This is a genomic window from Roseateles sp. P2_H4, assembly GCF_056403315.1.
In genome coordinates this window covers 1-111,270 of the sequence record NZ_JBFUFR010000025.1, presented here as the reverse complement: position 1 = coordinate 111,270, position 111,270 = coordinate 1, and the positions used below count along the sequence as shown (strand labels likewise).

At 68.4% G+C, this 111,270-nt stretch carries 97 protein-coding genes and 1 pseudogene; 62 read left to right on the top strand and 36 right to left on the bottom strand.

The features are described 5' to 3' along the window. Positions 1-29 precede the first annotated feature (29 nt). Positions 30-2,231, bottom strand: coding sequence for a GNAT family N-acetyltransferase (locus AC1DW3_RS19265; protein WP_477933862.1), 2,202 nt, complete (start codon positions 2,229-2,231; stop codon positions 30-32). A gap of 307 nt (positions 2,232-2,538) precedes the next feature. Here AC1DW3_RS19265 and AC1DW3_RS19260 point away from each other — a divergent pair, with 307 nt between their 5' ends. Genes AC1DW3_RS19260 through AC1DW3_RS19250 form a run of 3 tightly spaced genes read left to right on the top strand, consistent with a single transcriptional unit; the run spans position 2,539 to position 6,165 of the window. Further along, positions 2,539-3,627: an NAD-dependent epimerase/dehydratase family protein gene (locus AC1DW3_RS19260; protein ID WP_477933860.1), complete on the top strand. Its 1,089-nt coding sequence runs from the start codon at positions 2,539-2,541 to the stop codon at positions 3,625-3,627. Then, the gene (locus tag AC1DW3_RS19255; RefSeq protein ID WP_477933858.1) at positions 3,624-5,045 is read left to right on the top strand and encodes a GMC oxidoreductase; all 1,422 of its coding nucleotides are present in this window, start codon (positions 3,624-3,626) and stop codon (positions 5,043-5,045) included. Before AC1DW3_RS19260 ends, AC1DW3_RS19255 begins: the two co-directional genes overlap by 4 nt. Positions 5,046-5,055: 10 nt before the next feature. After that, positions 5,056-6,165: a glycosyltransferase family 4 protein gene (locus AC1DW3_RS19250; protein WP_477933856.1), complete on the top strand. Its 1,110-nt coding sequence runs from the start codon at positions 5,056-5,058 to the stop codon at positions 6,163-6,165. A 140-nt stretch (positions 6,166-6,305) separates the two neighbouring features. Here AC1DW3_RS19250 and AC1DW3_RS19245 read toward each other — a convergent pair whose 3' ends face one another. The 5 genes from AC1DW3_RS19245 to AC1DW3_RS19225 are packed head-to-tail and all read right to left on the bottom strand — an operon-like array spanning position 6,306 to position 9,936. Then, a complete protein-coding gene (locus AC1DW3_RS19245; protein WP_477933854.1) occupies positions 6,306-7,220 on the bottom strand; it encodes a glycosyltransferase family 2 protein in 915 nt (304 codons plus the stop codon). 10 nt (positions 7,221-7,230) lie between these two features. After that, a complete protein-coding gene (locus AC1DW3_RS19240; protein ID WP_477933852.1) occupies positions 7,231-7,899 on the bottom strand; it encodes a tetratricopeptide repeat protein in 669 nt (222 codons plus the stop codon). Positions 7,900-7,934: 35 nt separating this feature from the next. After that, complete coding sequence (locus AC1DW3_RS19235) at positions 7,935-8,882, bottom strand: hydrolase 1, exosortase A system-associated (RefSeq protein ID WP_477933850.1); 948 nt, start codon at positions 8,880-8,882, stop codon at positions 7,935-7,937. Continuing rightward, positions 8,879-9,682, bottom strand: a complete 804-nt coding sequence (locus AC1DW3_RS19230; RefSeq protein WP_477933848.1) for a hydrolase 2, exosortase A system-associated — start codon at positions 9,680-9,682, stop codon at positions 8,879-8,881. Before AC1DW3_RS19230 ends, AC1DW3_RS19235 begins: the two co-directional genes overlap by 4 nt. Continuing rightward, entirely contained in the window at positions 9,679-9,936 is a 258-nt protein-coding gene (locus tag AC1DW3_RS19225; RefSeq protein ID WP_477933846.1) for an acyl carrier protein, read from the bottom strand. The genes AC1DW3_RS19230 and AC1DW3_RS19225 overlap by 4 nt, the downstream gene beginning before the upstream one ends. Before the next feature lie 124 nt (positions 9,937-10,060). Here AC1DW3_RS19225 and AC1DW3_RS19220 point away from each other — a divergent pair, with 124 nt between their 5' ends. From AC1DW3_RS19220 to AC1DW3_RS19210, 3 genes are all read left to right on the top strand, one after another. Next, positions 10,061-11,650, top strand: coding sequence for an acyl-CoA ligase (AMP-forming), exosortase A system-associated (locus AC1DW3_RS19220; protein WP_477933844.1), 1,590 nt, complete (start codon positions 10,061-10,063; stop codon positions 11,648-11,650). Then, positions 11,647-12,909 carry a pyridoxal-dependent decarboxylase, exosortase A system-associated gene (locus AC1DW3_RS19215; RefSeq protein WP_477933842.1) on the top strand — a complete coding sequence of 421 codons (1,263 nt, stop codon included), beginning with the start codon at positions 11,647-11,649 and terminating at the stop codon, positions 12,907-12,909. Before AC1DW3_RS19220 ends, AC1DW3_RS19215 begins: the two co-directional genes overlap by 4 nt. 74 nt (positions 12,910-12,983) lie before the next feature. After that, the gene (locus AC1DW3_RS19210; protein ID WP_477933840.1) at positions 12,984-13,910 is read left to right on the top strand and encodes a hypothetical protein; all 927 of its coding nucleotides are present in this window, start codon (positions 12,984-12,986) and stop codon (positions 13,908-13,910) included. A 1-nt stretch (position 13,911) separates the two neighbouring features. On the opposite strand, the gene AC1DW3_RS19205 is transcribed toward AC1DW3_RS19210, so the two are convergent. Together AC1DW3_RS19205 and AC1DW3_RS19200 are read right to left on the bottom strand one after the other, a co-directional pair. Then, positions 13,912-14,646, bottom strand: a complete 735-nt coding sequence (locus tag AC1DW3_RS19205) for an arginyltransferase (RefSeq protein WP_477933838.1) — start codon at positions 14,644-14,646, stop codon at positions 13,912-13,914. Further along, on the bottom strand, positions 14,643-15,374 hold the full coding sequence (locus AC1DW3_RS19200; RefSeq protein WP_477933836.1) for a leucyl/phenylalanyl-tRNA--protein transferase: 732 nt from the start codon (positions 15,372-15,374) through the stop codon (positions 14,643-14,645). Before AC1DW3_RS19200 ends, AC1DW3_RS19205 begins: the two co-directional genes overlap by 4 nt. 23 nt (positions 15,375-15,397) lie before the next feature. On the opposite strand from AC1DW3_RS19200, the gene AC1DW3_RS19195 reads away from it, so the two are divergent. The 3 genes from AC1DW3_RS19195 (at position 15,398) to AC1DW3_RS19185 (ending at position 17,855) form a co-directional block, all read left to right on the top strand. Next, entirely contained in the window at positions 15,398-15,766 is a 369-nt protein-coding gene (locus tag AC1DW3_RS19195; protein ID WP_477933834.1) for an ArsC family reductase, read from the top strand. Between the two features lie 131 nt (positions 15,767-15,897). Then, positions 15,898-17,106 (top strand): ammonium transporter, encoded by a 1,209-nt coding sequence (locus tag AC1DW3_RS19190; RefSeq protein ID WP_477933832.1) that lies wholly within the window; start codon positions 15,898-15,900, stop codon positions 17,104-17,106. Positions 17,107-17,153: 47 nt separating this feature from the next. Then, the gene (locus tag AC1DW3_RS19185) at positions 17,154-17,855 is read left to right on the top strand and encodes a riboflavin synthase subunit alpha (RefSeq protein ID WP_477933830.1); all 702 of its coding nucleotides are present in this window, start codon (positions 17,154-17,156) and stop codon (positions 17,853-17,855) included. On the opposite strand, the gene AC1DW3_RS19180 is transcribed toward AC1DW3_RS19185, so the two are convergent. Next, entirely contained in the window at positions 17,839-18,573 is a 735-nt protein-coding gene (locus tag AC1DW3_RS19180) for a substrate-binding periplasmic protein (RefSeq protein ID WP_477933828.1), read from the bottom strand. The two genes, AC1DW3_RS19185 and AC1DW3_RS19180, sit on opposite strands and share 17 nt — an antisense overlap. 176 nt (positions 18,574-18,749) lie before the next feature. Between AC1DW3_RS19180 and corA the strand changes: the two genes are divergently transcribed. The 9 genes from corA to AC1DW3_RS19135 all read left to right on the top strand — a co-directional run bounded on the left by corA (position 18,750) and on the right by AC1DW3_RS19135 (position 27,895). Beyond that, the gene (gene corA, locus AC1DW3_RS19175) at positions 18,750-19,718 is read left to right on the top strand and encodes a magnesium/cobalt transporter CorA (RefSeq protein ID WP_477933826.1); all 969 of its coding nucleotides are present in this window, start codon (positions 18,750-18,752) and stop codon (positions 19,716-19,718) included. After that, complete coding sequence (locus tag AC1DW3_RS19170; RefSeq protein WP_477933824.1) at positions 19,709-22,399, top strand: DUF4118 domain-containing protein; 2,691 nt, start codon at positions 19,709-19,711, stop codon at positions 22,397-22,399. Before corA ends, AC1DW3_RS19170 begins: the two co-directional genes overlap by 10 nt. A 17-nt stretch (positions 22,400-22,416) precedes the next feature. After that, on the top strand, positions 22,417-23,082 hold the full coding sequence (locus AC1DW3_RS19165) for a response regulator (RefSeq protein ID WP_477933866.1): 666 nt from the start codon (positions 22,417-22,419) through the stop codon (positions 23,080-23,082). Beyond that, the gene (locus AC1DW3_RS19160; protein WP_477933822.1) at positions 23,079-23,285 is read left to right on the top strand and encodes a DUF3820 family protein; all 207 of its coding nucleotides are present in this window, start codon (positions 23,079-23,081) and stop codon (positions 23,283-23,285) included. The genes AC1DW3_RS19165 and AC1DW3_RS19160 overlap by 4 nt, the downstream gene beginning before the upstream one ends. Next, complete coding sequence (locus AC1DW3_RS19155; RefSeq protein WP_477933820.1) at positions 23,282-23,977, top strand: phosphodiester glycosidase family protein; 696 nt, start codon at positions 23,282-23,284, stop codon at positions 23,975-23,977. The genes AC1DW3_RS19160 and AC1DW3_RS19155 overlap by 4 nt, the downstream gene beginning before the upstream one ends. A gap of 121 nt (positions 23,978-24,098) precedes the next feature. Beyond that, entirely contained in the window at positions 24,099-24,965 is an 867-nt protein-coding gene (locus tag AC1DW3_RS19150; RefSeq protein WP_477933818.1) for an ABC transporter ATP-binding protein, read from the top strand. Next, positions 24,962-26,542 carry a hypothetical protein gene (locus AC1DW3_RS19145; protein WP_477933816.1) on the top strand — a complete coding sequence of 527 codons (1,581 nt, stop codon included), beginning with the start codon at positions 24,962-24,964 and terminating at the stop codon, positions 26,540-26,542. Before AC1DW3_RS19150 ends, AC1DW3_RS19145 begins: the two co-directional genes overlap by 4 nt. 56 nt (positions 26,543-26,598) lie before the next feature. After that, positions 26,599-27,123 carry a hypothetical protein gene (locus tag AC1DW3_RS19140; RefSeq protein ID WP_477933814.1) on the top strand — a complete coding sequence of 175 codons (525 nt, stop codon included), beginning with the start codon at positions 26,599-26,601 and terminating at the stop codon, positions 27,121-27,123. A 28-nt stretch (positions 27,124-27,151) separates the two neighbouring features. Next, positions 27,152-27,895, top strand: coding sequence for an ankyrin repeat domain-containing protein (locus AC1DW3_RS19135; RefSeq protein ID WP_477933812.1), 744 nt, complete (start codon positions 27,152-27,154; stop codon positions 27,893-27,895). 1 nt (position 27,896) lies between these two features. Here the strand turns inward: AC1DW3_RS19135 and AC1DW3_RS19130 are convergent, their stop codons facing one another. The 5 genes from AC1DW3_RS19130 to AC1DW3_RS19110 all read right to left on the bottom strand — a co-directional run bounded on the left by AC1DW3_RS19130 (position 27,897) and on the right by AC1DW3_RS19110 (position 34,527). After that, entirely contained in the window at positions 27,897-28,271 is a 375-nt protein-coding gene (locus tag AC1DW3_RS19130) for a hypothetical protein (protein WP_477933810.1), read from the bottom strand. A 52-nt stretch (positions 28,272-28,323) separates the two neighbouring features. Beyond that, a complete protein-coding gene (locus AC1DW3_RS19125; protein ID WP_477933808.1) occupies positions 28,324-30,960 on the bottom strand; it encodes a TonB-dependent receptor in 2,637 nt (878 codons plus the stop codon). Between the two features lie 76 nt (positions 30,961-31,036). Beyond that, positions 31,037-32,269, bottom strand: coding sequence for an MFS transporter (locus AC1DW3_RS19120; RefSeq protein ID WP_477933806.1), 1,233 nt, complete (start codon positions 32,267-32,269; stop codon positions 31,037-31,039). Further along, positions 32,266-33,213 carry a carbohydrate kinase family protein gene (locus AC1DW3_RS19115; RefSeq protein ID WP_477933804.1) on the bottom strand — a complete coding sequence of 316 codons (948 nt, stop codon included), beginning with the start codon at positions 33,211-33,213 and terminating at the stop codon, positions 32,266-32,268. The genes AC1DW3_RS19120 and AC1DW3_RS19115 overlap by 4 nt, the downstream gene beginning before the upstream one ends. 63 nt (positions 33,214-33,276) lie before the next feature. Further along, positions 33,277-34,527, bottom strand: a complete 1,251-nt coding sequence (locus AC1DW3_RS19110) for an ROK family transcriptional regulator (RefSeq protein WP_477933802.1) — start codon at positions 34,525-34,527, stop codon at positions 33,277-33,279. A 261-nt stretch (positions 34,528-34,788) separates the two neighbouring features. Between AC1DW3_RS19110 and AC1DW3_RS19105 the strand changes: the two genes are divergently transcribed. The 11 genes from AC1DW3_RS19105 to AC1DW3_RS19055 all read left to right on the top strand — a co-directional run bounded on the left by AC1DW3_RS19105 (position 34,789) and on the right by AC1DW3_RS19055 (position 50,595). Then, positions 34,789-35,916 (top strand): hypothetical protein, encoded by a 1,128-nt coding sequence (locus AC1DW3_RS19105; RefSeq protein WP_477933800.1) that lies wholly within the window; start codon positions 34,789-34,791, stop codon positions 35,914-35,916. After that, positions 35,913-37,718, top strand: coding sequence for a glycoside hydrolase family 9 protein (locus AC1DW3_RS19100; RefSeq protein WP_477933798.1), 1,806 nt, complete (start codon positions 35,913-35,915; stop codon positions 37,716-37,718). The genes AC1DW3_RS19105 and AC1DW3_RS19100 overlap by 4 nt, the downstream gene beginning before the upstream one ends. Before the next feature lie 57 nt (positions 37,719-37,775). After that, on the top strand, positions 37,776-38,726 hold the full coding sequence (gene sigJ, locus AC1DW3_RS19095) for an RNA polymerase sigma factor SigJ (protein WP_477933796.1): 951 nt from the start codon (positions 37,776-37,778) through the stop codon (positions 38,724-38,726). A gap of 49 nt (positions 38,727-38,775) precedes the next feature. Then, positions 38,776-39,255, top strand: coding sequence for a carboxymuconolactone decarboxylase family protein (locus tag AC1DW3_RS19090; RefSeq protein WP_477933795.1), 480 nt, complete (start codon positions 38,776-38,778; stop codon positions 39,253-39,255). A 139-nt stretch (positions 39,256-39,394) separates the two neighbouring features. Then, positions 39,395-40,468 carry an NAD(P)-dependent alcohol dehydrogenase gene (locus AC1DW3_RS19085; RefSeq protein ID WP_477933793.1) on the top strand — a complete coding sequence of 358 codons (1,074 nt, stop codon included), beginning with the start codon at positions 39,395-39,397 and terminating at the stop codon, positions 40,466-40,468. Positions 40,469-40,471: 3 nt separating this feature from the next. Continuing rightward, positions 40,472-43,177 carry a bifunctional acetate--CoA ligase family protein/GNAT family N-acetyltransferase gene (locus AC1DW3_RS19080; protein ID WP_477933791.1) on the top strand — a complete coding sequence of 902 codons (2,706 nt, stop codon included), beginning with the start codon at positions 40,472-40,474 and terminating at the stop codon, positions 43,175-43,177. A 1,443-nt stretch (positions 43,178-44,620) separates the two neighbouring features. Next, a complete protein-coding gene (locus AC1DW3_RS19075; RefSeq protein ID WP_477933789.1) occupies positions 44,621-45,529 on the top strand; it encodes a DUF6929 family protein in 909 nt (302 codons plus the stop codon). 31 nt (positions 45,530-45,560) lie between these two features. Further along, entirely contained in the window at positions 45,561-46,811 is a 1,251-nt protein-coding gene (locus AC1DW3_RS19070) for a M20/M25/M40 family metallo-hydrolase (RefSeq protein WP_477933787.1), read from the top strand. 313 nt (positions 46,812-47,124) lie between these two features. Next, entirely contained in the window at positions 47,125-48,957 is a 1,833-nt protein-coding gene (locus tag AC1DW3_RS19065; RefSeq protein ID WP_477933785.1) for a thiamine pyrophosphate-binding protein, read from the top strand. Between the two features lie 73 nt (positions 48,958-49,030). Further along, a complete protein-coding gene (locus AC1DW3_RS19060) occupies positions 49,031-49,822 on the top strand; it encodes a citrate synthase family protein (RefSeq protein ID WP_477933783.1) in 792 nt (263 codons plus the stop codon). Further along, positions 49,819-50,595: a citrate/2-methylcitrate synthase gene (locus tag AC1DW3_RS19055; protein WP_477933781.1), complete on the top strand. Its 777-nt coding sequence runs from the start codon at positions 49,819-49,821 to the stop codon at positions 50,593-50,595. The genes AC1DW3_RS19060 and AC1DW3_RS19055 overlap by 4 nt, the downstream gene beginning before the upstream one ends. Here AC1DW3_RS19055 and AC1DW3_RS19050 read toward each other — a convergent pair. Further along, on the bottom strand, positions 50,583-52,694 hold the full coding sequence (locus AC1DW3_RS19050; protein WP_477933779.1) for a TonB-dependent receptor plug domain-containing protein: 2,112 nt from the start codon (positions 52,692-52,694) through the stop codon (positions 50,583-50,585). The two genes, AC1DW3_RS19055 and AC1DW3_RS19050, sit on opposite strands and share 13 nt — an antisense overlap. Positions 52,695-53,223: 529 nt before the next feature. Here AC1DW3_RS19050 and AC1DW3_RS19045 point away from each other — a divergent pair. Next, positions 53,224-54,201, top strand: coding sequence for an ABC transporter substrate binding protein (locus tag AC1DW3_RS19045; protein ID WP_477933777.1), 978 nt, complete (start codon positions 53,224-53,226; stop codon positions 54,199-54,201). A gap of 8 nt (positions 54,202-54,209) precedes the next feature. Then, the gene (locus AC1DW3_RS19040; protein ID WP_477933775.1) at positions 54,210-55,877 is read left to right on the top strand and encodes an ATP-binding protein; all 1,668 of its coding nucleotides are present in this window, start codon (positions 54,210-54,212) and stop codon (positions 55,875-55,877) included. On the opposite strand, the gene AC1DW3_RS19035 is transcribed toward AC1DW3_RS19040, so the two are convergent. From AC1DW3_RS19035 to acnA, 7 genes are all read right to left on the bottom strand, one after another. Further along, entirely contained in the window at positions 55,855-58,224 is a 2,370-nt protein-coding gene (locus AC1DW3_RS19035) for an ATP-binding cassette domain-containing protein (RefSeq protein WP_477933774.1), read from the bottom strand. The two genes, AC1DW3_RS19040 and AC1DW3_RS19035, sit on opposite strands and share 23 nt — an antisense overlap. Positions 58,225-58,226: 2 nt before the next feature. Continuing rightward, positions 58,227-58,637 carry a VOC family protein gene (locus tag AC1DW3_RS19030; RefSeq protein WP_477933772.1) on the bottom strand — a complete coding sequence of 137 codons (411 nt, stop codon included), beginning with the start codon at positions 58,635-58,637 and terminating at the stop codon, positions 58,227-58,229. Between the two features lie 41 nt (positions 58,638-58,678). Next, complete coding sequence (locus AC1DW3_RS19025) at positions 58,679-59,122, bottom strand: helix-turn-helix transcriptional regulator (RefSeq protein WP_477933770.1); 444 nt, start codon at positions 59,120-59,122, stop codon at positions 58,679-58,681. Further along, the gene (locus AC1DW3_RS19020; RefSeq protein WP_477933768.1) at positions 59,119-60,234 is read right to left on the bottom strand and encodes an acyltransferase family protein; all 1,116 of its coding nucleotides are present in this window, start codon (positions 60,232-60,234) and stop codon (positions 59,119-59,121) included. The genes AC1DW3_RS19025 and AC1DW3_RS19020 overlap by 4 nt, the downstream gene beginning before the upstream one ends. Positions 60,235-60,303: 69 nt before the next feature. Then, entirely contained in the window at positions 60,304-60,807 is a 504-nt protein-coding gene (locus AC1DW3_RS19015) for a hypothetical protein (RefSeq protein WP_477933766.1), read from the bottom strand. Between the two features lie 128 nt (positions 60,808-60,935). Continuing rightward, on the bottom strand, positions 60,936-62,012 hold the full coding sequence (locus AC1DW3_RS19010) for a M35 family metalloendopeptidase (protein WP_477933764.1): 1,077 nt from the start codon (positions 62,010-62,012) through the stop codon (positions 60,936-60,938). Between the two features lie 278 nt (positions 62,013-62,290). Beyond that, positions 62,291-65,002: an aconitate hydratase AcnA gene (acnA, locus tag AC1DW3_RS19005; protein WP_477933762.1), complete on the bottom strand. Its 2,712-nt coding sequence runs from the start codon at positions 65,000-65,002 to the stop codon at positions 62,291-62,293. A 345-nt stretch (positions 65,003-65,347) separates the two neighbouring features. On the opposite strand from acnA, the gene AC1DW3_RS19000 reads away from it, so the two are divergent. The 12 genes from AC1DW3_RS19000 to dut all read left to right on the top strand — a co-directional run bounded on the left by AC1DW3_RS19000 (position 65,348) and on the right by dut (position 77,217). Beyond that, complete coding sequence (locus tag AC1DW3_RS19000) at positions 65,348-66,697, top strand: MATE family efflux transporter (protein ID WP_477933760.1); 1,350 nt, start codon at positions 65,348-65,350, stop codon at positions 66,695-66,697. A gap of 78 nt (positions 66,698-66,775) precedes the next feature. Further along, the gene (locus tag AC1DW3_RS18995; protein WP_477933758.1) at positions 66,776-67,759 is read left to right on the top strand and encodes a BMP family lipoprotein; all 984 of its coding nucleotides are present in this window, start codon (positions 66,776-66,778) and stop codon (positions 67,757-67,759) included. 76 nt (positions 67,760-67,835) lie between these two features. Next, the gene (locus AC1DW3_RS18990; protein WP_477933756.1) at positions 67,836-69,371 is read left to right on the top strand and encodes an ABC transporter ATP-binding protein; all 1,536 of its coding nucleotides are present in this window, start codon (positions 67,836-67,838) and stop codon (positions 69,369-69,371) included. After that, on the top strand, positions 69,368-70,471 hold the full coding sequence (locus AC1DW3_RS18985; RefSeq protein ID WP_477933754.1) for an ABC transporter permease: 1,104 nt from the start codon (positions 69,368-69,370) through the stop codon (positions 70,469-70,471). The genes AC1DW3_RS18990 and AC1DW3_RS18985 overlap by 4 nt, the downstream gene beginning before the upstream one ends. Further along, positions 70,471-71,445, top strand: a complete 975-nt coding sequence (locus AC1DW3_RS18980) for an ABC transporter permease (RefSeq protein WP_477933752.1) — start codon at positions 70,471-70,473, stop codon at positions 71,443-71,445. The genes AC1DW3_RS18985 and AC1DW3_RS18980 overlap by 1 nt, the downstream gene beginning before the upstream one ends. Before the next feature lies 1 nt (position 71,446). Next, entirely contained in the window at positions 71,447-71,863 is a 417-nt protein-coding gene (cdd, locus tag AC1DW3_RS18975; protein WP_477933750.1) for a cytidine deaminase, read from the top strand. Between the two features lie 8 nt (positions 71,864-71,871). Then, positions 71,872-72,708, top strand: a complete 837-nt coding sequence (locus AC1DW3_RS18970; protein WP_477933748.1) for a purine-nucleoside phosphorylase — start codon at positions 71,872-71,874, stop codon at positions 72,706-72,708. Next, positions 72,705-73,469, top strand: a complete 765-nt coding sequence (gene deoC / locus AC1DW3_RS18965; protein ID WP_477933746.1) for a deoxyribose-phosphate aldolase — start codon at positions 72,705-72,707, stop codon at positions 73,467-73,469. The genes AC1DW3_RS18970 and deoC overlap by 4 nt, the downstream gene beginning before the upstream one ends. Further along, positions 73,470-74,783: a thymidine phosphorylase gene (deoA, locus tag AC1DW3_RS18960; protein WP_477933864.1), complete on the top strand. Its 1,314-nt coding sequence runs from the start codon at positions 73,470-73,472 to the stop codon at positions 74,781-74,783. Next, a complete protein-coding gene (gene trmB, locus AC1DW3_RS18955) occupies positions 74,783-75,526 on the top strand; it encodes a tRNA (guanosine(46)-N7)-methyltransferase TrmB (protein ID WP_477933744.1) in 744 nt (247 codons plus the stop codon). The genes deoA and trmB overlap by 1 nt, the downstream gene beginning before the upstream one ends. A 36-nt stretch (positions 75,527-75,562) precedes the next feature. After that, entirely contained in the window at positions 75,563-76,768 is a 1,206-nt protein-coding gene (coaBC, locus tag AC1DW3_RS18950) for a bifunctional phosphopantothenoylcysteine decarboxylase/phosphopantothenate--cysteine ligase CoaBC (RefSeq protein WP_477933742.1), read from the top strand. Continuing rightward, complete coding sequence (gene dut, locus AC1DW3_RS18945) at positions 76,768-77,217, top strand: dUTP diphosphatase (RefSeq protein WP_477933740.1); 450 nt, start codon at positions 76,768-76,770, stop codon at positions 77,215-77,217. The genes coaBC and dut overlap by 1 nt, the downstream gene beginning before the upstream one ends. A gap of 26 nt (positions 77,218-77,243) precedes the next feature. Here the strand turns inward: dut and AC1DW3_RS18940 are convergent, their stop codons facing one another. Then, entirely contained in the window at positions 77,244-77,765 is a 522-nt protein-coding gene (locus AC1DW3_RS18940) for an FKBP-type peptidyl-prolyl cis-trans isomerase (protein WP_477933738.1), read from the bottom strand. Positions 77,766-77,805: 40 nt separating this feature from the next. On the opposite strand from AC1DW3_RS18940, the gene AC1DW3_RS18935 reads away from it, so the two are divergent. From AC1DW3_RS18935 to AC1DW3_RS18925, 3 genes are all read left to right on the top strand, one after another. Next, a complete protein-coding gene (locus AC1DW3_RS18935) occupies positions 77,806-78,921 on the top strand; it encodes a JmjC domain-containing protein (RefSeq protein WP_477933736.1) in 1,116 nt (371 codons plus the stop codon). Beyond that, positions 78,918-79,412 (top strand): hypothetical protein, encoded by a 495-nt coding sequence (locus AC1DW3_RS18930; protein ID WP_477933734.1) that lies wholly within the window; start codon positions 78,918-78,920, stop codon positions 79,410-79,412. The genes AC1DW3_RS18935 and AC1DW3_RS18930 overlap by 4 nt, the downstream gene beginning before the upstream one ends. A gap of 164 nt (positions 79,413-79,576) precedes the next feature. After that, positions 79,577-79,780, top strand: a complete 204-nt coding sequence (locus AC1DW3_RS18925; RefSeq protein ID WP_477933732.1) for a hypothetical protein — start codon at positions 79,577-79,579, stop codon at positions 79,778-79,780. Between the two features lie 118 nt (positions 79,781-79,898). On the opposite strand, the gene AC1DW3_RS18920 is transcribed toward AC1DW3_RS18925, so the two are convergent. From AC1DW3_RS18920 to AC1DW3_RS18890, 7 genes are all read right to left on the bottom strand, one after another. Further along, on the bottom strand, positions 79,899-80,681 hold the full coding sequence (locus tag AC1DW3_RS18920) for an MBL fold metallo-hydrolase (RefSeq protein WP_477933730.1): 783 nt from the start codon (positions 80,679-80,681) through the stop codon (positions 79,899-79,901). 28 nt (positions 80,682-80,709) lie between these two features. Then, the gene (gene bamC, locus AC1DW3_RS18915; protein WP_477933728.1) at positions 80,710-81,885 is read right to left on the bottom strand and encodes an outer membrane protein assembly factor BamC; all 1,176 of its coding nucleotides are present in this window, start codon (positions 81,883-81,885) and stop codon (positions 80,710-80,712) included. 70 nt (positions 81,886-81,955) lie between these two features. Beyond that, the gene (gene dapA, locus AC1DW3_RS18910; RefSeq protein ID WP_477933726.1) at positions 81,956-82,837 is read right to left on the bottom strand and encodes a 4-hydroxy-tetrahydrodipicolinate synthase; all 882 of its coding nucleotides are present in this window, start codon (positions 82,835-82,837) and stop codon (positions 81,956-81,958) included. Between the two features lie 44 nt (positions 82,838-82,881). Continuing rightward, positions 82,882-83,385 (bottom strand): class I SAM-dependent methyltransferase, encoded by a 504-nt coding sequence (locus tag AC1DW3_RS18905; RefSeq protein ID WP_477933724.1) that lies wholly within the window; start codon positions 83,383-83,385, stop codon positions 82,882-82,884. Further along, positions 83,382-83,507 carry a hypothetical protein gene (locus AC1DW3_RS18900; RefSeq protein WP_477933722.1) on the bottom strand — a complete coding sequence of 42 codons (126 nt, stop codon included), beginning with the start codon at positions 83,505-83,507 and terminating at the stop codon, positions 83,382-83,384. Before AC1DW3_RS18900 ends, AC1DW3_RS18905 begins: the two co-directional genes overlap by 4 nt. Next, positions 83,504-84,727 (bottom strand): MFS transporter, encoded by a 1,224-nt coding sequence (locus AC1DW3_RS18895; RefSeq protein ID WP_477933720.1) that lies wholly within the window; start codon positions 84,725-84,727, stop codon positions 83,504-83,506. Before AC1DW3_RS18895 ends, AC1DW3_RS18900 begins: the two co-directional genes overlap by 4 nt. A 15-nt stretch (positions 84,728-84,742) precedes the next feature. Continuing rightward, positions 84,743-86,122, bottom strand: coding sequence for an amidohydrolase family protein (locus AC1DW3_RS18890; protein ID WP_477933718.1), 1,380 nt, complete (start codon positions 86,120-86,122; stop codon positions 84,743-84,745). 55 nt (positions 86,123-86,177) lie between these two features. Here AC1DW3_RS18890 and AC1DW3_RS18885 point away from each other — a divergent pair, with 55 nt between their 5' ends. From AC1DW3_RS18885 to AC1DW3_RS18860, 6 genes are all read left to right on the top strand, one after another. After that, a complete protein-coding gene (locus AC1DW3_RS18885) occupies positions 86,178-88,172 on the top strand; it encodes a DNA topoisomerase IV subunit B (RefSeq protein ID WP_477933716.1) in 1,995 nt (664 codons plus the stop codon). Beyond that, positions 88,172-89,203 (top strand): histone deacetylase family protein, encoded by a 1,032-nt coding sequence (locus AC1DW3_RS18880; RefSeq protein ID WP_477933714.1) that lies wholly within the window; start codon positions 88,172-88,174, stop codon positions 89,201-89,203. Before AC1DW3_RS18885 ends, AC1DW3_RS18880 begins: the two co-directional genes overlap by 1 nt. Then, positions 89,200-89,724 carry a GNAT family N-acetyltransferase gene (locus tag AC1DW3_RS18875; protein WP_477933712.1) on the top strand — a complete coding sequence of 175 codons (525 nt, stop codon included), beginning with the start codon at positions 89,200-89,202 and terminating at the stop codon, positions 89,722-89,724. Before AC1DW3_RS18880 ends, AC1DW3_RS18875 begins: the two co-directional genes overlap by 4 nt. Beyond that, the gene (locus AC1DW3_RS18870) at positions 89,721-90,386 is read left to right on the top strand and encodes a lytic transglycosylase domain-containing protein (RefSeq protein ID WP_477933710.1); all 666 of its coding nucleotides are present in this window, start codon (positions 89,721-89,723) and stop codon (positions 90,384-90,386) included. The genes AC1DW3_RS18875 and AC1DW3_RS18870 overlap by 4 nt, the downstream gene beginning before the upstream one ends. Then, positions 90,383-92,710, top strand: coding sequence for a DNA topoisomerase IV subunit A (parC, locus tag AC1DW3_RS18865; protein ID WP_477933708.1), 2,328 nt, complete (start codon positions 90,383-90,385; stop codon positions 92,708-92,710). The genes AC1DW3_RS18870 and parC overlap by 4 nt, the downstream gene beginning before the upstream one ends. A 201-nt stretch (positions 92,711-92,911) precedes the next feature. Continuing rightward, positions 92,912-93,406: an FxDxF family PEP-CTERM protein gene (locus AC1DW3_RS18860; protein WP_477933707.1), complete on the top strand. Its 495-nt coding sequence runs from the start codon at positions 92,912-92,914 to the stop codon at positions 93,404-93,406. A 97-nt stretch (positions 93,407-93,503) separates the two neighbouring features. Here AC1DW3_RS18860 and AC1DW3_RS18855 read toward each other — a convergent pair whose 3' ends face one another. Together AC1DW3_RS18855 and AC1DW3_RS18850 are read right to left on the bottom strand one after the other, a co-directional pair. Next, a complete protein-coding gene (locus AC1DW3_RS18855; RefSeq protein ID WP_477933705.1) occupies positions 93,504-94,001 on the bottom strand; it encodes an outer membrane protein assembly factor BamE in 498 nt (165 codons plus the stop codon). A 10-nt stretch (positions 94,002-94,011) separates the two neighbouring features. Continuing rightward, entirely contained in the window at positions 94,012-95,052 is a 1,041-nt protein-coding gene (locus AC1DW3_RS18850; protein ID WP_477933703.1) for a quinone-dependent dihydroorotate dehydrogenase, read from the bottom strand. A 124-nt stretch (positions 95,053-95,176) separates the two neighbouring features. Here AC1DW3_RS18850 and AC1DW3_RS18845 point away from each other — a divergent pair, with 124 nt between their 5' ends. Continuing rightward, complete coding sequence (locus tag AC1DW3_RS18845) at positions 95,177-96,919, top strand: zinc ribbon domain-containing protein (protein WP_477933701.1); 1,743 nt, start codon at positions 95,177-95,179, stop codon at positions 96,917-96,919. Here AC1DW3_RS18845 and AC1DW3_RS18840 read toward each other — a convergent pair. Next, on the bottom strand, positions 96,916-97,860 hold the full coding sequence (locus AC1DW3_RS18840; protein WP_477933699.1) for a LysR family transcriptional regulator: 945 nt from the start codon (positions 97,858-97,860) through the stop codon (positions 96,916-96,918). The genes AC1DW3_RS18845 and AC1DW3_RS18840 overlap by 4 nt on opposite strands. A gap of 105 nt (positions 97,861-97,965) precedes the next feature. Here AC1DW3_RS18840 and AC1DW3_RS18835 point away from each other — a divergent pair, with 105 nt between their 5' ends. From AC1DW3_RS18835 to AC1DW3_RS18795, 9 genes are all read left to right on the top strand, one after another. Then, positions 97,966-98,892, top strand: coding sequence for a DMT family transporter (locus AC1DW3_RS18835; RefSeq protein ID WP_477933697.1), 927 nt, complete (start codon positions 97,966-97,968; stop codon positions 98,890-98,892). Between the two features lie 28 nt (positions 98,893-98,920). After that, positions 98,921-100,042 (top strand): 3-deoxy-7-phosphoheptulonate synthase, encoded by a 1,122-nt coding sequence (locus AC1DW3_RS18830; protein ID WP_477933695.1) that lies wholly within the window; start codon positions 98,921-98,923, stop codon positions 100,040-100,042. A gap of 104 nt (positions 100,043-100,146) precedes the next feature. Further along, positions 100,147-100,575, top strand: a complete 429-nt coding sequence (locus AC1DW3_RS18825; RefSeq protein ID WP_477933693.1) for a DUF2141 domain-containing protein — start codon at positions 100,147-100,149, stop codon at positions 100,573-100,575. 12 nt (positions 100,576-100,587) lie between these two features. Further along, on the top strand, positions 100,588-102,069 hold the full coding sequence (locus tag AC1DW3_RS18820) for a carotenoid oxygenase family protein (protein WP_477933691.1): 1,482 nt from the start codon (positions 100,588-100,590) through the stop codon (positions 102,067-102,069). A gap of 452 nt (positions 102,070-102,521) precedes the next feature. Beyond that, positions 102,522-103,193: a PEP-CTERM sorting domain-containing protein gene (locus AC1DW3_RS18815; protein WP_477933689.1), complete on the top strand. Its 672-nt coding sequence runs from the start codon at positions 102,522-102,524 to the stop codon at positions 103,191-103,193. 17 nt (positions 103,194-103,210) lie between these two features. Further along, the gene (locus AC1DW3_RS18810; protein WP_477933688.1) at positions 103,211-103,828 is read left to right on the top strand and encodes a PEP-CTERM sorting domain-containing protein; all 618 of its coding nucleotides are present in this window, start codon (positions 103,211-103,213) and stop codon (positions 103,826-103,828) included. Between the two features lie 5 nt (positions 103,829-103,833). Beyond that, a complete protein-coding gene (locus tag AC1DW3_RS18805; RefSeq protein WP_477933686.1) occupies positions 103,834-105,594 on the top strand; it encodes a glycoside hydrolase family 16 protein in 1,761 nt (586 codons plus the stop codon). Positions 105,595-105,647: 53 nt separating this feature from the next. Next, positions 105,648-106,307, top strand: a complete 660-nt coding sequence (gene rpiA, locus AC1DW3_RS18800) for a ribose-5-phosphate isomerase RpiA (protein ID WP_477933684.1) — start codon at positions 105,648-105,650, stop codon at positions 106,305-106,307. A 2-nt stretch (positions 106,308-106,309) separates the two neighbouring features. After that, positions 106,310-106,903 (top strand): hypothetical protein, encoded by a 594-nt coding sequence (locus AC1DW3_RS18795; RefSeq protein ID WP_477933682.1) that lies wholly within the window; start codon positions 106,310-106,312, stop codon positions 106,901-106,903. On the opposite strand, the gene AC1DW3_RS18790 is transcribed toward AC1DW3_RS18795, so the two are convergent. From AC1DW3_RS18790 to mnmC1, 3 genes and pseudogenes are all read right to left on the bottom strand, one after another. Next, positions 106,900-108,453, bottom strand: a complete 1,554-nt coding sequence (locus AC1DW3_RS18790; protein ID WP_477933680.1) for a M4 family metallopeptidase — start codon at positions 108,451-108,453, stop codon at positions 106,900-106,902. The genes AC1DW3_RS18795 and AC1DW3_RS18790 overlap by 4 nt on opposite strands. Before the next feature lie 283 nt (positions 108,454-108,736). Continuing rightward, positions 108,737-109,840, bottom strand: a pseudogene (locus tag AC1DW3_RS18785) (methyl-accepting chemotaxis protein); the annotation flags it as partial. A gap of 323 nt (positions 109,841-110,163) precedes the next feature. Further along, positions 110,164-111,270: FAD-dependent 5-carboxymethylaminomethyl-2-thiouridine(34) oxidoreductase MnmC1 (mnmC1, locus tag AC1DW3_RS18780; RefSeq protein ID WP_477933678.1), on the bottom strand; the 1,107-nt coding region annotated here is incomplete at its 5' end.

Genomic DNA, 111,270 nt, shown 5'->3' with positions numbered 1-111,270 from the left:
GGCGTGCATCTCTTGCTGTCGTGTTGAATTCAGGCGGCCGAATTGTCGTGGGGTGGCGTCGTTTTGGGGCGCAGCCGGCGCCAGGTTTCGCCAACGGCCTGGCGCGCCAGGCCGATGAGGCCGCGCAGCGTCAGCGGGTCGTAGGCGACGAGGCCGAAACGTTCCCGGCGGTGGCTCATCCAGGTCTTCTTGTAGGCGTCGTCGCCGATCAGATAGTCCACCACGGAGACTTTGTCGCGCTCGATGGCCTCTTCGAGCAACAGGGCCGTGACCAGGGTGCCCGGTGCGATGGCCTTGAAGGCCTCGTCGTAGGCGACCTTGTAGATGTGGGCGCGGCCGGCGTTGACGATCCAGAGCTGGGCCGCGATGGGCTTGTCGCCGATCCAGGCCAGGCCCAGGCGCAACCAGCCGCGGCGGGCGCACAGGCGGATCAGGCCGGGAATGAATTCGACAAAAGGCTCAGGCACCTTCCAGCTGGCGCCGTAGACCGCCTCGTAGGCGGCGATGCCGCGCTCGGCGTCGGCCTCGTCCCGGATGATCTCCAGGCGGCCGTTTTCCTCGCTCGCCAGGCGTTTGCTCATGCGCTTGATGGTGCTGCGCAGTTGGCCGGTGCGATTCTTCAGATAGGTTTGCCAGTCACCGTCGACCTGCAGATACCAGTTGCCGAACGCGAAATACTCGCGGGGCCTCAGCCCGACCAGGCGCAGCGCGTCCCGCAGCAACCGGAACTCGCGCGTCTGCGGGTCCATCGGCCAGAAGCGATAGGCCGGCGTGCCGCGGTGATCACGCCGCATGGCCAGCATCAACGGCAGCAGGTCCTCGGCTGCGAGGTCGTCCTCCAGGGCCGGCGAATACAGCGTGGTGTAGAAATTTGCCAGCGCGCCGACCTCCGGGCCGGCCTCGCCTTGCTGGGTGCCGATGGGCAGCACTGCCAGCGTGCGGCCGTGGCGCTTCAGCACATAGAAGGCCGCTTGCGGCGTTTCGCGGAAGACGGTGTCGCGCAACAGGCCGAACCAGTCAGCGCCGAATTCGACGTAGTCCTGCTCGCGCCGCAGCAGCAGAGCGATGGCGTCCTCGGGCAGTTCTCGCGGGTGATTGAAACGCTCGACCGCGGCGCCGCTGCGCTCCACCATGGCGTTGGCGTTGACGTCACGAAGCTGCTTGCGCCGGCCCCAGCCGCGGCTGCCGCGCCTGAGCAGGCTGTACAGGGCCGGCAGGCCGGCGTGGCGGTAGACGCTGACGTGGTTGATCCAGCGCTGCGATGTCGACCAGGCGAGCAGATCGGCCTCGGCATTCGTGTAGAACTCGACGACACCACCCGGCGCACGCGCGAACAGGTCTTCCAGCGTGCGCAGCAACAGAATGCGGCCCGGCGCAAAGCGCTCGAACTGCTCATGGAAGGCCGTCTTCAGCATGACGGCCATGCCGTCGCGCAGCAGCAGCATGCGCGAGGCGAGCAGGTCATCGCCCAACCAGAGTTCGTAGACCAGGGCCTCGCCACGCGCCGCGAACTCGCGCATCACGTCGGCGTAGAAGCGGCCCTGCGGGCTGTCGCTGCTGATGGCGGTGCCTTCGCGGCCCTTCCAGCCGCTGGTCTCCAGCACGGCATAGCGCTCCACGGCCGCCGCCATGGCCTCGGGCTCACCGACGACCACCAGCCGCTCCCCGCCGGGTTCGGACTGCAGCCGGCGCATGTAGCGGCGCATGTTCTGGATCAGCTTGCGCGGTCGCTGAGCCCAGTAGTCGTCGAAGCTGCCCTTCAGGCCCACGCTCATCGTCAGCGCGTGCGGCTGGCTCTGCACGGGCAGCCGGGGCAACTCGCGCAAGTCGCCGAAGCGGGGGTCGTTGCACAGCAGGTCGAGCTCGCTCGCATAGCCAGGCAGCAGCGGGAACAGGCCGCGAAGATCCAACCCGGGCGGGACGAGGCTGGGACCGATCTGGGTCTGCGACGGCATGAAGCTGCACCACACGCCCAGGCCACGCGCCTGCGCGCTCAGCAGCAGCATCGCCACCGGCGCGCCACCGACCTCGGCGCGGGCCAGCAGCACGCCGTTCTCGCCGAACTGGCGGATCAGGCCGTCAACGAAGACGCTGTCGAGCATGCCGTGTCCAGCCATCAGGCGCTGGTTGAGGGCATCCCAGGCTGCGCGATAGGCACCCAGGCCCGTCGCGGCATCGAGCGGCTCGCAGCGCCAGGTCGGCGTGTCCGTCACTGGCTGATCGGTTGACATGGACGGGCTTGCGATCACTTCAGGCACGGCCGGGCCCCAAGCGTCCAGGCGAGAACGGCAGCGCGGCTTCGGATCCAGATGATGACGGCGATGGTTCGAACATTCGAGCGGATTCACCGGAAGGCTGCCGGGTGCAGGCGTGGTATCCGGCCGTGCTCTGCGGTCGAGCGGGCAGCCAAGGGGCGCGGAAGTGTAGTCCGCGAAGGCGCGGGATAGCCCCGCCAGCCTCCCCGCAGTTGGGCGAAGCGCCGGCGCCGGCAGCTGCCTCGGTCCCCTATGATCGCCGACCGCCGGGGGTGGGGGCATCGTGCCGCCTGAACCCACCTCCCTCTTCTTCCTGATTGCCGGTCTGCAACGAATGAGCCATGCCAACTCGCGCGCGACGCGCTGCCTGATCACGGGCGCTTCGGGCTTCATCGGCAATCGTCTGTGCGAGCGCTTGGACGCCCAGGGCGGGCAGCCCTATGTCGCCATGGCCCGCAGCGCGGCCGGGGCGGCCGCGTTGCAGGCGCAAGGGCGAGCTTCGGTGGCCGCCGATCTGGCCACGCCGGGAGCCGCCGCGCAGGCGCTGGCGGGCTGCGATGCCGTCATCCATCTTGCGCACGGCAATCGCGGCCCGGAAGTGACGCGGCGCCTCGTCGAGGCGGCCGTGGCGCAGAAGGTGGGTCGTTTCGTGCACATCAGCACGATGTCGGTCCATGGCCCGCGGCCCGGCGTCGAAGCGGCGCATGAGGACACCGCGCGCATCGGCCGCTACGACGAGGGCTATTCCGATTCCAAGGCCGAGCAGGAAGAGATCGTCCAGGCTGCCATCGACCGCGGCGACCTCGCGGCCGTCATCTTGCGGCCCACGGTGGTCTATGGCCTGGGCGGTCATTTCGAAGGCCAGGTGCTCGAACAGGCGCGCGCCGGGGAAGTGACGCTGTTCGATGACGGCCGCGGCGTCTGCAATGCGGTGTTTGTCGACGACGTCTGCGATGCGATCACGTCGGCGCTGGTGAGCCCGGCGGCGCTCGGTCAAGCCATGTTCATCAATGCGGACCGCTCCATCACCTGGGGCGAGTTCATCCGTGGTTTCGCCGCCATGGTGGAGCCGTCCCCGCGTTTCGTCAGCCGCTCCGCTGCCGACGCCGAGGCCTGGTGGGCGGCGCACCCGCCGGAACCGGTGGGCGGCTTGCCGACCCGTGTGCTGCGCAAGCTCAAGCGCCTGGCCGGCTGGCGGCCCCCGGTAGCGCCGTGGCCACCGTTGGGCCGAGTGAGGCGTGAAACCTTCCCCATCACCTTTGCCAACGACAAGGCCAAGCGGCTGTTGGACTGGTCGCCGCGTGTCGACTTCGAACAGGGATTGGTGCTGTCCCGCGAATGGCTGCTCGCCAAGGGCCAGCTGCCGCGATGAAACCCCGCGCCGTCATCGTCGGCGCCGGGCTGGGGGGATGCGTGCTCGCGCATGCCCTGCTGGATTCCCACGAGGTGGTGCTCGTCGAGCGGGGTGCCACGGCTGATGACCGGCGCTATCCGGTCGTGGATACCGGCGTTCCCGCCGTCACGGAACCGCATGTCGGCGCGGGCCTCGGCGGCACGACGCAGCTGTGGCACAACGGGCTGATCGAAATCGACGAAGAGATCTTCGCCACCCATTGGCCGTTCCCGAAATCGACGCTTGACGCCTGGTATGAGCAGGCCTTTGCGCTGCTGGCCGGGGTTGGCCTCACACCGGTTCGGGCGGCCATCGCCGAGCTGCGCCGCAAATACCTGGGCCTGGGTCTGCCCGAGGGCTTGCTTCAGGGTTTGTACTATCCACGCTGGCCGCGCAATGTCTGGGACAGCCTGGGCCTGCAAGGCCGGGTCGAGTTGGTGCGCGCCGATGCGGTGGATTTCGAACTGGACGAGACCGGATCGCGCATTGCCCGTCTCAGCGTGATGGAGGGCGGGCAACAACGCCAATTGGCCGCAGACGTGTTCGTGCTGTGTGCCGGTGGGCTCGGGTCACCGGTGTTGCTGCAGAAGCTGGCGGCGYGGACTGCGCTTCCAGCCTTGCGTCATGCTGGGGCGTTTTACGAAGACCATCCCATGGGCTTCGTCGGCGAGGTCGAAGTCACGGTGCCGCTGTACAAGCTCTGGAACTATCGCGTGCCGGGCACGGACGGCAATCTGCGCCTGCCGATGGTGGTCAAGCGCGCCGGACTGCATATCTCCTTCCAGCTGCGCCCCGCGGCCAACTACCACCGCAACAGCCGTCGCGAGCGCGTGGGCACGGTGCTGAACGATCTGCGCCGCAGCCCGTGGAACCCCTTGCACTACGCCAGGCTGTTCGGTCACTGGGACGACATCCTGGACATCCTGTCCTTCAAGTTCGGCATCCATCTGCCCACGCGGCACTACACGCTGCTGCTGTGCGCCCAGATGCCGACGACGGCCGATCTGTCGATCTGGAGCGAACGCGACCCGTCCGGTGGCGGCGAAGTCCGGGTCCGCCGTTGGCAACTGCCCGAGGAGTTCCTGGGTCAGCTCGAGGCCTCGGTCCAGGATGTGCTGGCCTGGCTGGCGCCGGTGACGCGGCGCTCCCGCGTGTTCAGCGGCTGGCAGCGTGAGCTGCGCTCAGCAGCCCATCATTCAGGCACGGCCCGCCTGTCCACCGATGCCGAAGGCGGCGTCTGCGATGCCGACGCCCGCGTCCATGGCCTGAGCAATCTGCATGTCTGCGATGGCTCGCTGATTCCGGCCAGCGGCATCGCCAATACCGGCCTGACGATCGCCGCCCTGGCCCTGCGCCTGGCAGCCCATCTGCGCCGACCCCTCACCTCAGCTCCCTGAAGACGCCCCCATGAATCTGCATGTGGCGATGTGCGCCCGCACCCTGAACGTCAAGCATCTGCGCGGCACGGGCCGCTATGTGCAGGAGCTGCTGCGCAACTCCCGCCCTACGGACGGGCTGCGCTGGACCGCCTATGGACACGACCCGGCGCTGCCGTTCCGCGTCCCCGAAGGGCTGCTGGGCCGCGCCGAAGTGTTCGAGTTCCGCGGCGACCGCTTTCACCTTTGGGAGCAATTGGGGCTGCCGATGAAGCTCAGGCAGGGTGGCATTCAACTGCTGCACTGCGCCGAGAACACCGCGCCCATCTGGCAGCCCGTCCCCACCATCGTGACCATCCACGACACGGTGCCATGGGCGGAAGACACGTCCGGCTTGAACCGCTTCTATCTGCACGACGTGCAGGGCGTGGCGCTGCGGCGCTGTGCGCACCTCATCACCATCAGCGAGTCGTCGCGGCGCGACATCGTCGCGCGCTGGCCCTTCCTGGCGGACCGCCTGACGGTCATCCCGCACGGCATCGCCGACGAGTTCTTCAGCGACGCGCACGCGCCGCTGCCGGCCGCTCTGCAACAATCGCTGGGTGATGCGCCCTATCTGCTTTACCTCGGTGGCGCGCAGGCACGCAAGCGCTTCGACTGGGCGCTGGAGTTGCTGGCCCGCAGCGGCCGCGACGACCTGCACCTCGTCGGTTGCGGCTTTGGCGCGGGCACGGCGCCGCTGGAGCGCGTGCCGGAGGCCTTGCGCGGGCGTGTGCATTTCGCCCCCTTCCTGGAGGACAGCGAGCTCGTCTCGCTCTACCGCGGCGCGCAGGCGGCCATCTATCCCACGCTCTACGAAGGCTTCGGCTTTCCCGCTGTCGAGGCCCAGGCGGCCGGCACGCCGGTGCTGTTCAGCCCCGTCAGCAGCCTGGTGGATCTCGTCGGCCCGCTCTCCTGGACCAACGAGGCGCAGGACTTCGACGCCTGGCTGGCCTCCCTGCGCGAAGTGCTGGCGCTGCCGGCTGCGGCGCGAGCCGAGCGGGCCGCTGCAGCGGCGACCTGGGTACGGGGTTTCTCATGGCGCCGCAGCGTCGAGCGGCATTTCGAGGTCTACCGCGAAGTGGTCGAACGCAACCGCTAGGGCCTGTTAACGCTACGGCAGTAGGCCGCGAAGGCCTTCCGCCAGAGGGCAATCAAGGCGCACTGCCCCAGCTTCGTTTCGCGCCTTGCTCACGGGCTTTCTGGCCACAACGCGACCTGCTGCCGTAGTGTTGACAGGCCCTAGTCTTTCGGAATCCAGCGGCGCACCAGCGACTTGCACGCCTTGGACAAGGTGCTTGCCCGGGAGGGGCCGCTGGCGAGCAATTTGCCAAAGGTCTTGAGGCCCAGTCCGAGGTCACCCTTGACGCAGTGGGCGTCGGCGAAATTGGCCCAGCCGCGGTGCTGGAAGGCCTGCAGCGCCTTGTTGTCGATGGGGTTGCCGGCCGGTGCGCTCATGCCGAAGCGCCGGATCAGGTCGGCGCGCATCAGCTCGGTGATGTTGGTCGCTGGCACGCGCTTGGACAGCGACGCCGGGTGCTGCCTATACAGCACGAAGGGCTCGGCGAGGCGCACGAAGCGGTGCTGGGTGCTGGCTCGCACCAGGTATTCCCAATCGTCCGTCTGCTGGTGATCCGTCAGGAAGCCGCCCATGCGGTCCCAGGCGCTGCGCCGCCACAGCACGGAGGAGGGCAGGGCATGGTTGTCGAGAATGAGGCGAGGGTAGATCCAGCCGGACAGCGTCTCGTCGATGCGGCCACTGCGAGGTTCCTGGAAGAAGCCGGGGCGCGGCTCACCATGCCAGACCTCGAAGGCCGTGTAGCAGAAGTCGTGGTCGGGGCGGTCTTGCAGGGCCTGCAGTTGCAGGCGCAGCTTCTCCGGGTGCCACAGGTCGTCGGCATCGAGCAGTGCGACGAATTCCGAATCCGCTTCGGCCATGCCGCGATTGCGAGAGCGCGACATGCCGCGGTTCTCCTGCGAGATGACACGCACGCGCGCGTCGTCCAGGGCGGCGTGTGAGGCGGTAGCGTCCTTGGAGCCGTCGTCGATGACCGTGACCTGGAGGTCGGTGAAGGTCTGCTGCAATGCCGAACGGACAGTGTCGGCGATGAAGGCTTCAGCGTTGTAGGCGGGAACGACGATGTTGACGCGAGGCATGGGGCGGAAGTCAGGGAGAGGTCTGCGAGGCGGCCGATGCGGCTGCTTCGGCGGCAGGCGCCGGATCCGGCTCCTTCCAGCGCCCGACCGAGGTCAGCCGGTCGCGCAGTTCCGTGCGCGTCATGCCCATGGTCATGACGAGATGGGCCTGAGCCAGGGCCTTGTCATAGTCCTTGATGTCGAAATACAGCATGCCCGCATTGAAGTGGGTCAGTGCGCTGTCTCCCGCCTGTGTCACGACGTAGTCGAGGAAACGGCGGGCGTCCTCGATCTTGTTGCGTCGAGTCAGGTAGCTCACGTAGAGCATACGGAACACCAGGTCGTCCGGCACGAAGTTCATGCCGCGCACGAAATAGCACTCGACCGTCATGTCGGCACCCGGCGGTGGGTCCGCCTTCTGCCTTTCGACGAGGCGCTCGATTGAATAGATCGCGCGTGGATGGTTGGGGAAGACGGCCAGCGTGTAGCCGATGTCGCCGCCGAAGGCGCCGGTCGCGCCTTTGGTCAGGGTTTCGACGCCCCTCGTGAAGTGGGCATTCTCGACAAGGAAGCGCTGGGAGGGGTGCGCCGTGCGGTAGTCGAAGGGGCCGTAGAGGTTGTGCGTTTCTCCGCAGCCTTCGGGCGATGGCGCGGGCTTGGCCGCGACGGCCAACGGCAATGTGCAGAGAAGCAGGGCCAACGCAACGCCGAATGCTTTGGCAGGCGAGTGGGGGGTCATCGGGTGGGGTCCGCTAGGCATCGTGTCCTCAACCAATCCAGGCAGATATTGCTTTGGGCATCCTGATCCGCGATCGTCGAGAAGGTGTGATCGGCGGTGGGCATCTCATGCAGTTCGAGCCTCGGGCTGGCAAGCAGCCCGTCCCATGCCGCAGCGGACTGGGCATGGCCCGTGAACTCCCGGGCAGTGTAGTCATCGCCGCTGAGCACCAGCAGGGCCGGGCCGTCGAAGCCGCGCAGGCCGGCAGCCATGCGGTCCTGGAAGCTGCGCGAGTCCGAGGCTTTGCCGGCCTCGCGAGCCAGGCGCAGATTGCTGCCCAGGGCGCCCAGCGCTTTGGCGCCCACGCCACCCTTGAGCAGCTTGAGCCAGAACTCCTTCTGACGCAGGCGGCGCCAGTAGTAGTGCTTCACATGCGTCTGGGCCAGGGAAGCGGCCGAGCGGACCCAGGGGTTGAGCAGGGCGACACCGGCGACGCGGGCGTCGCGGGTCGACTCCAGGTAGAGCAGAGCGGCCGAGGCCGCATCGCACAGGCCCCAGAGGGCCACGCGCTTCAGCGTCGGGCGGGCGGTCAACAGGGCGTCAATGGCAGCCTGGATGTCGGCGTCGACAGCAAGGAAGTCGCGCGCCTCGCCGGGGCTGTCGCCCATGCTGCGGTAGTCGAAGCGCAGTACCGCGAAGCCGTTGGCCGCCAGATGACGGGCCAGCAGCGTGAACTGGCGGTGGCTGCCGGCGCGGTATTGCGGGCCGCCGACGATGATGATGACGCCGACTTCGGCCGGCGTGCCTCCTTGTTGGGTTTCAGGCTCGGCCAGGATGCCGACCAGGGGCTGGCCCTCGCAGGTGAAATCGAGCACCGACTCCTTGCCTGCGGCGCGCGGCCGCCCGAAGCCGCTGGCAGCCCCCTCGGGGGGCAGCTCGCTGGGCGAGCGTGGGGGCAGCGTCATGCCAGAGCCTCCACCGTCGCAGCAATCAGGGCCGGCGCGAGTTCGATCTCGGCCGTGGCCCAGAAGCCGGGGCCTTGAACGATGCGCGGGCGCACGGCCCAGCCGGCGTCGCCCCAGGCCTTGATGGCCTGCTCGCTGACCGGCGTCAGTACGGCGTCCTCGCGGGTGCTGAGCTCCAGCCATTCGACGCGACCCGGTGTGCCGGCGGGGGCCAGCTTGGCGCCCTCCAGTCCGGCGGCCAGCGCAGCACCGAGGCGATAGCCGGCGATGTCCACCGGTCGGCCGGCGGCCAGCTCGGTCTTCATCGCCTCCATCAGCCCCTTGCTCGCGCCGCTGGCCATCTCAGCCGCCAACTTGAGGCGCAGGAACTGCTGCAGCGCCAGCTTGCCGCTGGTCATCGGCTGCCAGAAAAGGTAGTTGACCGGCCGTGCCCAATCGGAGGCGGTCAGCAGGCAGCCGGCGCGCAGGCCCCAGAGCCACAAGGGCGCATCGGGCGCATGCTTGTCCAGGCATTCCAGCCCCAGGCGCACGTCGGCCTGCCAGTCGGCCCAACCGGCGTCGCCGAAATCAGCGGAAGAGTCGCCGCAGCCGCGCAGGTCGATCTGCAGCACCGCGTGACCCGCTTCGGCCAGCGCGCGGCAGGCCAGCGCCGCCATGCGGCGCGACTTGTTCATCTCTTCTGCAAACGGGTGCAGGTAGAGGATCTTGCTGCGCGGAGCGCCGGCCGGCGCATGGAAGAGGCAAAGCCGCTGCTCGCCGCCGGCGGCGGGCAGGAAGAAGACTTGCGGGTGAGGGATCAACCCAGGCGGGCGGCGACAAAGTCCGCCAGCGAACCCACGGTGGCGAAGGTGTCGCCGTCGATGTCGTCGTCGTCGACCACCAGGCCGAGCTGTTCTTCCAGCCCGGTGATGAGGCTGACGACGGCCATGGAATCCAGCTCGGGCAGGGCGCCGAGCAGGGCGGTGTCACGGGTGAAGGTCTGGGCGCGGCCGTTCAGGCTCAGCACATCGTCGAGAAGCCTCAGCACGTGGCCGAGTACCTGATCCTTGTCCATTGGGGCGTCCAACCTAAAAAGCAGCCGCGCAGTTTAGCCGGCTGCCCCCTCGGCTCCGGGGAGGCCACCCCTCGGCCTCGGGGGCGCGTGAGATACTTTTTTCACCCTGATTCGCCCCCTGTCCATGCCCGAATCCACGTTGTTGAACGAGCTGGTGGCCGTTGCCGCCGAGCGTGCGCCCGACGCGCCGGCCCTGACCTATGGCACGGCAACGCTGAGCTATGGGCAGCTGGACGCAGCCGTGCGGGGCTTCGCCAGCGGCCTGATGGAGCTCGGCCTGGCACGTGGCGAGCGGGTGGCCATCTACCTGGAAAAGCGCTTCGAGACCGTTGTCGCCAGCTTTGGCGCACCGGCGGCAGGCGGCGTCTTCGTGCCGCTGAACCCCTTGCTCAAGCCCGACCAGGTCGGCTTCATCCTGCAGGACTGCGATGTGCGCGTGCTGGTCACGTCGCCCGAGCGCCTGGCCCAACTGGGTGAGGTGCTGACGCAGTGCCCGTCGTTGCGCCATGTGGTGCTGACCAGCGGCACAGGCTCGGCGCCGGTGCCCGTGCACGACTGGGCCGCGCTGTTGGCGTCGCCCGCCCGTGCCGGCCACCGCGTCATCGACACCGACATGACGGCCATCCTCTACACCTCGGGATCGACCGGCCGGCCCAAGGGCGTCGTGCTGTCCCACCGCAACATGGTGGCGGGCGGCAAGAGCGTGGCCAGCTATCTGGAAAACCGCGCCAGCGACACCCTGCTGGCCGCGCTGCCGCTGTCCTTCGACGCCGGCTTCAGCCAGCTCACCACCGGCTTTCACAGCGGCGCGCGCGTCGCGCTGTTGAACTATCTGCTGCCCAAGGACGTGCTCAAGGCCATGGAGCGCGAGAAGGTCACGGGCCTGACCGCCGTGCCGCCGCTCTACATCCAGCTGACCCAGCTCGAATGGCCGGCCGCCATCGATGCCAATCTGCGCTATTTCGCCAACACCGGCGGCCGCATGCCGCGCGCGACGCTGGACCTGCTGCGCGCCAAGGCGCCTTCCGCCCAGCCCTTCCTGATGTATGGCCTGACCGAGGCCTTCCGCTCGACCTATCTGCCACCTGCCGAGGTGGACCGCCGGCCCGACTCCATCGGCAAGGCCATCCCCAACGCCGAGATCCTGGTGCTGCGCGAGGACGGCAGCGAATGCGCAGCCGACGAGCCGGGCGAGCTGGTGCATCGTGGCGCCCTGGTGGGCCTGGGCTACTGGAACGATGCCGAGAAGACGGCTGAGCGCTACAAGCCATTGCCCGTCGGCGTCGGTGGGCGCGAGGGCGGCCTGCAGCTGCCCGAGTTCGCCGTGTTCTCCGGTGACACGGTCAAGCGCGATGCCGAAGGCTTCCTGTACTTCGTCGGCCGCCGCGACGAGATGATGAAGACCTCGGGCTACCGGGTCAGCCCCACCGAGGTCGAAGAGGTCCTGTACGCCACCGGCCTGGTCGGTGAATGCGTGGCCTTTGGCGTCTATCACGACACCCTGGGCCAGGCCATCCAGGTCATTGCGACGCCGCCGGAAGGCGCCGCCGAGCTGGACCTGGCCGCGCTGACCGCCGCCTGCAAGGCGCGCATGCCTGCTTACATGGTGCCCCATGGTGTCGACGCTCGCAGCGGACCGCTGCCGCGCAACCCCAACGGCAAGATCGACCGTAAAACCCTTTCGACCGATTGGCTTGAGCGCCACGCTGCATGACCGATTCCATTCCCCCCAAGCGTGTCCTCGAACACGCGCCCCTGCTCTTTCCCCGCAACGCCGATGGCGAATTGCTCGTCGGCGGCCAGCGCCTGTCGGTGCTGGCGGAGCGTGTCGGGCAGACGCCTTTCTATGCCTATGACCGTGGCCTGCTGAAGACCCGCGTCGCCGAGTTGCGCGCGGCCCTGCCCAAGGGTGTCGAGTTGCACTATGCGATGAAGGCCAACCCGATGCCGGCCCTGGTCCAGTTGATGGCGGGCCTGGTGGATGGCATCGACGTGGCGTCGGCGGGCGAGCTGCAGGTGGCGCTGAACGCCGGTGCCGACCCGCACGAGATCAGCTTCGCCGGCCCCGGCAAGCGCGACATCGAACTGGGCCAGGCGGTCGCCGCCGGCGTGCTGGTCAATGTCGAATCGGCGCGTGAGCTGCTGCCGCTGGCCCGCGCCTCCCAGCGCCTGGGCCTGTCGGCGCGCGTGGCCCTGCGCGTGAACCCCGACTTCGAGCTCAAGGGCTCGGGCATGCGCATGAGCGGCGGCCCCAAGCAGTTCGGCATCGACGCCGAGGCCCTGCCCGAGGTGCTGGCCGAGGTGGGCCGGTTGAGTGGCGATGGCCTGGCCTTCGAAGGCTTCCACCTGTTCGCCGGCTCCCAGAACCTGAAGGCCGAGGCCATCTGCGAAGCCCAGCTCAAGAGCTATGAGCTGGCCCTGCGACTGGCCGAGGCCGCGCCGTCGCCCGTCAAGTTCCTGAACCTGGGAGGCGGCTTCGGCATCCCCTATTTCCCCGGTGAGTCGCGGCTGGATCTGGCGCCCATTGCCGACAACCTGGCCGCACTGCAGGCCCGCGCCAAGGCCGATCTGCCGGCCGCCAAGCTTGTCGTCGAACTGGGCCGCTACCTCGTCGGCGAGGCCGGCGTCTACGTCAGCCGCATCGTCGACCGCAAGGTCTCGCGCGGCCAGGTCTTCCTGGTGGCTGACGGCGGCCTGCACCACCACCTGTCGGCCTCGGGCAACTTCGGCCAGGTGCTGCGCAAGAACTACCCGGCTTCAATCGAGCCGCAAGGCCGCAGCGAATCAGCCACCGAGCCGGCCAGCGTCGTCGGCCCGCTGTGCACGCCGCTGGACCTGCTGGCCGACCGCATGGACATGGCCAAGGGCGAGATCGGTGATCTGGCTGTCGTCTACCAGAGCGGCGCCTATGGCCGCAGCGCCAGCCCCGAGGGCTTTCTGGGGCATCCGGCCTGCGTCGAGGTGCTGGTCTGAGCGACGGCGTCTCGGCTGCGGTCGAAACACGGATTCCGGCCAGCGGCGTTCGCTCGCTCGTCTGGGATGGTGATGTGCTCGTCGATTGGGTTGATGGCGGCCGGCGATTCCAGCTCGATGGGCAGATCTCTGACAGTCGCGTTCGCTATGCGTTCCCATTCGATGCGGCCATTGCGCTCCCTGGAAGTGAGTTCGCGGTGCTGTATGCCAGGGCGGGCACCAAGGGCTTGATCCTTCGCGACGGTGCGGTCGTCCGGGAGATCAACCGGAGCTTCTACTGCGCGAATGCCTATGAATACCCGGTCGCCGTATCGCGCCTGAAGTCGGGCCGTGCCGTGCTGATGCATTGCCCTGACGAATACTGCCGCCTGGAGATCGAAGACTTGGCGTCGGGCGAGCGTCTCACGGCGTCGAACGCACGTCAGCCAGCAGATTTCTTCCACTCTCGGTTGGCAACGTCACCCGACGGGCGATACCTGATCAGCGCGGGTTGGGTGTGGCATCCCTTTGACAGCGTCAAAGTGTTCGATGTAGAGGCCGCCATCGCCATGCCGTCCCATCTGGATGGAGAGGGTCTGGCTGGCGGTCACCTGTGGGCAGATGAGAGCAGCGCCGCCTTTCTTTCAAGACATCGGATGGGCGTTGCCCTGCGTGGTTGGGAGGAGGAGGAGGACGGTCCTCAGGAGGCCACCCGGCTTCATGTGATTGACCTGCACCAGCCGGATCAGTCAGCCCTCGTCGAGACGTCCAGCCGCCTGGGTGCCTTGATGCCCGTGGGTAGCCGGCATGTTCTGGCCTTGTACGGTCATCCTCGGCTGATCGACATCGAGTCGGGCAAGGAGTTGCAGAGTTGGCCGCACCTGAAGACCGGCAGCCGCACCAGCAGCATCCTGGCAGGCGGCGTCGACGAGCCGCCGATGGCTCTGGATGCCAAAGGCGGCCGCATTGCGATCGCGGATGCCGAAGGCGTCAGCGTCCTGCAGTTCCGGCTTCGAGGCTGATCTAAGCCGCGTCTTCCCAGACCCCGTTCTGCAGGATCTGGTGCGGCCTGAAGCCCGCCTTGTAGGCCATCTTCGGGCTCTCCGCTATCCAATAGCCCAGGTAGAGGTGGCTGAGCTTGAGCTCCTTGGCCTGCTGGATCTGCCACAGCACGCCGTAGGTGCCGAAGCTGCCCTCGACGTCCGGGTCGTAGAAGGTGTAGACCGCCGACAGGCCGTCGTTGAGGATGTCCAGGATGGACACCATGCGCAGCGGCGTGCTGCCGTCGGGCATGGTTTCGCGGAACTCGACGAGGCGCGAGTTGATGCGCGACTGCAGCAGGAACTGGGTGTACTGGTCGACGCTGTCGTGGTCCATGCCGCCACCGGAGTGCCGGCCGGCCTGGTAGCGCAGGTAGAGGGCGTAGTGCTCGGGTGAATAGCCCAGGCGCATGACCTTGGCCTGCAGGTGGCGGTGGGCCTTCCAGGCGCGGCGCTGGGAGCGGGTGGCCTCGAAGCGCTCGACCGGCACGCGCAGCGCGATGCAGGCGCGGCACTGGTCGCAATAGGGCCGGTAGGTGAACAGGCCGCTGCGGCGGAAACCCGCGGCCACCAGGTTGGAATAGGCGTCGGCGTGGATCAGATGGCTGGGCGTGGCGACCTGGGAGCGCGCCTGACGGCCCGACACATAGCTGCAGGGATAGGCAGCCGTGGCGTAGAACTGGATCTGCGCGAGGGGCAGTTCTTTGGGATGAGTCACGTCGAATTCAGCAACCGGTGCCAGTAGTCCGGATGATAGGTCCAGGGCCCGGGGCTGGATTCACCCACATGCGTGGCCAGATGGTCCTCGAAAGCCGCCCGCGGGACTTCTGCCGCACCCAGCGAGGCCAGATGGGGCGTGTTCTGCTGGCAGTCGATCCAGGGGATGCCGAATTCCCGGCACAGGCAGACCAGTGCGCACAGGGCGATCTTGGAGGCGTCGGTGCGGCGCATGAACATGGATTCGCCATAGAACATCCGCCCCAGGTTGACACCGTAGAGGCCGCCCGCCAGCTCACCATCCACCCAGGTCTCGATGCTGTGCATGGCCGGCCAGGCCAGGTAGGCGGCCTGCAGTTCCGGCACGATCCAGGTGCCCGACTGGCCCTCGCGTGGCACGCTGGCGCAGGCCTTGAGCACGGCGGCGCGGTCATGGTCGATGCGGATCTCGCAGCCGGGCGTGGTGGCAAAGCGCTGCACCGTCTTGCGCAGCGAGCGCGACAGCTTGAAGTCGGCCGTCTTCAGCACCATCCGCGGGTCGGGGGCCCACCAAAGCGGCGGCTGGCCGGGGCCGTACCAGGGGAAGATGCCGCGGCGGTAGGCGGCTTGCAGGCGCTCCGGGGTCAGCGTGCCGCCGGCGGCGAGCAGCCCCGGTGCATCCGTCTCAGGGCCCAGAGCGCGGTGGCTGGGCGGGAAGTCAAGGGTCGCTTCATCGAGCCAGTCGATCATGGCTGCATGGTACGGTGGCGCCCATGATCACCGTCTATGGCATCCCCAACTGCGACACCGTCAAGAAGGCCCGCACCTGGCTGGCCGACCAGGGCCTGGAAGTCGCCTTCCACGACTTCAAGAAGCAGGGTGTTCCCGCGGAACTGCTGCCCACCTGGATCCAGGCCTTTGGCCGCGACAGGATCGTCAACCGCGCCGGCAACACCTGGCGCAAGCTGGACGACGCGGCCAAGGCGGCCGTGGTGGATGACGCCGCAGCGGTGGCCCTGATGCTGGCCGAGCCCAGCGTCATCAAGCGCCCGGTTGTCCGCTGGCCGGATGGCCACTGGACGCTCGGATTCAGTGCGGAAGCGTTCGAGAAGAGTGCATTGAACGCACCAAAGAAGAGCTGATCGCTCGTTTGTGGTGCTTTCCGGGTGCGAAATCGTGCCTTGAAAGCGGGCATCGAATTTGCAATTTCGGTGCGGTTTGGTTCGGCTTGGTGCATGTCGCCCAAGTCTGGAGCCGCCGGCCGGAGACAGCGTTGGAGACGACATCGATCAAGCAGGGCGCGGATGCGCTCTTCATCCTCCTGGGCGCCATCATGGTGCTCGCCATGCATGCGGGCTTTGCCTTCCTCGAACTGGGCACGGTGCGCAAGAAGAACCAGGTCAATGCGCTGGTCAAGATCCTGGTGGACTTCGCGGTGTCCACGCTGGCCTATTTCCTGGTCGGCTATCTGGTTGCCTACGGCACGCATTTCTTTGTCGGCGCCGAGCAACTGGCGCAGAAGAACGGCTATGAACTCGTCAAGTTCTTCTTCCTGCTGACCTTCGCGGCGGCCATCCCCGCCATCGTGTCGGGCGGCATCGCCGAGCGGGCGCGTTTTGGCCCGCAACTGGCGGCCACCTGCGTCATCGTCGGCTTCATCTATCCGGTCTTCGAGGGCATCGCCTGGAACCAGGCTTTCGGCATCCAGGCCTGGCTGAAGGTGGCCACCGGCGCCGAGTTCCACGACTTCGCCGGCAGCGTCGTCGTGCATGCCGTGGGCGGCTGGATCGGCCTGGCCGCCGTGCTGCTGCTCGGGCCGCGCCTGAACCGCTACCGCAAGGACGGCGCCATGAGCGCGCACCCGCCGTCCAGCATCCCCTTCCTGGCCCTGGGCGCCTGGGTGCTGACGGTGGGCTGGTTCGGCTTCAATGTGATGAGCGCGCAGACGCTGGACAAGATGTCGGGCCTGGTCGCCGTCAACTCGCTGATGGCCATGGCCGGCGGCACGCTGATGGCCGTGCTGCTGGGCCGCAACGACCCCGGCTTCGCCTACAACGGCCCGCTGGCGGGCCTGGTGGCCGTCTGCGCCGGCTCGGACGTCATGCACCCGCTGGGCGCCCTCGTCACCGGCGGCATCGCCGGCTGGGTGTTCGTGCAGTTCTTTACCCTGACGCAGAACCGCTGGAAGATCGACGACGTGCTCGGCGTGTGGCCGCTGCACGGCCTGTGCGGTGCCTGGGGCGGCATCGCCTGTGGCGTCTTCGGCCAGAAGGCGCTGGGCGGCCTCGGCGGCGTGTCTTTCAGCGCACAGCTGATTGGCACGCTGGGTGGCGTGGCCTGGGCGCTGGCGGGCGGCTTTGTCGTCTACGGCGTCATCAAGCGCCTCACCGGCCTGCGGCTGGACGCCGAGCAGGAGTTCGAGGGCGCCGACCTGTCCATCCACAAGATCGGCTCGACGCCTGACCGGGAAGTGAGCTGGTAAGCTGACCCGAATGCTGTTCAAAGGGCCTCCCTGGAGGCCTGTTTTCCATGTTCACAGGCATTGTCCAGGGCGTCGCCCGCGTCGAATCCATCGAGGCCCGTGAGGGCCTGCACACCCTGCACCTGAAGTTCCCCCAAGGCTTCGACGCGGATCTGGCCATCGGCGCCAGCGTGTCCTGCGACGGCGTCTGCCTGACCGTCACGGAGCGCCCGGCGCCCGATGTGGCCAGCTTCGACGTGATGGCGCAGACCCTCAGCCTCACCACGCTGGGCGGCCTGATGGCGGGTTCCGGGCTCAACGTCGAGCGAGCCGCTCGCGAGGGCGTCGAGATCGGCGGCCATCCGCTGTCCGGCCACGTCGACGTCTCCGCCCGCATCGCCCAGATCCGCAAGCCCGACAACAACCATGTCATCCGCTTCGCGCTGCCCGCGCCGTGGATGCGTTATGTGTTTGCCAAGGGCTATATCGGCGTCAACGGCTGCAGCCTGACGGTGGCCGAGGCCCAGCGCGAGCGCGACGGCTCGGGCTGGTTCGAGGTCTGGCTCATCCCCGAGACGCTGCGCATGACGACCTTTGGCGACAAGGGCGTGGGCGACGCGGTGCACATCGAGATCGAGCGCAGCACCCAGGTCGTCGTCGACACCGTGCGCGATGCGCTGGACGAGAAGCTGGGCCCGCTGCTGCCGGTGCTGGAGGCCATCGCACGGGAGCGTGGCATCGAACTGACCCAGCTCACTCTGCCGCGCTGAGCCGCAGCCGATCCAGCTCGGCTCGCGAACGCGAAACGACGCGGTTGATCCTCTCGATCACCCAGGCCCAGCGGCTGTTGTGGCCGGTTGCGAAATGCAGTGAGGTCGTCGTGAGGGGCAGGGGCACCAGGGCGAGGCCCCGTTCGTGCATGCGGGCCAGCGCCGGGTGCCCGGCGGCCTGTGCAGCGTCGCCCGTTTCCAGCGTGATCAGCGCCGCGCGGCAGCGTCCGGCCGCCGCCATGCGCAGCGCCGTGTCGTCGTCGTTGGCTTCCAGGGCCTGCATGCGGCCCAGGCCTGCCTGGCTGAAGAGCTCGCCATAGCTGGAGCCGCGTGCCCAGCAGACGGCCTGGCCGTCCAGGTCGCCGTAACGCTTGATCGCAGCCTCGTCGCCCCGACGGGCGACAGCCCAGGTTTGGTTGGTCCATATCGGCAGACTGAACAGCAGTTCCTTCTCGCGCTTCGGCGTGCGGCTGAGGCCGTACATGACGCCTTCGCCGGCCGCAGTGAGCTTTTGCGCGCGCAGCCACGGGGTGGGTCGGTAGTCCCAACCCAGTCCAGCCTGCGCGCCCAGCCAGGCCAGCATCTGCGGCGTCTGGTCCGACGGCGGGCCGGTGCCGACAAACAAGGGCACCAAGGGTGCGGCCCGGGCCGGCAGCACCAAGGTTCCAAGCGCCAGAGCCAGGGCCAGACGGCGGCCGGGCTCGTGCTTTGAGGTCATGGGCCGATTCTAGGAAGCAGGCCCCAGCGTCTTGATGCTTTCTTGATGCCGCCCGCCGCCTTCTTGTCGGCGGTTTGACGGCGCGATTTCCAGGATGACGTTCCAAAACGTGCTGGCCCTGAATCTCGCGCTGGAGCATGCGACGATGACCGCAAGATGACTCCAGGCAGACCGCCATGCTGATCAACAGCGTCGTGTACGAGGATGGCCGCGTCGTGGCCGAACCGAGCCTGGAAGGCGTTTCCGAAGCCTTGGAGAGCACGGCCGGTTTCGTCTGGATCGCGCTGCGCGACCCGAGCGATGCCGAACTCGACCTGCTGCAACGCGAGCTGGACCTGCCGCCTCTGGCCGTCGAGGATGCCCGCAAGGGCCATCAGCGTCCCAAGCTCGAGGAATACGGCGACATGCTGTTCGCCGCCATGCACCTGCTGGAAGACGGCCCCGAGGGCCTGGAAGTCGGTGAGGTGCATGTCTTCGTGGGCGCGCGTTTCATCGTGTCGGTGCGCCACCGCAGCGCCCAGGGCTTCCTCGGCGTGCGCGGGCGTGCCGAGCGCGAGCCCGATCTGCTGCGCCAGGGACCGGGCTTCGTCTTCTATGCGCTGATGGACGCGGTCGTGGACCGCTATTTCCCTCATATGGACGCCATCGAGGCCGAGCTTGAGCAACTGGAGGCGACCATGTTCCAGCCCCGCCAGAACCGCCAGGACGTTGTGGAGCGCCTGTTCGGCCTGAAGCAGCGCCTGGCCACGCTGCGCCATGCGGTCACGCCGCTGCTGGAGGTGACGGCCAAGCTGCATGGTGGCCGCGTGCCCGTCGTCTGCAAGGCCCTGCAGGACTATTTCCGCGACGTCTACGACCACCTGCTGCGCATCCAGGCCAGCATCGACGCCGCGCGCGAAACCATCATCGCGGCGACCCAGGTCAACCTCACCCTCGTCACGCTGGACGAGTCCCTCGTCACCAAGCGCCTGGCCGCCTGGGCCGCCATCTTTGCGGCCTCCACCGCGCTGGCGGGCATCTGGGGCATGAACTTCGAGCACATGCCCGAGCTGAAATGGGCCTTCGGCTACCCGATGGCGCTGACCGTGATCGTCCTCGTCAGCGGCGCGCTGTACTGGCGCTTCAAGCGCCTCGGATGGTTGTGACCGACACCCGCCCCGACCCCGATGCGCTGCTGGCCCAGTTGCAGCGCGACGAAGCTGCCGCCCAGCGCGGCCGGCTGAAGATCTTCTTCGGCGCCAATGCCGGCGTCGGCAAGACCTTCGCGATGCTGGCCGCCGCGCACGCGGCCCAGCGCCAGGGCAGGGCGGTGCGCGTCGGCGTCGTCGAGACGCATGGGCGGGCGGACACCGAGGCCATCGCGCGCGACCTGCAGCGCTTGCCGCTGAAGGACATCGCCCACCGCGGCCAGACGCTGCGCGAGTTCGACCTCGATGCGGCGCTGGCCTGGAGCGCGGCAGAGCCCGGCGGCGTGCTGCTGCTGGACGAGTTGGCCCACAGCAATGCGCCCGGCTCGCGCCACACCAAGCGCTGGCAGGACGCGCAGGAGCTGCGCGAGGCCGGCGTGGAGGTCTGGACGACGCTGAACGTGCAGCACCTCGAGAGCCTGAACGACGTTGTTGGCGGCATCACCGGCATCCGCGTCTGGGAGACCCTGCCCGACAAGGTCTTCGATGCAGCCGACGAAGTGGTCGTCGTGGACCTGCCGCCCGACGAGCTGCTGCAGCGGCTCAGAGAAGGCAAGGTCTATCTCCCGCAGCAGGCCGAGCGCGCAGCCAAGAACTTCTTCCGCAAGGGCAATCTGCTGGCCCTGCGCGAGCTGGCCCTGCGCCGCACGGCCGACCGCGTGGACGACCAGATGCAGGCCTACCGCCGCGAGCACAGCGCGGGCACGGTGTGGCCCAACCGCGAATCGCTGCTCGCCTGCGTCGGCCCCGGTGCGGCCAGCGACAAGGTGGTGCGCAGCGCCGCGCGGCTGGCGCAGCAGCTGGGCCTGGACTGGCATGCCGTGCACGTGCAGACAGCGCGAACCTTGAGCGACGCCGCCCGCCAGCGTGTGCAGCGCACGCTGGAGCTGGCGCAGTCACTCGGCGCACGCACGGCCGAGCTGTCGGCGCCCGAGGTCGCCGCGGCCCTGGTCGGCTACGCGCGTGAGCACAACCTGGCTCGCCTGGTGGTCGGCCGGCGCGAGCAGGCCTGGCGCTGGCCCGGGCGGCCTTCCTTGGCCGAGGCACTGAACCGCCTGGCCGACGAGATGGACGTGTTGCAGGTCGCACTGCCGACCGCTGCGCGCGAGCGTGAGCCGCAGGCGCGCATGCCACGCGGCCTGCTGGCGCCACAGGCGCTGCGCGGCTATGCGGCAGCCCTGGCCGGCGTCGTGCTGACGACGGCCATCGCCCATGCCCTGCTGGACTTCATGGCGCCGACCAATATCGCCATGCTGTATCTGCTCAACGTCGTCGGTGTGGCGCTGCGCTTTGGCCGCGTGCCGGCGGCGCTGACGGCACTGCTGGGCGTCGCGGCCTTCGACTTCGCCTTCGTCGAGCCCAGGGGCTCCTTTGCCGTCGGCGATGCGCAATACCTGGTCACCTTCGCCGTGCTGCTGCTGGTTGGCCTCGTCATCGGCCAGCTGGCGGCGGGCCTGCAGGCCCAGGCGCGAGCGGCGCAGGAGCGCGAGCGGCGCGTGCGGGGGCTCTATGCGATGTCGCGCGACCTCGGCGCCGCCCTGGTGTCCGAACAGGTGGCCGAGATCGCGACGCGCTTCCTGCGTGCCGAGTTCGGCGCCGCGTCGGCCGTGCTGGCGCCACCGCTTGGCGCGACGCCGGGCCGCGAGGTGCTGGCCGTGCTGCCTGTATCCGGTTCAGCCAGCGCCCAGCCCGACCTCGGCGTCGCCCAATGGGCCTTCGACCATGGCCAGGCGGCGGGGCAGGGCACCGACACCCTGCCGGCCAGCCCCTGCCTGATGCTGCCGCTGACCGCGCCCATGCGGCTGCGTGGTGTGCTGGCGGTGGAGGGCCAGGGCCGGCGCTGGTCGCCCGAGGAGCGCGAGCTGCTCGACACCTGCGCGGCGCTGCTGGCGATCTCGCTGGAGCGCATTCACTACATCGAGGTGGCCCAGCACAGCACGCTGCAGATCGAGAGCGAGCGCCTGCGCAACTCGCTGCTGACGGCCATCTCCCACGACCTGCGCACGCCACTGGCGGCTCTCGTCGGCTTGGCGGATGCGCTCAAGCTGACGCCACTGCAGGCCCAGCAGGCCGAGGTGGCCGACGCAATGCGCCGCTCGGCCCTGCGCATGAGCGCGCTGGTCAGCAATCTGCTTGACATGGCGCGGCTGCAGTCCGGCGCCGTTCAGCTCAACCGCCACTGGCTGCCGCTGCAGGAGGTGGTTGGCAGTGCGCTGGCCAGCCTGGACGAAATGCTGGCGGGCCGCGACGTGATCGTGGAGCTGCCGGCCGAACTGCCGCTTGTCGAACTGGATGCCGTGCTGATCGAACGCGTTCTCGTCAACCTGCTGGAGAACGCGGCCAAGTACTCGGACGGCGGACTGCGCATCAGCGCGCGCACGGCCGGCCGTCATGTGGAGATCGACGTGGCCGACAGCGGCCCCGGTTTCCCGGCCGGCCGCGAGGCCCAGCTCTTCGACAAGTTCGAGCGTGGCGACCGCGAGAGCGCGACGCCCGGCGTCGGTCTGGGACTGGCCATCTGCAAGGCCATCGTCGAGGCGCATGGCGGCCGCATCAGCGCCCACAATGTGGCGACCGGCGGCGCCTGTGTGCGAGTGGAACTTCCCCTCGGTCAGCCCCCGGTGGAGAAACCCGAGTGAGCGCCGCCCGCGTGTTGATGATCGAGGACGAGCCGGAGATCCGGCGCTTTGTGCGCATGGCGCTGGAGAGCGAGGGCCTGGAGGTGTTCGAGGCGGTGACGCTGCAACGCGGCCTCATCGATGCCGCCACGCGCCGGCCCGAGCTGGTCGTGCTGGACCTGGGCCTGCCCGATGGCGACGGCCTGGACTTCATCCGTGAGTTCCGCGGCTGGTCGCAGGCGCCCATCCTCGTGCTGTCGGCCCGCGAGGGCGAGGAGCGCAAGGTGCAGGCCCTGGACGCCGGCGCCGACGACTACCTCGTCAAGCCCTTCGGCGTGGCCGAGCTGCTGGCTCGCGTGCGCGTGCAGCTGCGTCGGCACGGTGGTGGTGGCAACGAGGCCGACCCCGTGCTGCGCTTTGGCGATATCGCCATGGACCGCGCGCTGCGCACGGTCATCAAGTCGGGCGAGGAGTTGCATCTGACGCCCATCGAATACCGCCTGTTGCAGGAACTGGCCACCGCGCCCGGCCGCGTGCTGACCCATCAGCACCTGCTCAAGGCCGTCTGGGGCCCGGGCCATGCCGAGGATGTGCATTACGTGCGCGTGCACATGGCCAATCTGCGCAAGAAGCTCGAAACCGACCCCAACCGGCCGCAGTGGCTGGTGACGGAGGCGGGGGTGGGCTATCGACTCAAGACATGAATGCTGAAGACCTGCCCAAGCTCGTGAAGACCGAGATGCCCTTTGGCAAGCACCAGGGCACGCGGATCGCCGACCTGCCCAGCAACTACCTGGCCTGGTTTGCGCGCGAAGGCTTTCCCAAGGGCGAGATCGGGCGGCTGCTGGCACTGATGCACGAGATGGATGTCAACGGCCTGCGCGAGCTGTTGAGGCCGCTGCGATGAGGCGGGTGCTGTTCGCCCTGAGCCTGCTGCTGGCCAGCCTGGGCTGCGCGGCGCAGGGCGATGGTGGCTACACCGTCGTGCGGGTCGAGGCCGACAAGCTGCGCCTGTTCTGGCGTGACGACCAGGGCAGGCCGCTGCGCCGCCTGGACCGGCTGGCGGCCTGGCTGAAAACACAAGGCAAGACGCTCGCCTTCGGCATGAACGCCGGCATGTATCACGCCGACGCCGGCCCGGTCGGCCTGCTCGTCATCGACGGCCGCGAGCTGGCGCCCCTCAATCCTGCGGGCGGCCAGGGCAATTTCTTCCTGAAGCCCAATGGCGTCTTCTTCATCGACGCCAGGGGTCCGCATGTCGTCGATGCGGTGGACTACCCGCCGTCAAGCGACGGCGTGAAGCTCGCCACCCAGTCCGGGCCGCTGCTGCTGAAGCAGGGCCAGATTCACCCAGCCCTGAGCCCGAACTCGGCGTCGCGCTACATCCGCAATGGCGTCTGTGCAGCGGGATCGCAGGCCGTCTTCGTCATCTCCGAGCGGCCGGTCACGCTGCACGAATTCGCCAGCCATTTCCGCGACGCATTGCACTGCCGAGACGCCCTCTATCTGGACGGCGCCGTCTCCAGCCTCTATTCGCCCGGCCTCGGTCGCAACGACCGCTGGAGCGAACTCGGGCCGCTGTTCGGCACCATCGAATGACAACCGCCCAGGCCGCGCTTTTGCCGGCCTGAGCCGCGCCCTCGACGGTCTGTCGCGAGGCTGTTGGCGATCACTGCCGCCATCCCTAGGCTGCCGCTCATTCGCATAACGAGGAGTGGCCGTGCTGCAGATTCAAGACGTCACCAAAAGCTTCGGAAAACTCAATGCCGTGGACGGCGTGTCGCTGGACCTCCAGCCCGGCGTCGTCGGCCTGATCGGCCATAACGGCGCGGGCAAGAGCACGCTGATGCAGATGCTGGCCACGCTGACGCCGCCCACCCGGGGCGGCATCCTGCTGGACGGCGAGGACATCGTCGCCAAGCCCGAATTGATGCGCCGCCGCCTGGGCTATCTGCCGCAGGACTTTGGCGTCTACCCGCATCTGACGGCGCTGGAATTCCTGCAGTACTTCGCGGCCCTCAAGGGCGTGCGGGATCGGCAGCGGCTGCAGACGCTGCTGGAGCTGGTGAACTTGCACGAGCAGGCCCACCGCCCGGCGGCCGGCTTCTCGGGCGGCATGCGCCAGCGCCTGGGCATCGCGCAGGCCCTGCTGAACGACCCCGACGTGCTCATCGTCGACGAGCCCACCGCCGGCCTGGACCCCGAGGAGAGGCTGCGCTTTCGCCATCTGCTCGGCGACCTCGGCCGCCAGCGCCTCGTCATCGTGTCCACCCACATCGTGTCGGACGTCGAGAACATGGCATCGCAGCTGGCCATCCTGCGCCAGGGCCGGCTGGTGGCGTTTGAAACACCCGAGGCCGTGCTGGCACGCGCCGCGGGCAAGGTCTGGACGGCCCTGCTCGCACCGGCCGACTACGAGGCGCTGAAGGGCCATGTGCAGGTGCTGCAGGCCCAGCCCCAGGGCGGCCGCATGCAGGTGCGCATGACGCACCCGTCGCGCCCCTTTGCCGAGGCCGAGCCGGCCAACGCCAGCCTCGAGGAGGCCTTGATGGCTCAACGCTATGCCGATGCGCGGGTGGGTGCATGAACACCGCGTTGTACAAGGCCCTGGTGCACAACGAATGGCGGCTGCGCAGCCGGCGCGTCAGCAGCGTCGTCATCCTGCTCGCCGTCGTGGCCGTCAGCTGGTTGATGGTGCTGGACCCGAAGAGCGGTGCCGCCATGATGGTGGTGAGCAAGCAGCGCATTGCCTACGAGAGCCAGGCCCTGGCCTTCGCGAGCAATCTGATCGCTTCGCTGCTGTTCGGCCTGGCGGGCTTCTACCTGGCGCGCGGGCGCACCCAGGAGGACCTGCGCTGCGGCACGGCCGGCGTGCTGGCCGCCACACCGGTCAACAACGCCCAGCTGCTGGGCGCGCGCTGGCTGGGCGCCTTCGGCTTCCTGTTCTCGCTCGGCGCCGTCGTCATGCTGACGGTGTGGGTGCTGCAGCTGGTGCGCGGTGAGGGGCCGCTGCAGCCGCTGCCCTATCTGCAGATGCTGGTGCTCGGGCTGGCGCCCGGGCTGATGCTGTGCGCCAGCCTGGCCGTGCTGGCGGATGCCTGGCTGCCGCTGATGGGCAAGCGCGGCGACGCCCTGTACTGGCTGCTGTGGATGCTGCAGTTCGCCTTCGTTCCGGCGACGCTGGGGCAAGGCGGTGTCGTGCATCTGAGCGGCTGGCAGGTGTTCGACGTCAACGGCATGTCGCCACTGCTGGTGGGCGTGAGCCGGCTGATGGACGTGAACCACATCAGCGTCGGCGGCTCGCCCTTTGACGCCACGCTGCCGATCCTGCACATGCCGGCGGGGCTGTGGAGTTCGGAACTGGTGGCCCTGCGCGTGGGCGCGATGCTGGTGGCCTTGCTGCCCCTGGTGCCGGCCGTGCTGCTCTTCCACCGCTATGCCCCCGACCGCGTCAAGCTGCGCAACCCGGGCGGCCGCTGGCGCCTGGTGCTGGCGCTGCAATGGCTGCTGGGCCCGGTGATGCGCCCCTTCACCCGTGCGCTCGCCCTGCTGATGAGCGCCGGCGCCCGGTTGCCCGGCCTGCCCGGCCGCTGGCTGGCCGACGTCGGCCTGGTGCTGCTGAGCCAGCCGCTGCTGGCGCTGGTGATGCTGGCCGGCGCGGTGGYGAGCGCCTTCGTGCCTGCGGCGCTGCTGCCGGCGGTGCTGGCGGGCACGCTCTGCGCCTGGGGCATCGCCGTGGCCGATGTCAGCTCGCGAGACCTGCAAAGCGGCACCCTGGCCCTGGCCAGCGCCGTGCCCGGTGGCGCGCTGGAGCGCGGCTGGCGCCAGGCCCTGGCGGCCTTCGGCCTGGGCTTGTTGCTGGCCTTGCCGGCCCTGCTGCACATGGGCATGAACGCGCCCCGGCTGGCCCTGGCCTGCGTGGCAGGCCTGCTCTTCCTCAGCGCCGCGGCAACGCTGCTGGGGCGGCTGACGCAGGGCTCGCGCACCTTCCTGGCCCTGTTCCTGTTCGCCCTCTACCTGGACATGCAGAAGACCGGCGTGCCGGCCCTGGACCTGCTGGGCCTGGTGGGCGACGCGAGCGCGGCCAGCGCGGCGGGCTATGCGCTGGCGGGTGTGGCGGGCTTCACGGCCTTGCTGGCCCTGCCCCGGCTGCGTCGGACCTGAGGCGCAGGCCGCGGCCTACAGCGCGGCGGCTTGAAACGGCGCAAGATTGAGGGGCCATGACCGCAGATTCCTTCGCCCGAGCCGTTCGCCTGTGTGGATTGCTGTGCACCTTGACAGGCGGCACGGTCCACGCCGGGGAGCAGCTGCCGAAGTCGCCTGCCTGCCGTACTGCGCTGCAGGCGCTGGAAGAGGCCGAGGACGCCATCGCCGCCTCGGCGGCTGCATCGGCCACCCCGTCGGATCAACGGCGTCAGCAGGCGGTGGCCGCAAGGCTGCAGCCGGTGCGAAAGCGTGTGGCCGATGCCTGCCTGGGCGGCCTGACGACCTCGCCATCGCCGTCCCAGCACAGTTGGGTCGCTCCAGCCCGACCCGCTTCGCCCGCTGCGCCGCGTGTGGCCATGCCGGCGCCGCCCGCGGTGATCGTCACCGTGCCGCGCCCGGAACCACCCGTCACGGTGACCCATTGCACGGCGGCAACCTGCATCACCAGCGATGGCGCCACGCTGACCCGCGTCGGCCCCAACCTGATCGGGCCGCGCGGCAGCTGCACCGTGCAGGGCAACTTCCTGCGCTGCCCTTGAGGCCTGCGGCGGCGTAGCATCGCCCGCTGTGAAAGCCCTCCACGAACGGCTGCTCGGCGCCTTCGAGACCCACGACGCCGGCGCGATCCGCGCGATTCTCGAGGCCGGTTTCGATGCCCGCGCCCGAATTGACGGCAAGCCGGCCGTCACCCATCTGCTGGAGATGTATTGGCGCTCGGACGGCTTCCCCGCCTGCCTGAAGCTGATGCTGGACAGCGGTGCCCAGCTCGACGACCCCCGGCTCGCGCCCGTGCTGCTCAACGACGCCGACGCGCTGGCTGCGGCCGTGGCGGCGGAACCAGCGCTGTTGCAGCACCGCACGCGGATGCGCTGCACCTTCACGCCGCTGGACGGCGCCACGCTGCTGCACGTCGCGGCCGAGTACGGCCATCTCGCGGTGGCCGAGCGCCTGCTGGCCCTGGGTGCAGACCCGAACGCGGTGGCCGATGTCGATGCCGACGGGCTGAACGGGCAGACGCCGCTCTTTCACACGGTCAACTCGAATGCCAATCGGTCTGCACCCCTGATGCGCCTGCTGCTCGCGGCCGGTGCACGGGCCGATGTGCGACTCCAGGGCATCACCTGGGGGCGAGGCTTCGACTGGGAGACGGTCTGCTATGACGTGACGCCGCTGTCCTATGCCCAGCTCGGCCTGCTGCCGCAGATGCACAGGGCCGAGGCCGACGTCTACGCGAACATCGCCGAGCTGCTGGCGGCCCAGCAGCGCCCGGCGCCGCGGTTGGGCAATGTGCCGAATCGCTACGTCCGCTAGCTCAGCCCAGTTGGCTGGCGATCCACGCCCTGGCCTCGGCCACCGTGCCGAAGACGCGATACGGCGCCGTGACGAAGGCATAGCGTCGGAACTCGTCGATCGCGGTGAGGATGTCGGGCCGATCGGTGACGGCCGCCAGCAGCACGCCCGGGTTGGTGAAGAGCGGCCCGATGTGCAGGGCCGCGATCTCGGCCGTCGCTTCCGCCGTCACCTCATAGCGCTCCACCGCGAGATAGTCGGTCAGCGCATAGCGCAGGCCGTCGAAGCGGTGGTCACCGGCGATGGCGTCGAAGGAAGCGCGACGCTGCGCGATGGTGACGTCCCCAAAGTAGGTTCGGTAGACGCCTTCCGGTTCCCAGGTGATGCGGTAGGGCATGGCCGCCTGCTGCTCGTGACAGGGTCATGATAGGCGGCCTCGTTTTTCCGGCTCAGTAGTCGATGCCTACGCGAATGCCGTAGGTGCGGGGGTCGTTCCAGTAGGCGCGCACGAAGCCGCCGCCGTCCTGCACCGCGTTCTTCGTCATTCGGTTCGTCGCGTTCAACACATAGAGCTCGGCGCGCCAGTACTTGGGGGCCTGCAGCTTCAGGCTGGCGTCGATCTTGGTGAAGGCCTTCTGTCCGTCGGAGATGTGCGGGTTGTCCAGGTTGAGCATCGTGAAGTACATCTTGTCCTGCCACTTCAGGTTGGCCCAGGGCGTCAGCTCCCAGCCCTCGCCGAACATGAAGCTCTGCGAGAAGTTGATGCCGAAGCTGTACTTGGGTGACAGCGGCAGGTGGTGGCCGGTGATGTCCAGGATCTGCCGGCCGGCGAACTCGCGGTTGGGGCCGCTGTAGGGGTCGGGGCAATGCGGTGCGCCGACCTCGTCGCGCACGCCGCAGTTCCAGGTGTCGCTGTAGGACGGGTAGTCCTTCATCTTGCTGTTGATGTAGCTGAAGAAGGCCCCCAGGCGGGCACCCGGCCAGGGCTTGTAGTCGACCTCCAGCTCCAGGCCCGGGATGCTGACGACGCCGACGTTGATGGTCTGCCACTTGGTGACGATGTCGCAGGTCGGGTTGTCGTCGGGGCAGGGCGTGGAGCGCTTGATGCGCGAGGCGAAGTTGTCGCCGGTGACCTGCATGTCCTTGTAGCGGCTGAAGAAGACGGTGGCCGACAGGCTCAGGCGCTTGTTCAGCATCAGGCCCTTGTAGCCGAACTCGAGATTGGTGACGGTCTCGGGCTTGTAGGAGAAGAAGGTGTATTGCGGGCCGGCCGGGCCGTCCACGCAGTCGTGGCCGCCGCAGCGGTCGTCCTTGTCGCCGAAGCCGCCGGCCTTGTAGCCGGTGGAGAGGGACGTGTAGACCATGTCCAGCGGCGTGAGCTGCTTTTGCAGGCCCAGGCGGTAGGTGATCTTCTTCCAGCTCTCCGAGTTGTCGTTGCCCGCCGGGGCGCCCCATTCGGCATAGGCGCCGGTGCCGGCGAAGGGCCCCATCTGCTCGGTCAGATCGCGGCCGTTGTGCGCGCGGAAGCCCGGGTCGCCGGGCGTGCCGGGGTGATAGAGGCCGTTGTAGTAGGCCGGCGTGGAGCCGTCCCAGCCGCCGAAGACCTGGCCGCCCTTGTCGGTCTTCTTGTCGTAGCTGTAGCGGGCGCCCAGCGTGGCCGTCCAGGTCGGCGTGAACTTCCAGTCGGCCTGGGCGAAGACGGCCTTGGCGTCGATCTGGCGGTCGGGCTGGTGATAGAACTGGCTGGTCGGAAAGCCGAAGGGTGCCGTGACGAGCTGCTCCTGCGCATAGTCGATGGCGTTCTTCTCGTGCATCCAGAACAGGCCGGTGACGAGCTGCAGCGTGTCGCTGTGGTGCTTGAACTGCAGTTCGTGCACGCTGGACTTGTAGCTCGAGCCCAGCGTCAGCGAGGTCATGTCGCTGATCGGCCAGGTGCCCCAGTCTCCATCGGGGCCGACCGGCAGGCTGGCCGTCACCTGGCTGGCTATGGGGTGGTAGCCGCCGTCGTCGTCGGCCTGCTGGGTGCGCTTCTGGTTGGCGAAGGCGAAGCCATATTCGAGGCTGCTGCTGGGGCTGAGGTTCCACACCAGGTTGGAGCGCAGCGTGCCGATGGACATGTCCGTCTTGCCGGGCACGTTGATCTTGACGTCCCATTTGCCGCCGGTGCAGGCGAAGGCGGTGCCGGCCGCCATGTCGCAATCCTTCATCGCGACGTCGCCGGCGCCGTTGTTCTGGAACTTCTCGTAGGCCAGCAGCCACTCGACGTTGTCGCTGAGCTTCAGGCGCCCGGCGATGCGGGCCGCCCATTCGTCGCGGTTGTAGTAGTACCTGCTCTTGGAGACCAGGGTGTTGCGGCGCTGGTCGACATCGGGGATGCCGTCGGCGACGAAGCCATGCGCCGGCAGGTTGACGTCGGTGAAGTCCTGCTGCTGGTTGATCCAGCCATCTCGCTGTACCTTGCTGACGGTGGCACGAAGCGCGAACTTGTCGTTGATCGCGACGTTCTGGATCAGGTTGACCTGGCGCTTGCGGTAGTTGCCGAAGTCGGCCTCGACATTGCCGTAGGTGGAGCCGAACTCGGGCTTGGCCGGAATGATGTTGACGCTGCCGCCGGTGGAGTTGCGGCCGAACAGGGTGCCCTGCGGGCCGCGCAGCACTTCCACCTGCTCCAGGTCGAACATCAGCGCCAGCGCGCCCTGGGGCCGCGGCGAGTAGAGGCCGCCCACGTGCAGACCGACGGCGGGGTCGCCGATCTCGGTGAAGTTGGTGGAGCCGACGCCGCGGATGTTGATCTGGATGCCCGAGTCGGCGCCCGAGGAGATCTGCAGGTTGGGCACGGTGCCGGACAGGCCGCGCACGTCGTGGATGCCTTCGCGGCTCAGCGCCTCTTGCGTGATGGCGGTGACGGCGACCGGCGTTTTCAGCAGGTTGGAGTTGACGCGTGTCGCGCTGACGGTGACGGTAGGCAACTCGTTCTTGGCGTTCTCCTTGTCCGTCGTCGTGTCCTGCGCGAAGGCCGCGCCGGCCAGCAGGCCGACTGCGGCAGCGGTGACGGTTTGGGTGAATCCAGCTCGGTTCGGTCTCATCGCTCTCGGCTCCTTTTGATGTGTATGGGCGGCCGCCGTCCTGGCCCGAAAGCCACGGCGTGTTTGAGTCAGGAAATCAGGCCCCCGGTTTGGGCTTGGTCTGTGAGAACAGCTGCGCCAGCGAGACGGTCTCGTTGCGCACCAGTGGCCTGGCCCAGGCGCTGACGCTCAGGATGTAGGCCAGGGTCAGGAAGACGGTGGACATCGCGGCACGCAGCCCGATGGCATCGCCGAGCACGCCGACGATCATGGGCGCGATGGCGCCGCCGAGGATGCCGGTGCACAGCACGCCGGAGAAGGCGCCGTGGTGGCGCGGCACTGAATTCAATCCCAGCGAGAACACCACGGAGAACATCACCGACAGGAAGAAGCCCGATGCGGGGAAGGCCAGCTGCGATGCGGCCGCCGGGCCGAAGAGGGCGATGGCCGCGCTGCCCATGGCCAGCACCGTGAAGCCGGCCAGCACGACGCGCGAGTCCAGCAGCTTGAGCAGCAGGAGGCCTAGCAGGCAGCCCAGCGACATCAGGCCCCAGAAGCGGCCGACCGCGTCGGCACCGGCGTCGGTGGCCGAAACGCCGTGATAGGTCGACAGGAACTGCGACATCCAGTTCGCCAGCGTCTGCTCGGTGCCGACGTAGGCCATGATGCCCAGGAAGAAGAGCCGCACATCGCGCCGCGCCAGCAGTTCCTTGTAGGCCGCCCAGCCGCCAGCGCGCTCATCGTCCTTGAGCTCGACCCGGGGCAGGGGCAGGGTCTGGTTGGTGATGATCAGCGCGACGAAGGCTGCCGTGAAGATCCAGTAGAAGGCGACCCACACCAGCGGGCTGCCGGCCGCGCCCGGGCGCTCCATCAGCAGCTGGAAGGCCATCGGGCTCAGGAAGGACGCCAGCCCGAAGACGAGCTGCCCCATCACCGAGAAGAAGGCGAAGTGGGCTTCGCCACCGGCCGTGCGCATCAGCGGGTTGATGACGACCTGCAGCAGGGCCATGCCCAGGCCGATGACGAAGAGGCCGCCGATGGCCGTCGCGTAGCTGGGCAGCAGCGCGATGGCCAGCGAGCCGGCCAGGTTGAGCGCGAAGGCGACCAGGATGGTGAGCCGCGCGCCCCTGGCCTCCACCAGCATGCCGCCGGGGATGGAGACCAGCCCGTAGGCCAGGAAGAAGGAGAAGGGCAGGAAGCCGGCCATCGCCAGGCTGAGCTTGAAGTCCTGGATGATGATCGGCATCAGCGGGCCGATCAGGTTGGTGACGAAGGAGATCACGAACCAGATCAGCAGGATGTAGCCGACGATGAGGGCGCGGTGCTTCATGCGATGCAGTCGGCGAACTCGCCAGCGCGGATGGTCTTGCGCGGGAAGCGCGACAGGATGGCGCGCGCCGTGCGGCAACCGGCGGCGAGCGCCTCGGCCAGGTGGGCGCCGCGCAGACGGGCCGAGAGGTAGCCGGCATTGAAGGCATCGCCCGCGCCGATGGTGTCGAAGATGTCGGCGGGCTCGGCGTCGTGCTCGCTGCGGCGGCCGCCTTCGAAGCCCAGGGCCCCGCGCGCGCCGACCTTGACGATGAGGCTGGCGCCCGGCTTCAGCGCGCGGGCGATCAGCACCAGGGCGGCGTCCAGGTCTTCCGTGCCGGCGATGCTGCGCGCTTCCAGTTCGTTGATGAGCAGGTGGTCGCAGTGCGGCAGCCAGCCCAGCACTTCGGCGCGCACCTCGGGCGTCCAGCCCTCGGGCGGCCAGCCGGTGTCCAGCGCGATGGCATAGCCGCGGGTGGCCGCTTCGGCGAGCAAATCGGCGTAGCGGGCGCGCAGCTCGGTCAGCAGGAAGGGTGCCGTGAACAGGGCGACGGCCGGCACGTCGCTGGGCAGCAGATGCTTCAGCACATGCTGGACCGACAGTTGTTGCAGATGGCCGTGGGTAGTGAAGAAGTTGCGGTCGCCGCAGGCGTGCATCAGGCCCACAGAGATGGTGGTCTCGCTGGCGCAGCTTTCCAGGTTGGTGCGCAGGCCGGTGAACTGCTCACCGAGCCACTGGCCGAAGTGATCGTTGCCCACCGCAGAAATGAGCTGGGTGCGCTGGCCGATGTGGCGCGCCGCCAGCGCGGCGTTCGCGGCAGAACCCCCGGCGCGCAACTCGCTGCGCGGCATCAGCAGTTCGGTGCCGATGCGGGGCCAACCATCGAGGGAGCCGAGAACGAGATCGACGCCGACGTCGCCAACGATGCTGAGCTGGGGGCTGAAAAGTGCGCGATCCGTGTCCATGGCGCCAACTATAGGAGCCCTGGAAATGGCCTGTCAATAAATAAATCCAATGGATTGAAATATTTATCCGGCACGCCTGGTGGGCGGCTTGTGACCCAGCAATTCGGCCACGTCGACCTCGGGGCGGCGCTCCTGCTGCAGCACTTCGAGGCGGGGCGACAGCATCTCGTAGATGGGCAGCACGGCCGCGCCGAGGATGGAGCTGTCGTCCTGGCGGTCCGACAGCACGATGCGGGTCTCGGGCTCGGCCACGCCGCCGCGCACCGAGCGGTGCCAGGGCAGGGCGAGGGCCACGAGGTGCTCCACCAGCACCTTGGGTGCCGAGCCGCCGATGACGATGGAGCGCGGGTCCAGCATGTTCTCGATCATGCAGACGGCGTCGCGCAGGCGGTCGGCGGCCTGGCGGCACCAGCCGTGCAGGGCGGTGTCGCCGGGCTGCTGCAGGCGCTGGGCGAGGTCGACGCTCCAGACATCGTGGTCAGACACGCCCAGCGCCTCGGCCAGCGAGTGCATGGACAGATAGCGCTCCAGGCAGCCGCGGTTGCCGCAGTAGCAGGCGGTGCCGCCCGGCACGATGGGCACGTGGCCGATCTCGGTCGCGTTGCCGTCGGCGCCGGGGTAGGCCGAGCGGCCGATGACCAGGGCTCCACCCAGGCCGAGGCCGAGGTGCAGATAGAAGAAATCGTCGAGGTGGCGGGCCACGCCGAAGAGCGTCTCGCCCAGGGCGCCGGCAACGCTGTCGACGCGGTAGAAGAGGGGCAGGCCGGTGGTTTCGCGCAGCTCGTCCAGCACGGAAAGATCGTTCCAGCCCTCCAGCGCCGTCGGGCCGATGAAGCTGATGTCGGTATGGCCGAGGGGGCCGGGCAGGGCGACGCCGATGCCCCAGAGCCGCTCGGTCGATTCGCGCCGCAACTGGGCGACGAGCTGCAGCATGGCGGCCAGCATCTGGCGGCGGTCGCTGCTGTCCATCTCGACCTCGCAGCGGCTGCGCACCTCACCGACGAGGTTGACGAGGGCGGCCGAGGCGCGGCCCGGTTCCAGGCTGATGCCGATGGAGTTGCCGGCCTGCGGGTTCAGTTCGAAGGCGATGGGCGGCTGGCCGCGGGATTTGTCCACCTTCTGCCGGCGCGACACGATGAGGCCGATGGCCTCCAGGTCGTTGGTGATGTTGGCCACCGTCTGCGGGCTCAGCGACACCATGTCGGCGATGTCCTTGCGCGAGGCGGCGCCCTGCTGGCGGATGAAGTCCAGCACAACGCGGCGGTTGTAGGGTGCGCTGGACTGCTGGGTGGCTCCTCGTCCAATGGTTCTCATGCGTGCTCGAAGCTGGGCCGGGGATGACGGTGGGCGCATTCTGTCTCAGGGTCGGACCGGCTCTCCGGCGCTCGATGAAACAAATACAAACAACCAATGGATTTAAATATTGACGAAGTGGAGTGGCCTCACTACATTCGCCGCCGAGGTCCAAGCCGGCGCGCTGCAGAAGGCGCGCTCCTCTGACGGCGGCGCGCCGATGCGCGGGCCGTGGGCAACAACCACCCGTGGCACCCGCCACTGACTTCCGTTGAGGCAAACATGCAATCACTTCGACCCAGCGTTCGCCGGATCGTCTCTTGCGCGGCGCTCGCGCTGCTCGGTGTTTCGTCCCTGGCCCTGGCGGCCGGCAATCGCAGCACGGAGAAGGCCAGCGCCTTTGTGCAGGACGGCTGGCTCTACACCAAGACCGAGACCGCCAGCGGCCAGGCCCTGGTGACGGCCGTGCAGCCGGCGGCAGCCAGCGGCGTCATCCCGGTGGGGGACTCGCGCGTCTGGGGCAATGTCTTCGACAAGAACCGCAAGCTCACCGTCGCCCAGTGGCAGGCCGTGCTCAGCATGGACGCCTACCCGGAGAACGGCACCACCAACTACCAGGACGTCGGCCCCTGGCGCTATTGCGAGGTGGACTACGAGGCCAGCGTCGGCATCTCCGACTACCGCGGCAACACCTTCGGCCCGGTCGGCGTGACGACGGTGGGCGACTTCCCCGACTACTTCAAGAACGCCTTCGCACCCTATGTGCTGGGCAAGACGGGTGCGACCAACACCGACATGAAGAACTGGGGCGTGCAGGTCACCGGCGTGTCGGCCAGCAACTTCAAGGCCGACGACGAGCGGCTCGATCCCTATCCCAACCTCAGCCGCTCCAACTCCACCAAGCGCGCGGCCCTGACCAAGATCTGCAAGGCGCTGCAGTCCGCCTTCGACACCCAGCAGGACAAGTATGTGATGAGCCATTACGCGCACATCAACAACGACAAGCTGCTGCCGGTGCTGAGCGCGCTCAAGGGCGTCGGCTTCACGGCCTTCGACAAGTACAACCTCGTGGGCCTGGCCTTCCAGGTGCAGGTCAACACCGGCTCCATTGGGAGCGTGTCGGCCTTCACCTCGGTCAAGAACGCCGGCAACTGCGGCAGCATGAGCAACGAGACCTGCTTCGCCACCTACCTGACCGACCAGTACATCCGCTGGCTCAAGTCCTCCAGCCTGGGCGACGATGCGGGCAACTGCTGGCGCGCCAGCATGGCCCTGGACATCTACAAGAAAAACCCGGCCATGAACAGCGTCAGCACGGTCAACTCGGTCATCAACGCCAGCTACCCGAACAACAGCGGAAAGTGCCCGACCTCGGGCATCAAGTGGTCCAAGAACATGGCATGGGAATGAAGCGAATCCTGATTGCAGCGGCCCTGGTGGCCGCAGCGCCGCTGTGCGTGGCCACCGAGGCGGCTGCGCCGGTGACGACGGTGTCGGTCAAGTTGCCGACCGATCCGCTGCTGGTGCAGATCAACCAGGTGGCGCTGGAACGCGTCGGCCCCAAAAAGGCCGTCGTCGAGTCCACGGGCCCGGCGCAAGCCGGGCGCTACCGTGTGCTGGCCGGTGGCAAGCTCGTTGCCCAGGGGGAGTTGAAGGCCTTGCCCGAGTTCTCGGCATGGGGCGCGGGCAAGCGCTATTTCGAGGTCGACTTCTCGGCCATCGAGAAGGCGGGCGTCTATCGCGTCGAGGCCACGCTGGGCAACAAGCGCGCGCTGTCGGCACCGGTCCCGGTGCGGGACCAGGCCCTGTTCACGACCATCGCCGACAAGACGCTGGACTACTTCCACCGCAGCCGCCACACGGGCAAGGGTGACAGCCGCATCCGCATTTTCGAGACGGATAGGTTCGTCGACGTGCATGGCGGCTGGAAGGATGCCGGCGGCGACACGGGCAAATATCTGTCCCACCTCGGCTATGCCAACTTCTTCAATCCGCAGCAGACGTCGATGGCGGCCTGGGCGCTGACCTACACGGCCCACACCTCGGCCGATCTCTACCGCCGTGCCGGGCTGCTGAAGCGCGCTGAGAACGAGGCCTTCTGGGGTGCGGACTATCTGCACCGCATCCTCGACGCCGAGGGCTATTTCTATACGACGGTGTTCGACAAATGGGGTGACGAGAAGGCCGAGCGCATGGTGGTCGGCTACGAGGGCGAGGACGGCAAATACACCCAGCTCTATCGTTCGGCCTACCGCGCGGGCGGCGGCATGGCCATCGCGGCGCTGGCGCGGGCCTCGCTGCTGGCGAAGCAATCAGGCCGGCAGGGCGAGTTCAGTGGCGCGACCTATCTGGCCGATGCGGTCAAGGCCTTCGACCATCTGCAGCAGTTCAACGCGCAGTACACGGCCAACGGCATCGAGAACATCATCGATGACTACACGGCGCTGATGGCGGCCGTCGAGCTCTTCCATGCGACGCGTGAGCCGCGCTTTCTCGATGCGGCCCGATTGCGGGCCGAGAGCCTGATGGGCCGCCAGACCGCTGCCGGCGGTTTCATCAGCGATGGTGGTGCACGGCCCTACTACCACGCGGTCGAAGCCGGCCTGCCCGCGTTGAGCCTGTCGCACTACCTCGCCATCGAGACGCAGCAGGCCCGCCGCGGCCGCGCGACCGCCGTGATCGCCGCGGCCCTGAAGCATGAAGTCGCCATCACCCAGCGAGTGTCCAACCCCTACGGCTATGCGCGCCAGGCCTTCCAGCTCGCACCGAACGGCAAGGCCGAAGGCGAGGTGATGGAAGGCTTCTTCATCCCGCACAAGAACGAGACCGGCTACTGGTGGCAGGGCGAGAGCGCACGGCTGGCCTCGCTGAGCACGGCCATGGCCGTGGCCAGCCGCCAACTGGGCGCCGGCATGCCCGAGGGCTGGGCGGCTTTCTCGCAGAGCCAGCTCGACTGGACGCTGGGCCGCAACCCTTATGGCATCTCCATGCTCTACGGCTTTGGCAAGCGCAACCCGCCGACGGTGGCCTCCAGCGCCGGCGACATGTTTGCCGGCGGCATTTCCAACGGCATCACCGGCGCGGTCGGCAGTGACAGCGGCGAGGGCATCGCCTTCGGCCCCGGGCCCGATGGCGAGCAGTGGCGCTGGGTGGAGCAATGGATTCCGCATTCGGCCTGGATGCTGCTGGCCGCGGTGGCGACCGCGCGCTGATGTCACAAACGTGGGGGCTGTTGCGTCAGGAGGGGGTTGAGACACGAAACTCCCGCCATGACCGACGACCTCTCGCCAACCGCCCGCGCCCTGCGCTTTGACCGTGACCACGCGCGCCGCCTGCGCGCAATGGCCTACCGCATGCTCGGCTCGCGCGCCGAGGCCGAGGACATCGTGCAGGAGGCCTGGCTGCGCTGGGCCGAGGTGGATGCGGCCAGCGTCCAACACGAAGGCGCCTTCCTTTCGCGGCTGGTGACCAATCTCTGCCTGGACAGGCTGCGCTCCGCCGCCGTGCAGCGCGAGCACTACGTTGGCGTCTGGCTGCCCGAGCCCATGCTGGAGGACGAGGCCCTGTTCGGCTGGGCGCCCGGCCCCGAGAAGCAGGCCGAGTTCGCCCAGGACGTGTCCATCGCCTTCATGCTGGCCCTGGAGCGCCTGTCGCCACTGGAGCGCGCGGCCTTCCTGCTGCACGACGTCTTCGACCTGGACTACGACGAGATCGGTCGCCACCTGGACCGCAGCGAGGCCGCCTGCCGCCAGCTCATCAGCCGCGCGCGCAAGAACATCAAGGCCGACTATGCGCGGCGCGAAGTGGCCAAGGAGGAGGCGGACCGCCTGGTCGGCGCCTTCATGGACGCGGTGCGCAGCCAGGACGTGTCGGCCCTGGCCCAGCTGCTGAGCGAAGACGCCGTGCTGATGGCCGACGGCGGCGGCAAGGTCAGCGCGGTGCCGAAGCCGCTGCATGGCGGTGCCGTCATCGCCCGCACCTTCATCGGCTTTGCGCAGATGCCGACCAGCCAGGGCTGGCGCCTGGTGCCCGCCAGCGTCAACGGCTTGCCGGGTGTGCTCATCGTGGATGACGCCGCTGGCGGCCGCCTGGTGCAGACCATTGCGCTGGCGCCGGCCGCCGAGGCGGGCCAGGTGGGCGCTGTCTATATCCAGCGCAACCCCGACAAGCTCAGCGGGATCAGGATGCGTGTCACAAACGCCGCGGCTGATCCGTCTTGAGTGTGAGGCCGGCGATTCCGCGGGCCCGCCACACCCCAAGGACATTGCCATGAGCACGCATACCGCCCGCCTCGACTACTTCCGCCAGTCCGCCGACCTGTCCAAGAAGTACCTGGACTTCAGCATGGCCTTCCGCATGGACAAGACCCTGGCCGTGCTGATCGACATCCGCGCCTCGCAGATGAACGGCTGCGCCTTCTGCCTGGACATGCACGTCAAGCAGGCCAAGATGCACGGCGAGCGCGAGCTGCGCCTGCACCATGTGGCCATCTGGCGCGAGTCGCCGCTGTTCACGCCCAAGGAGCGTGCCGCCCTGGCCTGGACGGAGCTGCTGACCCACATCCCGACCGAGGGCATTTCCGACGCCGCCTATGCCGAGGTCAGCGAGCATTTCTCGCCGGAAGAGTTGTCCGAGCTGACCTGGCGCGTCGCCGCCATCAACGGCTGGAACCGCATGAATGTGGCGGTCCGCAATGTGCCGGGGTCGGCGGACAAGATGTTCGGCCTGGACAAGGCGGGCCTGAACTGATCTGGCGCAAAGCGGCCGCCGGCCTCGCGTCCTACCCTGCAACGGCGCTTCCACCCTGCACCTGGGCAAAGTCTCGGAGTAGGGTGGTCTGACGTCATGGAAACCTTCCGGGCGCGTAGCGCCTTCTGGAGGATTTGCCATGGCCATGATGAAAGCCGCTGTCTTTGTCGAGCCCGGGCGCATCGTGCTGGACGACAAGCCCATGCCCGATGTCGGCCCGCAGGATGCGTTGATCCGTGTGACCACGACGACCATCTGCGGCACCGACATCCACATCCTCAAGGGCGAGTACCCCGTTGAGCGCGGCCTGACCATCGGCCACGAGCCCGTGGGCGTCATCGAGAAGCTCGGCTCGGGCGTGCGCGGCTACCGCGAGGGCCAGCGTGTCATCGCCGGCGCCATCACGCCCAGCGGCTGGAGCACGGCCTGCCTGTGCGGCTGCGGCTCGCAGGACGGCGCCGGCACGGCGCATGGCTTCAAGGCCATGGGGGGCTGGAAGTTCGGCAACACCATCGATGGATGCCAGGCCGAGTACGTGCTGGTGCCCGACGCGATGGCCAACCTGGCGCCGGTGCCCGACTCGCTGACCGACGAGCAGGTGCTGATGTGCCCCGACATCATGTCCACCGGCTTCAGTGGCGCCGAGAGCGCGGGCGTGCGCATCGGCGACACGGTGGCCGTGTTCGCGCAGGGCCCCATCGGCCTGTGTGCCACGGCCGGCGCCAAGCTCAGCGGGGCGTCCATGGTCATCGGCGTCGATCGCCTGGCCAACCGCCTGGCCATCGCCACGCAGATGGGCGCCGACCATGTCATCGACGCCAGCAAGGTCGACCCCATCGAGGAAATCATGCGCCTCACCGACGGCCGGGGCGTGGACGTCGCCATCGAGGCGCTGGGCACGCAGCAGACCTTCGAGGCCTGCCTGCGCGTGCTGCGGCCGGGCGGCACGCTGTCCAGCCTGGGCGTCTATTCCACCGACCTGACCATCCCGCTTGGCGCCTTTGCAGCCGGGCTGGGCGATCACAAAATCGTCACCACGCTCTGCCCGGGCGGCAAGGAGCGCATGCGCCGCTTGATGGCCGTCATCGCCGCGCGCCGCGTCAACCTGGAAGCCATGGTGACCCATCGCTTCAAGCTCGACGACATTGAGGCGGCCTACGAGCTGTTCGGCCACCAGCGCGACGGCGTGCTCAAGGTCGCCATAACTCCCTGATCTATGAGCATCCGCCACCTCGACCAGCTTCTCTCACCGCGCTCGGTCGTGGTGGTCGGCGCCTCCGACCGTCCCGGCAGCGTCGGCGCGACGGTCTGGCGCAACCTGCGCGCCGGCACGTTTGCGGGCGCCGTGTTCGGCGTCAACCCCAAGCACGCCGAGCTGGACGGCGTGGTGCTGGCGGCACGCGTCGCCGACCTCACCGAGCCGCCCGACCTGGCCGTGCTGTGCACGCCGCCCGACACGGTGCCCGGCCTCATCGCTGAACTGGGCCAGTTGGGCACGCGGGCCGCCATCGTCATGACCGCGGGCCTGAACGCTGTTCAGAAGCAGGCTGCGCTGGACGCCGCCCGGCCGCATCTGTTGCGGCTGCTCGGCCCCAACTGCCTGGGCCTGCTGTCGCCGCGCATCGGCCTGAATGCCAGCTTCGCCCATGTCGACGCCTTGCCCGGCGAGATCGCCTTCGTGTCGCAGTCGGGTGCGCTGGTCACGGCGGTGCTCGACTGGGCGCGCTCGCGGCGCATCGGGTTCTCGCACATGGTGTCGCTGGGCGAGCGGACCGACGTGGACTTCGGCGACCTGCTCGATCACTTCGCCAGCGACCCGCACACGCGGGCCATCCTGCTCTACATCGAATCCATCGAGTCGCCGCGCAAATTCATGTCGGCGGCGCGCGCGGCGGCGCGCAACAAGCCGGTCATCGTGGTGAAGGCCGGCCGCGCCGGCAAGGGCCTGCAGGCCGCCGCGTCGCACACCGGTGCGCTGGCGGGGTCGGACGTGGTGATCGACGCGGCCATCCGCCGCGCCGGCATGCTGCGCGTGGACACGCTGCAAGACCTGTTCATGGCGGCCGAGACGCTGGCGCACTTTCGAGGCAACCCGCAGCGGGGCCTGACGCTGATGACCAACGGTGGCGGCGCCGGCGTCATGGCGGCCGATGCCGCCGCGCTGGCCGGCGTCGAGCTGCCGCCCCTGAGCGAGGCGCTGCGCGGCAAGCTCGACAGCGTGCTGCCGCCCACCTGGTCGCACGGCAACCCCATCGACATCATTGGCGACGCACCGGTCGAGCGCTACACCGCCACACTGCGTGCGCTGCTGGACGACCGCGACACCGGCACGGTGCTGTTCATGCACGCGCCGACGGCCATCGTGCGCAGCGAGGACATTGCCCTGGCCTGCGCGCCGCTGGCCCGTGAGGCGGCTGGCCGCTTGATGAGCTGCTGGCTGGGCGACGCCGGCGTGGCCGAGGCGCGGCGTGTCTTTGAGGGCGCGGGCGTGGCCGGCTACGACACGCCCGAGGAGGCCGTGCGCGCGTTCGCGATGCTGACCCGCTACGCCAGCAACCAGGCGCTGCTCACCGAGGCGCCCACGGCCAGCGAGGCCGGGCCGGCGGACCGTGCGGCGGCGCGCGCCGTCGTCGAGGCGGCACTCGCCGCCGGCCGCGACATGCTCGACGAGCTGGAGGCCAAGGCCGTGTTGCAGGCCTATGGCATCCCGGTCGTGCCGACGATTGCGGTCGGGCCCTCGGCGGATGCTGCGGTCGAGGCCGCAGGTGCCATCGGCCATCCGGTCGCGCTGAAGATCCTGTCGCCCGACATCAGCCACAAGTCCGATGTGGAAGGCGTCGCGCTCGGCCTGTGCGACGACGCGGCCGTGCAACTGGCAGCCAAGCAGATGCTGGCGCGGGTCCGCGCCATCAAGCCGTCGGCGCGCATCACCGGCTTCACGGTGCAGTCCATGGTGCGCCGGCCGCATGCGCAGGAGCTGATCGTCGGCGCCAGCGTCGACCCGGTGTTCGGTCCGGTCATCCTGTTTGGCCAGGGCGGCACGGCGGTCGAGGTGATGGCCGACCGTGCCATCGGCCTGCCGCCACTGAACCGCGTGCTCGCCCGCGAGCTGGTGGCCGGCACCCGCGTGGCCAGGTTGCTGGCCGGCTATCGCGACCATGCGCCCGCGCGCATCGATGCCATCTGCGACGTGCTGGTGACCGTCTCGCAGATGCTGGCCGACCTGCCCGAGCTGGCCGAACTGGACATCAACCCGCTGCTGGCTGACAGCGACGGCGTCATCGCGCTGGACGCCCGCCTGCGTGTCACCCGGGCGGCCAGCGCCGGGACGTCGCGCTTCGCGATCCAGCCTTACCCGGCCGAACTCGCCGAGACCTGGACCTGGCAGGGCCGGCAGCTGCTGGTGCGGCCGATCCGGCCCGAGGACGAGGCGCGGCATCTCGCGTTCGCGAAGCAGCTTGCGCCCGAGGACATCCGACTGCGCTTCTTCAGCCTGCGACGCGAGCTACCGCGCAGCGAGCTGGCCCGCCTGGTGCAGATCGACTACGACCGCGAGATGGCCTTCGTCGTGCTCGAAGCGCAGCCCGACGGCACGCAGCGCACGCTCGGCGTCGTGCGCGCCGTGGCCGACCCCGACAACGTCGAGGCCGAGTTCGCCATCATCCTGGCGGCCGAGGTGCAAGGGCAGGGCCTGGGCCAGCGCCTGCTCGACAAGATGGTGGGCTACCTTCAAGGCCACGGCACGCAGCGCCTGGTGGCGCTGGTGCTGCGCGAGAACACGGGTATGCGGGAGCTGGCGACGCAGGCCGGCTTCAGGCTGGACACGCCAGGGTCGGACCATGAGGCCTTGCGCTACGTGCTGGACCTGACCACGGTCGCAGCGCCGGGGAGGCGCTGTTCGTCCGTTGCCGCGAACGCTTAGGCAGCTTCCGGCCGGCTGCCGTCCTTGCAACGCAAACCTGACGGCAGCTATCGACGTTGCTGCCGTTCGCCCCGTCAGATTCGATGCCGCAGAGCCGACCTTCAGGACAACCGCGACCGTATGGGGGGGCCGCTGTCAGCTTGTCGAAATCAAGCTACCTTCCGGCGCCTCACTGTCGCTGACAGACTTGAATGCGAATGCAAGAACGATCAATACGGTGAGTGGCATCAGCGGATTCACGAACGCCAGAAGTAGCAGCCAGTACGTCCTGCGTTTCATGGCCCAGGCTCGCTCATCGGGCCTCGCACTTGCAAGCCTCAGTACTACCCAGGCGTGGATAACGGCGAGCGCGAACAGGACGCAACCCAACGTGAGCCAGACCGCAGATGTCGGGTGGTTGTGCATCGATAGATGCTACTGCTGAACTTCCACATGTGGCGAGCCGGACTACCGCGGAGCGGTCGTTTGCGACTGCCTGTTTGTGGCCGGCAGCTGATGAGGCTAGTCCTCAAGCGGGCGACTCGAAATCGCTTCGCGAGCGTTCGTTGCGAAGTCCCCGCCGAGCGACTCGGTTTGTCTGCTTCTCGCGCCAGATCACCCCACGCAGTAACACATCGATCTGGCAGGTTAGTCGCTCGAGGACGGGGCGCTGACTGCGTTATGCACTGGGATAACGCCTTCGATGCGGCGGACGGCGCTTGAGATGAGATCCCTGGGCTGGGTCGACTGCCGCAGACCAGGAAAGCCTGGATATTCAACTGGCGGCGTCGTGCGCTGGGCTTCTCGCAGCGCTGGCAACGCACTGGCCGCCGCAGGACCGTCAAAGCCCAGGCAAGCGGCCGCATTGGCGCGTACCCAGGGGTCGGAGTCGACTAGCAGGCGGACAAGGCGAGCAATCTGGAGTTCACTCAAAGCGAGGGGCCGATTCCCCAGCGGCGAGGCGCAGTACTCGACCAAGTCGCTCGTCAGCCGCAGGCGCTCCGCACGATCCTTCGTGGACTCCACTGCGATTAGATTGCGGTCAATGAGGGAACTTGTACGCTCCGACTCACCGCCCCACGCACACCCAGCGATCAGCATGACAAGCCAAAAGACGAAGGGAACATGCACGCGTTGATCTGAAAGCAAGAGATGTCCTCGAAGATTCACCCGACGCGGCGCCATGGCTGCGCGTGGACTGCCTGCAGGGCTTAGGCAGAAACAGCGCAGGCGGATCGGAGGGGTTCTTGGGTGGGCCCCTGATGCCAGAGCGGCGTCAATGTACAGCCACAAAGGCGTCGCCCATCGACGGCAGCTCTGGCCGAGAGCCGCCCCTCAAGGCGCAACCGCTGCTCACCGGTTCTAGCCAGACGCCCTAGCTGGCGTCGCGGCCTCGGTCCCGGCGTCAACGCTGCTCTCCCGGCGCCGCTAGCATCGCTCGCATGTTTTGCCGGGAGATTCGCCATGCTGGAGGTCCGAGTCGTCCGAACCCTGTCCGTGGAGACGGATGCCGCTCTGGGCCACCTCAGCGCAGCCAGCAGCTTGGTTCGGGTGGGGCAGTGGCTGTTCGTCGTGGCCGACGACGAGCACACGCTGGCTGTCTTTGACGCCACGGGTGAGCGCGCCGGCCGGCTGCACCGGCTCTTCGACGGCGAATTGCCTGGCAAGCCCAAGGCCCGCAAGGCGGCCAAACCTGACCTGGAGGCACTGGCGCAATTGCCTCCGTTTCATGGCTGCCCGCATGGCGCGCTGCTGGCGCTGGGCTCGGGGTCGCGGCCGCAGCGTCATCGCGCCGCGTTGCTGGCGCTTGACGAGGCGGGCGATCTTCAGGCCACCGTCCGCGAGATTGACCTGGCGTCCTTGTACGAGCCGCTGCACGCAGAGCACGAAAAACTCAACATCGAAGGGGCCTTTGTCAGCGCTGGCAGCTTCTGCCTGTTGCAACGGGGCAATTCGGCCGACGCGGCCAATGTGTTGATCGCCTTCGACTGGCCGGCCGTTCAAGCCTGGTTGAGCGGCACCTCGCCCGCGCCGGGGCCGCTCAACAGCACGTCCTATGACCTCGGCGACATCGACGGCGTGCCACTGTGCTTCACCGATGGCGCCGCCTTGCCAGGCGGCGGCTGGGTGTTCTGCGCGGCGGCGGAGGCCACGGATGACAGCTATCTGGATGGCCCATGCGGGGGATCGGCGGTCGGTGTCGTCGCGGCCGATGGGCGCTTGCTTGGCGTGTGGCCGTTGTCCCTGCGATGCAAGGCCGAGGGCATCGCGGTGATCGTCGAGAACGGTGTTCTGCAGCTGCTGCTGGTGACCGACCCGGACGACCGCGACGAGCCCGCGCTGCTGCTCTCGGCGACGCTGGCCATTGACTAGGATCGCGGCACCCGACTCCACGCTTCCCATCATGACTGCCAAGAACGTATTCGTTGCCGCCGCGCTGGCCACAGCCTGCGTGACTGCCTTTGCCCAGTTGCAGCCCGTCGATGCGGCCGACCCCGTCGCCCCGCTCGTCAACCAGCTTGAACTGGAGAAGTACAAGGCCACCATCAAGGGCCTGACCCAGTTCGGCGACCGCCGCCAGGGCACGGCGCGCAACCGGGCGGCGCTGGACTGGATCGAGGCCCAGCTCAAGAGCTACGGCTGTACGAACACCGAGCGGCTGCGCTATGACTTCACCGAGCCGGTCAAGCGCGGCCCGGTGCAACTGCAACCCGTGCGCGCAGCCGGCCCGGCGGCGCAGGGCGGCGGCACGCTGTTCGGCAAGCGTGCCCCCATCGGCGTGAACATGGACCCGATGGCCCAGCCCGACGAGAAGCTGCGCGCACTGAACACCGAGCAGACGCCGCTCGGCACCTCGCCGCGCGAGAGCGTCTACTGCACCAAGGTCGGCACCACCCGGCCCGACGAGATGTACATCGTCTCCGCCCACATGGACGGCATCGGCTTTGGCGAGGCGGCCAACGACGACGGCTCGGGCACGGCCCTCGTCATGGAACTGGCGCGCATCTTCAGCGCGCCTGGCGTGACGACGGAGCGCTCCATCCGCTTCATCCTCTGGAACAACGAGGAGACCGGCCTGAACGGCGCCTATGCCTATGTGGCCCAACGCCAGGCGCTGCAGGGGATCGAATCGCCCAAGGGCTCCGGTCAGTACCCGGAGCCGAAGTGGCTGGGCATGATCCAGCACGACATGCTGATGTTCGACCACGGCATGCCGGTCCCGAAACTCGACGCCGCCGGCAAGCCGGTGCTGGACGCCCGTGGCCAGCCGGTCTACACGGCGCCCAAGGAGCAGCGCGCCGAGGCCGACGTCAACATCGAGTTCCAGGTCAATGCCAAACAGACGGACGGCGCCGCCAAGCTGGCCTGGGCCCTGCGCGCCGCCAACGAGAAGTACGCAACCGACTATCCGGCCGCTGTTGGCAACCGCATGACCAATACCGATTCGACGCCCTTCATGGACGTTGTGCCGGCCATCTCGGTGCGCGAGAACGAGCGTGGCATGCAGATCGGCGCGGGCTGGAACCCGCACTGGCACCAGCCCACCGACCTGTATGCGACCTACTCGGACAAGGACTTCCTGCTCGGCCTCAACGCGGCACAGACAACACTCGCAGCTGTCGCGCAACTTACGGGGGCCCGGGTCAAGCCCTGACCCTGTGATGTCCTGCCGCCCGCATTCGCGGGGATGTAGCAAATGTATCAATTGGATACAGTTCGCCCCACTGCGCGGTTGCTAACCGCATTCATGCGCGGGCACGAGATGTTGCAGGGCCAGGTGTAGTCAGCGCCAGGGGCACCTAAGCGCACACAGGGAGGAGCGAGGTCGTACGGGTGTCTGCCCGTCGGCCGTTCGGGGTCCACCGTGGGTGGATCAATCCTTCCCGATGTCGTGCCGACAAGCAGGTGCAAGGCGCTCTGGCAGCGCCATGCAGCCGTCCGGTGCGGTGTCCTACGACTGCTGCACCGTGGAATCAAATACTGCTCTCGCTCCGTTCTATGCCGACGTTCCTGACGCGGCCCGCGAACCTGCCGTGCGCGATGCGGCCGATCTGCTCGTCGACGCGCTGGCCGCGCTGGGTGTCGAATATGTCTTCGGCGTACCCGGCGGCGCCATCGAACCCCTCTACAACGCGCTGGCGCGCAGCGCCCGCCGCGGCGGCCCGCAGGCCGTCGTGGCCCGCAACGAACAGGGCGCGGCCTATATGGCCGACGGCTATGCCCGCGAGACTGGCCGCATCGGCGTCTGCATCGCCACCTCGGGGCCGGGTGCCACCAACCTGATCACGGGCGTGGCCTGCGCCTATGACAACAACGTGCCCATGCTGGTCATCACCGGCCAGCCGCCGATCAAGAACTTCGGCAAGGGCGCGCTGCAGGAATCGAGCTGCACGGGCATCAACACGATGGCGATGTTCCGCCCCTGCACGCGTTACAACTCCCTGGTTTCGCACGCCGAGCAGCTGCCCACCAAGCTCTTCAACGCGCTGATGCAGGCGCAGCGTGCGCCCAGTGGCCCCAGCCATCTGTCCATCCCGGTGGACATCCTGCGCGAGCCTATTTCCAGCGACATGGAAACCCCAGACTTCGCTGGCTTGCTGCGTCGCGCGCCGGCCATGGTGGACCTGCCCGCCGTGCGCCAGCTCGCGCGCCTGCTGTTCTCGGCCCGCCAACCGGTCTGGCTGATCGGMGATGGTTGTGGCGATGCCGCCAACGAGCTGATGCAGCTGGTGCAGCGCACAGAAGGCAGCTTCATCACGACGCCCGACGGCAAGGGCTTCATCAACCCGCGCCACCCGCGTTTCCGTGGCGTTTTCGGCTTCGGTGGCCACGCCAGCGCTGCCGAGCTGCTGTCGAGCGAGCCCGACCTCGTCATCGCGCTGGGTACGGGCTTTGGCGAGTTCAACAGCGGGGGCTGGTCGGCCGCGCTGCTGAACAGCCGCCTCGTCCACGTCGACGACAGCGACGAGAACCTGATGCGCTCGCAGATGGCGCGGCTGCATGTGCGCGGCCACATCAAGTCGGTCTGCGAGCAGCTGATCGCGCTGCTCAACTCGCCGCAGGACGCGACGCTGCTGCCCTTCCTGCACCCGCAGATGGCGCGCCAGGCCTACGAGGCCATGGTCGACAACCCCGAAGCCATCCACAGCGACAGCGCGCCGGTGAAGCCGCAGCGCCTGCTGGCCACGCTTTCCGAGCGCTGCCCGCCGCAGACGCGCTTCGTGGCTGACGCCGGCAACAGCGCCGCCTGGGCGGTGCACTATCTGGCGCCGCACGACCAGCGCGCCCGCATGCCCGGCGGCGCCTATCTGCCCTCCGGCAAGGAAAGGCGCACCCGCAGCTCCAGCTGGCTGCGCGTGACGATGGACTTCGCCCCCATGGGCTGGGCGATCGGCTCGGCCGTCGGCATCGCGATGGCGAATCGTCGCTGCCCGGTCGTCTGCCTGACCGGCGACGGCAGCTATCTGATGAATGGCCAGGAAATCACGGTGGCCGCCGAGTTGGGCCTGCCGGTGCTTTATGTGGTGCTGAATGACGGTGCGCTCGGCATGGTCAAGCATGGCCAGCGCCTGGCGGGCGCCGAGCCCATCGGCTTCCAGTTGCCCAAGGTCGACTTCGCCATGATGGCCGCGGCCATGGGCATCCCCGGCCATGTGATCCGCTCGCCGCAGGACCTGGACGCGCTGGACTTCGACGCGCTGCTGTCGCGCCAAGGGCCGACGCTGCTGGACATCCGCATCGACGGCGAGGAAGTGCCGCCGATGAACCTGCGCATGAAGACGCTGGGCACGGCGCGATGAGCGCCGCGCCGGGCCGCCCCAAGCAAGCTCGTTCCCGCCTGGCGGGACAGGCCGCAGGCCGAAGGGTGCACCAATGAGTCAGGTCCACACCCGCATCTGGCTGGAGGAGCCCGAGCCCGGCAACGCCTTCGCCACGCGCGCCGCCTACTGCCACGGCTATGACGTCTACGGCGAGATGCTGGGGCAGGCGCGCTGGGTGGAGATGCTTTTCCTGCTGTTCCGCGGCGAAGCGCCGGAGCCGGCACAGGCGGCCTTGCTGGAGGACCTGGCGCTTGCCCTGGCCAACCCCGGGCCGCGCGACCCGTCGGTGCATGCGTCGATGTGCGCCGGCACCGGCGGCTCGACGGCTGCTGCCAGCCTGATGGCCGCGCTGGCGGTAGGCGCCGGCCGGCAGGGCGGCGCTCGCGAGGTCTTCCATGCGATGCAGCTCTGGCAGCGCTGCGGAACCGACCTGGCGCAATGGACGCAGACCCTTGGCCAGACCGAGGCCTCGGTGGCCAGCATCTGGCCCGAATGCGACCACCCGCCCGGCTTCGACGCACATGCCGATTGCATGGCGCCGCTGGCTCGGCACCTGCTTGCGCACCTGGCAAGCAACGCAGCCAGCCAGCGTTGCGCCTGGCTGGTGAAGCAACAGGCCGCACTGGAAGCTGCCGCCGGCGCGCCCTTGGCGATGACGGGCGTTGCCGCCACCGCGCTCGCCGACCTCGGCTTCACGCCGGAGCAGGGCGAGATGCTCTTCCTGCTGCTGCGCCTGCCCGGCGCCGCGGCGCACGCGCTGGAGCAGCGCGGCATCGGTCCCAAGCAGTTCCCCTTTTTCGAGCTGGACCTGTTGAACGATCCCGCCGAACAGGTGGCCGCATGAAGCCTCTGCAGACACGCGCCGGCAAGGCCTTCGTCGGCACGCGCGCCGTCTTCCTCGGGCAAGACCTGCACCAGGATCTGCGCCACGCAGACTGGGTCGAGCTCTACATGCTGTCGATCACCGGCCGGCGTTTCGACGCCGCCGCGCTGAAGCTGCTGCATGCGATGTGGGTCTGCACCAGCTACCCCGACGCGCGCCTGTGGAACAACCGCGTCGCGGCACTGGCGGGCAGCGCGCGCAGCACGCCGGCGCTGGGCATCTCGGCCGCGCTCGGCATGTCGGAGGCGACGGTCTACGGCGGACATCCCTGCGTGCGCGCCATCGACTTCCTGACCGGCGCGCAGCGCCGCGTTGGCGCGGGTGAGTCGCTGGCTGACATCGTTCAGCAGGAGCTGGCTCAGCGCCGCATCTATGGCTACGGCCGGCCGATCCATTCGACCGACGAGCGCCTGCCCTGGTTGCTGGGCATTGCGCGTGAACAAGGGCTGGCCGACGGACCGCACCTGGCCCTGGCGCACGAGGTCGAGCGCCTGCTGGTGGCGCGCGACGCGCGCTTGAAGATGAACTACGCGGCGTTCACCGCCGGGTTGGCCGCAGACCTGGGCCTGTCGGTCACCGAGTTCCACCATTTCCAGGTGCCGATGCTGCTGGCGGGCATGACGCCTTGCTTCATCGAGGCGGCCGAACGACCGGCGGGCGCTCTGTTCCCGCTGTCCTGCGAGCACATCGCCTACGAAGGAACGGCCAAGCGGCCGTGGCCTCAGAAGCGATAACTCGCCTGGGCCGACAGCGAGCGGCCCGCCATCGGCAGGTCGTTGGCGATGCCGGCGCTGGGCAGGCTGGGCTCGCGCACGTCGGCGTCGAAGGCGTTCAGCAGCGCGAAGGACAGCTCCCAGCCCGTCTTGGCGAGCGGCGCCCTCAGGCTCACGTCCAGCGTCGTGTAGCCGCGCAGGTTGGGCCGCGCGTCCCCGAACGCGCGCACGCGGTCGCCCACATGGTTGACCCGCCCGCTGAGCGTGGAGCCGCCCGCGAACGACCAGTCGAGCCGGGCGTTCAGGTGCTGGTGCGGCGCATAGCCGGCGTCGGTGCGGTTGAGCTCGTCGATGGAGCGCTGGTAGGCATAGCTGCCGGCAAAGCGCAGGTCGCGCCGCGCGTCCCACACCCACTCCACTTCGGCGCCGGTGCCATGCTGCGAGCCGGCGTTGCGGAAGGTCGCGCCGGGCACGGGCGCCGGGTTGGGGGTGGTCTTGATGATGTCTCCCATCTCGTAACGGAAGACATTGAAGTTCAGCTGCAGCTCGCGGCTGGCATGCCATTGCAGCGCCGCTTCGACGGTGCGCATGGTTTCGGGCCTGATGGCCGCATTGCCGCTGGCCACCGGGTTGACGCCGTACTGCTCGTTGAGCGATGGCGCCCGGAACGCGCTGCCGTAAAGCAGCTTGGCGGTGAGGTCCAGGCTCGCATCCCACACCAGCGCGACGCGCGGGTTGGTGGTGCGCCCGAAATCGGAATAGCGGTCCTGCCGGACGCCGGCCGTCAATGTCCAGTCGGGCGCGAAGCTCCATTCGTCCTGGACGTAGGCGTAGTCGACGCGGCGCTGGTGCGGCGCCAGGAAGGAGTCGTTCACCGGCGCCTCGATGAGCTGGCCACCTGGCGTGGGCACCGGCACGCCGGTGAGAGGCCCAGAAGTGATGACGTTGAAATTCCTGAACTCCCGGGTGCGGTAGAGATTCAGGTCATCGTGGCCCAGGCCCATGCGCCATTGGTGGCCGGCCCAGCCGCTGTAGCTGACGGCCGCGGAGGCGCGCAGCTGCCGTTCCCAGGTGTTGGGCGAACCGAACACGCCGTTCGGGAACGAGCCGCCAAAAGCGCCGGGCGGGAACAGCTGGACCGGCACCGACAGTTTCTGCGTGTAGTGCAGATAGCTGGCGTTCGCGCTCAGGCGCCAGCCCGGCGCCAGGTCGACGTCGTTGACACCGGTATCCAGGACTTTTCGCTGGGATCCCATCCGCCCCACGGGGTCGAGGGCGCCCGCGATGCCCGCGCCCGTGCCCACGTCGCGGCGGTCCTTGTAGCCGGCATGCAGCCGCCACTTGCCGTAACCCAGCTCCAGGCCACCATCGACGGCGTGATAGGCCGTGTTGACCGGCCCCGGCGCCAAGCTGGCCCGGGTGCCGAAGACAGCGTCCAGGCCGGTCTGCGCGTCCGACTCGACGATGCGTCTGAAGCCGTCGCTGCGCCCCACGCGCAGGAAGGCCGCCAGGTCCAGCGCTCCCAGCTTGCCGCCGTGCTGCAGCCAGGCGTCTGTCGTGTTGAACGAGCCGGCACGCAGGCCCAGTTCGGTGCCCTGGATGTCCTGGCCGCTCTTGGTGATGATGTTGATGACACCCGAGTACGCGTCGGCGCCGTACAGCGCCGAGCCCGGGCCGCGGATGATCTCGATGCGCGCGATGTTCTGCAGCGGCAAGCCGCCCCAGATGATGCCGCGGCTGCCGACATACAGCGTGGTCATGGGCACGCCGTTCTGCAGCATCAGCACCTGCGGATTGAAGTCGCTGGYCACGCCGCGGATCAGGTATTGCGGCGAGTAGGCGCCGTTGGCGCGGCTCACATGCAGGCCCGGCACGGTCTCCAGCACCTCATCCAGGTCGGCGGCGCCCATGGCCGCGATGTCCTGGGCGGTGATGACGGTGGCAACCGCAGGCGCGCGCCGCAAGGTCTGGGCGGTGCCGGTGGCGATGCTGATGGTGGTCTTGTCGCCGTAGATCTGCGCCAGTTCTTCCTCTTCGCTCGGTGCCTGCGCGAAAGCGACCGGCAGCCCTGCCGTCCAGCAGGCGCTACCCAGAATCACCAAACCAAGGAAAGGTCTCATTGCCAGCTTCTCCGACGAGGGCGGTGAATGGGCGCGTATTGTGCTGTCGCCGCGGTGGTGCCAGGAGGCTTGTGGCAGGGGATCGTGGCGCTTCGTGAACTCTGCCCGACAAGCGGCGCCACAGGGCTGTCGGGGCTGGGGGCGTCTGCATAATGCCGCACGCCGCGCCCGGCGTTGCCGTGCCCCTGAAGCCGATTTGATTGCCCCCTGGTTGCCCGCCCCAAGCCACTTGCCGCATCTTGCGGCGACGGGTGCTTGCCGGTGCGGCCATCGCATGGGCCTCGGCGCCCGGCCATGCCGCCGCGCAGACCGACGAAGACGGACTGCCCATCGCCCGCAGCGACCGGCGCTCGGTGAGCATCGCGGCCGGCACGCGCCAGCCGCTGCGGCGGTGGCATCGTCAACGATCTGCCGGTCTACCCGCGGGCCACTCATGTGCAGGCCATGGTCCGGTTCTGAACCCGGCCCCTTTGCATAATGCCGCCCACCCCTCCTGCCCCTCAATGCGCCTCCATCCAACACGCTTTCCTTGACTGAGCCCGTTTGCCCCGTCCAAGCCACGCGCCGCGCCCTGTTGCGACAGGCCTTGGGCGGTGCCATGGCGTTGGCCGGTGGCGGCGGCGCATCCGCGGCCGAGCTCGGGCGGCAACTGGTGGTCGTCTACCCGGAGCTGGGTGACCCCTTCCGCCAGGTCTTCACGAGCATCATCGAAGGCATAGAGGACAAGCTGGGAGGTGCGGTGACGAGCTTTGCGATCGCCAACAACGCCAGCCCGGCGCAGGTCGCCGACGATGTGCGCAAGCGCGACGTCAAGGTGCTGATTGGCCTGGGTCGTGGCGGCATGCGCGTCGCGGCTGCCTTGGCGGATGAGCTGGCGGTGATGGTGGGCTGCGTCGTGTCGGTGCAGGAATCGGAGGCGCGCAGCTTCCCCATCCACACGCTGGCGCCCGACCCGGCGCTGCTGCTGGCGCGGCTCAAGCGCCTGAAGCCGGGCACGCGGCGCGTGCATCTGGTCTACGACCCCAAGCTGAATGCCTGGCTGGTGAAGCTGGCGCGGGAGGCGGCGCGCGCCGAAGGCCTGGAGCTGTTGGCCCAGGAGGCCGCCGACCAGGCCGAGGCCCTGCGCGCCTACTCGCAGCTGCTGGCCTCGGCCGATGCCGCCCGCGACGCCGTCTGGCTGCCGCAGGACCCGACGACGGTGGACGACAACGTCGTGCTCACGCTGGTGCTGAAGGAGGGCTGGAACCGCAACATCGCCGTGTTCTCCAGCCACCTGGCCCATGTGAAGCGCGGTGCGCTGTTTTCCCTCTACCCGGACAACCACGAACTTGGGCGCTCGCTGGCCGTGTCGGCGCAGCGCCTGGCCGCCAGCCCCAAGACGGGCGTGGCCGGCGTGCTGCCGTTGCGCCAGGCGCGGGCCGCCATCAACATCCGTACCGCCGCGCACCTGGGGCTTGACGTCGCCTCGGTGCAGTCGGGATTCGATCTGGTCTACCCCACCAGCTGAGGCCCAGCTTGACGCCACCCCTTCCACTGGACAGCCAGCCACCCGCCATCCTCCGGGATGAGCGCGTGCCCCTGGCCCCGCCGCCGCAGCGCCCCTGGCCGCTGCGCGTCTACGCACGCTGGCTCAGGGAAACCTCCTTTCGCCGCCATCTGACCGTGGCCGTCGCGCTGGGCACCCTCTGCCTGGCCCTGCTGATGGCCGCCGTCAACGCCTGGCAGGGCGGCCGCCAGGTGCGGGCCATGCTGATGGAGCAGGGGGGGCGCGTCGCGGCCAACCTGGCATCCAACAGCTCGCTGGCCCTGCTCTATGCCGCAGCCGACAACGCGGAGGAGGCTGTGCGCGCATCGCTGGCCTTCCCGGATGTGATGGGCATCGAGATCCGCGACACCAAGGGCCGGCTGCTGCTGGCGCTCGGCCCCGAACGGGACCGCCTGCCCACGGCGACGTCGCCGGCAACGCCTGACCCCGCGGCCAGCGAGCCCTGGCTCGATCAGGAGACCGAGGACAGCTGGGCCTTCGCCGCGCCGGTCTGGACCCGCCCCGAGGCCTCCCCCTTTGACGTGACCCTGCGCCCGGCCCAGTTGCTGGGCCATGTGCGCATCGTGCTGAGCAAGGCGACGCTGCACCGCACCCAGGCCTCGCTCTTCCTCGCCAACTTCGGCGTGGCCGTGCTGTTCGCGACGGTCTTCCTGCTGGCGGTGCGCTTCCTGATCCTGCGGCTCACGCGGCCGCTGGGTGCCTTGTCCCAGGCCATGGAGAGGGTGGAGCTTGGCGACAGCGACGCCCGCGCGCCGGCGGGCGGCCCGCGCGACATCGCGGCGATGGCCGAGACCTTCAACCGCATGATCACGGCGCTGCAGGAACGCGAGACCGAACTCGGCGCCCACCGCGACCACCTCGAGGATCTGGTGCGCGAGCGCACGCTGGAACTCAGCGACGCCAAGGAGCGCGCCGAGATCGCCAGCCGCGCCAAGAGCCAGTTCCTGGCGCGCATGAGCCATGAGCTGCGCACGCCGCTGAACGCCGTCATGGGCTATGCGCAGATCCTGAAGATGGACAACGGCCTGACGCCCAAACAGCGCAATGGCCTGGACATCATCCACAGCAGCGGCCAGCACCTGCTGACGCTGATCGTCGACATCCTGGACCTGTCGCGCATCGAGGCCGGCAAGGCTGAGCTGCGCATCGGCCCCGTCGAGCTCGTCCCGCGCCTGCAGGCCGTCGTCGACATCGTGCGCGTGATGGCCGAGGACAAGCACATCACGCTGGATCTCCAGCACGACGCCAATCTGCCGGCCGTCGTGCTGGCCGACGAGAAGCGGCTCAACCAGATCCTGTTGAACCTGCTGGGCAATGCGGTCAAGTTCACCCACGTGGGGGGCGTGCTGCTGATGGTGCGTGCACTGCCACCGTTGGCCGACACGGAGCCGGGCCATGTGCGACTGTGCTTCGAAGTGCAGGACACCGGCGTCGGCATCGCCGAAGACCAGGCCGCACGCCTGTTCGAGCCCTTCGAGCAGGCCGGCAGTGCCGAGCAGCGCGTCGGCGGCACCGGTCTGGGCCTGGCCATCAGCCGCCAGCTGGTGCGCATGATGGGCGGCGAGATCCAGCTGGAGAGTCGGCTGGCCCAGGGCAGCCGGTTCTGGTTCGAGATCAGCGTGCCCGTGCAGGTTTGAGCGCTTTCGCGCCGACGTAGTCCGCCAGGTGCTCGCCGGTCAGCGTCGACCGCGCTTTGATGAGCGCCGCTGGCGTCCCTTCAAAGACGACCTTGCCGCCGTCATGCCCGGCGCCCGGCCCCAGGTCGATGATCCAGTCGGCATGCGCCATGACGGCCTGGTGGTGCTCGATGACGATGACGGACTTGCCGGCGTCCACGAGCCGGTCCAGCAGGCCGAGCAGTTGCGCCACATCGGCCAGATGCAGGCCGGCGGTAGGCTCGTCCAGGACATAGACGTCGCCCTTTTCTGCCATCTGCGTGGCGAGCTTGAGGCGCTGGCGTTCGCCGCCCGACAGGGTGGTCAGCGGCTGGCCGAGGCTGAGATAGCCCAGGCCGACGTCTGACAGCCTTTCCAGAATCGCATGCGCAGCGGGCGTGAGCTTGGCGAAGAACGCCGCCGCCTCGGCCACCGACATGGCCAGCACCTCGCTGATGTCCTTGCCACCCAGCTTGTACTCGAGCACCGCGTTCTGGAAGCGCTTGCCGCCGCAGTCCTCGCAAACGGTCGACACCGTGGCCATGGGCCCCAGGTCCGTGAAGATCAGGCCATTGCCGTTGCAGGTCGGGCAGGCGCCCTCGGAGTTGGCGCTGAACAGCGCGGGCTTGACGCCATTGGCCTTGGCGAAGGCGCTGCGGATGGGGTCGAGCAGGCCGGTGTAGGTGGCCGGGTTGCTGCGCCGCGAGCCGCGGATGGCGGCCTGGTCGATGGCGACGACGCCGTCCAGCTTGGACACCGAGCCATGGATCAGCGAGCTCTTGCCCGAGCCGGCCACGCCGGTGACGACGCAGAGCACGCCCAGCGGAATGTCGACATTGACCTTCTGCAGGTTGTGCGTGATGGCGCCGCGAATCTTCAGCGCGCCAGCGGGCTTTCGCAGCTTGTCTTTCAACGCTGCGCGGTCGTCCAGATGCCGGCCGGTCAGCGTGCCGCTCTTGCGCAGGCCGGCGACCGAGCCCTCAAAGACCACCTCTCCACCCGCCGCACCGGCGCCGGGCCCGAGGTCGACGACATGGTCGGCAATCGCGATGACCTCGGGCTTGTGCTCGACGACGAGGACGGTGTTGCCCTTGTCGCGCAGGCGCCGCAGCAGGCCGTTCATGCGCTGGATGTCGTGCGGGTGCAGGCCGGTGGTGGGCTCGTCGAAGACATAGCTGACGTCGGTCAGCGACGAGCCGAGGTGGCGGATCATCTTCACCCGCTGGGCCTCGCCGCCCGACAGTGTGCCGGTCGGCCGGTCCAGCGACAGATAGCCCAGGCCGATCTCGCCGAAGGCGTCGAGCAGATGGCCCAGTGCCTTCAGCAGCGGCGCGACTTCGGCGCCCTTCAGCCCTCGCACCCAGTCGGCCAGGTCGCTGATCTGCATGGCGCAGGCGTCGGCGATGCTGTGCTTGCCGATCTTGCAGGACCGTGCCGCCTCGCTGAGCCGCGTGCCGTGGCATTCGGGGCAGGTCTGGAAGGTGATGACGCGGTCGACGAAGGCGCGGATATGCGGCTGCAGTGCGTCGACGTCCTTGGACAAAAACGACTTCTGGATCGACGGGATCAGGCCGGCATAGGTCAGGTTGATGCCGTCGACCTTGATCTTGGTCGCTTCCTTGTGCAGCAGGTCGTGCAGCTCGCGCTTGGTGAACTTGGCGATGGGCTTGTCGGGGTCGAAGAAGCCACAGCCGCGGAAGATGCGGCCATACCAGCCTTCCATGCTGTAGCCGGGGATGTTGATGGCGCCGCCGTTGAGGGACTTGCTGGCATCAAACAGCTGGTCGAGGTCGAAGTCCGACACCGAGCCCATGCCTTCGCAGCGCGGGCACATGCCGCCGGTGCGCGAGAAGGTCTGCTTGACGGCCTTGCTGGCGCCGCCCTTGTCGACGGTGATGACGCCGGTGGCCTGCACCGACGGCACATTGAAGGCGAAGGCGCTGGGCGGGCCGATGTGGGGCTTGCCGACGCGGCTGAACAGGATGCGCAGCATGGCGTTGGCGTCGGTCGCCGTGCCGACCGTGGAGCGGGCGTTGGCGCCCATGCGCTCCTGGTCGACGATGATGGCCGTGGTGATGCCCTCCAGCACGTCCACCTCGGGCCGCGCCAGTGTCGGCATGAAGCCCTGCACGAAGGCGCTGTAGGTCTCGTTGATGAGGCGCTGCGACTCCGCCGCGATGGTGCCGAAGACGAGAGAGCTCTTGCCCGAGCCCGACACGCCGGTGAACACCGTCAGCCGCCGCTTGGGGATGTCGACGCTGACATCCTTGAGGTTGTTCTCGCGCGCGCCCTGGACGCGGATGCGGTCGTGGTTGTCAGCGCCTCCCATGCTCAGCGACGCTCTTGAATGCGGAGCAGATTGCCTGCGGGGTCGCGCACCGCGCAGTCACGCACGCCATAGGGCTGCATCGTCGGCTCCTCGACGATCTCGGCGTCCTCGGCCTGCAGTTTGGCGAAGGTCTTGTCCAGGTCGGCGGTGGCCAGGATCAGCATGCCGAAGGTGCCCTTGGCCATCATCTCGTTGATGGTGCGGCGCTCGTCCTCGGTGATGCCGGGCGTGACGGCCGGCGGGTGCAGCACGATGGAGGTGTTGGGCTGGCCGGCCGGGCCGACCGTGATCCAGCGCAGGCCGTTGTAGCCGACGTCGTTGCGCACCTCGAAACCGAGGGTGTCGCGGTAGAAGGCCAGCGACGCTTCCGGGTCGGATTGGGGCAGGAAGCTGGAGTGAATGCTGATGTCCATTTGGGGATCTCCGTGAGAGTGGTTAGGGCACGGAAAGAAGTCTAGGTTTCGCTCTCCTGCGGCGCTTCTCGATTCCTGATCGGTTTGGTCACCTGGCGTGCGACGCAGGCCGGCATGCCTTGCGTGGCCAGGGCCTGGTCGCGCTTGTAGGCGCTCGGCGATTGGCCCACCAGCTCGCTGAAGCGGGTGCTGAAGGTGCCCAGCGACGAACAGCCCACGGTGAAGCAGGCCTCGGTGACGCTCACGTCGCCACGCCGCAGCAGGGCCATCGCGCGCTCGATGCGCCGCGTCATCAGATAGCTGTAGACCGACTCGCCATAGGCAATGCGGAACTGCCGGCTCAGGTGGCCGCCCGACATGTGCACGCCGTGGGCCAGGGCCTCGACGTCCAGGGGTTGGGCGTACTCGCGGTCGATGCGGTCGCGCACGCGGCGCAGGCGCGCGAGGTCGCGCAGATGGAGTTCGGAGCCGGGCTGGATCGTCATGCCGGCATGCTGCCAGCTTCAACGGCTCGCGGCGAGCGGGCCAGCCGGTCGCGCAGCTGCAGGCCGGGCTTCTCGACCAGGTAGTGCAGGGCGGCGCCCACGGCCAGGATGACGACGGCATAGACCGGGAACAAGGCCAGCCCCTGCAGCGGCAACGCGGGTGCGATCCAGGTCTGGACGGCGTGCATCGCGAGCTTGTGGCTGAGATACAGGCTGTAGGAGACAGCGGCCAGCCAGCCGGCGCCGGGCACGGCCCAGCGGCCCAGCCAGCCCTGCCGCGAGGTGGCGGCCAGCACCAGCAGGCCGAAGCCCCAGGACAGCAGCGGCCAGCCGATGGCGTTGGCGATGAGGCCGGTGCGCTCCCGGAACAGCGCGAAGGCGAGGGCGGCGGTGGCCAGGCCGGCGACCGTCAGCAACGTCGAGCGCGCCTGCAACCTGGCCCACCACTGCGGACGGTAGACATGGATGGTCGCCAGCATGACGCCCACCAGCAGGCCGTCCAGGCGCATCCAGGTCGGGTAGTAGATGTCCTCGATGAACCAGTTGCGCTGCGGCTGGAGGGCGTCGTTGTGCAGCCAGACGCCGGCGCGCAACGCGATGCCGCCGAGCACCAGCAGGGCGCACAAGCCGATGAAGCGTGGCGCCGAGGGCCGGCGCGTGAACCACCAGGCGAGCAGCGGGAAGCACAGATAGAAATGCTCTTCCACGCACAGCGACCAGGCGTGCGAGAAGGCCTGGTTGTGGCCGTAGTCGATCAGCAGGTTCAGCGTGAAGCTGGCGAACTGCCACCAGGCTTCCAGATTCGGCTCTTCGCGCAGCACGGGGAAGGCGACATAGACGGCCAGCACGACGGCGAAGGCCGGCAGGATGCGCCAGGCCCTGCGCCAGTAGAAATCGCTCAGGCGCAGGGCCTCGCCACGCTGCAGCGTGCGCAGCAGCTGCGAGCCGATCAGGAAACCGCTGAGCACGAAGAAGATGTCCACGCCGGCCCAGCCGAAGCGGGTCAGCCAGGTCCAGTCCGGCCCCAGGCCGCCGATGAGGAAGGTGTGGAAAAACATCACCCAGACGATGGCGATGCTGCGCAGGAGGTCGAGGCCGGGAAGGCGGTGCATTGGGGAGCGTGTGCGGCGAAGGGGCGAGAGCGTAGCGCCAGCCCGCGCGGGTGTCGTTCGTCAGTGCAGTCAACGTGTCAGCGTGACTTCGCCGCAGTCCTGGTCCAGGCCCTGGTGCCGGGCACGCGGCCGCGGGGGTGTGCCGCGGCTCATCACGTCATGCCAATGCCAGCTGGCCTTCAGGCGCAGCACGCCGGTGGGCGGTAGTGCGAAGGCGTCGTTCAGCGTCAGCTCAGCGCTCAGGCTCTGGCCGGCGGGCAGGTGCAGATAGTCCTCGGCCGAAGGATCGCCGCGCTTGCGCATCGCACCCTGGAAGGCCAGTTCGCCCTGCGCCGTGCTGGCCTTGACGAAGGGGCCGAACCAGGCGCCCTCGAAGGGGCTGCCCCAGCGCAGCAGGTGCAGGCTGCGCTTGCCGGTGTTGCTCAGCTTGAACTGCAGCGCCACCTGCCCGTCGGGCTTGGCGGTGGCCTGGAACTGGCAGCTCAGCTCGGTGGATGGGATGGGGGCGGCCATGGTCAGGGGGCTGGTGGCGAACAGCGCAAAGGCTGCGGCGAGCAGGTGAGGGCGCATCATGGCCGGCAGCCTAGCCGAGGCGCGAGCCCTCGGCAGCCCCCCAAAAAAAAGGGCGCCGCCCGAGGGCGGCGCCAACACGAGGGAACTCCTGTCCACCGCCTGGCCTGACGGTGGTTGTCGATCCGGACTCAGTTCTGGAAGGGCGTGTTCTCGGCGAAGTACTCGTGGTTGTCCGAGTTGTCCAGGGCCTTGGTCGGGTTGGACTTGGCCAGGCTCTTGGCCGCGCTCTGGCCATAGGCCCAGTCGTCGGTGCCGGCGATGACGTTGAAATGCATCATCTCGTGCACCAGCGTGCCGCCCTTGCTGTCCGTACCCGTCATCGGCGCGCTCCAGAAGGCGCCGCAGACGTAGATCTTGTACGGCTGGGTCGGGTAGACATAGGCATAGGTGCCGCTGTCCTTGCAACTGCAGTCCAGCGTCAGCGCGGCGCCCTGGAAGGCGTTGCGGGCCTTGGTGTAGTGGTCCCGGGCCGTGGCCCAACGCGAGGACGTGTAGGCGCCGAACCAGGTCGTGTAGCGCGCCGTGCCCGACGGCGTGCCGTTGAGGTAGGTGGTCGAGCTGGCCGCGTAGTTGGTGGCCGCCGTGACGGCCGAGGCCAGCGAGGACTTCTGGCTGCTGGTGCAGGAGCCGGTGTAGGAGATGCTGGCCGCCAAGGCCGTAGCATCGGTGCGCGCCGTGGTGGCCACGTCCCCACCATCGGCGCTGGCGGCATCGAGCTTCTCGTTGCGGCCTTGCGTCCACAGATAGGTGGCGGCGGCGCTGTGCAGGGACTGGGCGCCCGAGCCATGGGTGCCGCGGTCGCTGTGGAACTCGATCGCGTAGCGGCCGTTCTTGCTGAAGTCATAGTGGCCGGTCAGTTCCACCTCGTAGTTCAGCGTCGCGCCGGCGGCGATCTCGACATAGTCCTTGGCCTGGGGCGCGGCGCGCTTGATGACGGCGCCGGTGTAGCGCACCGGCCGGTCGTCGCGGGTCACGGTGAACAGCGCGCCGCTCATGGAGTCGCTGGGCAGCTGCCAGCGCAGCACTTGCACCGCGCTGCGGCAGCGGTTGGTCACGGCGACGCCCACGTGGACGTCCACGTCGCCGTTGACGACGGGATTGGCGCTGCTCAGGCGCACATCCAGGCATTCGGTGCCGGCGGCATAGCTGGCGCTCGTGGCGACAACGGCAAAGGCGGCGGCGGTCAACTTGAACCAGGTCTTCATGCAAGCTCCTGTCGGCCCCGATGGGGGCACTGGGTTGAAGAAGTCGCGGATTCTGGTGAGCTGCGCAGCCGGCGCGTCCTGGGACAAGCCTGTCCCTGAAACCTGCTGCGTAGTTGTCTAGACAGGGCGAACCATGAAAAAAAGGAGCCAGCGCTCGCGAAAGCGCTGGCTCCCCAGGCTTGGGGCCTTGACCGTGGCGTCAGGCGGCGAGCAATTGCCTGAGGACCTCGCCGCGCGGTCGCGCGGCGATTGACATGACAGCAGGTTTGCCTGCGTCCTCAGGCAGCGAGCAGCTGTCTGAGGACAAAAGGCAGGATGCCGCCGTGGAAGTAGTAGTCGACCTCGATGGCGGTGTCGATGCGCAGGGTCAGCACGACGGACTGCGTGCTGCCGTCCGGGCGGGTGATCGTCATGACCGCGTCGCCTTGAGGTTTGATCTCGTTGGCCAACGTGATGTCTATCGTCTCGGCGCCGGTCAGGCCCAGTGACTCCCAGCTCGCGCCGGTCTTGAACTGCAGCGGCAGCACGCCCATGCCGATCAGGTTGCTGCGGTGGATGCGCTCGAAGCTCTTGGCAATGACGGCCTTGATGCCCAGCAGCTGGGTGCCCTTGGCGGCCCAATCCCGACTCGATCCGGTGCCGTACTCCTCGCCGGCAAAGATGACGGTGGGCGTGCCCTCCTGGATATAGGCCATCGCGGCGTCGTAGATGGTGGTCTGCAGGCCGTCCTTGAGCGTGTAGCCGCCTTCCTCGCGCGAGCCGTCGGGCCGCGCCGGCAGCATCAGGTTCTTCACGCGCACATTGGCGAAGGTGCCGCGCATCATCACGTCGTGGTTGCCACGGCGGGCGCCGTAGGAATTGAAGTCGGCCTTGAGCACGCCGTTCTCGGTCAGGAACTTGCCGGCCGGCGTGGTTTCCTTGAACGAGCCCGCGGGGCTGATGTGGTCGGTGGTGATGGAGTCGCCGAACAGCGCCATGACCTTGGCGCCCTTGACGCCCGACACCAGCGCCGGCGGCACCATCGTGAAGCCCTCGAAGAAGGGCGGCTGGGCGATATAGGTGCTCTTGGGCCAGTTGTAGACCTGGCCCTTGACGCCCTTGATCGCGTCCCAGAGCTTGCCGGGCTGCTTGGCGACCTTGTCGTAGTTCTCCTTGAAGGCCTTGGCGTTCATCGCGAACTTCATCAGCGCATAGATCTCGTCGCTGCTGGGCCAGATGTCGCCGAGATAGACCGGCTTGCCCTTTTTGTCGTAGCCGACAGGCTCGGTCATCAGGTCTCGCCTGACGTTGCCGGCGATGGCATAGGCGACGACCAGCGGCGGGCTGGCCAGGAAGTTGGCCTTCAGGTTGGGGTGGATGCGGGCCTCGAAGTTGCGATTGCCCGACAGCACGGCGGCGCAGACGAGGTCGTTGTCCTGGATGAGCTTGTTCAGCTCCGGCGTCAGGTCGCCGGCATTGCCGATGCAGGTCGTGCAGCCATAGGCCGCGACGTTGAAGCCCAGCTTCTCCAGATAGGGCAGCAGCCCCGCCTTCTCCAGGTATTCGGTGACGATGCGCGAACCCGGGGCCAGCGAGGTCTTGATATGAGGCGCGACCGTGAGGCCGGCTTCCACCGCCTTCTTGGCCAAGAGACCTGCGGCCAGCAGCACGCCGGGGTTGCTGGTGTTGGTGCAGGAGGTGATGGCGGCGATCAGCACGTCACCGTTCTTCACCGGGATGCCCGACTCGGTGACGAAAGGCTGGGCCAGCTTTTCGGCCGGCTGGTTGAAGCCGTTCTCGGCGATGGGCTTGCTGAAGAGTTCGCCGAAGGTGCTGGACAGGTTGGTGATCTCGATGCGGTCCTGCGGACGCTTCGGCCCGGCCAGGCTGGGCGCGACGGTGCCGAGGTCCAGCGACACGACCGAGGTGAAGTCGATGTCGCCGGCCTTGGGCACGCCGAACATGCCCTGCGCCTTCCAGTAGGCCTCGAAGGCCTCGATCTCGGCGTTGGTCCGGCCTGTGCCCTTGAAGTAGTCGACGGTCTTCTCGTCAACCGGGAAGAAGCCCATGGTGGCGCCGTATTCGGGCGCCATGTTGGCAATCGTGGCGCGGTCGGGCAGGGCCAGGGTGCGGGTGCCTTCGCCGAAGAACTCGACGAACTTGCCGACAACCTTGTGCTTGCGCAGGATCTCGGTGACGGTCAGCACCAGGTCGGTGGCCGTCACGCCTTCGCGCAACTTGCCGGTCAGCTCGAAGCCGACGACGTCGGGGGTCAGGAAATAGACCGGCTGGCCCAGCATGCCGGCCTCGGCCTCGATGCCGCCCACGCCCCAGCCGACGACGCCGATGCCATTGATCATGGTCGTGTGGCTGTCGGTGCCGACCAGGCTGTCGGGGTAGTAGACGCCGTCCTTGCCCTTGTGCACGCCGCGGGCCAGGTACTCGAGGTTGACCTGGTGGACGATGCCGAAGCCCGGCGGCACGACGCCGAAGGTGTCGAAGGCCTGCATGCCCCATTTCATGAACTCGTAGCGCTCGCGGTTGCGCTCGAACTCCAGCTTCATGTTCAGGTCCAGCGACTTCTTGGTGCCGTAGTAGTCGATCATGACGCTGTGGTCGACGACCAGGTCCACCGGCACCAGCGGCTCGATGGCCTTGGGGTTCTTGCCCATCGCGGCCGCCACGTTGCGCATGGCGGCGAGATCGGCCAGCAGCGGCACGCCGGTGAAGTCCTGCAGCACGACGCGGGCGACGACGAAGGGAATCTCGTCAACGCGGGCGGCGTTGGGCTTCCAGTTGGCGAGCTGCTCGACGTGCTCGGCCGTCACCTTCTTGCCGTCGCAGTTGCGCAGCACGCTTTCGAGCACGATGCGCATGGAGATGGGCATGCGCGACACGTTCGGGAAGGTCTCGGCCAGCTTGGGTAGGGAGAACAGCTGGCCAGACTTGCCGGTGGCAAGCTTGAACTGGGTCTGGGTGTCGGCAAACGCGTGAGCCGCGGGTTTCGGCATGGTTACTCCTATAGGATGACTGGGGTCTATTGGCCTGTGAGTCGTCCCCGCGTGAGGTCCCGCTCAGGGCCAAATCTAGGCGCAAGGCGCAGTCGGGTTGGTGACCCGGCGAGCACTTGCAACAACGAGTTGGCCCTGAGCGGGACCTCACCCTTCGGGCTGGGGTGGCCAAGGGCGCAGCGCGTTGTTGCAGCCCTTGCCCAGGCGGCCAGCCTGAGCGGCGGACTGCGCCTAGCTCTGCACCCTTGGCCACCCCAGCGCGGGGACGATTCACAGGTCAATGGACCCTAACCATTCTGGCGAGCTTGTCGTGACTTGTGTGAATCCCGTCGTTAAGACTTGGTTATGACCGCCTGGTCTGCTCGCCCGCGCTTGTTCGCGCTGACTTGGCCGATGCTGCTGGAGCTGCTGCTGGGCATCGGCATCGGCATCATCGGCACGGGGCTGGCCGCCCGCCTGTCCGACAACAGCGGCGCCGCCTTCGGTCTGGCCAACCAGGTCTTCGCCGCGGTCTTCGTTCTGTTCCGCGTCATTGGCGCCGGCGTCAGCGTCGCGGTCACTCAGGCCCTGGGTGCCGGCCGGCGCGACCAGGCCGACGCGGTGGCGCGCGCTGTGGTCGGCGCCAGCACCTGGCTGGGCGTGGGCGGTGCCGTCGTGGCGCTGCTGGCCGCCGGCCCCTTGCTGACGCTGGTGAACGCGCCGCCCGAGGTCGCGCCGCTGGCCAAGGTGCTGCTGCAGGCGCTGGCGCCGGCGCTGATGCTGGACGCCTGGAACGCCAATATGTCCAGCGTCATGCGCTCCCATCTGCGCAGCCGCGAGGCGCTGGCCGTCGTCATCGTCATCCAGGTCATCACGCTGGTGGTGGCCCTGCTGGCCATGCCGCGCCTGGGGCTGGTGGGTTATGCGCTGGCCTGCGCCCTGGGGCGCGGTTTCGGCCTGGCAGCGCACATCCTGCTGTGGCGCACGCGCCTGAACCTGCGCCTGCGCGCGGCGGACTGGTGGCGGCTGGTGCGCGCGCCGCTGAAGACCGTGCTGCACATCGGCATTCCCGGCGCGGCCGAGAACATCTCCTGGCGCCTGGCCTTCATGACCAGCCTGGCCGCCATCGCCCAGCTCGGCGCCCATGCGCTGGCGACGCATGCCTACACGATGCAATTCCTGCACGTGATCCTGATGTTCAGCCTGGCCATCAGCTTCGCGGTCGAGATCATGGTCGGCCACATGATCGGCGCGGGCAAGCTGCATGCGGCCAACCGCCTGGTGCGGCGTTCGCTGGCCTTGGGCATAGCTCTGGCGCTGATCGTCTCGAGTGCCTTTGCACTGGCCGGCCCTTGGCTGTTGACCCGCTTCACGTCCGACCCGGGCATCGTCGCGCTGGGCTGCACCCTGCTGTGGTGGACGGTGCTCGTCGAGCCGGGGCGCTCCTTCAACCTCGTCGTCATCAATGCGCTGCGCGCAACCGGGGATGCCCGCTACCCCGTGATGGTGGGCTCGGCCTCCATGGTCATCGTGCTGGCCGGCGGCAGCTGGTTTCTTGGGGTTTACCTGGGGTGGGGCCTGGTTGGCGTGTGGATTGCTTATGCCGCTGATGAATGGATTCGCGGCCTTTTGATGTGGCGACGTTGGGCGACACTGGGGTGGCTGCCCCATGCCCGGGCGGCTCACCGCCGGTTGCGTCATGCCAAGGCCGGGTGAATCGGTATTTTCCTACCCAGTAAAACTTGAGGGATGTTTTCTACAATGCGCCCCTTTCGCCTTGCCCGAGTCCGCCCCATGACTTCTTCTCTGCCCCGTCTTGCTGCCCTGCCGCTGTTGCTGGCGTCGGCCATGGCCCAGGCCCAGGCCCAGCAGCCCGCGGTGATCTTCGACATGGGCGGCAAGTTCGACAAATCCTTCAACCAGGCCGGCTACCAGGGTGCCGAGCAGTGGAAGAAGGAGACCGGCAAGACCTATCTCGAGTTCGAGATCAGCAACGACACCCAGCGCGTGCAGGCCATCCGCCGCATGGCCGAGCGGGGTGCCAGCCCCATCATCAGCATCGGCTTCGCCCAGGCGTCGGCCCTGCAGCAGGTGGCCAAGGACTTCCCGAAAACCCAGTTCGCCATCATCGACGCCAAGGTCGACCTGCCCAATGTGCAGTCCACGCTCTTCAAGGAGCATGAGGGCAGCTATGTGGTCGGCGCCATGGCCGCCCTGGTCAGCAAGACCGGCAAGGTCGGCTTCGTCGGCGGCATGGACATCCCGCTGATCCGCAAGTTCCAGTGCGGCTACGAGCAGGGCGCCAAGGTCACCAACCCGAAGATCGAGGTGTTCTCGAACATGACGGGCACCACGTCCACGGCCTGGAACGACCCGACGCGCGGCGGTGAACTCGCCAAGGCCCAGTTCGCCAAGGGTTCGGACGTCGTCTTCGCTGCGGCCGGCGGCACGGGCGTGGGCGTCTACCAGGCGGCCAAGGACGCAGGCAAGCTCGCCATCGGCGTGGACAGCAACCAGAACCACATCCAGCCCGGCACCATGCTGACCTCCATGGTCAAGCGCGTGGACGTCGCCGTCTACAACGTGCTCAAGGGCTGGAAGCCCGGCGTGCAGGTGCTGGGCCTGAAGGAAGGCGGCGTGGACTACGCCGCCGACGAGAACAACGCCAAGCTGCTGAACCCGGCGCTGAAGGCCAAGGTCGATGCCGTGAAGGCCGACATCATTGCCGGCAAGGTGAAGGTGGCCGACTACATGGCGGACAACGCCTGCAAATTCTGATGGCCTTGCGGGATGGACCTGTCGGCGTACCCGCCGGCAGCTTCGTCCCCCACTGATTCAGACTCAGCCTTCGCACATGACCGCTATCGCCGTCCGCCTTCAGGGTATCTCCAAGCGCTTCGGCGCCGTGCAAGCCAACCGCGAGGTGTCCTTCGACATCGCCGCGGGCGCCGTGCATGGCCTCGTCGGCGAGAACGGTGCGGGCAAGAGCACGCTGATGGCCATCCTGTACGGCTACTACCACGCCGACTCGGGAACCATCGAGGTCAACGGCCAGCAGGTTCACATCGCCAACTCGCAGCAGGCCATTGGCCTGGGCATCGGCATGGTCCACCAGCACTTCATGCTGGTCGACACGTTGAGCTGCCTGGAAAACATCATGCTGGGCGCCGAGGGCGGCTTCTTCCTCGCCGCCTCCAAGGCCAAGGTGCGCGCCAAGTTGGAAGCGCTGATGGCCGAGACCGGCCTGCAGGTCCACCTCGACGCCTTGGTCAGCGACCTGCCGGTGGGCGAACTGCAGCGGCTCGAGATCCTCAAGGCGCTGTACCGCGGCGCCAGGATCCTGATCCTGGACGAGCCGACGGCGGTGCTGACACCGCAGGAGACCGACCAGCTCTTCGTCACGCTGCGCCGCCTGAAGGAGCGCGGCACGACCATCATCCTCATCACGCACAAGCTGCGCGAGGTGATGAGCCTGTGCAGTGCCGTCACGGTGATGCGCGCCGGTCAGGTCGTCGAGACGCGCGGCATCGAGGCCTGGAGCGAGGAGTCGCTCGCCGAATCCATGGTCGGCCGCAAGGTCACGCTGGGCCGCCCGGAAGGCCTGGAAGTGCATGCCGGCGAAGTGCGGTTGCAGGCTGCCGGCCTGAGCCTGAAGCACGCCAACGGTGTGCCCGCGCTGAAGAACGTCAGCCTGACGCTGAAGGCCGGTGAGATCGTCGGCGTGGCCGGCGTGTCGGGCAACGGCCAGAGCGAGTTGCTGGAGGTGCTGTCCGGCCTGCGTGCACCCGAGGGCGGCCGGCTGGAGCTGGGCGGCCAGTCCTTCACGCCCGAGGCCTGGCTGGATACCGCCCAGGCCCGCCCGCTGCGCCTGGCCCATGTGCCCGAGGACCGGCATGCCGTGGGCCTGGTCATGAGCTTCCCGGCCTGGGAATCCGCCGTGCTGGGCTACCAGGGGCTGCCCAAGTACCGCAAGGGCGCATCCATGCACCACGCCGCCATGCGCGATGCGACCCGCGCCATGCAGGAGCGCTTCGACGTGCGCCCGCGCGACGAGAACCTGGGCTCTTCCAAGTTCTCCGGCGGCAATCAGCAGAAGCTCATCCTGGCCCGCGAGATCGGCGAGCAGCCGACCGTGCTGCTGGTGGGCCAGCCCACCCGCGGCGTGGACATCGGTGCCATCGAATTCATCCACGGCCAGTTGCGCGCCCTGCGTGACGCGGGCTGCGCCGTGCTGCTGGTCAGCAGCGAGCTGGACGAGATCCTGGCCCTGGCCGACCGCGTCGTCGTCATGAACTGCGGCCGCATCACCGGTGAGCTGGCCATCGAAGACTGCGATGAAAAACGCCTCGGCCTCTTGATGGCCGCACAAGAAGAACGAGTGGCTGCATGAGCCAACCCATCCAACTTCCCCGCTGGATCGACATCGGCCTGCTGCCGCTGTGGAACCTCGCCATCGCCCTGGTCGTGGCCGGCCTCGTCGTCATGGTCATCGGCCACAGCCCCTGGCAGGCGCTGACGGTGCTGCTCAACGGCGCCCTGGGCAGTGTGCGCGGCCTGGGCTATTCGCTCTACTACGCGACGACTTTCATCTTCACCGGCCTCGCAGTCGCGGTGGCCATCCATGCCGGCCTGTTCAACATCGGCGGCGAAGGCCAGGCGACGCTGGGCGGTGTGGGCGTGGCCTTTGTCGCGCTGTGGCTGGGCGCCAAGCTGCCGGCCATCGTGCTGTTGCCGCTGCTCGTCGTCGCCGCCGCCTTCTTCGGCATGCTGTGGGCGGCGCTGCCGGCCTATCTGCAGGCCTGGCGCGGCAGCCATATCGTCATCACGACGATCATGTTCAATTTCCTCGGCGCCGCGCTGAACGCCTATCTGCTGGTGAACTGGCTGCGGCCGGCCGGCAGCATGTCGGTCGAGTCGGCCGAGTTCGCCGAGAGCGCCCGCATGCCGGCCCTGCACCAGATCGCCGCGGCCCTGGGTTATGAGCTGCCGTCGTCGCCGCTGAACCTCAGCCTCGTCATTGCGCTGGTCGCCTGTGTCTTCGTCGGCTGGTTCCTGTGGAAGAGCGCCGCCGGCTATGCGGTGCGCTCGGTGGGCAGCGCGCCACGTGCGGCCCACTATGCCGGCATCCGCCCGCGGGCCCAGGTCATGATCGCCATGGCCATTTCCGGCGCGCTGGCCGGCATGGTGGGCATCAACGAGATCTCGGGCGTGCAGGGCAAGCTGACGCTGGACTTCGTCGCCGGCGCCGGCTTCACGGGCATTGCCGTGTCGCTGATGGGCCGCAACCATCCCGTCGGCATCATCCTCGCGTCGCTGCTGTTCGGCGTGCTCTACCAGGGTGGCGTCGAGGTGTCGTTCGAGTTGCAGGGTTTCTCGCGGGAGATGGTCGTCACGGCCCAAGGCCTGATCGTGCTGTTCTCCGGCGCGATGGCCACCGTCAGCGCGCCGCTGTTCGCTCGCCTGTATGCCGCTGTGAAGGGAGGCCGCTGATGGATGAAGTCCTGATCGCCTCGGTGATCGCGTCCACGCTGCGCGTCAGCGCGCCGCTGCTGCTGTGCGCCATGGCCGGCGTGCTGTCCGAGCGCGCCGGTGTCGTCGACCTGGGCCTGGAAGGCAAGATGCTGTTCGCCGCCTTCGCCGCTGCGGCGACGGCCTCGGTCACGCATTCCACCGCCTACGGCCTGATGGCCGCCATCGCCGTCGCCTGCGTCGCCTCGCTGCTGCACGGCTTCGCCTGCGTCAGCAACCGCGGCGACCAGGTCGTCTCCGGCGTCGCGCTGAACATGATCGCGGCCGGCCTCACGGTCGTGCTGGGCATCGCCTGGTTCCAGCAGGGCGGCCAGACGCCACCTATCGATCCCGACGTGCGCCTGACGGCCCTCGCCAAGGGCTTTGCCGAACCCCAGCCGGGCAATTGGTTCGCCTCGGTCTTCGGCCACGGCTTTCTGAGCCACAGCGTGCTGGTCTATGTCGCCTTCCTGATGGTGGCGGCGGTCTGGTTCTTCCTCGAGCGCACCCGCCCGGGCCTGCGCCTGCGCGCCGTTGGCGAGAACCCGGCCATGGTCGAAGCCGCCGGCATGTCGGTGCAAGGCCTGCGCTACCAGGCGCTGCTGATGAACGGTGTTCTCTGCGGCCTGGCGGGCTCCTATCTGACGCTGGCCCAGAACGCCTCCTTCTCGCCCAATATGACGGCCGGCCGCGGCTTCATCGCGCTGGCCGCGATGATCTTCGGCAAGTGGAAGCCGCTGCCGACGATGGCCGCCTGCCTGCTGTTCGGCTTCCTGGACGCGGTCGCGATCCGCATGCAGGGCGTGCAATTGCCTGCTGGATTGGGCGGGGGCGAAGTACCCGTGCAGCTGATCCAGGCTTTGCCTTACATCTTGACTGTGGTCCTTCTGGCTGGCTTCATTGGTTCTGCGATCGCTCCGAAGGCGCTGGGCAAGCCCTACGTGAAGGAACGCTGAGATGGAATTGAGCCAAGACCTGCTGAACCGCCTGCTCGCCGAGTCGCTGCGTGCCCGCGAGTTCTCGCATTCGCCTTACTCCAAGTACAAGGTCGGCGCCGCCATCCTGGACGAGCAGGGCCGCATCCATATCGGCGCCAACATGGAGAACGCCTCCTACCCGCAGGGCTGGTGCGCCGAGCCCTCGGCGCTGACGGCCATGATCATGGCCGGCGGCAAGCAGGCCAGGGCGGTCCTCGTGACCGGCCCGGGCCCGGGCACCATCACCCCCTGCGGCGGCTGCCGCCAGAAGCTGCGGGAATTCTCCGTGCCCGAAGAGCTCATCGTCATTGCCGGCGACCCGGGCGGCATCCGCCAACGCTGGACCCTGGCCGAACTGCTGCCCCACAGCTTCGGGCCCTCCCATCTGAATTTCTGAGGTTTCCCATGATCGACAACAAAACCCTCGACGTCGCCATCTCCGCGAGCGTCGAGAAGCTGCAATCCCTGTACGGCAGCGCGCCTGAAGTCGCCGTGGTGCTCGGCTCCGGCTGGGCCGGCGCGGTCAGTCATGTGCAGGAAGCCCAGCACCTGCCCTATACCGAGCTGCCGGCCTTCCCGCAGCCCAAGGTCGAGGGCCATGTCAACGAGATCGTCGTCGGCCACATCGGCGGCCAGCGCGTCATCTTCCTGCGTGGCCGCGCCCACACCTACGAGAGCGGCGACTGCACCGGCATGGCTGGCGCACTGCGCACGCTGAAGCGCTGGGGCGTCAAGCTGCTGCTGCAGACCAATGCCTCCGGCTCGCTGCGCGGCCACATGCCGCCCGGCAGCCTGATGCTGATCGCCGACCACATCAACGCGCCGCAACGCAGCCCGCTGGTTGGCGAGCAGGGCAGCCACCGCTTCGTCGACATGGTCAACGCCTACGACGCCGACCTGCGCAAGCATGCGCTGGCCCTGGCCAAGCGCGAGAACCTGATGCTGGGCGAGGGCACCTATTGCTGGGCGCTGGGCCCGCAGTTCGAGACGGCCGCCGAGATCCGCATGTTCGCCGCCTGGGGCGCCGACGCCRTCGGCATGAGCACCGTGCCCGAGACCATCCTGGCCCGCCACGCCGGCCTCAAGGTGATGGGCATTGCGCTGATGACCAATATGGCCGCCGGCCTGTCGGCCGAGGCGCTGACGCACGACCTGACGCTGAAGCAGGCGCAGATGTCGGGTGAGCGCGCTTCCTCCTTCCTGGCCGCGCTGGTGGCCAGCTTGCAGGGCGTCGAGCTGTGACCACCGATCTGAAGGCCGCGGCCCGTACCGCGCTGGCCTGCCTGGATCTCACCAGCCTGAACGACGCCGACACGGCCGCCGATATCGACGCGCTGTGCCGCCGCGCGCAGTCCGCTTACGGCCCGGTGGCGGCTGTCTGCGTCTGGCCGCGCTTTGTCGCCCAGGCCCGCGCCGCGCTGCCGGCGGCTATCAAGGTCGCTGCAGTCGCCAACTTCCCTGAGGGCACGCTGGATCAGCAGCGCGCGCTGGCCGATGTCGCCGAGATCGCGCAGGCCGGCGGCGATGAGGTCGACGTCGTGCTGCCTTACAAGGCCTTGATCGCCGGCGACAGCACCGAGGTTGCCGAGTTCCTTTCCGAGGTCCGCTTCGCCTCGCGCCCGCTGACGCTCAAGGTCATCATCGAATCCGGCGAACTGGCGACGCCCGAGCGCATCGCCCAGGCCACGCGCCTGGCGCTGGCGGCCGGCGCCGACTTCGTCAAGACCAGCACCGGCAAGACCAAGGTCGGCGCGACGCCCGCCGCGGCCGCCGTCATGCTCAAGGAGATCGCCGCGAGCGGTCTCTCCGCCGCGGGTTTCAAGGCCTCGGGCGGCGTGCGCTCGGTGGCAGATGCCGCCGGCTACATCGCCCAGGCCGAAGCCGCGCTCGGCGCTGCCGCACTGAACCCGCAACGCCTGCGCTTCGGCGCCAGCGGTTTGCTCACCGATATCGAATCCGTTCTCTCTGGCGCCGACTCGGTCACAACGACCTCGGCCTACTGAATCATGCTTGCCCAAGAAATCATCCGCGCCAAGCGCGACGGCCAGGCGCTCAATGAAGCGCAGATCAACCACTTCGTCCGTGGCCTCGTCGACAACTCCTGGAGTGAAGGCCAGGTGGCCGCTCTCGGCATGGCCGTGTTCCTCAAGGGCATGGGCCGCGACGAAGCGGTGCTGCTGACCCGCGCGATGATGAACTCCGGCCGCGTCATGCGCTGGCCCGACATGCCGGGCCCGGTGCTGGACAAGCACAGCAGCGGCGGCGTGGGCGACAAGGTCAGCCTGATGCTCGCGCCCATGGTGGCCGCCTGCGGTGGCTATGTGCCGATGATCGCCGGCCGCGGCCTGGGCCACACCGGCGGCACCGTCGACAAGCTCGAAGCCATCCCGGGCTACACGACGACGCCCGACCCGGCGAAGTTCGACCAGATCGTGCGCACGCTGGGCTGCGCCATCATTGGCCAGACGGCCGACCTGGCGCCTGCCGACAAGCGTTTCTACGCGACGCGCGACGTGACGGCCACCGTCGAGAGCGTGCCGCTGATCACCGCCAGCATCCTGTCCAAGAAGCTCGCTGCCGGCCTCGAGGGCCTGGCCATGGACATCAAGTGCGGCAATGGCGCGTTTGCGTCCACGCCTGAGTTCGCCAAGGAACTCGCCGAGAGCATCGTCGCGGTCGCCGGCGGCGCGGGCCTGAAGACCCGCGCGCTGATCACCGACATGAACCAGATCCTGGGTACCGATGTCGGCAACTCGCTGGAAGTCATCGAGACCATCCGCTACCTGAAGGGCGAGCACCGCGAGCCGCGCCTGCACGAGGTCACGCTGGCCTTGTGCGCGGAAATGCTGGTGCTGGGTGGCCTGGCAGCCAGCACCGCCGCTGCGCGCGTGAAGCTGCAGGCCGCGCTGGATTCCGGCGCTGCGGCCGAGAAGTTCGCCAAGATGGTCGTGGCGCTGGGCGGCCCGGCCGACCTGATGGAGCGGCCCGAGGCCTATCTGATCGCGGCTCCGGTGGTGAAGCCCGTCCTCGCGCCGCATGCGGGTGTCATCACCACCATGTCGACCCGCAATCTTGGTGTGGCCATCGTCGAGCTGGGCGGCGGCCGCCGCAAGGCAGGGGATGCCATCGACATGCGTGTCGGCTTCTCGGCAGTGAAGCCGCTGGGCACGCGCGTCGCCGCCGGCGAGCCGCTGGCGTTGATCCACGCGGCTGATGACGCCGCCGCAGACCGCGCCATCGCGTCCTATCTCGCCGCCTGTTCGCTGGGCGACGCCGACATCGCCGCCACGCCGATGGTCATGGCCGAGGTGGGCTGATGGAAGAGAAAGAGGACCCGCCGCGCCGGGCCATCAAGAGCTTCGTCACGCGCGCTGGCCGCATGGGCACGGGCCAGATCAAGGCCTTGGCCGAGCTGGGCCCGAAGTTCGTTTTGCCCTACAAGCCCGAGCGCCTGGATGCTGAAGCCGTCTTCGGCCGCAAGGCACCCCTGGTGCTGGAGATCGGTTTTGGCATGGGCGGCGCCACTGCCGAGATCGCCGGGACACTGCCCGACCACGACTTCATCGGCTGCGAGGTGCACGAACCCGGTGTCGGCGCGCTGCTCAAGCTCATCGACGAGAAGCAACTGAACAATATCCGCATCGTCCAGCACGATGCGGTCGAAGTGCTGCGCGACATGATCGGGCCCGATCTGCTGGCTGGCGTGCACATCTTCTTCCCCGACCCCTGGCACAAGAAGCGCCACAACAAGCGTCGCCTGATCCAGCCCGAGTTCGTTGCCAAGCTGGTGCAGCACATCGCGCCCGGCGGCTATCTGCATTGCGCGACCGACTGGCAGCCCTATGCCGAGCAGATGCTTGAAGTGCTGACGGCCGATCCCCATCTCCTGAATACCGCGGCCGCTGCAACGGGTTACGCTGACAAGCCCGCCTACCGCCCCCTGACCAAGTTCGAGAACCGCGGCATCAAGCTCGGACATGGTGTGTGGGATCTGGTGTTCACCAAGGAGCGCCGGGCCGCCCCAAGCTCCTTGGACCCCCTCGGGGGGCGGGCCGGGTGAAGCCCGGCCCTCGGGGCCAACAGGATTGAAACGTTGATGACGACAAGCCCACTGCACGGCAAACACATCCTGCTGGCCATGACCGGCGGTATCGCCGGCTACAAGATCGCCGAGCTGACGCGCCTGTTCGTGAAGGGCGGCGCGACGGTGCAGGTCATGATGACCGAGGCCGCCGAGCAGTTCATCACCGCGGTGACCATGCAGGCCCTGTCCGGCCGTGCTGTCTACACCAGCCAGTGGGATGCGCGGCCCGACAACAACATGGCCCACATCAACCTCAGCCGCGAGGCCGATGTGATGTTGGTGGCGCCTGCCAGCGCCGACGCCATCGCGGCCCTGGCGCAGGGCAGGGCGGACGACCTCGTCAGCCTGACCGCGCTGGCGCGCCGCATCGCTGAGTGCCCGCTGCTGGTCGTGCCGGCGATGAACCGAGAGATGTGGGCTCACCCCGCCACGCAGCGCAATGTCGCGCAGCTCAAGGCCGACGGCGCCACCGTCATCGGCCCGGCCAATGGCGACCAGGCCTGCGGCGAGATCGGCGATGGCCGCATGCTGGAGGCGCAGGAGATCTTCGACGACGTCGAGGCCTTCCTGGCCCCCAAGCCCTTGCGCGGCAAGAAGCTGCTCATTACCGCCGGCCCGACCTTCGAGCCCATCGACCCGGTGCGCGGCATCACCAACCACAGCAGCGGCAAGATGGGTTTCGCCATTGCCCGCGCCGCCGCGGAGGCGGGTGCCGAGGTCACGCTGGTGGCCGGCCCGGTGCACCTGCCCACGCCGCGCGGCGTGCAGCGCATCGATGTGCAAAGCGCCCAGCAGATGTACGACGCGGTGTTGCCGCAGGCCGCGCACCAGCATGCCTTCATCGCGAGTGCGGCCGTCGCCGACTGGCGCCCCGCGCAGTCGCACGAGCACAAGATGAAGAAGGCCGAAGGCGGCGCGACGGCACCAACCATCGCCATGACGGAGAACCCCGACATCCTCGCGGCCGTCGCCAGGCTGCCCAAGCCGCCCTACTGCGTTGGTTTTGCCGCGGAGAGCGAGAAGCTCGCCGAGCACGCCGACGCCAAGCGCCGCCGCAAGGGCATCCCGCTGATCGTCGCCAACCTCGGCCCGGCCACCTTCGGCCGCGACGACAACGCGCTGCTGCTCATCGACGAGCAGGGCCAGCGCGAGCTGCCGCGCGCAGACAAGCTCAGCCTCGCGCGCGAGCTGATTCAAGAACTCTCCAAGCGACTCTGATGACCCCGATTGACCTGCAAGTGCTCGACGCCCGCATGGCCGAGCAGATCCCCGCCTACGCCACGCCCGGCAGCGCCGGCCTGGACCTGCGCGCCTGCCTCGACGAGGCGATCCAGCTGGCGCCCGGCCAGACGACGTTGATCCCGACCGGTTTGGCCATCCACATCGGCGACCCGGGCCTGGCGGCCATCATCCTGCCGCGCTCTGGCCTGGGCCACAAGCACGGCATCGTGCTGGGCAACCTGGTCGGCCTGATCGACAGCGACTACCAGGGCCAGCTGATGGTGAGCTGCTGGAACCGCGGCCAGACCGAGTTCACCATCCAGCCCTTCGAGCGCATCGCGCAACTCGTCATCGTGCCGGTCGTGCAGGCGACCTTCCGCCGCGTCGACAGCTTCGACTCGTCCGAGCGCGGCGCGGGCGGTTTCGGCTCGACCGGCAAGGCATAAAAAAGGCGCCGTGAGGCGCCCTTGAATTAGTGAATCGGCTCGTCCGGCGGTGCGCCCGTCTGCACCATGAAGATGGGCTCGCCGACCGAGCCGGCCTGCGCCTCTTGCTCGGTCGCCGCACGCACGTCCAGCAGGGTCAGGTGCATGCGCAGGCCAATGCCCGCCAGCGGGTGGTTGCCGTCCAGCACCACATGCTCGGGATAGACCTCGGTGACGGTGTAGACGACGTCCTCGGGCATGCCTTCGGTGGCCGCGCCTTCGGGCAGGCCTTCGATCTGCAGGCCGGGTTCGACGCCGTCCGGGAACAGGCCGCGCGCCTCGAAGCAGACGAGGTTGGAGTCGTAGTCGCCGAAGGCCTCCTCGGGCTGGAGTGCGAGGTCGGCCTCGAAGCCGACTTCCTGGCCCTCCAGCGCAGCCTCGACCTTGGCGAACAGGTCTTCGCCGCCATACAGGAATTCCATGGGCTCGGCCAACTCATCGATGAGCTGGCCCTGGGCATCTTCAAGTCTCCAACGCAGGGAGACGACACAGGGGCGGGTCACTTGCATGGCGGCAATTTTCCCACACCGCCCTCGGCACAATGTCCGCATGCAGATCGCACTCCCAACTCCCATGCTCGCCGGCCTCAGCCCGGCGCAGTTCATGCGCAAGCATTGGCAGAAAAAGCCCTTGCTCGTGCGCCAGGCCTTCGACGCCGCCACGCCGCCCGCCTCGCTGAAGGAATTGGCCGCGCTCGCCGCGCGCGACGACGTCGAATCCCGCCTCGTCACGGCCTTTGACGGCGACTGGAAACTCAAGCAAGGCCCCATTGCGCGCTTGCCGGCCATGAGCAAGCCCGGCTGGACGCTGCTGGTGCAGGGCCTGGACCAGCACCTGGCCGAGGCGCGCGCGCTGCTGGACCTGTTCCGCTTCGTGCCCGATGCGCGCGTGGACGACCTGATGCTGTCGGTCGCCAGCGACGGCGGCGGTGTCGGCCCGCATTTCGATTCCTACGACGTCTTCCTGATCCAGCTGGCCGGGCAGCGCCGTTGGCGCATCGGCGCCCAGCGCGATGCGGTTCTGCGCGAAGACGTGCCGCTGAAGATCATTGCCAACTTCAAGGCCGAAGAGGAATTCCTGCTGGAACCCGGCGACATGCTCTATCTGCCACCCGGCTGGGCGCATGACGGCGTCGCGGTCGGCCCCGGCTGCATCACCGGCTCGGTGGGCTTTCGCGCCTCCAGCGTCGAAGGCCTGGCAGCCGAGCTGCTGCCGCGCCTGCTGGACGACGTCGACAGCGCGGGCAGGCTCTATGCCGACCCGCGCCAGGACGCGACCGCGGAGCCGGCCCGCGTGCCCGCCGCCCTGCTGGACTTCGCGCGCCGCGCTGTCGAGGCCGCCGTGCAGCGGCCCCAGGCACTGGAGCGGGCCCTGGGTGAGGCGCTGACCGAGCCCAAGGCCACGGTCTGGTTCGAGCCCGGCGAGCCGCTGCCGCAGGGGCAGGGCGCCATGCTCGACCGCCGCAGCCGCATGCTTTACGACGCTGCCCATGTCTTCCTGAACGGCGAGAGTTTTCGCGCCGGTGGCCGCGACGCGGCGTTGATGCGCTCCCTGGCCGACAACCGGGCGCTGAGCGCCGCCGAAGTCGGGCGCCTGTCGGCCGATGCGCGCGAACTGCTGGATCAATGGACTGAGGACGGTTGGGTGCAGCCGCAGATGCCATGAACGCACAAAACTTTGCCAGCCGCGCGGACTTCCAGCGCCTGCTCGTCGAAGCCCTGGCCTGGGTCAGCGAACAAGGCTGCCGTGAGCTGCATGCCTGGGATGCAGGCTTTGTCGACTGGCCGCTGTCCGATGCCACCGCGCTGGCTGCGCTGACCAGTTGGGCCCGGACGGGCCGCCAACTGCATCTGCTGGCCCTGCAGTACGACGACGTGGTGCGCCGCCACCCCCGCTTCGTGCGCTGGCGCCGCGACTACGCGCATTGCGTGACCGCCCGCGCCATCGACCCCGAAGTCAGGCTGGAAGTGGCGCCCGAGAGCATGCTGCTGGCCGTCGGGGCCGATTCAACCTTGAGCTTGCGGCTTTTCGACCGTCATCTATGGCGTGGCGAAGTCAGCCTGGACTCCGCCGAGCGCCTGCGCGGCCTGGAATGGTTTGATGCCCTGGCACAACGCTCCAGCGACGCATTTGCGCCCACGACTTTGGGACTGTGAGTGCATATGACATGCAAACCCCTATAATCACGGGCTAGGCGGGGGAAGCGCTCGAGGTTTTCCGCGTCTTGTTCTGTCGGGGTCGGCCGTTGGTGTGCAAAAAGCACTGGCGCACGACCCCAAAATTATGGTGTGCACCGTCGTTTAAACGTTTGAGGACAAGTATGAATAAGTCGATCCTGTTGGCTTCCCTGTTGGCTGTTGCTGCTCTGACCGCTTGCAGCAAGAAGGAAGAACCCAAGGTTGAAGCCCCCGTGGCTGCCCCGGTTGCTGCTGCCGCTTCGGAAGCCGCTTCGGCTGTTGCCGATGCCGCTTCGGCCGCTGCCAGCGCTGTTGCCGACGCTGCTGCGTCCGCCGCTTCGAAGTAATCGCTTCGTCCCCACGGAAAAAGCCGTCGCTGCGCAAGCAGCGACGGCTTTTTTCTTTCAATCTGGCTTTTTTCGGCCGCGATTACAAAACTTTGCGCCGGTCGATTCCGGGCTGACCTCAGTTCAGGGCCAGCCAGTCCAAACCCAAGGTCGGGTGGGCGACGCGAATATCTGATTCGGCCTCGCCGAGCGCGGCGGCCATTGCGGCGCGTGCCAGTTCGGGTGTGTTGTTGTGCTCGCTGAGATGGGCGGCGGCGACCGTCTGCAGGCCTGCATGCAGGCAGCGGCTCAGCAAGTCGGCGGCGGCGGCGTTCGACAGGTGGCCATGGCTGCCGAGGATGCGCTTCTTGAGCGCCGGGTGATACGGGCCGCTGCGCAGCATGCCCTCGTCGTGGTTGAACTCGAGCAGCAGGGCGCGGCATCCCGCCAGCGCCTGCGCCACGCCGGCCGGTGCGCTGCCCAGGTCGGTCACGATACCCAGGCGCAGTGCGCCGTCGTCCAGCACCAGTTGCAGCGGCTCATTGGCGTCGTGAGGCACCGAGAAGGGGCTCAAGGCCATATCCCCCATCGCCATGACCTCGCCATCCCTGGCGATGCGCAGCAGGGTCGGGTCGAAGTCGGCGTTGCCGACTGCCCGCCAGGTGCCGCGGCTCATGATCAGCGGCAGCCGAAAGCGCGTCGCGAAGGCGAGTGCGCAGCCGATGTGGTCGCCATGCTCGTGGGTGATGAAGACGGCGTCGACGTCTTCAGGGGCGCAGCCCGCGCGAGCCAGCCGCCTGACCAGCTCGCGGACGCTGAAGCCGGCATCGACGAGCAGTCGCGTGCTCGTGATGCCCTGGCTGGCCTCGACCAGTGTCGAGTTGCCGCCGCTGCCGCTGCCGAGGCTGCAAAAGCGCATCACGGCAGCGACTTCCGTGCAGCAGCGAGGCTTACTTCAGGTCATCCATCAGCAGGCTGAGGATGCGCTTGGCGTTGTCGTCCGCGATGGCCTGGCCACGGTCGTCCAGGATGCGCACCGTGCTCTTGACGCCCTCGGCCTTGACGGCGACGCGGTAGCGCACCGGCGTGGCGGCCTTGGCGCCGAAGAGACGCTGGAAGAAGTTGGGCTCGTCCTTGCCGGCCTGCTCGGGGTCGGCGTAGCGCAGGTAGAAGAGGCCGGCGGCGCGGTCGCGGTCTTCGATGGTGAAGCCATGGCGGTCCAGCGACAGGCCGACGCGGCGCCAGGCGCGCTCGAAGCCGTCGTTGACGCTGAGGCTGTCGGGCACCTCGGACAAGGGGCGACGGGCGGCTTGGGCTTCGCCGCCGACCCTCAGCGTGCTGGGCGTCGTGGCCGCGGCGGGCGAGCCCGCTTCGGCGACGATGGTCTTGGCAGCGTCTTCCTTGCCGCCGAGCTTGAGCATCAGGCGCGACAGCATCTCGGCTTCGAGATAGGGGTCGGCCGGACGGTTCTGCCAGGCGGTGGATTCACGGCCCTGCGAGGTGTAGACCTCCTGCATGCCGCGGTGGCTGATGAAGATGTCGGTGCCGGTGGAACTGCGCTCCACACGGGTGCGGTACATGTCGCGCTCACCGGTGGAATACAGGCCGTCGAAGACCTTGCCGATGGTGGAGCGGATGAAGTCCTGCGGCAACTTGGCGCGGTTCTCGCCCCAGTTGGTCTCCATGGTGCCGACCTCGGGCTGCTCCTTGACGACCTCAAGGCCGCGTTCCTGCCAGAAATTGCGGATCTGCGGCCAGAGTTGTTCCGGCGTGGCCGAGGTGTGCAGCCAGCGCTCGGCGCCGCTGCGTTCCAGGCGCACATCGCCAGTGGCATTGGCGGCCACGCTGCCGGCCACCAGGGACTGGGCGTTGACCGAGTTCGCCGGCTTGACGGCGGACAGGGCCGAGGCGGTGATGGAGCCGCCCTGCACCTGGGCGCGGTTGTCCTTGGCGAGCTGGGTCAGATCGGGCGGGACGTCCAGGCCCTGGGTCTGGCGGGAGGCGGCCTTGTAGTCGACCTTGTCGGTCGAGAACATGCTGTCGATGGTGCTGCAACCGGCAAGCGACAGAACAAAGGCCGTGCAGGCCAGACGGGTCGCCGTGGGGCGGAGCGAGGAAACAGACATCACGCTGGAAATCTCCGGGGAACTAGAACGCCGGACAAGGCCGGCGCAGCCGCGCATTAGACCAGAGCCTTCAGAGCAATCCGGCTTCGACCATGGCCTGGCCAACGCTGGCCTGGCCGGCGCTGGTGAGCGGGGTGATGGGCAGGCGCAGCGCACCGCCGCAACGGCCCAGGCGGGACAGGGCCCACTTGGCCGGGCCGGGGCTGGGTTCGCAGAACAGCTGCTTGTGCAGGCCAAGCAGCTGCAGGTGCACCTTGCGGGCCTCGATGGCATTGCCTTCGATGGCCAGGCGGCACAGCTCGGCCATCTGGCGCGGCGCGACATTGGCCGTGACGCTGACGTTGCCGTGGCCGCCGAGCAGCATCAGGGCCACGGCCGTGCCGTCGTCACCCGAGTAGATGTGAAAGCCCGCAGGCGCATGCTTGATCAGGAAGGCCGCGCGCTCGATGTTGCCGGTGGCTTCCTTGACGCCGAAGACGCCGGGCAGGCTGGCGCAGCGCAGCGTGGTCTCGGGTGCCATATCGGCGACGGTGCGGCCGGGCACGTTGTAGAGCATCATGGGGATGTCCACGGCCTCGGCAATCGCCTTGAAGTGCTGGTAGATGCCCTCCTGCGAGGGCTTGTTGTAGTAGGGCACGACGGACAGCGTGCAGTCCGCGCCGACTTCCTTGGCGTAGCGGCTCAGCTCGATGGCCTCGGCCGTGGAGTTGGCGCCGGTGCCGGCCAGGATGGGGATGCGGCCCTTGGCGTGCTCGACCGCGACACGGATGATTTCGCGGTTTTCTTCCATGCTGACCGTGGGCGACTCGCCGGTCGTGCCGACGACGCCGACGCAGGCGGTGCCTTCCTCGACATGCCAGTCGATGAGGCGGCGCAGGGCGGGGTAGTCGATGCTGCCGTCCTCGTTCATCGGGGTGACGAGGGCGACGATGCTGCCGAGGATGGGCTTCATGGTGGGAATTTCTTGAGGAATCTGGCGATTTTAGGCTGCCCGAGTCACAACTCTGGCGGCCGAATCGCCGCAACGCGCTGGACGAAGCGTGGGTTGACGCCATCTTCGAACAGGTCTTCGTAAGCCACGATGCGCCAGTCCGCGCAAACGCGCAGCAACTCGCCGCGCTGCAGCAGGAAATCGGGCCGTGACGGCCGGCCGATGGTCTGCTGGCCGTCGGCGAAGGTCTCCCAGATCAGCCAGCCGCCCGGCCTGACGGCGGCCCGGATGTCATCGAACAGCGGCCGCCAGAGGTAGTTGCAGACGACGACCAGGTCGAACTCGCGATCCGACAGCGGCCAGCGGCTGTTCTCGATGTCGGCGGTCACGATCTCGGCCAGGGCCTGCAGCGGCGCCGTGGCGGCCGCGTCGCGATCGACGCCCGTGACCTGCCAACCCGTGCCCACCAGCCAGTGCAGATTGCGCCCCGACCCACAGGCCACGTCCAGGGCGGCGCCGGGCGGCGTGGGCGCCAGACGCCGCAGCCAGGCGGAGGCTTCGATGCTCATCCGAAGCAAGCCCAGATCTGCTCGCTGAGCTGGACCATGACGGCGGGGTGGCGGTAGGCCAGCACGGTGGCCGCCAGCACGGCGACGGCCAGCGTCGGCCAGAGCCAGCGGCCGGGCTTCATGCCGGCTGCGCCTGTACCGAACGCGGGATGGGTGTCTCCCGCACCGGCAGGTTGGCCAGCATCGCCATGATGCCCAGCGCCACGGCCAGCCACCAGACGACGTCGTAGCTGCCGGTCGCGTCGTAGAGGCGACCGCCCAGCCAGACGCCCAGGAAGCTGCCGATCTGGTGGCTGAAGAAGACGAAGCCACCGAGCATGGACAGGTGCTGGGCGCCGAAGATCTGCGCGACGACGGCATTCGTCGGCGGTACCGTGGACAGCCACAGGAAGCCGATGACGGCGGCAAAGATGTAGACGCTCATCGGCGTCAGCGGCACCGAGATGAAGGTCACGATGGCCACGGCGCGCAGGCCGTAGATGGCCGACAGCAGATAGCGTTTCGGATAACGCTGGCCCAGCGAGCCGGCCGCATAGGTGCCGAAGATGTTGAACAGGCCGATCAGCATCAGCGCGCCGGTGGACACCTCGATGCCCAGGCCATGGTCCTTCAGATAGCTCGGCAGGTGCACGCCGATGAAGACGACCTGGAAGCCGCAGACGAAATAGCCCAGCATCAGCAGCTGGAAGCTGCGGTAGCCGAAGGCTTCGCGCAGCGCCTGGCCGATGCTCTGGTGCGTGCCGCTGAAGGCCGCCATGCTGCGCTCGCGCACACCCAGAGCCAGCGGCACGATCAGCAGGGCGGCGCCCGCGAGCAGGACCAGCGCCGTCTGCCAGCCGAGGTGGCTGATCAGCCAGGTCTCGATGGGGATCATGACGAACTGGCCAAAGGAGCCCGCCGCCGCCGCGACGCCAAAGGCCCAGGAGCGCTTCTCCGGCGACACCGTGCGGCCCAGCACGCCGTAGATGACGGCATAGGTCGAGCCCGACTGGGCGATGCCGATCAGCACGCCGGCGCTCAGCGTGAACGTCAGCGGGTGGCTGGTCACCGCCATCAGCAGCAGGCCCAGCGCATAGGTCAGGCCGCCCATCACCAGCACCTTCCAGGCGCCGAAGCGATCGGCCAGCATGCCGGCGATCGGGCCGGCGGCGCCCCAGGCCAGGTTCTGCACCGCCAGCGCGAAGGAGAAGGTCTCCCGCGTCCAGCCCCGCTCCGTGATGATGGGCTGCAGCCAGAAGCCGAAGCCGTGGCGGATGCCCATGGACAGCGTGACGATGAGGGCGCCGCAGAGCAGCACTTGCTGGACGGACAGTCCAGTGGAGGCGGAGCGGGGGGTATTCATGGCGGCTGACTGTAATCAGCGCCGCTTGGCCTTGCTCTGCGTCTTGGCTTTGGCGCTGGTGCCCGCTTTCTTCTTGGCGGCGGCCTTCTTCGGCGGCTCGGCCGTCGACGTGCTGGCCTGCGAGCTGGACGCGGCCACGTCCGCCAGTCGGGTCAGCAGCCGGCCCTGCTTGACGCGCAGCATCGGCATGTCGACCTGGGCCAGGTCGGCCAGCGGGTCGCTACCCAGCACGAGGAAGCTGGCCTCGCAGCCCGGCTCGAAGCAGCCCAGCCTGCGGCCGGGGAAGAGGGCGCGCGGCGTGTCCTGCGTGGCCAGGCGCAGCAGCGTCGCGCGGTCCAGGCCGAGGTCGTCCAGCGCGTGCAGTTCGGCGCGGGCCGTGGCGATGAAGACGTCGGAGCCGATCAACAGCGGCACGCCGGCGGCCTGCAGTCGGGCCAGGTTGCCGCGCTGGATCTCGCGCATCGCCGCCAGCGCTGCGGCGTCGAGCTTGAAGAGGGCGGTGGCCGCCGTCGTCGTGATGACGGCCGTGCGCTGGCGTGCGGCCTGGGCCGCGGCCGCCTCGCTGATCGTGAAGCGCTCGGGGGCCTCGTCGAGCGTGTTGGCATAGCCGGGCAGATGGGCGATGGCGTCGACGCCGGCGGCCAGGGCGGCGTCGAAGTCAGCCGCCGTCTCGACATGGGCGACGACGCGCCGGCCGTCGGCGTGGGCCAGGCGCGTCAGCTCGGACGCCGTGTCGGGCCTCAGGCCGAGGCGGCCGAACATGGCGGGTTGCTGCCGCAACTCGGGGCGCTCGCTGTGGGCCAGCACGATGCGCAGCCAGCCGCCGCCGCGTGCCTTGATGACCGGCCATTGGGCGATGGCCTGCTCGGGGCTGTCGACCAGGACGATCTGGTTCTGCGCCGCCGCCGCTTCGGCGCTGGGCTCGGGCAGCACAGCGGCCAGGGGGTAGCCGTCAGGCGAGGTGATGCAGGCGGTCACGAAGCTGACGTCGGGCGCGGCCGGCGTGGCCGCCAGCGGCCTCACCTCGGCGACGCCGGCGGGGTCGCCACACAGCATGGCCGCGTAGAAAACGCCTTCGTCGATGTATTTGTCCGCGAACTGGCCCCAACCCCAGGCCGTCTGCAGGTTGTGGTTGTGCGCCTCCGCCAGCGGGGCTATGAGCACCTGGCCGCGCATGTCCATCTTGCGGTTGACCTTGGCCGGCTTCCTGGCGACGAACACGCCGTTCTCGACGTAGAGGTTGCCGCGCTGGATCTGCCGGCCGTCGAACCAGCGGGCGTTCTTCAGTTCCCAGGACAGCGGGGCGCTGGCCTGGTAGGGCTGTTGCGGGGGCTGCGGCGTCTGGGCCTGTGAAAAACTACAGGTCAGCAACAAGCAAGTGATCAGGAATCTCAAGCGGCAGGACTCGTTTTCGAGGGCCGCGAATCCTACTTCTTAGAATCCCGCCCCTATGTCGAGCCGTTCCCCCGTCACTCCCGCCGCCAAATCTGCCGAATATGGCGAAGCCTCCATCCGTGTTCTGAAGGGCCTGGAGCCCGTCAAACAGCGGCCGGGCATGTACACCCGCACCGAGAACCCGCTGCACTGCATCCAGGAGGTCATCGACAACGCCGCCGACGAGGCGTTGGGCGGTTTTGGCAAGCGCATCGACGTGACCCAGCATGCCGATGGCTCGGTGTCCATCGCCGACGATGGACGCGGCATTCCCTTTGGCCTGCACCCCGAAGAAGGCGTGCCGGTCGTCGAGATCGTCTTCACCCGCCTGCATGCCGGCGGCAAGTTCGACAAGGGCTCGGGGGGCGCCTACAGCTTCTCCGGCGGCCTGCACGGCGTCGGCGTGTCCGTGACCAATGCGCTGGCCAAGCGGCTGGAAGTGGCGGTCTGGCGCGACAAGCAGGTCGCCGGCATCGCCTTCGAGCATGGCGACGTCGTCCAGCAGGTCGTCAGCCGCCCTGCCGCCAGCGGCGACCGCAAGCAGGGCACGACGGTGCGAGTCTGGCCCGACGCCAAGTATTTCGAGAGTGCCGAGCTGCCCAAGCATGAGCTGGTGCACCTGCTGCGCTCCAAGGCCGTGCTGATGCCGGGCGTGACGGTCACGCTGAAGATCGAGAAGACCGGCGAGACGACGACCTGGCTCTACAAGGCCGGCCTGCGCGACTACCTGGCGCAGTCGATGAACAGCGACCCGCTGATCCCGCTGTTCGAGGGCGAGGGTTTTGCCACCGCCGGCGAGAGCGAGAACTTTGCCGAAGGCGAGGGCGCCGCCTGGTGCGTGGCCTTCACCGAGGATGGCGCGCCGCTGCGCGAGAGCTATGTGAACCTGATCCCGACGGTGGCCGGCGGCACGCACGAGTCCGGCCTGAAGGACGGCCTGTTCGGCGCCGTCAAGGGCTTCATCGAAATGCATTCGCTGCTGCCCAAGGGCGTCAAGCTGATGCCGGACGACGTGTTCTCGCGCGCCAGCTTCGTGCTGAGCGCCAAGGTGCTGGACCCGCAATTCCAAGGGCAGACCAAGGAGAGGCTGAACTCCCGCGACGCGCTGCGCCTGGTGTCGGCCTATGTGAAGCCGGCCCTGGAGCTGTGGCTCAACCACCATGTCGACCACGGCAAGAAGCTGGCCGAACTGGTCATCAAGCAGGCACAAACTCGGCAACGCGCCAGCCAGAAAGTCGAAAAGCGAAAAGGCTCCGGCGTGGCCGTGCTGCCCGGCAAGCTGACCGACTGCGAGAGCCGCGACCTGCTGCACAACGAGGTCTTCCTCGTCGAGGGCGATTCCGCCGGCGGCAGCGCCAAGATGGGTCGCGACAAGGAGACCCAGGCCATCCTGCCGCTGCGCGGCAAGGTGCTGAACTCTTGGGAGGTCGAGCGCGACCTGCTGTTCAAGAACAACGAGATCCACGACATCTCGGTGGCCCTGGGCGTGGACCCGCACGGCCCCAACGACACGCCGGACCTTTCCGGCCTGCGCTACGGCAAGGTCTGCATCCTGTCGGACGCCGACGTCGACGGCTCGCACATCCAGGTGCTGCTGCTCACACTCTTCTTCCGCCATTTCCCCAAGCTGGTGGAGACCGGCCATGTCTTCGTTGCCCGCCCGCCGCTGTACCGCGTGGACGCACCGGCGCGCGGCAAGAAGCCCGCTGCCAAGCTCTATGCGCTGGACGAGGGCGAACTGACCGCCACGCTGGACAAACTGCGCAAGGAAGGCGCCCGCGAAGGCAGTTGGAGCATCAGCCGCTTCAAGGGCCTGGGCGAGATGAACGCCGAGCAGCTGTGGGACACGACGCTGAACCCCGACACGCGCCGCCTGTCGCGCGTCGAGTACGGCCAGATCGATTTCGCCGCGACGGTGGAGTCCTTCAACAAGCTGATGGGCAAGGGCGAAGCCGCCTCGCGCCGCGAGCTGATGGAGCTGCACGGCGACGCCGTGGAGATCGACGTCTGATGAAGACCGTCTACAACGCCAACCACGCGGCCCATGCGGCAACGCATGAGTTCTTCCGCGGCCGCCTGGTGCCGGCGTTCGAGATTCCGGCGCGGGCCGACTACATCCTGCAGGCCGTGCAGGCCGCCGGCCTGGGCGATGTGCTTGCGCCTGTCGACCACGGCCGTACACCGTTGGAGCGTGTGCATGCCAAGCGCTATCTGGACTTCATCCAGGGCGCCCATGCCGAGTGGCTGGCGACGGGGGGCGAGGGTGACGCCTTCCCGGCCGTCTGGCCGGTGCGCTCGCTGCGCAGTGATGTCGAGCCGGCAAGCTTTGCGGCTCGCATGGGCTTGTATTCGATGGACAGCGGCACGCCGTTGACGTCGGGTAGCTGGGCCGCGGCCTATGGCGGCGCACAGGCGTCGTTGACCGGTCTGGACCTGGTGCTGGCCGGCCAGCGCTCAGCCTATGTGCTGACCCGCCCGCCCGGCCACCATGCCGGCGCCGACTTCTTCGGTGGTTACTGCTTCATCAACAACGCCGCCGTGGCCGCCCAGGCCGCGCGTGATGCGGGCCTGGCGCGCGTCGCCATCCTGGACGTCGACTACCACCACGGCAACGGCACCCAGGCCATCTTCTACGACCGTGCCGACGTCTTCTACGCCAGCATCCACGGCGACCCGCGCACCGAGTACCCCTTCTTCCTTGGCCATGCCGACGAGACCGGGGCGGGGGAGGGCGTGGGCTTCAATGCCAACTTCCCGCTGCCTGTCGGTGTCGCCAACGACGACTGGTTCGCCGCACTGGACGCGGCGCTTGCACGGCTGACGCCCTACCAGCCCGATCTGCTCATCGTGTCGCTGGGCGTCGATACCTACGGCGGCGACCCGATCTCGCACTTCAAGCTGGACGAGCCCGAGTTTCGCCGCATGGGTCAGCGTCTGGCGGCTTTCGGTGCGCCGACGCTCTTCATCCAGGAAGGCGGCTATGCGACCGAGGCCATCGGCCGCAACGTGGTGGCCGTGCTGCAAGGGTTTGAAGGCGCATGAGCTTGCGTCTGCGCCCGACCATGCTGTCCGACCTCGACTGGGTCGTGTCGCTGGAGCGCGACGGTGCCAACCTGCCCTTCATCACGCCGTGGGAGCGCACGCAGCACGAGGGGGCGATCCGCTTCCCCGATTCGCGCCACTTCATCCTCGAAGAAGGCGATGAATTGACACGCATCGGCTTCGTCATCCTGCAGGGCTGCCGCAACCCGAATGGTTCCGTCGAGCTGAAGCGCCTGGTACTTCAGCCCAAGGGCCGCGGGCTGGGGCGGGCGGCCGTGCGACAGCTGAAGGCCATGGCTTTCACGCAGCTCAAGTCCCACCGCTTCTGGCTCGACGTGAAGGCGCTGAACACACGCGCCTTCGAGCTGTATCGCAGCGAAGGTTTTGTCGAGGAAGGCCGCCTGCGCGAAAGCGTGCGCGTGGCCATCGATGGCGCCGACGGCTATGACTCCTTGATCGTCATGTCGTTGCTGGACCGCGAATACCAAGCGCGCGTCGCGCTCGGGCTGGAGGCGGCATGACGCGCTGGCTGCCGTTGCTGCCTCTGCTGCTGCTCCTGCTGGCCCTGCCCGCGCGAGCCGACCTCTGGGGCTATGTCGACGCGAGCGGCATGGCCCATTTCGCCTCCACGCAGATCGACGCGCGCTACAAGCCCGTGCTGGGCAGCGTGGGCATGCAGCGCGTGCCCGGCAAGGCCGACGCGGGCCTGGCCCTGCTCAACTGGCTGGACATCGCGCCCGAAGTGAAGGCCGTGCAGCCCTGGGTGCGCGAGGCCGCCGCCCAGCATGGCGTGGATGCCGAGCTGCTGAAGGCCATCATCGCCGTCGAGTCCGGCTACCAGCGTGGCGCCGTGTCGCCCCGTGGTGCGCTGGGCCTGATGCAGATCACGCCCGAAACGGCCTCCCGCTATGCGACGCCGGCCGATGCCGCGCGTCTGATTGAACCCCGCATCAACATCCACACCGGCGCCCGCATGCTGGCCGACCTGTTGCGCCGCTTCGGCCACATCGACGCGGCGCTGGCGGCCTGGAATGCTGGCGAAGGTGCAGTGCGCCGCGCCGGCAACCGCGTGCCCGATATCGACGAAACCCAGGCCCATGTGCATCTCGTCCTCGAGTTGTACTGGGCCTTGCTGCAGCAGAGCCAGCCGGCCCGCGCTCAGCGTTTGACCTTGCATCCATGAGTTCCCAGACCCCCATCGATTTCAACCCGCCCACCGACGGTGGTGACGACAACGCGCTGACGCTGGCCGCCTATGCCCAGCAGGCCTATCTCGAGTACGCGCTCAGCGTTGTCAAGGGCCGCGCGCTGCCGTCGTATTCCGACGGCCAGAAGCCCGTGCAGCGCCGCATCCTCTACGCCATGCATCGCCTGGGCCTGGGCTGGAGCGGCAACTCCGGCGCCAAGCCCGTCAAGGGCGCCAAGGTCGTGGGCGACGTGCTGGGCAACTTCCACCCCCACGGCGACCAGTCGGTCTACGACGCCCTGGTGCGCATGGCGCAGGACTTCTCGCTGCGCTATCCGCTGATCGACGGCCACGGCAACTTCGGCAGCCGCGACGGCGACGGTGCTGCGGCGATGCGCTACACGGAAGCGCGCCTGGCCCCCATCGCGCGCCTGGTGCTGGACGAGATCGATGAAGGCACGGTGGACTTCCGCGCCAACTACGACGGCACGACGCAGGAGCCCATCGAGCTGCCGGCGCGCCTGCCCTTCGTGCTGCTGAACGGCGCCAGCGGCATCGCCGTGGGCCTGGCCACCGAGATCCCCAGCCACAACCTGCGTGAAGTCGCGGCGGCGGCGGTGGCCCTGCTGAAGGACGACAAGCTCAGCGACGACACTCTCTTCGACCTGATTCCCGGCCCCGACTTCCCGGGCGGCGGCCAGCTCATCAGTGCACCCGAGGACATCCGCGCCGCCTACACCTCGGGTCGCGGCAGTCTGAAAGTGCGAGCTCGCTGGAAGATCGAGGACCTGGCGCGCGGCCAGTGGCAGCTCGTCGTCACCGAGCTGCCGCATGGCACCAGCGCGCAGAAGGTGCTGGAAGAGATCGAGGAGCTGTCCAACCCCAAGGTCAAGGCCGGCAAGAAGACGCTGTCGGCCGAGCAGCTGCAGCTCAAGGCCGGCCTGCTGGCCGTGCTGGACGGCGTGCGCGACGAGTCCAGCAAGGACGCGGCCGTGCGCATCGTCTTCGAGCCCAAGAGCCGCACCGTCGAGCAGCAGGACCTCATCAACACGCTGCTGGCCCACACCAGCCTGGAAAGCAGCGCGTCGGTCAACCTGACCATGATCGGCGCCGATGGCCGGCCGACGCAGAAAAGCCTGCGCGAGATGCTGGCCGAATGGGTGGGCTTCCGCCAGACGACGGTGCGCCGCCGCACCGAGCACCGCCTGGCCCACGTCAACGACCGCATCCATGTGCTCGAAGGCCGGCAGCTAGTGCTGCTGAACATCGATGAGGTCATCCGCATCATTCGCGAGTCGGATGAGCCCAAGGCGGCGCTGATCGCCCACTTCAAGCTCAGTGACCGCCAGGCCGAGGACATCCTCGAAATCCGCCTGCGCCAGCTCGCCCGGCTGGAGGCGATCAAGATCGAGCAGGAGCTGGCCAAGCTGCGCGACGAGCGCGCCAAGCTGGAAGACATCCTCGGCTCGGCCGCCGCGCTGCGCCGCACCGTCATCAAGGAGATCGAGGCCGACGCCAAGCAGTACGGCGACGACCGCCGCACGCTGATCCAGGCCGAGAAGCGCGTCACCGCCGAGGTCAAGATCGTCGACGAACCCGTCACCGTCATCGTCAGCCAGAAGGGCTGGGTGAGGGCGCTCAAGGGCCATGAGGTTGATGTCGCCGCCCAGACCTTCAAGGCCGGCGATGCGCTGTGGGGCGCGTTCCGCTGCCGCAGCGTCGACCCCCTCATCGTGGTCGGCAGCAATGGCCGGGTCTACTCGGTGCCGGTGTCGACGCTGCCGGGTGGCCGCGGCGACGGCCAGCCCATCACGACGATGATCGAGCTGGAGACCGGCAGCCAGATCGCTCACTATGTTGCCGGGGCGCCCACGCAGCGCCTGGTGTTCGCCGGCTCGACAGGCTACGGCCTCATTGCCCAACTCGGCGATCTCGTCGGCCGCCAGAAGGCCGGCAAGACCTTCCTGGCGCTGGACGATGGCGAAGCGCCGCTGCTGGCCGCCGTGCCCAACGACGCTGTTGCGTTGCAGTTGGGTGTGCTGAGCGCCGAGGGCCGCCTGCTGAGCTTCCCTCTGGATGAACTCAAGCACCAGCCCAAGGGCGGCAAGGGCCTGATGCTGATGGACCTTGAGGCCAAGGACAGCGTCGCGTCCGTCGCCTGCTTCACGACCCAGCTGCGCGTGCTCGGCAGCGGCCGTGGCGGCAAGCCGCGCGAGGAGCTGTTGAGGAACCAGTCTCTCGCGGCCCACGCAGGCAAACGCGCCCGCAAGGGCAAGGCCGTGGATGGCCTGCAGAAGGTGGCGCGCCTGACGAGCGAATGAGGTGCATGCGCTCGACAATGGTGTCAGGGCGACGTGACTTGGTGCACATCTGACAGACCCTGGTGAATCGTTTACATCCTGCTACAAGATAGCTGCGCGGCCTCCCTAGCCCGTGGGGTGCCAATGTCTTGGCGAAACTTCGCTGCACTGCACAATGATTTCCGGCGGTTGTGCTTGACCGTCAAAGTCAGGAGCTACGCAATGAAGTTGAAAACCCTAGCCGCCGCCTCGGTGGTGGCGCTAACCGCGCTCAGCAGCCACGCTGCCGACACCAACTGGGGCACACATGACCTGCTCGAAGTTGGCGTTGGCAGTACCGCCGGCGGAGCAATCTTCGACACCTTCTCGTTCTGGCTGGGTTCACAGTCCAGCGTCGCGAGCAGTGTCGTGTCCTTCGGTACCGTCGTCGGCGGTGCCTACAGCCTGTATTCCTTCGGTTCCGATGGTCTGAAGGGCACGGGAGACGACGTCGGCATCGGCGCCTGGACATTCAGTGGCACGCCCGCCGTGCATACGGTGTCCCTGGCCTCCGGCAGCTATTACTACTCGGTACTCGGCGGCGCCCCGGGCGGTGCCAGCTACGTGATCAGCTCGGCTGCCACGGCGGCTCCGGTGCCTGAACCCGAGACCTATGCCCTGCTGGGCGCGGGTCTGGGCATCATCGGCTTCCTCGCCTCGCGCCGCCGCCGCGACTGATCATGAACGGACTGCCAGCGCGCCCTTCGCGGGCGTGCCGGCGGTCGGTCCAGCGCTACAGCCCTGGCAGCCTTGCGCCGCCAGGGCTTTTTCATGCTCAGTCGTCGAAGCCAGGAAAGAGCCGGCTCGGAAACACCATGCTCTGCGTCGTGCGTACGACGACGCCGTCCTTGAAATGGACGTTGAAGCGCATGCCGTAGCCGGTCTGGTCGGGTTCAATGGTCCAGTCCCAGACGTCCTCGCCGCTGAGGCGGAAGAACACCCGTGTGCGTTCGCGTCCGAGCAGGCGGCTGACCTGCTCAGGCGTCATGCCGGGCTCGATACGGGCACGCCCCGCGGGTGAGAGGCCGTCCTCGACGCCAACCAGTCGGCCATCGGCCGCGAGGCGCACTCTGTAGTTGTGCTGGCCCATGGGCTGGCTCGAATACTCGAGCGTGCGGCCGCCATCGGTCTCGGGCCAGACGCGTCCGGCCTGGCCATAGATCGCGACGACATCCGCTTGCGTGCTGACGCCGGGTTGCAGCCGCGCATCACGGTCCGGCGTCGCGCAGCCGCTCAGCAGCGCGGTACACAGGGCAAGGGCGGCGAGGCGCATGGCAGTGGACTCAGCGTTGGGCCAGGGCCCTCGCGCATTCGCTGACGAGGGCCGGGCCCTTGTAGATGAGGCCGGTGTAGACCTGCACAAGGTCGGCGCCGGCGGCGACTTTGGCGCGGGCATCGGCCCCGCTCAGCACGCCGCCGACGCCGATGATGGGATAGCCGGCCGGCAAGGCCGCGCGCAGCAGGCGGATGACGCGGTTGCTGGCCTCGAAGACCGGCGCGCCGGACAGGCCCCCCATCTCGTTCGCGTGCGCCAGGCCCTGGACCTTGTCGCGCGCAATCGTCGTGTTGGTCGCGATGACGCCGTCGATGCCGTTGGCCTTCAGCGTCTGAGCGATGACGCCGACCTGGTCTTCTTCGAGGTCGGGCGCGATCTTGACGAACATCGGCACGCGCCGGCTGCTCTGCGTGTCCAGTCGCTGCTTGCGTTCCTGCAAGGTACCCAGCAAGGCGTCCAGGGCTTCATCGCTCTGCAGTGCGCGCAGGTTCTTGGTGTTGGGGCTGGAGATGTTGACGGTGATGTAGTCGGCATGCGGGTGCACGCCCTCCAGACCGAGCAGATAGTCGTCGGCCGCGTTCTCGATGGGCGTCGCGGCGTTCTTGCCGATGTTCAGGCCGAGGATGCCGCCGGCCTTGCGGAAGCTGTGGGCGCGCTTCACGTTGGCGATGAAGCTGGCCAGGCCCTCGTTGTTGAAGCCCAGGCGGTTGATCAACGCATTCGCCTCGGGCAGGCGGAACATGCGCGGCTTGTCGTTGCCGGGCTGGCCCTTGGGCGTCACGGTGCCGACCTCGATGAAGCCGAAGCCCATGGCGCCCAGGCCGTCGATGCAGCGGCCGTTCTTGTCCAGGCCGGCAGCCAGGCCGATGCGATTCGGGAAACGCAGGCCGGCGATCGTCACCGGGTCGCTGATGCGTTCGCCGCACCACAGCAGTTGCGCCGGCGTGTTCTGCAGCTTGGCGATGCTGTTCAGCGTCAGCTCGTGGGCGTGTTCGGGGTCCAGGCCGAACAGGAAGGGGCGGGTGAGGGCGTAGGGGATCAGCGGCATAGCCCGCGATTCTCTCAGCCGCTGCCGGCGAGTTGGCCCAAGTGCATTACGCTGGCGCGCTACCGGCGGTGTCGTGTGCCATGGCTTGCCGGTCCCGCGGATCACTTCAAACAAGGAGCTCCACTTGAGCTACGACTACAGCTCGGCCGGCGCCACGCTGGAGCTACCCAACCCCTACAAGGTTCAGAACCGTCTGTTGCTGGCGTCCAGCACGGTGCTCGTCCTGGCGGGGCTGTACGTGCTGGTGGCTGCCAGACACACGCTGGCGCCCATCCCACTGGGCATTGGCATCGCCTTGCTGTTCGTTGGCGTGCTGGCTTCGGGTGTGGCGGCCAAGCGGCTGCGCTTTTTCTTCGGCCGCGGCCGGCCGCATTCCCTGGCGCCGGACATTCCACAGGCGGCCAGCGGCAACTCGCCCGCGGCGGATGAGATCAAGCGCCTCTTGCGGGAGGGCGCGCTGACCTATCCGGAGCCGTCGGGTGCCATCGATGGGGTGCTGTACCACTGGGTGCCCAAGCTCATCACGGCGCCCTTGCCCGTGCAGAGCCAGGCTCGAAGTGCCTTCTTCAACGTGTGTGCGATGGTGGCGGCCTCGCTCAGCTTCGTGCTGGCCTGGGGCGTCTTCGGGACCGAGGCCAGTCGGCCGCTGCTGTCGGCGGCCTACTTCGCCTTCGGGCTGGTCTTTCTGCTGCGCCCCTTCCTGGGTGGAGGGCGGGCCGAACTCAGCACCCGCACGCTCGTGCTGTTGATCGTGGCAGCGGTGATCGGGCCTGCCGTCGTGAGTGTTGTCAGCAAGGGGCTGCCGGCGCTGCCGTTCTCGCTGGCGCCGCAGACCTTCATGCTGCTGATCTCGGGCACGGTGGCCTCGGCGCTGCTGCTGCTGGCCTCGCTCAACCAGATCGCGCCACCGCCGCCCACGCAGACGAGTTCGGAGCAACTGCGCCTGTCGCTGAACGTACCGCCGGGCCTGCTGCTGGATGAGCTTGAACGCCGCATGCAGGAGCAGTGGACGGAGCGCATCCCCAATCGCCGCTACGCGCGCGCCGTGCCAAGCATCCAGCCCGAGCTGCATTCGGGCGCGTTCAGCGGCGAGCTGCTGGAGGAATCGCAGCCCATTCCGATGCCGAACATGGTGCCGGCGTCGGTTCTGCAGGCCCTGGGATCGGAACGCCACCGCTTCCTTGCCGCCCTCGACCTCTACGCGACAGTGCTGACGCTCGCGGCCAGCGTTTGTGGTTGTCTGGTCGCCCAGCGCGCGTTGCAGGGGCAGGAGCTGCCACTGCAGTTGCTTGGCGCGTCGACCATCTTCCTGGTGGTCGCAGGCTTCTGCCTGCGTTCGTCCGCGCAGCTGTGGGGGCGTTTCGACTTCCAGTCCGTCATGACCTGGGTCGAGATGGAAGGCACCTACCAGACCGCCAGCGTCGGCACTGGAAACCAGCTCACGGCCCGGGTACAGACGAGCAACCAGATCGTGCGCACCGAAGCAATGACCTTGCGCGTCTGGCGTGCGCGGATCGAGTCCGTCGTGTTCGGCAAGGACGGCTCGCGCCAGATCACCGCGATGTTCTCCACCGATGCCGAGGCGAAGGAACTGGGCCAGCACCTGAGCGATTTCGGCCGCAGCCGTGCCAGCCTGGTGGCGCCCAACAGCGCCGAGGATATGAACCGCATCGCCGCGCTGGCGCAGACGGAACGGGCGCTCACGGGCGCCGTGGGTGCACCGGCTCTGCCAGGCGAGGCAGCCAGCCTGCTGGCCTCGCCCAGCAGCGCCGAAGCGCCGGCGCAGCAGCTGTTCTGCCGGCACTGCGGGGCGCGCAACCTGCCAGACGCGCGTTTCTGCCAAGGCTGCGGTGAAAAAATCGGTTAGTTCTCCCGGTCCCAGGGCGGCACATCGCCCATCTTCTCCAGCATGAAGTCGATCAACGCCCGCACCTTGGGCGCCGGGTGGCGGCTGGGCAGGTAGACGGCGTAGAGGGTGTTGGCGTCCGCCAGGCCGCCGACCGGCTGCCAGTCCGGCAGCACGGCCTGGAGCCGCCCGGCGCGCAGGTCGGCGCCGACGGCATAGGTGGGCAGCACGGCCAGGCCCAGGCCGGCCAGCGCCGCGACGCGCAGCGACTCGCTGCTGTTGGCCGTCAAGCCGCTTTCGAAGCGCAGTGCGCCGCGGGTCTCGACCTCGGCCTCACCGCTTTCAGCGTGTCGGAAGCGCCAGCGATCGGGCGACTGCAGATAGCCGAAGCGCAGGCAGCGGTGGCCGGCGATGTCGTCGACTGCCTGAGGCGCGCCATGGGCCTCGAGATAGGCCGGCGCCGCGCAGAGGACAAAGCGGATCGCCGCCAGCCGCCGCGCCACCAGGCCGTCCGACGGCTTGTGCGTCAGCCGCAGCACCACGTCAAAACCTTCCTCGGCCAGGTCGACGTAGCGGTCGTTCAGGCCCAGCACGACATCGATCTGCGGATGCCGGGCGCAGAACTCGGCCATCAGCGCCGTGAACTGCAGATTGCCGAAGGCCGTGGACACCGACAGCCGCAGCACGCCGCGCGGCTCGTCGCGGCGACCGGCGAGTTCGGTCTCCAAGGCGAGTGACTCGTCCAGCAACCTCAGCGCGCGCCCGTAGACGCTGCGCCCCTCGGCCGTGGGGCTGACGCTGCGCGTCGTGCGGTGCAGCAGCCGCGTGCCGAGCTGGTCCTCCAGCCTCACCACCTGCTTGCTGACGGCCGACTTGGTCGTGCCCAGCAGGCGGGCGGCGCCGGAGAAGCCCTTGGCGTCGACGACGCGGGCGAAGGCTTGCAGGTCTTCAAGGCGGCCCATGGTGACTGTGCTCCGTTTGGAAACTCTGAATCTATTTTCAGATGGATTGTGTCTCGATTGATTGATTTCTAGAGTGCAGACATGTCTCTTCAAGGAGTCGCCACCATGTCCACCACCACCCTGTCAGCTTGCGCGGCCCGGTCCTTCCGGCCCAGCGCATTCGACCGTCTGCTCGGCGCCGCCGCCGCGTCCAGCCTGCCGTTGCTCTTCATCCTGCTGTGGAGCAGCGGCTATGTGGCCGGCAAGCTGGCCTTGCCGCACACCGGGCCGCTGACCTTGCTGACACTGCGTTTCGGCCTCGCCGCCGTCGTGCTGCTGGCGGTCGCTGCCACCACCGGCGCGCCCTKGCCGCACCGCGCCCGCGGCTGGGCGCATCTCGCCGTTGTCGGCCTGCTGATGCAGGTGCTGCACTTCTCCTGCATCTACTTCGCGCTGCAATGGGGCCTGAGCGCCGGCGTCGCCGGCCTGCTGATCGGCCTGATGCCGCTGGCCACCGCCCTGGGGGCCCATCTGTGGCTGGCTGAGCGCATTGGCTCGCGGCAGATGCTGGCCCTTCTCGGCGGCCTGGTCGGTGTGGCCCTGGTCATCGCCGACAAGCCGCTGAACGGCGCCTGGACGGCCTATGCCGTGGCCGGCCTGGGCCTGCTGGGCCTCGTCGCCGGCACGCTCTACCAGAAGCGCTTCTGCGCCCACATGGACCTGCGCAGCGGCGCCGGCGTGCAGATGGCCGTGTCCGCCCTGGCCGTGGCCGCTGTGGCCTGGCCGACCGAGCATTTCGCCATCGACTGGGCGCCCGAGCTGATCGGCTCCTGGCTGTGGCTGGGCCTGGTCAACTCCATCGGCGCCTTCAGCCTGATGTTCATCATGATCCGCCGCGGCCAGGCGGGGCAGGTCGCGCGCCTCTTCTTCCTGATCCCGGGCGTGTCAGCGCTGATGGGTTTCGTGCTGCTCGGCGAGCGGCTGGAGCCCCTGGCCATCGCCGGTTTTGGGCTCTCTGCGCTGGCCGTGTGCTTCGCCGCCGCCAAGCGGTGAAAATAGCGGGCTTCTCTGGAGCCCGTATATGAAACCTCTCGACGATCCCCACCACGACCGCGAAGCCGGCTCCCGCGACGAGACCCGCGACACCACGCGCACCGACGACACCCGCATCGGCGCCGTCCGCGCGCTGATCAGCCCGGCCCTGCTGCTCGAAGAACTGGCCATCCCCGATGCGACGCTGGAGCTGGTCGAGCGGGCCCGCCAGGAGATCAGCGCCATCCTGCACGGCCAGGACGACCGCCTGCTCGTCATCGTCGGCCCCTGTTCCATCCACGACCACGACCAGGCGATGGACTACGCCCGCCTGCTGAAGACGGCGCGCGAGGAGCTGAGCAGCGACCTGCTGATCGTCATGCGCGTCTACTTCGAAAAGCCGCGCACGACGGTGGGCTGGAAGGGCTACATCAACGACCCGCGCCTGGACGGCAGCTTCCACATGAACGAGGGCCTGCGCCTGGCCCGCCAGCTGCTGCTGGACGTCAACGGCCTGGGCCTGCCGGCCGGCACCGAGTTCCTGGACCTGCTGTCGCCGCAGTACATCTCCGACCTGATCGCCTGGGGCGCCATCGGCGCGCGCACGACCGAGAGCCAGAGCCACCGCCAGCTGGCCTCGGGCCTCTCCTGTCCGGTCGGCTTCAAGAACGGCACCGACGGCGGCATCAAGGTCGCCAGCGACGCCGTGCTGGCCGCCAGCAGCGCCCATGCCTTCATGGGCATGACCAAGATGGGCACGGCTGCCATCTTCGAGACCCGCGGCAACCAGGACTGCCACGTGATCCTGCGCGGCGGCAAGTCGCCCAACTACGACGCGGCGTCGGTCAATGCGGCCTGCGATGCGCTGAAGACCTCGGGCCTGCGCGAGCAGGTCATGATCGACTTCTCGCACGCCAACTCGAGCAAGAAGTACGAGCGCCAGGTCGACGTCGGCCGTGACGTCGCGGGTCAGATCGCGGGCGGCGACGCGCGCATCACCGGCGTCATGATCGAAAGCCATCTGCAGCCCGGCCGCCAGGACCTGGCCGAGGGCCAGACCAAGGCCGACCTGAAGCCCGGCGTGTCCATCACCGACGCCTGCCTGGGCTGGAGCCAGACCGAGCCGCTGTTGCGCGAACTGGCTGCGGCCGTCCGTACGCGTCGAGGTTAAATCCGCTCGCGCCGCCCGGCGCCCACCCGTCGCAGCGCGCTCGCGCCGCGGCGGGGCGGTTCCCATCATTCAGCCATCCCAACCGCTGAATGCTGGAGACCGCGATGAAACGACAAGCCCTTGCCGCCGCCCTGTTTGCCCTGCTGCCTTTGTGCAGCCAGGCGGCCGACATCACCCTCGAGGTCGAGGGCCTGGACACCAGCCGCCTGCAGGGCGCCTCGCTGATGGTGGCCGTCTTTACCGAACCCGCCGGCTGGTTGCGTCAACCTCAATCTGGCCACCGCTTCAACCTCAACGCCGCCGCCAACGGCAAGTTCAGCGTCGTGCTCAAGGGCCTGCCCGACGGCCCGCTCGCCATCAGCCTTTTCCAGGACGCCAATGCCAACGGTCGCCTGGACATGAATGCCATGGGCATCCCGGTCGAGCCCTTCGGCTTTTCCAACAACGCGGCCGGCAACTTCGGCCCGCCGCAGTTCGAGCAGGCCGTCGTGATGCCGGTGGCCGGCGTGCCGGTCAAGGTCAAGCTGAACTGAGCGGAGGCGGCCATGAGCACGACCCGCCGTTCCCTTCTTGCCGCGCTGCTGGCCGGCGGCCTCAGCCCCGAGTTGCTGGCCCTGGGCCTGCCGGCCGAGGGCTTCGCGGCTGGCGCGCCAGAACTCGAGCCGCTGCGCGGCCTGAGCGGCGAGAGCCTCGATGGACATGCCGTCATCGAAGGCCGCCTGCCGGCTGCGCTGCGCGGCCGCTATTTCCGCAACGGCCCCGGCCTGATGCAACGGGCCGGCCAGCGCTACAGCCATTGGTTCGACGGCGACGGTCTCGTGCAGTCCTGGCAACTGCAGGATGGCCGCGCCAGCCACCGCGCCCGCTTTGTCCAGACCGACAAGTTCCGCGCCGAGCAGCAGGCCGGCCGCTTCCTGCTGCCCGCCTTCGGCACGGCCATCAAGGCCGAGCTGCCGGTGCGTGGCCCCGACAGCGTCAATGCGGCCAACACCAGCGTGCTGCTGCAGGGCGACCACCTCTACGCCTTGTGGGAGGGCGGCAGCGCCTACGAGCTGGACCCGGCGACGCTGACCACGCGTGGCGTCAAGACCTGGGCGCCCGAGCTGCGCGGCATGCCCTTCTCGGCCCACCCCAAGGTCGAGCCCGACGGCACGGTGTGGAACTTCGGCACCGCCAATGGCCGCCTGGCCCTCTACCAGATCGATGCCGACGGCAGCGTGCGCCGCCATGCGCTGCTGGACGACATCGACGCCCCGGCCATGCTGCACGACTTCGCCGTCTCCCAGCACCACCTCGTCTTCCTGCTTGCACCCATCAAGCTGGACATCGCCGCCGTGCGCGCCGGCCAGTCCATGCTCGGCGCCATGCGCTGGGGTGCCGACCAGCCCACCCGCGTGCTCGTCGTCGACAAGGCCGACTTCTCGCGCCGCCGCGTCTTCGAGATGCCGGCCTGCCATGTCTTCCATTTCGGCAATGCCTGGGACGACGGCCGCCTGCTGCGGCTGGACTATGTGCAGGGCGTGCCGCTGCCGGAGTTCAATGCCAGTGCCGAGCAGATGATGCGCGGCCAGCGCACGGGCCGCGAGGTGTCCACGCCGCGCGTGCTGGAGATCGACCTGCAGGCCGGCCGGCTGCGGCTGGCCGCACGCGACGAGGCCGTCGAGTTCCCCGTCGTCGACCCGCGCGTCGTGGCCCAGCGGCACCGTTTCGTCTGGTACCCGACGGCCGTCGACACCGGTACGCGCTGGGGCTTCAACGGGCTGATGCGGCTGGACATCGACAGCGGCGCGCGCGAGCGCTTCAGCTTTGGCAACGACACCGTCGTCGAGGAGCATGTGCTGGTGCCCAGGCCCGGCAGCACGCGGGAAGGCGAGGGCTGGCTGGTCGGCATGGGCTATGACGTCAAGCGCCGGCGCAGTTTCCTGAGCGTCTTCGACGCGATGCGCCTGGCCGACGGCCCGCTGGCCCGCGCCTGGCTGCCCTACGCCGTGCCCTACGGCTTCCACGGCAAGTTCTATTCCGCCTGACGCGTCTGTCTCTGAGGGCCTGTTGACGCTACGGCAACGGGTCGCGTTGTCGCCAAAAAGGCCGCGAGTAAGGCGCAAAGCGGAGCCGGGTTGGACACCCGGCGAGCATTTGCAACGCCACGCGCGGCTTTTTTTGGCGACAACCCTTCGGGAAGGCCCGTCGCCAGGGGCCACTCGGCGTTGCATCGCTGGCCCGCACGCGAGTGCGGGCGGCGCGCTGCGCCTTGATTGGCCCCTGGCGGAGGGCCTTCGCGACCCATTGCCGTAGTGTTAACAGGCCCCGGCCGGGACAGGGGACTCCGCATTGACAGCTTCCGGTCAGCCCCCTATGGTCGCGCCGTTTGTTGAAAGCGCTTTCAGAAAGCGCTTTCACTTTCGGCGACCGGCAGCAGTTCGTCGTCGCCACGTTCCGGGATTTTCTATTTCCCCGTCAAAACCATGGAGACGACAACATGCTGAACCTGAAGACCTGCGTGGCGATGGCCACGCTCATGCTCGCCGGCGCCGCCAGCGCGGCCACGACCAATGCCTTCGCCAATGGCGGTTTCGAGGCCGCCGGCGGCCCGGGCCAACTGGCAGCCGGCTGGCTCACGGCCGCCACCGGCAGCCCGGCCAAGCTGTCCAGCGACGCCCACTCCGGCAGCTTTGCGCTGCTGCTGAGCGCCCCGGGCGGCTTCGATGCCTCCATCGCGCTGCAGGACTCGGTCGGCCATGGCGGCATGCCGGCGCTCGGCGCCGCCAATGTGGGTGACACGCCCTGGCTGAGCTTCTGGGCCAAGGGCGACGCCAGCGTCACCGGCAACGCCTTCGTCACGCTGCGCTATATGGGCGCCGGCGGCATCCTCGGCACGGCCCTGGACAAGCAGTTCCAGAGCCAGCTCAACACCGGCAGCTGGACGCAGATCAGCTTCCAGGCCAGCGCCATTCCGGTCGGCACGACGGCGGTCTTCATCGAGATCGGCACGGCCGTCGGCCCGATCCTGGATGGCCGCCCGAATGCCGTCCTCGTTGACGACCTGCAGTTCGCGCTGCAGACCACCGCCGTGCCCGAGCCCGGCAGCTACGCATTGCTGCTGGCCGGCCTGGCCACCGTCGGCGCCATCGCCCGCCGCCGTCGCGCCTGAACCCGAGGAGACAAGCCATGCAATCCAATATTCACACCCTCTCCAAAATCGCCGCGTCCCTGCTGCTGTGCGGCCTGGCCGCCCATGCCGGCGCCGCCGGCACCGTCGTCATCGACACCTATGGCCCCGGCGATGACGTCAGCGGCTGGGCCTCGCTGCTGGGCCAGGGCCAGAACCTCGCCGTCGCCTTTGACATCGGCAGCGCCACCACCATCCAGTCCATCCTCACGTCCATCGACGGCGTGGGTGGCGTCACCGTGGGCATCATGGCCCGTTCGGGTGCCGTGCCCAGCGGCAACAGCTGGCTCTACAGCACCCATCTGACCGACCCCTGGGCCAACACGCCACTGACGCCCACCGGCTGGAACCTGGCCGCCGGCAGCTACTGGCTGCTGACCCAGGCCGATGCCGGCTTCGCCGGTCAATGGCAGAGCGGCACCGACACGCCCAGCGCCGCCTGGGCCTTCTCGTCGTCCGGCAACTGGCAGGCGATCAACACGGGCTTCACCGGCGCACCGGCCACCCGCATCACCGTCACCAGCGCCGTACCCGAGCCTTCGACCTACGGCCTGATGTTCGCGGGCGGGCTATTGCTCGCTGCCGTTGCTCGTCGCAAGTCCAACGCCCAAGGATGAACGCCATGAATCGCCAAACTCTCATCGGCGGCCTGTTGCTGGCCGCCAGCGCCTTTGCCTCCGCCAGCGTCACCAGCCCCGTCATCGGCAAGCTGCTCTGGTCCGAGGAATTCAACGGTGCCAGCCTCGACAGCACGCTCTGGTCGACCTATGACGGCAACGGCTGCCAGATCGGCCTGTGCGGCTACGGCAACCAGGAGCTGGAGTACTACCGCCCCAACAACCTCAGCATCGTCAGCGTGCCTTTCGAGCCCGCCACGCGGGCCCTGGCCATCACCGCCAAGCGCGAGGTGATGGGCAGCAACCAGTTCACCTCCGGCAAGCTCGATTCGGCCGGCAAGGTGCAGGTCAAGTACGGGATGATCGAAATCCGCGCGGCCACGCCCTCGGTCGGCGTGGGCCTGTGGCCGGCGCTGTGGCTGCTGGGCACCAGCCCGCAGGCCTGGCCGCGCAAGGGCGAGATCGACATCATGGAGCAGGGCGGCCGCCAGCCCGCGGGCCTGCCCGCCGTGTCACCGGACCAGTTCGTTGGCGCCAACGTCATCACCTTCAACCAGGCCGCCTGCGTGCCCGGCAACGAGAGCTGCGCCGCATCCACCGCCTGGCAGACCAAGAACTGGGTCACGCCCACGCGCTCGCTGGCCAACCGCTTCGTGCTGTACCGCCTGTATTGGACCGACACGCAGATCCGCTTCACGCTGGTGGACAACGGCCGTGAGCTGGACATGTACAAGGCGCCCATCTCCACGGTGGGGTCRCCCGCGCTGCAGGAGCCGTTCTACCTGCTGATGAACATGGCCGTGGGCGGCAACTTCACGCCTGCGGCCACGCCGGCGCAGATCACCGCGCCGCTGCCAGCCACGATGTACGTCGACTACGTGCGCGTCTACGAACTGGATGGCAAGGGTGAGGTGAAGCTGGGCGTCGGCATCACGCCGGAAGCCGGCAAGTTCGGTGTGTTCACCGACAACACGCCGGTCACCAACGGCCAGGCGCTCGGCACGTCGGCGGACTTCTTCATCTGGAACAACGGCTCCATGAGCGGCGGCAACATCCCGCCGTTCGAAGGGTCCAACGTGCTGGCCTTGAACTACTTCGCACCGGGGCAGTGGTTCGGCGGCGCCGTCCAGTCGCGCCAGGCGCACGACATGAGCGGTTTCCGCGGCGGCAACATCAAGCTGAAGATCAAGGCGCCCGCCAACGTCGCGTTCAAGATCGGCATCCTGGACACCTACACCAACCACAGCTGGGTGACCTTCCCCGCCAACACCACCGCCTATGGCCTGGTGCGCAACGGCGAGTGGGGCACGGCCACCATCCCGGTGGCCGAGATCGCCGGCCCGCTGGTCGCGCTGCAGTCCATGAACTCGCTGTTCGAGTTCCTCAGCGTGGACGGCTCCAACCCGGGCGCACCTTTCCAGATGGCCTTCGACGACATCATCTGGGACTCGGGCGTGGCCGGCGTGGCCCCGCTGGCGGTCAGCGCACCGATGATGGCCAAGACGACGGCGGTGCCGACGGCCTCGGCGCAAACCGGTGCCAGCACCCTCGAACTCGCCGCGACGGCGACGGGTTGGGTGGACGTGCACTACACGGTCAACGGCGGCGAAACCCAGACCGTGCGGATGCGCCAGGACGGCTCGGCCAGCCGCTACACGGTCGGTGGCCTGAAGAAGGGTGACGTGGTCGAGTACCGCTTCACGTCCCTGGATGGCAAGAGCCAGCTGGCCGTCGATTCGGCGGCCAAGCGCGTCACGATGAAGTAAGCCTGGCCGGGATGGTCGCGGTCCGCCGCGGCTATCCCGGACAATGCTGGCCCATGAATCAAGACCAGCTCAAGCAACTCGTCGGCCGCGCGGCCCTGGACTATGTCCCCGCCGGCCAGATCCTCGGCGTCGGCACCGGCTCCACGGTGGATTGCTTCATCGATGCTCTTGCGGCCAGCGGCATCGCCATTCCCGGTGCCGTCTCCAGTTCGGAGCGTTCGACGCAGCGCCTCCTCAGGCATGGCATCAAGGTGCTGGACGCAACCGAGGTGGAGCGCCTGGCCGTCTACATCGACGGTGCCGACGAGATCGACGGCCGCGGCTTCATGGTCAAGGGCGGCGGCGCCGCGCTGACGCGCGAGAAGATCGTCGCCGACCTGGCCGACCAGTTCGTCTGCATCGCCGACGAATCCAAGCTCGTCCAGACCCTGGGCAAGTTCCCGCTGCCCGTCGAGATCATCCCCATGGCCGCGGCCCAGCTGACGCGGCGCTTTGCCAAGCTCGGTGGCGCGGCGCGGCTGCGTGCCGGTGTCGTCACCGACAACGGCGGCCACATCCTCGACGTGACGGGCCTGGCCATCGCCGACCCGCTGGCCTTCGAGGCCGAGGTCAGCCAATGGCCCGGCGTCGTCACCGTCGGCGTGTTCGCGCGCCACAAGGCCCAGGTCTGCCTGCTCGGCGGCGCCGAGGGCGTGAAGACGCTGAAGTTCTGACCATGCCGCGCGGCGGCGGCGCCGGTTTCGACGCCGAGGACCACGAGAAGCACCACTGGTGGCGCAGCCTGCTGCTGCGCTTCGTCGTCTGCACGGCGGTGTCCGTGCCGCTGTGGTGGTTCTCGGGCTGGACCGGCCTGCTGCTCGCGCTGATGCTGTGGGCGCGCGCCTTCTCCGGCGACCTCATCGCACTCGGCGAAACACTGGGCCGTGCGCTGCGCCACCTGGCCTTCCGGCCGGTGCAGGGCCGCTTCTACCAGTTCAAGGGCCACCGCGTCCGCGTGCTGGACGACGACATCGAGCGGCAGCGCTGGATCGCGCTGGCCGACCTCGCCACGGCCTTGGGCGGGGCGATGCCGGTGGCCTCGATCCGTCGCCGCCAGCCCGATGCATTGCGCGAGGAGGGCGATGGCGTCTATGTGCTCGACGAGGCCGCGCTGGCCTGGCTGCGCGAGCAACGCGGCGACCGTGCCGGCCGGCTGGCCCATTGGGTGGAGCGTGAGGTCTGGTACCCCGCGCGCGGCCGCAAGGCCAGTTACACGCAACGAAAAAGGGCACCCGCAGGTGCCCCGTCTGAAGACCGAGAAGCGCCTTAGTTGCGGCCGACGGCGCTCCAGGTGGCAGCCACTGCGGTCGCCTCGGCACTGCCGCTGCCATAGAGCTCGTTGGCGGCCGCGATGGTGCCGCTGCGTGCGCCGGCATAGGTGGTGGACGACGTGAACTTCGTCGTCAGCGCCCGGTACCAGATCTTGGCGGCCTTGTCCCGGCCGATGCCGGCCAGCGTGCCCGTGCCGGTGGCGACGCGCGTGTTGCCGGCCACGCAGGTCGGGCTCTTGCCGTAGCTGCTGTTGGTGCCCTCGGCCAGCAGGAAGAAGAAGTGGTTGGCCACGCCCGAGCTGTAGTGCACATTGAGGTTGCCCACGCCGGAGTACCAGCAGTCGGCCGAAGCGCCATCGACGCTGGGCTTGACCATGCTGCGCAGCGAGCCGCCGCCAATCATGATCTTCTCGCCGATCAGGTAGTCGCCCGCATCGGTGGCGTTGCCGGCGTAGAACTCGACCATGGTGCCGAAGATGTCGGAGGTCGCCTCGTTGAGGCCACCGGACTCACCGGAGTAGGTCAGGTTGGCCGTGCGGCTGGTGACGCCATGGCTCATCTCGTGGCCGGCCACGTCCAGGGACACCAGCGGCTTGATGCTCGTGCCGTCGCCATCGCCATAGGTCATGCAGAAGCACGAGTCCGACCAATAGGCATTGGCATAGCTGCGGCCGTAGTGGACACGGTTGTAGGCGCCCTTGCCGTCATTGGCGATGCCGTTGCGGCCATGCACGTTCTTGTAGTAATCCCAGGTCATGGCCGTGCCGTACTGGGCGTCGGCCCCGGCACTGGCGGCGTCGCTGGTCGCGTTGTTGCCCCAGGTGTTGTCGGCGTCGGTCATGACGCTGCCGCCGCTCTTGCGGTTGCTCAGATTGATCGTGTAGGTGCCGCCGCGACTGGGGTCGCGCAGCTCGTAGCCGCCGCTGATGCTGTTGGTCGTCAGCGCCACGTTGCCGCTGTACAGCGTCTTGCCCGTGCCGTTGGCGGCCGCGGTGTGGATGTCGTCCCAGGCGTCGAGTTGGCGGCCATCAGCAGCGTCGACGATCACATGCTTCTCGAACGGCGTGCCATCGGCGCTCTCGCCAGACACAGGCACGTCCCAAGCCAGGGTGGGCGCCTGGTCGCGGGCATAGATGACGAGTTCAGGCTTGCCGGCATCGCCCTCCATCGTGCGCAGCGCGGCCATCGCGGCGCGCGGGCCATTCAGCGCGGGTTTGGTGTCGATGTCCAGGCGCCAGCGCAGGTTGTGGTGCATGGCGCGCAAGGTGCCGAAACGGTCGGTCTGCACGATCAGGTCGCCGCCGATGACGCGCAGGCCCGCCACGCTGCGGTCCAGGCGCACATGGCTGCCGCCGTCGCTGTCGACGACGATGTCGCGCACGCTGTAGCTGTGCTCATTGCCGTGCAGGCTGAGGCCAGGGAATTGGCGCACATGGCCTTCGGCGCGGCTTTTCAGGGAGTTGGCGTCGGTACGTTCGGACTGGGCCTGGGCCAAGGTGGCCGTGAGTGCCGCGCTCAGCAGCGCAAGGCGAAAGATCGGGCGAAACATCGGAGGCTCCTGGTTTGTTGGAGTGCGCGGCGGGTCAGCCGCTGGGGCGCGCCGGTGCGGCGCTGCCATCACTTTGCTCACACCAGGCCATCGGGAGGACGGGGACATCCCCGGTTGGCGTACCGACGCAACAGGAAAAAGCCGGCTCCGCAGGGGCGGGCCGCAACGCCACGCCAGGGCGCGGGGGCCCTGCCCACAAACCAGGGACGGGTGGACCCTGATTCCAAAAAACAAAGAGCCGGGCAGGGCCCGGCTCTGGTTCAGTGGCGCGACTGGGCGCGCGTCAGAACGTTTCCCAGTCGCCGTCGTCCTTTGCCGGCGCGGGGGCCGGGGCCGAACGCGGTGCGGCGGCGGGTGCCGATTTGGCCGCCGGCGTGGAGGCCGGCCTGGGGCTGGCGGTCGGCTTGGGCGCCGCAGCCTTGGCCGCCGGCTTGGCCGGCGCGGGCCGGTGTGCGGCCGGCGCCCTGGGCGCTGCCGGGCGATGGGCGCTGCCGCCGCTGAGCTTGAACACGCTGATGGCCTCGGCCATGCGGGCCGACTGCTCGCGCAGGCTTTCGGCGGCGGCGGCGGATTCCTCCACCAGGGCCGCGTTCTGCTGCGTCATCTGGTCAAGCTGCACGACGGAGCCGTTGACGACGGCGATGCCCTCGCTCTGCTCGCGCGCCGCGGCGCTGATCTCGCCAATGATGTCGGTCACGCGCTGCACGCTGGCGACGATCTCGGTCATCGTCGCGCCGGCGTCCTGCACCTGCTGGGTGCCGGAGTCCACGCGCTCGACGCTGGCGCTGATGAGGCTCTTGATCTCCTTGGCCGCCTCGGCGCTGCGCTGGGCCAGCAGGCGCACCTCGCCGGCCACGACGGCGAAGCCGCGGCCCTGCTCGCCGGCACGGGCGGCTTCCACCGCGGCGTTCAGCGCCAGGATGTTGGTCTGGAAGGCGATGCCGTCGATGGTGCCGATGATCTCGTTGATCTTGCGCGAGCTGTGGCTGATCTGGTCCATGGTCGCGACGACCTGGGATACGGCGTCGCCACCGCGCTGGGCCACCGAAGCGGCCGAGCTGGCGAGCTGGTTGGCCGTCATGGCCGCGTCGGCCGTCTGCTTGACCGTGCCGGTCAGCTCGGACATGGACGAAGCGGCGTTCTGCAGATTGCTCGCCGTCTGTTCGGTGCGCTGGCTCAGGTCGAGGTTGCCGGTGGCGATCTCGGCGCTGGCCGTGCCGATGCTGTCGGCGGCCTCACGCACCTTGCCGATGAGCTTTTGCAGCGCCTGCTGGGTGTCGTCCAGCGCGCCGAGCAGGCGGCCGACGTCGCCACTGCCGCCGCGCGGAATGGGGTGGGTCAGGTCGAAACGAGCCAGCGCTTCGGCCGCCTCGGTGGCCGCATGCAGGCTGCCGCCCGCGCCGCCACCGGTCAGCAGCCCGAACAGGCCCGCCACCCAGCTGAGCGCCAGCACCGCATACAGCCAGCCCTTGGCCGAAGCGGCGTTGTCGCCCAGACCGGACAGCGCCACGCCGACACCGAGGGTCACCACGCCGAGCACCACGCCCAGAGCCAACTTCAACCGCTGCGAACCGCTCATGCCGTCGTCTCCATCAGAGAAAGGAAGGAACACCGGCCAGGCCGGGTCAACGGCGCAGTGTGCCGCCCGCCCCGCTGGGGTGGAAGAGCGATATGGGGGAGGAAGCGGCAATAGTTGCTTGAACCCGGCGATCAACGGCCGGGCCTGCGTCGCTGGCGCAACGCGAAGCGCAGCGGGTCGACGGCATCCAGCAGGTCGGCCTCCAGCGGTCGCGGCGAACCCAGGGCCAGGGCGGCAACGAGGCGCCCGGCCAGGGCCGCCCAGCTGATGCCGCGCGACGCAAAGGCCGTGCAGACGATGAGGCCGGGCTGGCGCGCCTGTAGCCGCAGTTGCTCGGCCGCCGGCGCGCTGGGCAGGGCCAGGCCGCCGATCAGCGGCAGGCGGTCCGGCGCGATGAGGCGCCAGGCCACACGGCCGGCAAGCGCTGCTTCGGGCGGCGTGGCCAAGCCGGCGAGGCGGGCGTAGCGGGCGAGGTTGTCGGCCTGGTCGGCCTCCCGCAGCGCGGGGTCGAGGTCGCCATCCTGCGCGGTCGCGCCACACCACAGGCCGCCGCGGCCATCGGCCAGGGCGTAGCCGTCGCCGGCGATCGGAACGGCGGGGCACCAGGGCGCATCGGGCAGGTGGGTCAGCTGGCCGCGCTGCACGGTCAGCTCGGTGGCCAGCTCGCCGAGCAGCGGCAACTGGCCATGCCCGCCGGCCAGCACGACGAGAGGCGTCGTATCGATGAGATGGCCGTCGGCATCCAGCAGGCGCCAGCCATCGGCCGCGGCTTCAAGCGCGGCCACGCTGCGGCCCGGCCGCAGGTCGGCGGCGCTGGCGGCCAGCATGGCGCGTGTGTAGGCCGCCGGATCCTGGGCGCCGCCGCCGGGGTAGAACCAGGCCGGGTGGGCGAGGCCGGTACCTGCCAGCGCCGAGGCGCTTTCAGCGGACAGGGCCTCGACATAGCCGGGGGCGCCCTGCATGGCGGCCAACGGCAGCCGTGTTTCCAGCCTCAGCAGGCCGCTCTGATGGGGCAGGGCGAGCTCGGCCAGCAGGGCCTGCGTGGCCAGGGCGGCGGCGCGGTTGAAGCGGGCATGGGGGCCGTCGTCCGGGTTGAGGGTGCCGTGGAAGAGGCCGGCCGGGTTGCCCGAGCTGGCCTGGGCGGGGCCGGGCAAGGCCTCGATGACGGTGCAGGCCACGCCCTGGCGGGCCAGGGCCAGCGCGCAGGCCGCGCCCGCGAGGCCGGCACCGACGATGAC

Coding starts and splice junctions, on each gene's coding strand:
- AC1DW3_RS19265 (WP_477933862.1), bottom strand. CDS start 2,231: ATGTCAACCGATCAGCCAGTGACGGACACGCCGACCTGGCGCTGCGAG.
- AC1DW3_RS19220 (WP_477933844.1), top strand. CDS start 10,061: ATGCCCGAATCCACGTTGTTGAACGAGCTGGTGGCCGTTGCCGCCGAG.
- AC1DW3_RS19160 (WP_477933822.1), top strand. CDS start 23,079: ATGAATGCTGAAGACCTGCCCAAGCTCGTGAAGACCGAGATGCCCTTT.
- AC1DW3_RS19060 (WP_477933783.1), top strand. CDS start 49,031: ATGAGTCAGGTCCACACCCGCATCTGGCTGGAGGAGCCCGAGCCCGGC.
- acnA (WP_477933762.1), bottom strand. CDS start 65,002: ATGCCGAAACCCGCGGCTCACGCGTTTGCCGACACCCAGACCCAGTTC.
- AC1DW3_RS18860 (WP_477933707.1), top strand. CDS start 92,912: ATGAAGTTGAAAACCCTAGCCGCCGCCTCGGTGGTGGCGCTAACCGCG.
- AC1DW3_RS19015 (WP_477933766.1), bottom strand. CDS start 60,807: ATGATGCGCCCTCACCTGCTCGCCGCAGCCTTTGCGCTGTTCGCCACC.
- AC1DW3_RS18850 (WP_477933703.1), bottom strand. CDS start 95,052: ATGCCGCTGATCCCCTACGCCCTCACCCGCCCCTTCCTGTTCGGCCTG.
- coaBC (WP_477933742.1), top strand. CDS start 75,563: ATGACGACAAGCCCACTGCACGGCAAACACATCCTGCTGGCCATGACC.
- AC1DW3_RS18995 (WP_477933758.1), top strand. CDS start 66,776: ATGACTTCTTCTCTGCCCCGTCTTGCTGCCCTGCCGCTGTTGCTGGCG.
- AC1DW3_RS19030 (WP_477933772.1), bottom strand. CDS start 58,637: ATGGACATCAGCATTCACTCCAGCTTCCTGCCCCAATCCGACCCGGAA.
- AC1DW3_RS19165 (WP_477933866.1), top strand. CDS start 22,417: ATGATCGAGGACGAGCCGGAGATCCGGCGCTTTGTGCGCATGGCGCTG.
- AC1DW3_RS18790 (WP_477933680.1), bottom strand. CDS start 108,453: ATGTTTCGCCCGATCTTTCGCCTTGCGCTGCTGAGCGCGGCACTCACG.
- AC1DW3_RS19235 (WP_477933850.1), bottom strand. CDS start 8,882: ATGACGCTGCCCCCACGCTCGCCCAGCGAGCTGCCCCCCGAGGGGGCT.
- AC1DW3_RS18870 (WP_477933710.1), top strand. CDS start 89,721: ATGACGCGCTGGCTGCCGTTGCTGCCTCTGCTGCTGCTCCTGCTGGCC.
- AC1DW3_RS18905 (WP_477933724.1), bottom strand. CDS start 83,385: ATGAGCATCGAAGCCTCCGCCTGGCTGCGGCGTCTGGCGCCCACGCCG.
- rpiA (WP_477933684.1), top strand. CDS start 105,648: ATGAATCAAGACCAGCTCAAGCAACTCGTCGGCCGCGCGGCCCTGGAC.
- AC1DW3_RS19115 (WP_477933804.1), bottom strand. CDS start 33,213: ATGGACACGGATCGCGCACTTTTCAGCCCCCAGCTCAGCATCGTTGGC.
- AC1DW3_RS18935 (WP_477933736.1), top strand. CDS start 77,806: ATGCAGATCGCACTCCCAACTCCCATGCTCGCCGGCCTCAGCCCGGCG.
- AC1DW3_RS19085 (WP_477933793.1), top strand. CDS start 39,395: ATGGCCATGATGAAAGCCGCTGTCTTTGTCGAGCCCGGGCGCATCGTG.
- AC1DW3_RS18875 (WP_477933712.1), top strand. CDS start 89,200: ATGAGCTTGCGTCTGCGCCCGACCATGCTGTCCGACCTCGACTGGGTC.
- AC1DW3_RS18820 (WP_477933691.1), top strand. CDS start 100,588: ATGAGCACGACCCGCCGTTCCCTTCTTGCCGCGCTGCTGGCCGGCGGC.
- AC1DW3_RS18825 (WP_477933693.1), top strand. CDS start 100,147: ATGAAACGACAAGCCCTTGCCGCCGCCCTGTTTGCCCTGCTGCCTTTG.
- AC1DW3_RS19010 (WP_477933764.1), bottom strand. CDS start 62,012: ATGAAGACCTGGTTCAAGTTGACCGCCGCCGCCTTTGCCGTTGTCGCC.
- cdd (WP_477933750.1), top strand. CDS start 71,447: ATGGAATTGAGCCAAGACCTGCTGAACCGCCTGCTCGCCGAGTCGCTG.
- dapA (WP_477933726.1), bottom strand. CDS start 82,837: ATGAAGCCCATCCTCGGCAGCATCGTCGCCCTCGTCACCCCGATGAAC.
- AC1DW3_RS18885 (WP_477933716.1), top strand. CDS start 86,178: ATGTCGAGCCGTTCCCCCGTCACTCCCGCCGCCAAATCTGCCGAATAT.
- AC1DW3_RS18900 (WP_477933722.1), bottom strand. CDS start 83,507: ATGAAGCCCGGCCGCTGGCTCTGGCCGACGCTGGCCGTCGCCGTGCTG.
- AC1DW3_RS18930 (WP_477933734.1), top strand. CDS start 78,918: ATGAACGCACAAAACTTTGCCAGCCGCGCGGACTTCCAGCGCCTGCTC.
- AC1DW3_RS19170 (WP_477933824.1), top strand. CDS start 19,709: ATGGTTGTGACCGACACCCGCCCCGACCCCGATGCGCTGCTGGCCCAG.
- AC1DW3_RS19035 (WP_477933774.1), bottom strand. CDS start 58,224: ATGGGAGGCGCTGACAACCACGACCGCATCCGCGTCCAGGGCGCGCGC.
- AC1DW3_RS19195 (WP_477933834.1), top strand. CDS start 15,398: ATGATCACCGTCTATGGCATCCCCAACTGCGACACCGTCAAGAAGGCC.
- AC1DW3_RS19225 (WP_477933846.1), bottom strand. CDS start 9,936: ATGGACAAGGATCAGGTACTCGGCCACGTGCTGAGGCTTCTCGACGAT.
- AC1DW3_RS19100 (WP_477933798.1), top strand. CDS start 35,913: ATGAAGCGAATCCTGATTGCAGCGGCCCTGGTGGCCGCAGCGCCGCTG.
- AC1DW3_RS19215 (WP_477933842.1), top strand. CDS start 11,647: ATGACCGATTCCATTCCCCCCAAGCGTGTCCTCGAACACGCGCCCCTG.
- AC1DW3_RS19155 (WP_477933820.1), top strand. CDS start 23,282: ATGAGGCGGGTGCTGTTCGCCCTGAGCCTGCTGCTGGCCAGCCTGGGC.
- AC1DW3_RS19130 (WP_477933810.1), bottom strand. CDS start 28,271: ATGCCCTACCGCATCACCTGGGAACCGGAAGGCGTCTACCGAACCTAC.
- AC1DW3_RS19200 (WP_477933836.1), bottom strand. CDS start 15,374: ATGATCGACTGGCTCGATGAAGCGACCCTTGACTTCCCGCCCAGCCAC.
- AC1DW3_RS19080 (WP_477933791.1), top strand. CDS start 40,472: ATGAGCATCCGCCACCTCGACCAGCTTCTCTCACCGCGCTCGGTCGTG.
- AC1DW3_RS18925 (WP_477933732.1), top strand. CDS start 79,577: ATGAATAAGTCGATCCTGTTGGCTTCCCTGTTGGCTGTTGCTGCTCTG.
- AC1DW3_RS19075 (WP_477933789.1), top strand. CDS start 44,621: ATGCTGGAGGTCCGAGTCGTCCGAACCCTGTCCGTGGAGACGGATGCC.
- trmB (WP_477933744.1), top strand. CDS start 74,783: ATGGAAGAGAAAGAGGACCCGCCGCGCCGGGCCATCAAGAGCTTCGTC.
- AC1DW3_RS19140 (WP_477933814.1), top strand. CDS start 26,599: ATGACCGCAGATTCCTTCGCCCGAGCCGTTCGCCTGTGTGGATTGCTG.
- AC1DW3_RS18980 (WP_477933752.1), top strand. CDS start 70,471: ATGGATGAAGTCCTGATCGCCTCGGTGATCGCGTCCACGCTGCGCGTC.
- AC1DW3_RS18810 (WP_477933688.1), top strand. CDS start 103,211: ATGCAATCCAATATTCACACCCTCTCCAAAATCGCCGCGTCCCTGCTG.
- parC (WP_477933708.1), top strand. CDS start 90,383: ATGAGTTCCCAGACCCCCATCGATTTCAACCCGCCCACCGACGGTGGT.
- AC1DW3_RS19070 (WP_477933787.1), top strand. CDS start 45,561: ATGACTGCCAAGAACGTATTCGTTGCCGCCGCGCTGGCCACAGCCTGC.
- AC1DW3_RS19120 (WP_477933806.1), bottom strand. CDS start 32,269: ATGAAGCACCGCGCCCTCATCGTCGGCTACATCCTGCTGATCTGGTTC.
- sigJ (WP_477933796.1), top strand. CDS start 37,776: ATGACCGACGACCTCTCGCCAACCGCCCGCGCCCTGCGCTTTGACCGT.
- AC1DW3_RS18795 (WP_477933682.1), top strand. CDS start 106,310: ATGCCGCGCGGCGGCGGCGCCGGTTTCGACGCCGAGGACCACGAGAAG.
- AC1DW3_RS19250 (WP_477933856.1), top strand. CDS start 5,056: ATGAATCTGCATGTGGCGATGTGCGCCCGCACCCTGAACGTCAAGCAT.
- AC1DW3_RS19090 (WP_477933795.1), top strand. CDS start 38,776: ATGAGCACGCATACCGCCCGCCTCGACTACTTCCGCCAGTCCGCCGAC.
- AC1DW3_RS18895 (WP_477933720.1), bottom strand. CDS start 84,727: ATGAATACCCCCCGCTCCGCCTCCACTGGACTGTCCGTCCAGCAAGTG.
- bamC (WP_477933728.1), bottom strand. CDS start 81,885: ATGTCTGTTTCCTCGCTCCGCCCCACGGCGACCCGTCTGGCCTGCACG.
- dut (WP_477933740.1), top strand. CDS start 76,768: ATGACCCCGATTGACCTGCAAGTGCTCGACGCCCGCATGGCCGAGCAG.
- AC1DW3_RS19245 (WP_477933854.1), bottom strand. CDS start 7,220: ATGCCTCGCGTCAACATCGTCGTTCCCGCCTACAACGCTGAAGCCTTC.
- AC1DW3_RS19055 (WP_477933781.1), top strand. CDS start 49,819: ATGAAGCCTCTGCAGACACGCGCCGGCAAGGCCTTCGTCGGCACGCGC.
- corA (WP_477933826.1), top strand. CDS start 18,750: ATGCTGATCAACAGCGTCGTGTACGAGGATGGCCGCGTCGTGGCCGAA.
- AC1DW3_RS18855 (WP_477933705.1), bottom strand. CDS start 94,001: ATGCGCCTCGCCGCCCTTGCCCTGTGTACCGCGCTGCTGAGCGGCTGC.
- AC1DW3_RS19180 (WP_477933828.1), bottom strand. CDS start 18,573: ATGACCTCAAAGCACGAGCCCGGCCGCCGTCTGGCCCTGGCTCTGGCG.
- AC1DW3_RS19020 (WP_477933768.1), bottom strand. CDS start 60,234: ATGCACCGCCTTCCCGGCCTCGACCTCCTGCGCAGCATCGCCATCGTC.
- AC1DW3_RS18940 (WP_477933738.1), bottom strand. CDS start 77,765: ATGCAAGTGACCCGCCCCTGTGTCGTCTCCCTGCGTTGGAGACTTGAA.
- AC1DW3_RS18815 (WP_477933689.1), top strand. CDS start 102,522: ATGCTGAACCTGAAGACCTGCGTGGCGATGGCCACGCTCATGCTCGCC.
- AC1DW3_RS19025 (WP_477933770.1), bottom strand. CDS start 59,122: ATGACGATCCAGCCCGGCTCCGAACTCCATCTGCGCGACCTCGCGCGC.
- AC1DW3_RS18840 (WP_477933699.1), bottom strand. CDS start 97,860: ATGGGCCGCCTTGAAGACCTGCAAGCCTTCGCCCGCGTCGTCGACGCC.
- AC1DW3_RS18990 (WP_477933756.1), top strand. CDS start 67,836: ATGACCGCTATCGCCGTCCGCCTTCAGGGTATCTCCAAGCGCTTCGGC.
- AC1DW3_RS18830 (WP_477933695.1), top strand. CDS start 98,921: ATGAAACCTCTCGACGATCCCCACCACGACCGCGAAGCCGGCTCCCGC.
- AC1DW3_RS18880 (WP_477933714.1), top strand. CDS start 88,172: ATGAAGACCGTCTACAACGCCAACCACGCGGCCCATGCGGCAACGCAT.
- AC1DW3_RS19110 (WP_477933802.1), bottom strand. CDS start 34,527: ATGAGAACCATTGGACGAGGAGCCACCCAGCAGTCCAGCGCACCCTAC.
- AC1DW3_RS19185 (WP_477933830.1), top strand. CDS start 17,154: ATGTTCACAGGCATTGTCCAGGGCGTCGCCCGCGTCGAATCCATCGAG.
- AC1DW3_RS18985 (WP_477933754.1), top strand. CDS start 69,368: ATGAGCCAACCCATCCAACTTCCCCGCTGGATCGACATCGGCCTGCTG.
- AC1DW3_RS19000 (WP_477933760.1), top strand. CDS start 65,348: ATGACCGCCTGGTCTGCTCGCCCGCGCTTGTTCGCGCTGACTTGGCCG.
- AC1DW3_RS19125 (WP_477933808.1), bottom strand. CDS start 30,960: ATGAGACCGAACCGAGCTGGATTCACCCAAACCGTCACCGCTGCCGCA.
- AC1DW3_RS19105 (WP_477933800.1), top strand. CDS start 34,789: ATGCAATCACTTCGACCCAGCGTTCGCCGGATCGTCTCTTGCGCGGCG.